The organism is Shewanella sp. AC34-MNA-CIBAN-0136 (assembly GCF_040309945.1).
Lineage (GTDB): Bacteria > Pseudomonadota > Gammaproteobacteria > Enterobacterales > Shewanellaceae > Shewanella.
The window spans coordinates 1-115,343 of sequence record NZ_JBEOPJ010000015.1; the positions used below are offsets into that span (position 1 = coordinate 1).

The 115,343-nt window shown below is 40.7% G+C and carries 101 protein-coding genes and 3 pseudogenes (1 of these 104 running past the window's edge); 54 read left to right on the plus strand and 50 right to left on the minus strand.

Annotation, left to right across the window (positions count from 1 at the left end; all coding sequences use genetic code 11):
* Positions 1-970 precede the first annotated feature (970 nt).
* The 4 genes from AAEY94_RS14755 to AAEY94_RS14770 all read right to left on the minus strand — a co-directional run bounded on the left by AAEY94_RS14755 (position 971) and on the right by AAEY94_RS14770 (position 5,338).
* The gene (locus AAEY94_RS14755; RefSeq protein ID WP_350979129.1) at positions 971-1,687 is read right to left on the minus strand and encodes a hypothetical protein; all 717 of its coding nucleotides are present in this window, start codon (positions 1,685-1,687) and stop codon (positions 971-973) included.
* Positions 1,688-2,297: 610 nt separating this feature from the next.
* The gene (locus AAEY94_RS14760) at positions 2,298-3,131 is read right to left on the minus strand and encodes a sulfurtransferase (RefSeq protein WP_350979130.1); all 834 of its coding nucleotides are present in this window, start codon (positions 3,129-3,131) and stop codon (positions 2,298-2,300) included.
* A gap of 50 nt (positions 3,132-3,181) precedes the next feature.
* A complete protein-coding gene (locus AAEY94_RS14765) occupies positions 3,182-3,604 on the minus strand; it encodes a VanZ family protein (protein ID WP_101088799.1) in 423 nt (140 codons plus the stop codon).
* Positions 3,605-3,841: 237 nt separating this feature from the next.
* On the minus strand, positions 3,842-5,338 hold the full coding sequence (locus AAEY94_RS14770) for an aldehyde dehydrogenase (RefSeq protein ID WP_101088798.1): 1,497 nt from the start codon (positions 5,336-5,338) through the stop codon (positions 3,842-3,844).
* A gap of 312 nt (positions 5,339-5,650) precedes the next feature.
* On the opposite strand from AAEY94_RS14770, the gene aptA reads away from it, so the two are divergent.
* The 4 genes from aptA (at position 5,651) to AAEY94_RS14790 (ending at position 9,786) form a co-directional block, all read left to right on the plus strand.
* Positions 5,651-7,003: an omega-aminotransferase AptA gene (gene aptA / locus AAEY94_RS14775; RefSeq protein ID WP_350979131.1), complete on the plus strand. Its 1,353-nt coding sequence runs from the start codon at positions 5,651-5,653 to the stop codon at positions 7,001-7,003.
* 53 nt (positions 7,004-7,056) lie between these two features.
* Positions 7,057-8,556, plus strand: coding sequence for a CoA-acylating methylmalonate-semialdehyde dehydrogenase (locus AAEY94_RS14780; RefSeq protein ID WP_350979132.1), 1,500 nt, complete (start codon positions 7,057-7,059; stop codon positions 8,554-8,556).
* Positions 8,557-8,568: 12 nt separating this feature from the next.
* Positions 8,569-8,943 (plus strand): cupin domain-containing protein, encoded by a 375-nt coding sequence (locus AAEY94_RS14785; protein ID WP_101088795.1) that lies wholly within the window; start codon positions 8,569-8,571, stop codon positions 8,941-8,943.
* A gap of 120 nt (positions 8,944-9,063) precedes the next feature.
* Positions 9,064-9,786 (plus strand): TorF family putative porin, encoded by a 723-nt coding sequence (locus AAEY94_RS14790; RefSeq protein ID WP_101088794.1) that lies wholly within the window; start codon positions 9,064-9,066, stop codon positions 9,784-9,786.
* Positions 9,787-9,914: 128 nt separating this feature from the next.
* Here the strand turns inward: AAEY94_RS14790 and AAEY94_RS14795 are convergent, their stop codons facing one another.
* A complete protein-coding gene (locus AAEY94_RS14795) occupies positions 9,915-10,094 on the minus strand; it encodes a hypothetical protein (protein ID WP_101088793.1) in 180 nt (59 codons plus the stop codon).
* A 405-nt stretch (positions 10,095-10,499) separates the two neighbouring features.
* Here AAEY94_RS14795 and AAEY94_RS14800 point away from each other — a divergent pair, with 405 nt between their 5' ends.
* Positions 10,500-10,844 carry a DUF3634 family protein gene (locus tag AAEY94_RS14800; RefSeq protein ID WP_101088792.1) on the plus strand — a complete coding sequence of 115 codons (345 nt, stop codon included), beginning with the start codon at positions 10,500-10,502 and terminating at the stop codon, positions 10,842-10,844.
* A gap of 186 nt (positions 10,845-11,030) precedes the next feature.
* Here the strand turns inward: AAEY94_RS14800 and AAEY94_RS14805 are convergent, their stop codons facing one another.
* The 13 genes from AAEY94_RS14805 to AAEY94_RS14865 all read right to left on the minus strand — a co-directional run bounded on the left by AAEY94_RS14805 (position 11,031) and on the right by AAEY94_RS14865 (position 24,625).
* On the minus strand, positions 11,031-11,531 hold the full coding sequence (locus tag AAEY94_RS14805; protein WP_254439938.1) for a DUF3833 domain-containing protein: 501 nt from the start codon (positions 11,529-11,531) through the stop codon (positions 11,031-11,033).
* 143 nt (positions 11,532-11,674) lie between these two features.
* Positions 11,675-12,403, minus strand: a complete 729-nt coding sequence (locus AAEY94_RS14810; RefSeq protein WP_350979133.1) for a chalcone isomerase family protein — start codon at positions 12,401-12,403, stop codon at positions 11,675-11,677.
* Entirely contained in the window at positions 12,400-12,930 is a 531-nt protein-coding gene (locus AAEY94_RS14815) for a DUF2878 domain-containing protein (protein WP_101088789.1), read from the minus strand. Before AAEY94_RS14815 ends, AAEY94_RS14810 begins: the two co-directional genes overlap by 4 nt.
* Before the next feature lie 80 nt (positions 12,931-13,010).
* A complete protein-coding gene (locus AAEY94_RS14820; RefSeq protein WP_350979134.1) occupies positions 13,011-14,249 on the minus strand; it encodes a class I SAM-dependent methyltransferase in 1,239 nt (412 codons plus the stop codon).
* Positions 14,250-14,349: 100 nt separating this feature from the next.
* Complete coding sequence (locus AAEY94_RS14825) at positions 14,350-15,168, minus strand: DUF1365 domain-containing protein (protein ID WP_350979135.1); 819 nt, start codon at positions 15,166-15,168, stop codon at positions 14,350-14,352.
* Positions 15,165-16,433 carry an NAD(P)/FAD-dependent oxidoreductase gene (locus AAEY94_RS14830; RefSeq protein ID WP_350979136.1) on the minus strand — a complete coding sequence of 423 codons (1,269 nt, stop codon included), beginning with the start codon at positions 16,431-16,433 and terminating at the stop codon, positions 15,165-15,167. Before AAEY94_RS14830 ends, AAEY94_RS14825 begins: the two co-directional genes overlap by 4 nt.
* 54 nt (positions 16,434-16,487) lie before the next feature.
* The gene (locus AAEY94_RS14835; protein WP_335692398.1) at positions 16,488-17,237 is read right to left on the minus strand and encodes an SDR family NAD(P)-dependent oxidoreductase; all 750 of its coding nucleotides are present in this window, start codon (positions 17,235-17,237) and stop codon (positions 16,488-16,490) included.
* Positions 17,237-17,635: a nuclear transport factor 2 family protein gene (locus AAEY94_RS14840; protein ID WP_049763600.1), complete on the minus strand. Its 399-nt coding sequence runs from the start codon at positions 17,633-17,635 to the stop codon at positions 17,237-17,239. The genes AAEY94_RS14835 and AAEY94_RS14840 overlap by 1 nt, the downstream gene beginning before the upstream one ends.
* 331 nt (positions 17,636-17,966) lie before the next feature.
* On the minus strand, positions 17,967-19,373 hold the full coding sequence (locus AAEY94_RS14845) for an ammonia-forming cytochrome c nitrite reductase subunit c552 (RefSeq protein ID WP_409085816.1): 1,407 nt from the start codon (positions 19,371-19,373) through the stop codon (positions 17,967-17,969).
* Positions 19,374-19,502: 129 nt separating this feature from the next.
* Positions 19,503-20,714, minus strand: a complete 1,212-nt coding sequence (locus AAEY94_RS14850; RefSeq protein ID WP_182744186.1) for an NnrS family protein — start codon at positions 20,712-20,714, stop codon at positions 19,503-19,505.
* Between the two features lie 313 nt (positions 20,715-21,027).
* The gene (gene phrB, locus AAEY94_RS14855; RefSeq protein WP_350979137.1) at positions 21,028-22,461 is read right to left on the minus strand and encodes a deoxyribodipyrimidine photo-lyase; all 1,434 of its coding nucleotides are present in this window, start codon (positions 22,459-22,461) and stop codon (positions 21,028-21,030) included.
* An 11-nt stretch (positions 22,462-22,472) separates the two neighbouring features.
* Positions 22,473-23,435, minus strand: a complete 963-nt coding sequence (locus AAEY94_RS14860; RefSeq protein WP_194956051.1) for a DUF523 and DUF1722 domain-containing protein — start codon at positions 23,433-23,435, stop codon at positions 22,473-22,475.
* A 260-nt stretch (positions 23,436-23,695) separates the two neighbouring features.
* Entirely contained in the window at positions 23,696-24,625 is a 930-nt protein-coding gene (locus AAEY94_RS14865; RefSeq protein WP_502959403.1) for a polyprenyl-phosphate transporter, read from the minus strand.
* Between the two features lie 139 nt (positions 24,626-24,764).
* On the opposite strand from AAEY94_RS14865, the gene AAEY94_RS14870 reads away from it, so the two are divergent.
* The 8 genes and pseudogenes from AAEY94_RS14870 (at position 24,765) to AAEY94_RS14905 (ending at position 35,978) form a co-directional block, all read left to right on the plus strand.
* Positions 24,765-25,241: a hotdog fold domain-containing protein gene (locus AAEY94_RS14870; RefSeq protein WP_101088780.1), complete on the plus strand. Its 477-nt coding sequence runs from the start codon at positions 24,765-24,767 to the stop codon at positions 25,239-25,241.
* 45 nt (positions 25,242-25,286) lie between these two features.
* Positions 25,287-25,736: pseudogene (locus AAEY94_RS14875) on the plus strand (SPFH domain-containing protein); the annotation flags it as partial.
* A gap of 622 nt (positions 25,737-26,358) precedes the next feature.
* Positions 26,359-26,565, plus strand: coding sequence for a hypothetical protein (locus tag AAEY94_RS14880; protein ID WP_350979138.1), 207 nt, complete (start codon positions 26,359-26,361; stop codon positions 26,563-26,565).
* 311 nt (positions 26,566-26,876) lie between these two features.
* Complete coding sequence (locus AAEY94_RS14885; protein WP_350979139.1) at positions 26,877-27,812, plus strand: restriction endonuclease; 936 nt, start codon at positions 26,877-26,879, stop codon at positions 27,810-27,812.
* A gap of 53 nt (positions 27,813-27,865) precedes the next feature.
* On the plus strand, positions 27,866-30,469 hold the full coding sequence (locus tag AAEY94_RS14890) for a type I restriction-modification system subunit M (RefSeq protein WP_350979140.1): 2,604 nt from the start codon (positions 27,866-27,868) through the stop codon (positions 30,467-30,469).
* Between the two features lies 1 nt (position 30,470).
* Complete coding sequence (locus AAEY94_RS14895; protein WP_350979141.1) at positions 30,471-31,682, plus strand: restriction endonuclease subunit S; 1,212 nt, start codon at positions 30,471-30,473, stop codon at positions 31,680-31,682.
* A 12-nt stretch (positions 31,683-31,694) separates the two neighbouring features.
* Positions 31,695-34,958: a type I restriction endonuclease subunit R, EcoR124 family gene (locus AAEY94_RS14900; protein ID WP_350979142.1), complete on the plus strand. Its 3,264-nt coding sequence runs from the start codon at positions 31,695-31,697 to the stop codon at positions 34,956-34,958.
* Between the two features lie 210 nt (positions 34,959-35,168).
* Positions 35,169-35,978 (plus strand): GIY-YIG nuclease family protein, encoded by an 810-nt coding sequence (locus tag AAEY94_RS14905; protein WP_350979143.1) that lies wholly within the window; start codon positions 35,169-35,171, stop codon positions 35,976-35,978.
* Between the two features lie 86 nt (positions 35,979-36,064).
* Here the strand turns inward: AAEY94_RS14905 and AAEY94_RS14910 are convergent, their stop codons facing one another.
* Together AAEY94_RS14910 and AAEY94_RS14915 are read right to left on the minus strand one after the other, a co-directional pair.
* Positions 36,065-37,321, minus strand: coding sequence for a Y-family DNA polymerase (locus tag AAEY94_RS14910; protein ID WP_350979144.1), 1,257 nt, complete (start codon positions 37,319-37,321; stop codon positions 36,065-36,067).
* Entirely contained in the window at positions 37,322-37,729 is a 408-nt protein-coding gene (locus AAEY94_RS14915) for a LexA family protein (RefSeq protein ID WP_350979145.1), read from the minus strand.
* 305 nt (positions 37,730-38,034) lie between these two features.
* Between AAEY94_RS14915 and AAEY94_RS14920 the strand changes: the two genes are divergently transcribed.
* The 6 genes from AAEY94_RS14920 to AAEY94_RS14945 all read left to right on the plus strand — a co-directional run bounded on the left by AAEY94_RS14920 (position 38,035) and on the right by AAEY94_RS14945 (position 41,787).
* Complete coding sequence (locus AAEY94_RS14920) at positions 38,035-38,334, plus strand: hypothetical protein (RefSeq protein WP_350979146.1); 300 nt, start codon at positions 38,035-38,037, stop codon at positions 38,332-38,334.
* 132 nt (positions 38,335-38,466) lie between these two features.
* A complete protein-coding gene (locus AAEY94_RS14925) occupies positions 38,467-38,739 on the plus strand; it encodes a type II toxin-antitoxin system PrlF family antitoxin (RefSeq protein WP_350979147.1) in 273 nt (90 codons plus the stop codon).
* 784 nt (positions 38,740-39,523) lie between these two features.
* Positions 39,524-40,186 (plus strand): hypothetical protein, encoded by a 663-nt coding sequence (locus AAEY94_RS14930; RefSeq protein ID WP_350979148.1) that lies wholly within the window; start codon positions 39,524-39,526, stop codon positions 40,184-40,186.
* A gap of 51 nt (positions 40,187-40,237) precedes the next feature.
* A complete protein-coding gene (locus AAEY94_RS14935; protein WP_350979149.1) occupies positions 40,238-40,510 on the plus strand; it encodes a hypothetical protein in 273 nt (90 codons plus the stop codon).
* 101 nt (positions 40,511-40,611) lie between these two features.
* A complete protein-coding gene (locus AAEY94_RS14940; RefSeq protein WP_350979150.1) occupies positions 40,612-41,199 on the plus strand; it encodes a hypothetical protein in 588 nt (195 codons plus the stop codon).
* Positions 41,200-41,442: 243 nt separating this feature from the next.
* The gene (locus AAEY94_RS14945; RefSeq protein ID WP_350979151.1) at positions 41,443-41,787 is read left to right on the plus strand and encodes a hypothetical protein; all 345 of its coding nucleotides are present in this window, start codon (positions 41,443-41,445) and stop codon (positions 41,785-41,787) included.
* A gap of 72 nt (positions 41,788-41,859) precedes the next feature.
* Here AAEY94_RS14945 and AAEY94_RS14950 read toward each other — a convergent pair whose 3' ends face one another.
* The 4 genes from AAEY94_RS14950 to AAEY94_RS14965 form a co-directional block, all read right to left on the minus strand.
* A complete protein-coding gene (locus AAEY94_RS14950; protein WP_350979152.1) occupies positions 41,860-42,057 on the minus strand; it encodes a helix-turn-helix domain-containing protein in 198 nt (65 codons plus the stop codon).
* 163 nt (positions 42,058-42,220) lie between these two features.
* A complete protein-coding gene (locus AAEY94_RS14955) occupies positions 42,221-44,380 on the minus strand; it encodes an AAA family ATPase (protein WP_350979153.1) in 2,160 nt (719 codons plus the stop codon).
* The gene (locus AAEY94_RS14960; protein WP_350979154.1) at positions 44,377-44,814 is read right to left on the minus strand and encodes a VPA1267 family protein; all 438 of its coding nucleotides are present in this window, start codon (positions 44,812-44,814) and stop codon (positions 44,377-44,379) included. The genes AAEY94_RS14955 and AAEY94_RS14960 overlap by 4 nt, the downstream gene beginning before the upstream one ends.
* Positions 44,815-44,887: 73 nt before the next feature.
* Positions 44,888-45,226 carry a helix-turn-helix domain-containing protein gene (locus tag AAEY94_RS14965; RefSeq protein WP_502959404.1) on the minus strand — a complete coding sequence of 113 codons (339 nt, stop codon included), beginning with the start codon at positions 45,224-45,226 and terminating at the stop codon, positions 44,888-44,890.
* 74 nt (positions 45,227-45,300) lie between these two features.
* Here AAEY94_RS14965 and AAEY94_RS14970 point away from each other — a divergent pair, with 74 nt between their 5' ends.
* Positions 45,301-45,828 carry a VspR family transcription factor gene (locus tag AAEY94_RS14970; RefSeq protein ID WP_350979155.1) on the plus strand — a complete coding sequence of 176 codons (528 nt, stop codon included), beginning with the start codon at positions 45,301-45,303 and terminating at the stop codon, positions 45,826-45,828.
* Entirely contained in the window at positions 45,822-47,210 is a 1,389-nt protein-coding gene (locus tag AAEY94_RS14975; protein ID WP_350979156.1) for a DEAD/DEAH box helicase, read from the plus strand. Before AAEY94_RS14970 ends, AAEY94_RS14975 begins: the two co-directional genes overlap by 7 nt.
* Before the next feature lie 445 nt (positions 47,211-47,655).
* Here the strand turns inward: AAEY94_RS14975 and AAEY94_RS14980 are convergent, their stop codons facing one another.
* From AAEY94_RS14980 to gmtY, 4 genes are read right to left on the minus strand one after another with little or no spacing between them, the layout of a single operon-like run.
* Positions 47,656-48,015 carry a VPA1267 family protein gene (locus tag AAEY94_RS14980; protein WP_350979157.1) on the minus strand — a complete coding sequence of 120 codons (360 nt, stop codon included), beginning with the start codon at positions 48,013-48,015 and terminating at the stop codon, positions 47,656-47,658.
* 6 nt (positions 48,016-48,021) lie between these two features.
* Positions 48,022-48,696: a gamma-mobile-trio protein GmtX gene (gene gmtX / locus AAEY94_RS14985; RefSeq protein ID WP_350979158.1), complete on the minus strand. Its 675-nt coding sequence runs from the start codon at positions 48,694-48,696 to the stop codon at positions 48,022-48,024.
* A 2-nt stretch (positions 48,697-48,698) separates the two neighbouring features.
* Positions 48,699-53,282, minus strand: a complete 4,584-nt coding sequence (locus AAEY94_RS14990; protein ID WP_350979159.1) for a VPA1269 family protein — start codon at positions 53,280-53,282, stop codon at positions 48,699-48,701.
* A 38-nt stretch (positions 53,283-53,320) separates the two neighbouring features.
* Positions 53,321-54,742 carry a gamma-mobile-trio recombinase GmtY gene (gmtY, locus tag AAEY94_RS14995; protein WP_350979160.1) on the minus strand — a complete coding sequence of 474 codons (1,422 nt, stop codon included), beginning with the start codon at positions 54,740-54,742 and terminating at the stop codon, positions 53,321-53,323.
* A 132-nt stretch (positions 54,743-54,874) separates the two neighbouring features.
* Here gmtY and AAEY94_RS15000 point away from each other — a divergent pair.
* The 4 genes and pseudogenes from AAEY94_RS15000 to bamJ all read left to right on the plus strand — a co-directional run.
* Positions 54,875-55,318: pseudogene (locus AAEY94_RS15000) on the plus strand (SPFH domain-containing protein); the annotation flags it as partial.
* A 206-nt stretch (positions 55,319-55,524) separates the two neighbouring features.
* The gene (locus tag AAEY94_RS15005) at positions 55,525-56,673 is read left to right on the plus strand and encodes a DUF418 domain-containing protein (protein WP_101088778.1); all 1,149 of its coding nucleotides are present in this window, start codon (positions 55,525-55,527) and stop codon (positions 56,671-56,673) included.
* A 119-nt stretch (positions 56,674-56,792) separates the two neighbouring features.
* Positions 56,793-57,143: a DUF1294 domain-containing protein gene (locus AAEY94_RS15010; protein ID WP_101088777.1), complete on the plus strand. Its 351-nt coding sequence runs from the start codon at positions 56,793-56,795 to the stop codon at positions 57,141-57,143.
* Positions 57,144-57,245: 102 nt separating this feature from the next.
* Entirely contained in the window at positions 57,246-57,716 is a 471-nt protein-coding gene (bamJ, locus tag AAEY94_RS15015) for a BamJ family beta-barrel-assembly machinery protein (protein WP_350979161.1), read from the plus strand.
* A gap of 121 nt (positions 57,717-57,837) precedes the next feature.
* On the opposite strand, the gene AAEY94_RS15020 is transcribed toward bamJ, so the two are convergent.
* Positions 57,838-59,052 (minus strand): M24 family metallopeptidase, encoded by a 1,215-nt coding sequence (locus tag AAEY94_RS15020; RefSeq protein WP_350979162.1) that lies wholly within the window; start codon positions 59,050-59,052, stop codon positions 57,838-57,840.
* 271 nt (positions 59,053-59,323) lie between these two features.
* Here AAEY94_RS15020 and AAEY94_RS15025 point away from each other — a divergent pair, with 271 nt between their 5' ends.
* Together AAEY94_RS15025 and AAEY94_RS15030 are read left to right on the plus strand one after the other, a co-directional pair.
* Positions 59,324-61,111, plus strand: coding sequence for an aminopeptidase P family protein (locus tag AAEY94_RS15025; protein ID WP_101088773.1), 1,788 nt, complete (start codon positions 59,324-59,326; stop codon positions 61,109-61,111).
* 560 nt (positions 61,112-61,671) lie between these two features.
* A complete protein-coding gene (locus AAEY94_RS15030) occupies positions 61,672-63,030 on the plus strand; it encodes an NCS2 family permease (RefSeq protein ID WP_350979163.1) in 1,359 nt (452 codons plus the stop codon).
* A gap of 68 nt (positions 63,031-63,098) precedes the next feature.
* Here AAEY94_RS15030 and AAEY94_RS15035 read toward each other — a convergent pair.
* A pseudogene (locus AAEY94_RS15035) lies at positions 63,099-63,242 on the minus strand (transposase family protein); the annotation flags it as partial.
* Positions 63,243-63,725: 483 nt separating this feature from the next.
* Here AAEY94_RS15035 and AAEY94_RS15040 point away from each other — a divergent pair.
* The 6 genes from AAEY94_RS15040 to purT all read left to right on the plus strand — a co-directional run bounded on the left by AAEY94_RS15040 (position 63,726) and on the right by purT (position 69,541).
* Positions 63,726-64,202 carry a type VI secretion system amidase effector protein Tae4 gene (locus AAEY94_RS15040; RefSeq protein WP_350979164.1) on the plus strand — a complete coding sequence of 159 codons (477 nt, stop codon included), beginning with the start codon at positions 63,726-63,728 and terminating at the stop codon, positions 64,200-64,202.
* On the plus strand, positions 64,195-64,557 hold the full coding sequence (locus AAEY94_RS15045; protein ID WP_350979165.1) for a T6SS amidase immunity protein Tai4 family protein: 363 nt from the start codon (positions 64,195-64,197) through the stop codon (positions 64,555-64,557). Before AAEY94_RS15040 ends, AAEY94_RS15045 begins: the two co-directional genes overlap by 8 nt.
* A 520-nt stretch (positions 64,558-65,077) precedes the next feature.
* Positions 65,078-65,734, plus strand: coding sequence for a hypothetical protein (locus tag AAEY94_RS15050; protein WP_350979166.1), 657 nt, complete (start codon positions 65,078-65,080; stop codon positions 65,732-65,734).
* A 228-nt stretch (positions 65,735-65,962) separates the two neighbouring features.
* Complete coding sequence (locus AAEY94_RS15055; RefSeq protein WP_059744719.1) at positions 65,963-67,264, plus strand: DEAD/DEAH box helicase; 1,302 nt, start codon at positions 65,963-65,965, stop codon at positions 67,262-67,264.
* Positions 67,265-67,389: 125 nt separating this feature from the next.
* On the plus strand, positions 67,390-68,025 hold the full coding sequence (locus AAEY94_RS15060; protein WP_350979167.1) for a peroxiredoxin-like family protein: 636 nt from the start codon (positions 67,390-67,392) through the stop codon (positions 68,023-68,025).
* Between the two features lie 325 nt (positions 68,026-68,350).
* Positions 68,351-69,541, plus strand: a complete 1,191-nt coding sequence (gene purT, locus AAEY94_RS15065) for a formate-dependent phosphoribosylglycinamide formyltransferase (RefSeq protein ID WP_350979168.1) — start codon at positions 68,351-68,353, stop codon at positions 69,539-69,541.
* Positions 69,542-69,628: 87 nt separating this feature from the next.
* Here the strand turns inward: purT and AAEY94_RS15070 are convergent, their stop codons facing one another.
* The 5 genes from AAEY94_RS15070 to AAEY94_RS15090 form a co-directional block, all read right to left on the minus strand.
* Positions 69,629-70,087, minus strand: a complete 459-nt coding sequence (locus AAEY94_RS15070) for a hypothetical protein (protein ID WP_350979169.1) — start codon at positions 70,085-70,087, stop codon at positions 69,629-69,631.
* A gap of 197 nt (positions 70,088-70,284) precedes the next feature.
* A complete protein-coding gene (locus tag AAEY94_RS15075) occupies positions 70,285-71,238 on the minus strand; it encodes a D-2-hydroxyacid dehydrogenase (protein ID WP_182744173.1) in 954 nt (317 codons plus the stop codon).
* A gap of 46 nt (positions 71,239-71,284) precedes the next feature.
* On the minus strand, positions 71,285-72,058 hold the full coding sequence (djlA, locus tag AAEY94_RS15080) for a co-chaperone DjlA (RefSeq protein WP_350979170.1): 774 nt from the start codon (positions 72,056-72,058) through the stop codon (positions 71,285-71,287).
* Positions 72,059-72,116: 58 nt separating this feature from the next.
* On the minus strand, positions 72,117-72,815 hold the full coding sequence (gene murU / locus AAEY94_RS15085) for an N-acetylmuramate alpha-1-phosphate uridylyltransferase MurU (protein WP_350979171.1): 699 nt from the start codon (positions 72,813-72,815) through the stop codon (positions 72,117-72,119).
* Positions 72,812-73,840, minus strand: coding sequence for an aminoglycoside phosphotransferase family protein (locus AAEY94_RS15090; protein WP_350979172.1), 1,029 nt, complete (start codon positions 73,838-73,840; stop codon positions 72,812-72,814). The genes murU and AAEY94_RS15090 overlap by 4 nt, the downstream gene beginning before the upstream one ends.
* Positions 73,841-73,983: 143 nt before the next feature.
* On the opposite strand from AAEY94_RS15090, the gene lptD reads away from it, so the two are divergent.
* The 7 genes from lptD (at position 73,984) to AAEY94_RS15125 (ending at position 82,968) form a co-directional block, all read left to right on the plus strand.
* Positions 73,984-76,284, plus strand: a complete 2,301-nt coding sequence (gene lptD, locus AAEY94_RS15095; protein ID WP_350979173.1) for an LPS assembly protein LptD — start codon at positions 73,984-73,986, stop codon at positions 76,282-76,284.
* A gap of 144 nt (positions 76,285-76,428) precedes the next feature.
* On the plus strand, positions 76,429-77,733 hold the full coding sequence (surA, locus tag AAEY94_RS15100) for a peptidylprolyl isomerase SurA (protein WP_101088757.1): 1,305 nt from the start codon (positions 76,429-76,431) through the stop codon (positions 77,731-77,733).
* Positions 77,734-77,742: 9 nt separating this feature from the next.
* Positions 77,743-78,726 carry a 4-hydroxythreonine-4-phosphate dehydrogenase PdxA gene (pdxA, locus tag AAEY94_RS15105; protein WP_162023751.1) on the plus strand — a complete coding sequence of 328 codons (984 nt, stop codon included), beginning with the start codon at positions 77,743-77,745 and terminating at the stop codon, positions 78,724-78,726.
* 9 nt (positions 78,727-78,735) lie between these two features.
* Positions 78,736-79,542, plus strand: coding sequence for a 16S rRNA (adenine(1518)-N(6)/adenine(1519)-N(6))-dimethyltransferase RsmA (gene rsmA / locus AAEY94_RS15110; RefSeq protein WP_101088755.1), 807 nt, complete (start codon positions 78,736-78,738; stop codon positions 79,540-79,542).
* 48 nt (positions 79,543-79,590) lie between these two features.
* On the plus strand, positions 79,591-79,971 hold the full coding sequence (apaG, locus tag AAEY94_RS15115) for a Co2+/Mg2+ efflux facilitator ApaG/CorD (protein WP_101088754.1): 381 nt from the start codon (positions 79,591-79,593) through the stop codon (positions 79,969-79,971).
* A gap of 3 nt (positions 79,972-79,974) precedes the next feature.
* Complete coding sequence (locus tag AAEY94_RS15120; protein ID WP_192114347.1) at positions 79,975-80,793, plus strand: symmetrical bis(5'-nucleosyl)-tetraphosphatase; 819 nt, start codon at positions 79,975-79,977, stop codon at positions 80,791-80,793.
* 153 nt (positions 80,794-80,946) lie between these two features.
* Complete coding sequence (locus AAEY94_RS15125) at positions 80,947-82,968, plus strand: HAMP domain-containing methyl-accepting chemotaxis protein (RefSeq protein ID WP_350979174.1); 2,022 nt, start codon at positions 80,947-80,949, stop codon at positions 82,966-82,968.
* A 481-nt stretch (positions 82,969-83,449) separates the two neighbouring features.
* Here AAEY94_RS15125 and AAEY94_RS15130 read toward each other — a convergent pair whose 3' ends face one another.
* The 7 genes from AAEY94_RS15130 to rplU all read right to left on the minus strand — a co-directional run bounded on the left by AAEY94_RS15130 (position 83,450) and on the right by rplU (position 87,634).
* Positions 83,450-83,836: a DUF3718 domain-containing protein gene (locus AAEY94_RS15130; protein WP_101088751.1), complete on the minus strand. Its 387-nt coding sequence runs from the start codon at positions 83,834-83,836 to the stop codon at positions 83,450-83,452.
* Positions 83,837-83,933: 97 nt separating this feature from the next.
* Complete coding sequence (folA, locus tag AAEY94_RS15135) at positions 83,934-84,416, minus strand: type 3 dihydrofolate reductase (protein WP_101088750.1); 483 nt, start codon at positions 84,414-84,416, stop codon at positions 83,934-83,936.
* 19 nt (positions 84,417-84,435) lie between these two features.
* The gene (locus AAEY94_RS15140) at positions 84,436-84,906 is read right to left on the minus strand and encodes a threonine/serine exporter family protein (protein ID WP_101088749.1); all 471 of its coding nucleotides are present in this window, start codon (positions 84,904-84,906) and stop codon (positions 84,436-84,438) included.
* Positions 84,906-85,664: a threonine/serine exporter family protein gene (locus AAEY94_RS15145; protein ID WP_350979175.1), complete on the minus strand. Its 759-nt coding sequence runs from the start codon at positions 85,662-85,664 to the stop codon at positions 84,906-84,908. Before AAEY94_RS15145 ends, AAEY94_RS15140 begins: the two co-directional genes overlap by 1 nt.
* A gap of 20 nt (positions 85,665-85,684) precedes the next feature.
* Positions 85,685-86,851: an Obg family GTPase CgtA gene (gene cgtA, locus AAEY94_RS15150; protein WP_011638530.1), complete on the minus strand. Its 1,167-nt coding sequence runs from the start codon at positions 86,849-86,851 to the stop codon at positions 85,685-85,687.
* Positions 86,852-87,051: 200 nt separating this feature from the next.
* Positions 87,052-87,306: a 50S ribosomal protein L27 gene (gene rpmA, locus AAEY94_RS15155; RefSeq protein WP_011638531.1), complete on the minus strand. Its 255-nt coding sequence runs from the start codon at positions 87,304-87,306 to the stop codon at positions 87,052-87,054.
* Positions 87,307-87,322: 16 nt separating this feature from the next.
* A complete protein-coding gene (gene rplU, locus AAEY94_RS15160) occupies positions 87,323-87,634 on the minus strand; it encodes a 50S ribosomal protein L21 (RefSeq protein ID WP_101088747.1) in 312 nt (103 codons plus the stop codon).
* 403 nt (positions 87,635-88,037) lie between these two features.
* Between rplU and ispB the strand changes: the two genes are divergently transcribed.
* On the plus strand, positions 88,038-89,009 hold the full coding sequence (gene ispB / locus AAEY94_RS15165; protein WP_101088746.1) for an octaprenyl diphosphate synthase: 972 nt from the start codon (positions 88,038-88,040) through the stop codon (positions 89,007-89,009).
* Between the two features lie 146 nt (positions 89,010-89,155).
* On the opposite strand, the gene ung is transcribed toward ispB, so the two are convergent.
* The gene (gene ung / locus AAEY94_RS15170) at positions 89,156-89,818 is read right to left on the minus strand and encodes a uracil-DNA glycosylase (protein ID WP_162023754.1); all 663 of its coding nucleotides are present in this window, start codon (positions 89,816-89,818) and stop codon (positions 89,156-89,158) included.
* An 89-nt stretch (positions 89,819-89,907) separates the two neighbouring features.
* On the opposite strand from ung, the gene AAEY94_RS15175 reads away from it, so the two are divergent.
* Entirely contained in the window at positions 89,908-90,459 is a 552-nt protein-coding gene (locus tag AAEY94_RS15175; RefSeq protein WP_409085818.1) for a prepilin-type N-terminal cleavage/methylation domain-containing protein, read from the plus strand.
* A 71-nt stretch (positions 90,460-90,530) separates the two neighbouring features.
* Positions 90,531-90,857, plus strand: coding sequence for a DUF3144 domain-containing protein (locus AAEY94_RS15180; RefSeq protein WP_101088743.1), 327 nt, complete (start codon positions 90,531-90,533; stop codon positions 90,855-90,857).
* 195 nt (positions 90,858-91,052) lie between these two features.
* On the opposite strand, the gene AAEY94_RS15185 is transcribed toward AAEY94_RS15180, so the two are convergent.
* Positions 91,053-91,670: a LysE family translocator gene (locus AAEY94_RS15185; RefSeq protein WP_162023756.1), complete on the minus strand. Its 618-nt coding sequence runs from the start codon at positions 91,668-91,670 to the stop codon at positions 91,053-91,055.
* A gap of 134 nt (positions 91,671-91,804) precedes the next feature.
* Between AAEY94_RS15185 and AAEY94_RS15190 the strand changes: the two genes are divergently transcribed.
* Positions 91,805-92,338 (plus strand): thioredoxin family protein, encoded by a 534-nt coding sequence (locus AAEY94_RS15190; RefSeq protein ID WP_101088741.1) that lies wholly within the window; start codon positions 91,805-91,807, stop codon positions 92,336-92,338.
* A 137-nt stretch (positions 92,339-92,475) separates the two neighbouring features.
* Here the strand turns inward: AAEY94_RS15190 and AAEY94_RS15195 are convergent, their stop codons facing one another.
* A complete protein-coding gene (locus AAEY94_RS15195) occupies positions 92,476-95,082 on the minus strand; it encodes a TonB-dependent receptor plug domain-containing protein (RefSeq protein ID WP_162023757.1) in 2,607 nt (868 codons plus the stop codon).
* A 459-nt stretch (positions 95,083-95,541) separates the two neighbouring features.
* On the opposite strand from AAEY94_RS15195, the gene AAEY94_RS15200 reads away from it, so the two are divergent.
* Positions 95,542-97,140, plus strand: coding sequence for an AMP-binding protein (locus AAEY94_RS15200; RefSeq protein ID WP_350979176.1), 1,599 nt, complete (start codon positions 95,542-95,544; stop codon positions 97,138-97,140).
* A gap of 239 nt (positions 97,141-97,379) precedes the next feature.
* On the opposite strand, the gene AAEY94_RS15205 is transcribed toward AAEY94_RS15200, so the two are convergent.
* Complete coding sequence (locus tag AAEY94_RS15205; RefSeq protein WP_182744283.1) at positions 97,380-99,200, minus strand: ABC transporter transmembrane domain-containing protein; 1,821 nt, start codon at positions 99,198-99,200, stop codon at positions 97,380-97,382.
* A 198-nt stretch (positions 99,201-99,398) separates the two neighbouring features.
* Here AAEY94_RS15205 and AAEY94_RS15210 point away from each other — a divergent pair, with 198 nt between their 5' ends.
* On the plus strand, positions 99,399-99,881 hold the full coding sequence (locus tag AAEY94_RS15210; protein WP_192114342.1) for a type II secretion system protein: 483 nt from the start codon (positions 99,399-99,401) through the stop codon (positions 99,879-99,881).
* A 28-nt stretch (positions 99,882-99,909) separates the two neighbouring features.
* Here AAEY94_RS15210 and AAEY94_RS15215 read toward each other — a convergent pair whose 3' ends face one another.
* Entirely contained in the window at positions 99,910-100,320 is a 411-nt protein-coding gene (locus tag AAEY94_RS15215; protein WP_101088737.1) for a hypothetical protein, read from the minus strand.
* A gap of 331 nt (positions 100,321-100,651) precedes the next feature.
* Between AAEY94_RS15215 and AAEY94_RS15220 the strand changes: the two genes are divergently transcribed.
* Entirely contained in the window at positions 100,652-101,830 is a 1,179-nt protein-coding gene (locus AAEY94_RS15220; protein WP_335692411.1) for a methyltransferase, read from the plus strand.
* A gap of 982 nt (positions 101,831-102,812) precedes the next feature.
* Here AAEY94_RS15220 and AAEY94_RS15225 read toward each other — a convergent pair.
* Complete coding sequence (locus AAEY94_RS15225; protein WP_101088735.1) at positions 102,813-103,553, minus strand: FadR/GntR family transcriptional regulator; 741 nt, start codon at positions 103,551-103,553, stop codon at positions 102,813-102,815.
* Between the two features lie 842 nt (positions 103,554-104,395).
* On the opposite strand from AAEY94_RS15225, the gene AAEY94_RS15230 reads away from it, so the two are divergent.
* The 6 genes from AAEY94_RS15230 (at position 104,396) to AAEY94_RS15255 (ending at position 112,533) form a co-directional block, all read left to right on the plus strand.
* The gene (locus AAEY94_RS15230) at positions 104,396-106,687 is read left to right on the plus strand and encodes a chondroitinase-B domain-containing protein (protein ID WP_350979177.1); all 2,292 of its coding nucleotides are present in this window, start codon (positions 104,396-104,398) and stop codon (positions 106,685-106,687) included.
* 32 nt (positions 106,688-106,719) lie between these two features.
* A complete protein-coding gene (locus AAEY94_RS15235) occupies positions 106,720-108,966 on the plus strand; it encodes a heparinase II/III domain-containing protein (protein WP_350979188.1) in 2,247 nt (748 codons plus the stop codon).
* A 31-nt stretch (positions 108,967-108,997) separates the two neighbouring features.
* Positions 108,998-109,345: a cupin domain-containing protein gene (locus tag AAEY94_RS15240; protein ID WP_162023764.1), complete on the plus strand. Its 348-nt coding sequence runs from the start codon at positions 108,998-109,000 to the stop codon at positions 109,343-109,345.
* Positions 109,342-110,628, plus strand: coding sequence for an MFS transporter (locus tag AAEY94_RS15245; protein ID WP_101088732.1), 1,287 nt, complete (start codon positions 109,342-109,344; stop codon positions 110,626-110,628). Before AAEY94_RS15240 ends, AAEY94_RS15245 begins: the two co-directional genes overlap by 4 nt.
* Positions 110,629-110,630: 2 nt before the next feature.
* Positions 110,631-111,572, plus strand: a complete 942-nt coding sequence (locus tag AAEY94_RS15250; RefSeq protein ID WP_350979178.1) for a sugar kinase — start codon at positions 110,631-110,633, stop codon at positions 111,570-111,572.
* A gap of 187 nt (positions 111,573-111,759) precedes the next feature.
* Positions 111,760-112,533, plus strand: a complete 774-nt coding sequence (locus tag AAEY94_RS15255; protein WP_059744773.1) for a class I SAM-dependent methyltransferase — start codon at positions 111,760-111,762, stop codon at positions 112,531-112,533.
* A gap of 30 nt (positions 112,534-112,563) precedes the next feature.
* Here the strand turns inward: AAEY94_RS15255 and AAEY94_RS15260 are convergent, their stop codons facing one another.
* A complete protein-coding gene (locus AAEY94_RS15260; protein WP_350979179.1) occupies positions 112,564-113,442 on the minus strand; it encodes a sterol desaturase family protein in 879 nt (292 codons plus the stop codon).
* 265 nt (positions 113,443-113,707) lie between these two features.
* Positions 113,708-114,733, minus strand: coding sequence for a DUF2804 domain-containing protein (locus tag AAEY94_RS15265; protein ID WP_350979180.1), 1,026 nt, complete (start codon positions 114,731-114,733; stop codon positions 113,708-113,710).
* A gap of 281 nt (positions 114,734-115,014) precedes the next feature.
* Here AAEY94_RS15265 and AAEY94_RS15270 point away from each other — a divergent pair, with 281 nt between their 5' ends.
* Positions 115,015-115,343, plus strand: the 5' portion of a protein-coding gene (locus tag AAEY94_RS15270; protein WP_011638554.1) for a YajG family lipoprotein. 238 nt of this gene lie beyond the right edge of the window; 329 of the gene's 567 nt are visible here — the first part of the coding sequence; the start codon lies at positions 115,015-115,017; the stop codon falls past the right edge of the window.

Here is a 115,343-nt window from a genome sequence, read left to right on the forward strand (position 1 = left end):
TTGAGTAAGTTGGTTGAGTCTTCATTACTTTTTACACCGTTTTATCTTAAGGGGATTTTACCTCAATCGGTGTACAGTTTCATTAAGCCACAATATGGAATGAATCAGCTCTCACTGCTTTATAAGTTGCTGGGTATCTAACGATACCTTTGTGGAGGCTTGAGCCTAGTGCAGTGAAAGTTGCACGCTGGGTTCTTAGGAGGGCGGCACTTGGTAACAAGTGTCGTCTATCCGACAAAAACGAGTTAGTTTTCTTGACTTGGAAATGGACCGGTTCAACATTTAAATTGAGGGCGTTGAAAAAAATAGCGTGAGTCCTGACATGGATGTCAGGCTAGCTTTCGGGGTACAGGATGTACCATCGGAAGCGTTAGCATTTTCGAATAAGGCTGAGGCAGTTACCCAATAAAGTCAAAAGCTGGATCTACCCCATGGCGACCTTTTCGCTGTTTGAAAATGTTGCGGGGCGGCTGGGTGATCCAAGAGGGAACAGCCGTTGGTTTCCTTTTGGTCTGGTGTGGGCGAAGCGCCACGACGTTAGTGGCCGTAGGCCATAGCCTAACCAACTTTGGGGCAAAAACGAGTTAGTGATCTTGACTACGAAATGGTCAGCATCAACTTTGAACTTGAGGCCGTTGAAGACTCTTTATAAAAGAATGCGTGATCTAGCCATGGAGGCGGGTTAGCTTTCGAGGGGAAGGGATGCCCCATTGGAAGCGTTAGCATTTTCGAATAAGGCTAAAGCAGACTAAAACACGGTTAGAAGATGGATAAATTTCCGTCGCAATTTTTTTCGCTGCTGTTGTTTGGTTAAATAGCGAAAATGTTGCCTGAACGGCAGGGGCCAATTCTTTATTAAAGAATAAAGAGGGGGTTGCTGTTGACCCCCTTTTGGCCTGTGCAAGGTGGAACCTTGCGATCTTAAGCGTTAGTGGCCGCAGTCCATCGCTTAAAAGACAAGCTAACTTAATTACAATTGCTTTAACCTTTGTGCATGCTGCAGCAGTAAAGTGTCTAATACTTCAGGGCTTAAGCTAAATATTTGTACAATTTCTTCGCCGGTTTTAGAAACTGTTGCTTGCTTGTCTTCAAAAGTAATATGTAAACCTAACGCCTTTAACGTCTGTTGATCATAACTAAATAATGGCGTGTTTCGTTTACCTTTTAAACCGGGCATCATCCCCAATACCGTGACAGCTTGATTAACCTTAACCATGTCAAAAAAGACGCGCTCGGCCTCTGCCCACGCCATAATATATTCAACCATACTTTTGTTGTACTTATGGAAGTCTTCCGAGCCGTATAATAGTGGTTGTAACACCCCACCATGCCAACCTAACAGGGCATCTTGTTTTATAGTCACTTCATCACTGGCGGTTACAACATAATTAGCACACGATGATGCACAGACTTTATCAACTGTAACCTTTAATTTGTGCTGATATACCAACTCACCTAATCGTATGCCAGCAAGTACATCTCCCCCACCACTGTTAATAACCAATGAGGTTATTTGAGTTGGACTATTTGTTATGCCTTGTTCAAAAGCGGCAACATTATCTGGATCAATTTCACCGCTATAATTAATGACCGAGGGCAATAAGGGGTCGATAACAAGACTAAAAGAGGGTTGTTTATTTGCGCAACCAGTTAAGGTTAGCAGCATGGCTAGCAGTAGATAACGCATTCATATTCCATCATGATGTTGAGTTCGCAAAAAATTAGCATAACAAGCTCATTATTCACAAGTAAATAATTTCAATTCCTCGATGATATTGATTAATCAGACTCTAACTGAACATTATCGCCAGAGACTTCTCATTGCAGGTCGTTGGACTATATAGCTTTAAGATTATTTTGCTACTTTAACCATCCGGTTTCAGCTTGATTGAGGACGTTGAGGACTCTTTATAAAAGAATGCGTGTTATAAAAGAATGCGTGAGCCTGACATGGCCTTTCTCGCACATCTGACCTATATGGATATTGGAAATGTCATTATGATGTAGGGAACATCATTGACCATGCCATCACGACATTTGTGAATCCAATCACATCAGACTCCCTATGTGAAGCGTTAGCATTTTCATTCTTTATCATAAAGAGTTGGCCGAAGAACACTCAGACGAAGTTAAAAGCTGGGAGTTCCAAGAGGGAACAGCCGTTGGTTTCCTCTTGGTCTGGTGTGGGTGAAGCGCCACGACGTTAGTGGCCGTAGGCCATAATCTAATAGCCCGTGCAGGGTGGAACCTTGCGAACTTAAGCGTTAGTGGCCACAGGCCATAAAAAATTAAGCCTATTATTCAATAGGAAGCGCAGCATCTCCGCCCCATACCGCCCAAGAACCATCATATAAAGCTGCTTGATGATGCCCTGCTACATACGAAGCCAGAATCAAAATACAGGCGGTAATTCCTGAACCACAGCTAAACACCCGTTGAGCATTATTACTAGTATCTAAGCTAGCGAAAATTGTATGCAATTCACGGATAGATTTCATTTTAAAACCGTTTAATACTTGTGCAAAAGGCAAGTTGAGTGAACCGGGTATATGACCACTGCGCATGCCAACACGAGGTTCTGGTGACGTACCGTTAAACCGCCCTGCTGCTCGCGCATCAATAATATCAACTTTTGCATGACCAAGATGGGTTAACACAAACTCAGTGTCACACACCTTATATTGCTGCAAGCGGCCTTTAATATCACCAGAGTCAGTTGCTGTCGCAAACTGACGCACTGTGTCTCGCCCTTCACTGCGCCACTGTGGTAAACCACCATCGAGTACAAATACTTTATCAAATCCCATTGCTTTAAAGGTCCACCACGCACGCGGTGCAGAATAAATGCCTTGGTCATCGTAAATAACTACGGTGCTATTATGGCTTATTCCTAATGATTTAGTTGCAACAGTAAATTGATCTTCCGTGGGCATAGCGTGAGTTTGTGGAGATTGATGATTGAAAAAAAGTTTATCTATTTGGCACGATAATGCACCAGGAATAACGTAAAGCTCATCATAAACAAGTGGTTCTTTTCCCAGCACAATGTCTATGCTGGCATCTAGTAATACAAGGTCTGGGTCTTCTAAGTGTTGCGCTAACCAATCGGTGGTCACTAAAGGAAAATTCACATTAAACCTCTCTTACAATTGATGGCAAATATTGATTGAAAATATTGATGCTAACTCACACGAGTACTCTCATGATGATTGTCTATATAACGCTGAGTTAACCCACTTAAATAACTGAATAAAATTATACCTACAGCATCGGCAACTAAATCGATGATGTCTAATGTTCTTGATGGGATAAAACCCTGGCTGATTTCTTCACTCAGGACGAATATCGACACTAACACAGTGCCGTAATAAAGCGGAAGACGCCCGATACAAAAATGACGACTCTGCAGCGCTAAATTGGCCACAAAAGTTAATAACCCGAATAACAACATGTGACAAATCTTGTCACCATAGGGAACATGTTTTATTACGTCGAAAAACACACTTTGACTGCCAGTATTGGCGAGGTAAATAATCCACAAAATAAAACCAAAAAAGCCACCAGCAGCAATAATAGCTAAACGAGAGAAGGTCTTATGGGTCATCTGTATTCATCCGTGTATGACATGTTGAGGTAAATAATGCCTTTGAGTCTACAGCGAATAGTTAGCATTTTAGCGTTAATTTTGCTTAACCTCCGCTCGCATTAAGGCTTCAGCAATATAGATGCACTTGTTAAACAAAATTTGAGTGGTTGCTATGAATTATCCAGCGCTAATATGACCAATAAAAAAGCCCTTTATTGCTAAAGGGCTTGCTATTAATCTACATTGAAATACCTATTATAGGGCTATCCAAGTTGCTTTGATTTCGGTGTACTTATCAAACGCATGTAATGATTTATCTCGGCCATTACCAGACTGTTTATAACCACCAAACGGTGCAGTCATGTCGCCGCCATCATAATGGTTAATCCACACCATACCGCTGCGCAGCGCTTTGGCCGTTTTGTGAGCTTTACTTAAGTTTGATGTCCACACACCTGCCGCTAAACCATACATAGTGTCGTTGGCAATCTTGACGGCTTGTTCCATGCCATCAAACTCGATTACCGATAACACTGGGCCAAAAATCTCTTCGCTGGCAATGGTCATGTCATTTCTAACATTGCTAAAAATGGTAGGTTGTACATACATGCCGCCAGTTTCTGCCATCACTTGTTTACCACCATCAACCAAGGTAGCACCTTGCTCACTACCGGCTTTAATGTAATTAAGCACGTTAGTCAGTTGCTGTTGATCAACCATTGCACCGCAGGTTGTTTTAGGATCAAGTGGATGCCCTGGTTGCCACCCTTGCATTTCTTCAACAATAAGCTTGATTAACTCATCTTTTACGCCTGACTCAACCAATAAACGAGAACCGGCAGTGCACACTTCGCCTTGGTTAAAAGCAATGGCTACTGCGGCGGCTTCTGCAGCGGCTTTTAAATCTGGTGCGTCATTAAACACAATATTAGGGCTCTTACCGCCCGCTTCTAACCACACGCGCTTCATGTTCGACTCGCCTGCGTAAATCATTAACTGCTTAGCAATTTTAGTTGAACCAGTGAATACTAAAGTATCGACATCCATGTGCAGTGCCAACGCTTTACCAACTGTATGACCAAAACCAGGTAATACGTTGAGTACCCCTGCAGGAATACCCGCTTCAATCGCTAATTGCGCCATGCGAATAGCCGTAAGTGGTGATTTTTCAGATGGCTTTAAAATCACACTATTACCCGTGGCGAGTGAAGGCCCAAGCTTCCAGCATGCCATAATCATTGGGAAATTCCATGGCACAATGGCTGCAACCACACCAACGGGTTCGCGAGTGATCATGCCTATTTCATTATGAGCAGTAGGAGCAATTTCATCATAAATTTTATCTATCGCTTCACCATACCAACGTATAGCACGGGCAGCGCCGACCACATCAACGCCTTTGGAGTGTTGAATTGGTTTACCCATATCAAGCGTTTCAAGTAACGCCAATTCATCGGCATTTTCTTCGAGTAAATCAGCAAACTTAATCATTACTTGCTTGCGCTTTACTGGCGGTAACATTGACCAAGTACCCGCTTCAAACACTTCACGCGCGTTCGCGACAGCAAGGTTAGCATCGGCTAAATCACAGCTAGCCACTTTGGCCAATACTTGGCCATCAATAGGGCTGATACAGTCAAATGTGTCACCAGAAGCGGCACCTTGATATTGACCATTAATGAAAGCTTGCCCAGTGATTTTTAGACTTGCTGCTAGTGCTTCCCAATCGCTACGACTTGTTGGAGTACTCATTGTGACCTCGAAATAATAAATGGATTGATAAGCACCAAACTGCGCTAAAAAGCAGGTGCTAAACCTAAAATTTGTGCCACATAAAATGGATTATCGACACAATAACCTTGATGAATATTGTCACCTGATTATGCTCAACAGCAAGATATTTTCAATATATTTTACAAAATAGGCACATTTAGTTTAAATAAATGCACAAAACACTTTAACGTTCATTATTTTTGACATAGCATAGCGAATATTCGTCACTCATTATTTAATCAATTTGAGATGAATCCCTAGTAATTGTAGCTATCAATGTAGAGTCAATTTATGAGCGAATATCAGCAAAATGGAACTGGCGATTCATCGCAAACATTGCCGAACATGGCACATTTTTGGATGCCGTTTACTGCCAATAAGCAATTTAAGACTAATCCTAGGCTTTTGGTTTCGGCACAAGGAATGTATTACACCGATATTGAAGGCAATAAAGTACTCGATGCTACTGCCGGTTTATGGTGTTGCAATGCTGGCCACGGCCGCCAAGAAATCTCCCAAGCGGTAAGCCAACAAATTAGCCAAATGGATTATGCACCGTCTTTTCAAATGGGCCATCCGCTCGCCTTTGAATTAGCGCATAAACTCAGTCAGCTGAGCCCTGACGGATTGGATAAGGTGTTTTTTACCAATTCCGGTTCAGAATCGGTAGATACCGCCCTAAAAATGGCGCTTTGTTATCATCGCGCTAATGGTCAAGCCACGCGTACTCGGTTTATCGGCCGCGAGCTTGGTTATCATGGTGTCGGTTTTGGCGGGATTTCAGTCGGTGGGATCAGTAATAATCGCAAAACCTTTAGTCAGCAATTACTCCAGGGGATCGATCACCTGCCTCATACACTCGATATTGCCAATAATGCCTTTAGCCACGGTTTACCGCCACACGGTTTGGATAAAGCCGAAGTGCTTGAGCAACTGATTACCTTACATGGCGCCGAGAACATTGCCGCGGTCATTGTTGAGCCTATGTCTGGTTCTGCTGGGGTTATTTTACCGCCAGATGGATACTTAACGCGGTTACGCGAAATCACCCAAAAGCACGGCATTTTATTAATATTCGATGAAGTGATCACCGGCTTTGGCCGAGTCGGTGCCGCCTTTGCCAGCGAGCGCTGGCAAGTTACCCCAGACATGATCACCACAGCCAAAGCCATTAATAATGGTGCGATTCCAATGGGGGCGGTATTTGTTAGCAATATCATTCACGACACCTGCATGCATGGCCCTGATGAATTAATAGAATTTTTCCATGGTTATACCTATTCAGGTCATCCGGTCGCGGCTGCCTCAGCACTTGCGACCTTATCCATATATGAAGATGAGCAATTATTTGAACGCGCAAAAGGGCTTGAGTCTTATTTCGAGCAAGCGGTTCACAGTCTTAAAGGTTTACCAAACGTGATTGATATTCGTAATACCGGTTTAGTTGCAGGTATTCAATTAGCACCAAGTGATAAAGGCGTAGGTAAACGAGGTTATGACATTTTTGATCATTGCTTTAGGCATGGCGCGTTAGTACGGGCAACGGCTGACATTATTGCAATATCTCCGCCACTTATAGTGGAAAAGTCACAAATCGACGACATGGTTAATCACATTACCGATGCAATTAACGCTGTTGGTTAACGCTGTTAGTTAATATTTTCTGAATACATATTTTGCTTAAAAGGATCCCGTTCATGCTTAACATCACTCATTTTGTCGATGGGCAACACACCCCAGCCAGTCAACGTAATCAAACCATCTATGATCCTGCTACGGGGGAAACTCGTGGCCAAGTATCACTGGCGAGTCACGATGAAGTAAGCTTGGCGGTAACGGTTGCCAAAAATGCCTATCAGACTTGGTCGCAAGTGACGCCACTTAATCGTGCTCGGGTATTATTTAAGTTTAAAGCGTTAGTAGAGCAAAATATTGATAAATTGGCCCAACTCATCACTCTTGAACATGGCAAAGTGTTGGATGATGCTAAAGGTGAAATTACCCGAGGGCTTGAAGTTGTTGAGTTTGCTTGCGGCATTCCGCATTTACTCAAAGGTGAACATACTCAACAAGTGGGTGGTGGCGTTGACTCATGGTCTGTTAACCAATCGTTGGGTGTCGTCGCAGGTATTTCACCGTTTAACTTTCCGGTCATGGTGCCAATGTGGATGTTCCCTATCGCAATAGCCTGCGGTAATACCTTTATCATGAAGCCGTCTGAAAAAGACCCCAGTGCAGTAATGTTTATTGCCGAATTACTGACACAAGCAGGCCTGCCAAATGGCGTGTTTAACGTGATTAATGGCGATAAAGAAGCCGTTGATGCTTTATTAACTCATCCCGATGTTCACGCGATTAGTTTTGTTGGCTCAACCCCGATTGCCGAATACATTTACAGCACCGCCTCTGCTCACGGTAAACGTGTGCAAGCATTGGGCGGGGCTAAAAATCACATGTTATTAATGTCAGATGCTGACTTAGATCAAGCGGTCAATGCATTAATGGGTGCAGCATATGGTAGTGCAGGTGAACGCTGTATGGCTATTTCGGTGGTACTCGCGGTCGGCGATGTGGGCGACAAATTAGTCGAGGCATTATTACCGCAAATTAGTGCCTTAAAAATTGGCAGCGGTATTACCCCTGAAATGGACATGGGACCGTTAATTTCGGCCCAGCATTTAGCTAAAGTACGCGATTATGTCGAAGCGGGTGTTAAGGAAGGTGCAACATTAGTCGTTGATGGCCGAGACATCAGTATTCAAGACCACCAGCAAGGTTACTTTTTAGGTGCGTGCTTATTTGACCATGTCACGCCAACGATGAGCATTTACCAACAGGAAATTTTTGGTCCTGTGTTAGCCATCGTCCGCGTCGATAACTATGCCGATGCATTGACGCTGATTAACCAACACGAATTTGGTAATGGCACCGCTATTTTTACTCAAAGTGGCCAAGTAGCTCGTCACTTTTGTCACCATGTTGAAGTGGGCATGGTCGGCGTTAACGTGCCTATTCCGGTGCCGATGGCATTTCATAGCTTTGGCGGTTGGAAACGTTCGCTATTTGGGCCGCTGCACATGCACGGACCCGATGGCGTTCGTTTTTATACCAAGCGCAAAGCCATTACCGCTCGCTGGCCACAAGCTAAAACCGACACTAATGAACCTTCGGCATTTATTATGCCGACCATGAAATAAGTGAAGCCAACGATGAAGCATATTAACGATATTACGCTTTTTAGTAGTCAATCAACTGCGGTTGAGTCGTATCACTTAACGGATGAAAAACTGCTTACTGGTGATCCACTGCAGTCAGTGCAAAACCATTTCGAAAGCCCGTGCAAGCAGTTTAATGTTGGCATTTGGCAAAGTGAACCAGGCAGTTGGAATATCAATTATAGCGAATATGAGTATTGCGATATTCTCGAAGGCTGTAGCATTATCACCGACAGCCAAGGCAAAAGCTTAACCGTCAATGCTGGTGATAAATTTGTTATTCCTGCTGGCTTTACCGGCACATGGGAAGTCGTCAATCATTGTAAAAAAATCTACGTTATGTTTGAACAACAGCTTGAACAAACATAGTGTTTAACCGCCATGCGGTACAGACTAAATCGTTACGGTTTTAGGTCTGATAAGTGGCATTCGCAGCCGTTGTGTACCTAAATACCAACAACTGTATTTTATGTAAATGGAGATAATATCGTGTCGAACACATTAAAAAGAACGCGAATTGCACTGTTAACTGGATTAACATTATCAGCTACCCTACTGGCTCCACTCGCTACGGCAGAAGTCTCTGGTGCAATCACTGTAACCAACGACTACCGCTTCCGAGGTGTGTCACAAAGTGCAGCAGATCCTGCCCTACAAGGTAATATTGACTGGAGCCATGATAGCGGATTTTTCGTTGGTGCTTGGGCAAGTACCATTGATTTTGATGAGCCTGAATACAATGGCCCAGATGTAGAGATTGATTTGTATGCTGGTTATTACGGTGAAATTAACGATGACACTAGCTATGACTTAACCTTGTACCGTTATAACTACCCTGGAGAAAGTGATTTAGACTATCTAGAAGTCAGCGCAGGTATCGACTTTAGTGGTTTTAGAGCCGCTTACTGGTTTACTAATGATTATGGTGGCAGCGATCTTGACCTACATTACACCGAAATCAATTATGGCTGGGAGTTTGCTGATAACTGGAGCCTAGATTTGCATTATGGTTACAATTTTGGCGACGCCATTGATGACGGAGAAGGCTTTGACAGCTATTCAGACTACTCTATTGGTGTATCAACAGAAGTGTCAGGTTTTGGCATCTCGGTTGCGTATTTAGACACCGACATTGATGGTGATAATGAAGTAAGTTCTGATCTATATAAAAACACCGGTACTTTATTAGCGAGCGTTAGTTACGCGTTCTAAGCCGAGTGAGTTAATCAGTACCCATGATTACAAGTCAGTCTTAAAAACAAAAAACCGCCAATGGCGGTTTTTTTATGACTAATATTTAACGAAAAACAGTAGCGATACAACAAAAGAAAAAACGGAAATTACTTAGTATTCAAACCTGTTAGCGGCTGCCCTAGGGCTTGTTTTTTAACGCATTGCCAACCATCTGCAAGATTTTGTAATTGCTCGTTTCGTTGCGGAAACTGGCTGGCTAAATTACGCATCAGTGATGATTGAATCTCACAAATTTCGGCCCAACGATCAGCATTAGATAATGGCATTTTTCAATCCTTAAATAAGTTGTACATCCGTTTACATGCGTTCATGTATGTACATTAATGTAGCACAGCACACTTTTTTAGAAAGCTATATTTACACCGTAAATCAGCTTAAAAAAACGCCACACACATACCAATTAAGCTTTTAGCTGATTTAAAAGAAATTTGTTTCATAAAAAAGAAACACGCATTCAATTAATATGAGTCAAACAATGAACTGCTAATCTAAAGCACTTATATGAAAAAATGATATGACAACATTTGATGGATTCATAAATGAGGTTTTATTGATGCGATATAATTTAGATCTTGCGCATAGATTTCAATAAAATAGCATTGCATCCATGGCATACCAGAGTATCTTATTGTTATAGCAACCGTTGAATATACGGCACAAAGGAGCGAACTATGGCTGATACCATCATAAAAATACTGATAATTGCAGGATTATTTTTTCTGGCCTATAAACTGATTTTTAGTGGTAACCGTGGGTTAACACTTTTTGAGATGCATTTTAAAGATGGCAAGCTCAATAAGCATAAAGGCAAAATACCGGAGAAGTTTGAACGTGATTGTCGTGCCATAGCCAAATCTAATAAACTGACTTGCACGGTCAGAGCTGAAAAATCTGGTGACGTACGTTTACACGTGTCGGCCAATATTGGCGATAATTTAATCCAGCAAATTCGTAACCAGTTTCCATTTGAGTATTACGATAAGAAACAGTCTGACGCGTCTAAACTTAAAGGCTAACATAGCCTGTTGAGCAAACGAAAAATGGACTCTAATGAGTCCATTTTTGTGTCTGTTTTCATGTCTATTTAGATTTAGTAAAAGTGACTGTACGCTCTAACTTAGTGCCCGACTATTGCTTAACACTTTCAGGGCTCAGCTTTTATGCTTAGTCGATTTAACTATTCAATGACTTAGCGATACCACTTAGTCAGGCTGTTTAGAAATCACCAAGGTGACTTGAGCGACTGTGATACCAAATTTAATAATATCGCTTTTATTGATAATGGTTTGCTCATCGACCAGAAACATCCAGTCATCAAAATGGACTTCATATTCACTACCATCAACTGGCAATATCATGTCATAACGCCATCGCAATGCACTACCGCGAGACTCACCTTGAGCAATGCCTAATATATCATTGGCGGTTCCCTCATAGAGCCCATTTCCTTTATCAGTAATGTTCCACACTCGGGTTTGCTTTTCGCCATCATCGTAAATAAACCATTCGTTTATCACACCCTGCTTACCTTCAGGCGAATCAACCCAGTGCGCTTCCATGGTGACGGTAAATTTGCGGGTCACCTTGCCTGAAAAATCTTGTACTACTCCAGCGGCCGTTAATTTACCATCAAAAAACGTGGCTAAATCTAACGTTGGAGTCGTTTGTTGATAATCTTCAATCGATGCTGATGAACATGACATAACGCCTAATGCTAGTGCAACATATAAGCTGATTTGAGCCAGCTTTCGCGCTAATTGCTTAGTTAATTGTTGAGTTAACCCTTGAGTTAGCGTTCGGGCGGAAAAATGTCGCTGCTTACGGATGAATAATAAAATCGCGTGCATTAGTTAACTCCAATCAGTTGGTTACGTAACTCAGGACGGCTGGTTTTTTCAGACAACCAAATGTCGAGAAACGCCTCAGGGAATTGGGCATTACTGACTTGATAATAAGGGGTGTCGTTGAGTAAAAATGCCGCATCTTCAGGGGTGTTAACCTTAAAGGTCAGCCTGTCGCCCTGTTTAACATCTGGCCAGGCATTAACTAACTGCTGCCTGTACAATTCAATATTGGCTTCGGTAAAACCTAAGTGCTGCCATTGTTCAATAGTGGCATCAACCAAATCAATAGCATCGATGTCGCGATGGTATTGAATGTCGAGAATCATTGGAAAGCGATTAGCTTGGTATTTACCGTCAATAGAGAATAATTTCGCACTATAAATATCAAGCCATAACAGACTCATATCAGCAGTGCCAACTTGAATCAATGTCGCATCGCTTATATCGTTCTTACCGCCCTTATCGTTCTTATCACTTATATCGTTCTTACCGCTTATATCGCTTATATCGCTCTTACCGCTTATACCGTTCTTGTCGTTCTTGTCGCTGATATCACTTTTTTCGCCCTTATCGTTGATATCATTTGCAGACGCATCGTTAATGCTCACCGCAACAATCAACGTTAACACTAATGCGCCCACCACACCGAACAGTAGTTCGACCAACCAATGTGATGATTGATGTAGCTTAATGTGTGGTTGCGACTTGACGCCATTATGTAAAGTTTTCATCTACGATTCTCCAAAGCAAGATCCACCGTTGTGATTCGAGAGCTAACAGCTAGCAATACGGGAAATAAGCAACTCCAGATCAATGCCAGTATAAACGCGCTCCACATCTCGCCTAAGGGCAACATTACTGCGTTAAATTTAGCTCCTGCGAGATAACTTAAACAGCCAAATACACCACCAAATAAGGCTTGTAACCAAATAGGAAACTTTCTAAAAAAAGCTAAGCTGTAATCCAAACAAAGCGCAAAGTAGAACCACAACAATCCCAACCAGTAAGGAATATTGGCGAACTTAAATACGCCAAACCACACCAATAGACTGTCAACCGCGATGCCAATCACACCACAGACGCACATTACCAGTGCATCATGACGAACTGATGTTGATAACAAAAAATGGCCAATAAGCAATAAAATAGACAGTAAGATAAGTTGGTTATGAGCTAATACGCCTGCCCACCACACCAATTGAAAGCACAAAGCATTGATTAAAATATATAATTTTGGAGGAATACCGTAAGAAGACATAACACCTCACACTAACAGGATGAGACGTCCCGGCAACGTATTACCGGGGAATATAATGGCTATTGGGCTGTAGAACTATATTATAGTGGGCGGTATTGCGGTCGAACGGCAACAAGGTGAACCGTGCTAGTAGTGCGCTCTAAAAAACCACCTTCGCAGTAGCTCAAATAAAACTTCCACATACGGATAAAGTCATCGCCGTAATTTAAGGCTTTTATTTTATCGTAGGCAGCATCAAAATTTTCATGCCAGTGTTTTAGGGTACGCGCATAGTCCTTGCCCATATCGTCGATAGACCAGGTTACCATGTCGGTTTTCTTGGCAATATGTTTGGTCATCTCACTCACCGACGGTAAACAACCACCGGGAAAAATATAACGCTGAATAAAGTCAACACTCTTACGATAACTGTCGTAACGTTGATCGGCAATAGTAATGGCTTGAATGAGCATGCGACCGCTTGGCTTAAGCAGATGCTGTAGTTTTTCAAAAAATCCCGCTAAATATTCGTGTCCCACAGCTTCGATCATTTCAATTGAAACCACGCGATCATATTCGCCTGTCAGTAAACGATAATCTTGTTTTAGTAAGGTAATCCTGTCTTCAAGCCCTTCTTGCTTTACTCGCGCCTGTGCATAATCGAACTGGGCATCAGAAATGGTAGTAGTGGTCACATGCACGCCATAATGTTTTGCAGCATAAATGGCCAACGCGCCCCAACCAGTTCCTACTTCAAGCAAGGTTTGACCTGGGGTTAACTCTAAGCGCTCGCAAATGGTGTGCAATTTATGTAATTGCGCTTCATTCAAGCTACTGTCATCTGCAGGATAAAGTGCACTTGAATACATCATTTCTGGGTCAAGAAACTCCTTATACATGTCATTACCTAAGTCGTAATGAGCCAGAATATTGCGTTTTGAACCCGTTTCAGAATTACGATTAAATATATGCTTAATGCGATTAACGCCGTTGCTCAACCATGAAAAATAACGTTCTATGTTGTCTAGTAATGCTAAATTTTGGGCAAAAACCTGCACCACTTTGGTTAAGTCAGGGCTACACCAATGGCCTTGAATATAAGCTTCGCCAGCCCCAATTGAACCACCAAATACCACTTGACGATAAAAGTTGGCATGCTGAACTTGCATAGTTGCGTGAACTTCGCTTTTGGGATCGCCAAACTCTGATGTTTGATTACCATCGACAATGGTTAAATGACCTTCTGCAAGATGTGCTAATGCACGAAGAAGAATTTTCCTTGCTAGGCTGTCAGATAAACTCGCTTGAGTCATGCTGCTTTCTGCCGCCGTATTTTCCATGTCATCTCTCCAATTCATACACTGTCTAATTCGTTCGCTTTATTGGCGTAATTAAAGAGTAATACGTGATAAGCATCTATTTGGTTTACATTTTGTAAAATTAGTTAGCTTTAATCGTTTGCTTGCCTACAAAAGGGATTCGTTTAATAAATAGCTTCATTGCCTGCCAATAAATACCCAGCATAATTTTGCTAGTCATCAAGGGATAATTCAGCATAAATCGGCGCATAGATCGCGAATTTATCGATTGGCGTTTTAACACTAAACCGGCATCAAATAATTTATCGTTATTGGCATTTCGATTTTCGATGGTCACTTTCAAGTTTTTGGCCGGAGGCGTAATACGCCACAAGTAATGCATGTCTAAATTCATAAACGGAGACACATGAAAGACTTTGTCTGTTTGAACGGTATTCGCAATATCAACCAGATAACAATGGCGCTCATTCCAAGGGGTATTACTGACCTCGGCAAGCATATAAACCATGTCATTTTGATGATAACAAAAGTAAAAATTGACCGGACTAAAATAAAAACCAAAATGGCGTATCTGCCCAGAAAATATCACTTTATCGCATGTTTGTGTGGCACCTAAATGCTTAATGGTTGCCAACACGCGTTGCTTTAATGCAGCAGCATCCCCCTTGCTCGCCTGAGTCAGCACAAGTTGATCACCAAATTGTTGCTTTAGGGAATTCAGGTAATCGCTAGGATTAAATTTAAGCGGGGTAAACTTGTCTGTGGAAAACAATCTACTGACTGCCGTTACTGCCGGCAGTTCATCTAAATCAATTGCCATCATCGCAATGTTATAACCAAAACTGTGCAACTTAGGCGTATGACGGCGATGGTTTATCTTGCCGCAATAAATGCCACTGTTTAATTGATCATGTTCCATTATCGATGTGGTTTGACTCATAGACTAATCCCAAACAGATCGCATACTTCAACTGCGCTACGAACGCCGTCTTCATGAAATCCATTATGCCAGTAAGCACCAGCAAAATAGGTATTATGTTTACCATTAATGAGTGATTTTTTCGCTTGCGACTTCATGCTGGCATCATTAAATACTGGGTGAGCATAATTAAACTTTCGCAAAATTTTACTTTCATCAATCGATGCAGTTTGATTTAGGGTGACACAAAATGTAGGTGCACTACTCGGTAAACACTGCAAAATATTCATATTATACGTCACGCTAGCCGGACGCTGAGCAATATCTTGCTGATTAACACCATCTAAACGATAGTTCCAACTTGCCCATGCCGCTTTACGCTTAGGCAATAAATTAATATCTGTGTGCAGCACCACTTCATTATTCTGATATTCCATTGCGCCTAACACGTCGATCTCATCTTGAGTGGCATCGGTTAACATCGCTAACGCTTGATCGCTATGGCAACTCAACACTACATCGTCGAAGTGCTGCCATTCACCGTTAGCAACTTGAACATACACACCATCATCGCTACGTTTGATACCACTCACTGGAGAATTAAGCTGGATACGTTCTTTAAACGGTGCGGTTAAGGCTGGGATATAACTGCGCGATCCACCTTCAAGTACATACCATTGCGGGCGATCATTAATATTTAATAAACCATGATGCTGGAAAAAACGAATAAAGAATCGCAATGAAAAGCCGCGCATATCATCAATACTGGCAGACCAAATGGCCGCGCCCATAGGCAAAATGTAATGCTCACAGAAAAAGGCTGAGAAACCTTGTTGATCAAGATACTCACCGAGTGAAGACGTTGGGTATTTGTCAGCCTCATAAATAACTTTACAACCATTGTTGAAACGAACAATTTCACCTAAAAACCGGTAAAAACTTGGGCGTAACAAATTACGACGTTGGGCAAATAAGCTCCACAAATTATGGCCGTTATATTCAAGCCCAGTGAGTGCATTATTAACACTAAAACTCATTTCAGTCGGTAAAGACTTAATATTAAGTTGTGCCATTAATGTTTCAAATAGCGGATAAGTCCGGTCATTAAACACAATAAAACCAGAGTCAATTGCGTATTGCTGCCCTGCTACTTCCACATCAATGGTCGCTGTATGGCCACCAATATAATCATTAGCCTCAAACACGGTTACCGTGTGTTCACGGCTTAATAGGTGGGCACACGTTAACCCCGAAATCCCAGTACCAATTACAGCAATATTTTTCATTTAGTTAATCCTTGACGCTAATACTTGTTCTTGTGGTGAATTGACTTGGGTTTACTATTTAGGTGCCAGCAAAAATACTAGTAATTTTTCTGGCAATAAAGAGGCTAATTTAAGTAACCAAGTAAATTTAGTTGGGAAATGGATTTCACGGCGTTGACGCTGCATACCATTATAAATAGCCTCAGCCGCTTGCTTAGCGGTGATTTGCATTGGCATAGCAAAGTCGTTTTTGGCGGTTAACGGGGTTTTAACAAAGCCCGGACAAATAACGCTCACCCCAATACCATGCTGAGCAAGGTCAACTCGTAAACTACGGCCTAAATAACCAATAGCCGCTTTTGATGAGCCATAGGCTTCAGCACGCGGGAACGGTAAATAAGTGGCACTTGAACTCATTAATCCCAGTTGTGCACCACGGCTCAATAAAGGTAAAAAATGCTCAAGGCAGTAACCCATGGCAACCACATTAGTATTGATGACTCTGGCAAATAGCGCTGAGTCGAAATGCAATGCATCGTCAATGTATTCACAGCTGCCAGCATTAAGAATCACCTGCTGCAACTGCCAGTGATTATCGTGTAATAGCTGCTTAAGTTTGGCGGCGGCTGCTTGTACCTGAGAACAATCGGTAATATCAAATTCAAGCGGAGTGGCCCCAGTTATGGCTTGTAAGGCTTGGGCATTTCGACCACAGGCTATAACGGCCACGCCTTTAGCCAGATAATGCTCCGCTAAAGCTAAACCAATACCAGAACTTGCACCGGTTATCAAAACCGCTGTTGTATCCGCAGGAACCATTGCCATTACTTAGTCACCCTATTTTTGAGTAAGCCAATTAACCCACCTAAAAACGGCACTTGCTCGTACAGCATTTGGCCCAGATCAAAATAATCACGGTGAGAAAAAATCTTATCAGAGAATTTAAGTTGCGACATGCCTTCAACATTAATCAGCTGTCCCTTACTTAATTTAGGGTGTGAATAGCTCATAGTCCAATACAATGCTGCTTGTTGCTTATCAGCACTGATCACCACTTCTTTAATATCAAATTCAATGTGGGTGACATTTTGATACATGTTGGCAAAATAATCGGTTAATGCTTCGATTCCCTCTACATGATGCATGGGATCTCGAAAGCAAATATCATCCCGATAAACTTGACGAAGTAAAAATAGATTATCTTTATTAAGCTGTTGATACATATTAATAAAGTCATCAACAATAACCGGATGACCATTAACGGACGCAGAGCTGTCAGCATTTAATGATTCGGATTGAGTATCAACTGTCGACTGTGCACCTTGCATTAACGGACTCCTATTACACGACCAAGAAAGAATACACGTAACCAGATATAACAATGCCTTATATGACAATAAGATAAAAGTATTTCATGGCCGTGCAGTAAATAAAAACTAACTTGGTATTTATACGAGATAGCGCAGGAAGTAGATCACCCTTTAAACGAATCACAAAGTAACACGCCTAAGCATGGCTTAGGCGTTAATAACGTTTATAAATTGAAACTGTTCTTTAGTAACCCTTTTTGGCTACCGGCTGCCAGTACTTATCAACTTCTTGTTTAATAAAAGCTTGTTTGGCTTTAATGGCATCAGCTTCAATAAATCCAATAGCAGCATGGGCTTTTTGTTTGGTACTGTAATCTGGATACTCAACTTCGGTAACAGACATTTGACTCAATATGCGGGCTAATGCTTCACGGGCATACGTAACCTGTTCAGTCGATTTATCCAGTAACTCAATCCCTTCTTTAGGATTATGAGCGTACATACCATGCGATGCGGTGGCAAAATCCCAACGCCATTGTGAATGACGAATAGCCATAATCGCATCATTCATTTGCGGCCATGTGGCTCCGGCATCCCATGCTGCTTTGGCTTCGTAATGTGCTTTAATCAGTAATGACTCTACATTTCGTGATTTAGCATCAATATTGGCTTTGGTTTTATCAAGCTTTTTGGTGATGGCCGCTTTACTGCTATGACAATTTGCACAACTACGATCAAAATTGTCTAATGCGCCACCCACCTTATGGTCAGTAAATGTAGCGCCTTTTTCATCGGTCGCAGGCGGCATATGACAGGTTATACAGGTCACGCCTTGCTTAGCATGAGCCGAACGGCTCCAATGCTCAAACTCTGGATGACGCGCTTTTAATATTGGGGTTTTAGAAATGGGGTGGATCCATTCGTAAAAGCGACGAGTGTCGTAATATTTTTCAATTTCATCAGCTGTGCTGCCAAAAATCCATGGAATATTAACTTTGTTATTATTTTCAGGCTGGAAATAATAACTCACATGACATTGACCACAAACCTGAGCGCCTTGCATGCTGCGGTCTTGCTTATCAAAAGGCAGTTTAATTTTTTCCATCGCATTTTGCGCATGAGGGCGTGGTAATGCGAGTTTAGCACTGCCATCAACATGACAATCACTGCAGTAAACAACGGATTTGATTTCACGGCCTAAATCGACAAAATTGGCACCTGAAAAACCTTGCATACCCATTTCTTTGATCAATCTAGGGGCATCAGGTGTTTTACAGGTCCAGCAACTGGCAGATAAACCTTTGTCGCCTTCAGCTATTGCAACACCAGTACGCAAGGTATGCGTCACGTCAGCAACAGCAAACTGATGCCCTCGAGGGCTATGGTATTCTTTGGCAAATGACGAACCCGCCCATAAAATGATATTGGCAGGATATTGCGCCAGTATATCGTCTCGTTCGACTTGTTCTTCTGTTGCTTGCCAAGAGTCATATTGTTGTGGAAACTTAAGTTGATTAGGATCCACTTCAGCACTTTGAAGCGACCAAGACGTTAGACTCAGCAATGCCATTGCGCTAATAATAATGCTTAACCCTACCTTGCTTCGCATTGGCCGAGTCGCTTTCATTATTACATCGATAAGTAGATCCATCATATTGCTAACCTTTCTCCAATCTCTTAATTTACAGCGCTACATTGTTCGATAAGTCTGTAGCACTACTTTTGAACTGTTTAGTATAGTTAACTGTTTCGTTAACTTGCGTCATCAATTTAGCTCACGTTATCCAGGACGACCATCAAGACGTGGACGCAGTAAAATCGGCGCGTAAAACCATACAAATAAACCAAAACCGATAAACCAACATGCTCCAGCTGCCCATAACCAAATTTGGGTGTATTCAGGCATCAACAAAGGCATTCCTGCACGTAAAACAGCGGCGAGAGGCAAACATAAAAATGCCCACGTCATATTAGGGCCTTGATAGATATTGCGACTAGTATGCCCAAGTGAAACGCGTGAAATCATTGATAAACATAATGATGCGATGCCGCCAATAGCAAATAAATGCAATAAGGTACGATAGGCATATTCGTTATCAATGTTGATTGCCATCAATAACAATGTGATTGGCAACGATAGATACGAAATATGCAATGACCACAGCATCGGCTCTTTTAGGGTTTTATGTGCTTGCCAACGAGCAAAACGGACTAAATGCAATATGCCTGCTACTGCAAGCAGTGCTTGTTCAATCCCCTTTGGAAACCAATGACTTATTGCTTGAATAAACAGTAAACCCATTGCTAATAATAATGTATTTTCTAACACATTAATGGGATCAGGCTTGGGTTGTTGAATTTTCATTGCGGTAAAAAATGGGATAACTCGACCGCCAACAATGGTAATAACCATGGCAAGCCACCAAATCATTCCTTGCCATAATTGGGTCGATAACGAAAAGTTACGTTCGGACAAGGCGTAATAACTGGCTAAATTAACCAACAATGCGACCACCAGCATGATAGGAAAACCTATATTGCGCCATTGTTTAACCGGATAAATACAGCGCCACAATGCCAACGCACTTAACCCTAAAAATAAGCTGTCAAATATTGCAGGTAAGATCAAAGGAATGTTCATTGGTAATAGCAACATTAAGCGGGCAATGAGCCAACAACCAAAGGTGACCATTAACGCGCGCCCCGTAATAGTGGGTTGATTGGTCCACGCTTGCACTGCTGTGAGTAAAAAACCGCACACAATAGCCATAGCGAAACCAAATAACATTTCGTGAGGATGCCACCATAGCGGCACAACGTTGGCCCAAAACTCACTGTTAAATAAGCTATATTGCGGAGTAAACCAGCCCATTAACCACAACGGGATGTATAACGCTGCGACACTTGCTCCACCTAAAAAAAACGGTCTAAAACCCAAACGCCATATTGCAGGAGTGTTATCAATTTCAGCAGGATCATCAATATTCAGCATAAGCAGTGCACTCACTTAGTGGATTAACATCAACAAGATTTAAACATGCATAATATATAAATCTTTAATATGGCCATTCTATGCTGTTAATTGAAGTGCTTCAATCAATACTCATCAATCCACTCACCAGCCAAGCTCATAGTGTGATCTAACGCAAAAAAAGCCGCTATTATCATAAGAGATAATAGCGGCTTAATTGTGTTGTTGCTGATTTCTCGAACTAAAATGGACTCAGTAACCTGAGTTCAAGATAACAAACGGCTCTCAAACAGCCCTTTGTCTTGCTAACTGCGTTAAATGTTGATCGAAACAATTAACCACGCTTTAGCGCACTTAGTACTTCTATCGCCCGCAAGCGTGCCATCTTGTGTTCGACAATAGGTTGTGGGTATCGGTCATCCTGGCGTTGTGCAAATAAGTCATTAACATTGATGGTTTTGGGTTGATGAATATCGGCCAAAGACCAAGTAGACAATTCGGGAACATAACGCTTTATGAAACTGGCATCAGGGTCGAACTTACTGCTTTGCGTCATTGGATTAAACACGCGGAAATAAGGTTGCGCATCGCAGCCGGTTCCTGCTGACCATTGCCAACCACCATTATTGGCGGCTAAGTCACCATCAATTAGTTTTTGCCTAAAATATCGCTCGCCCCAACGCCAATCAACCAATAAGTGTTTAGTTAAAAAGCTGGCTACCACCATGCGTAATCGATTATGCATCCAACCGGTTTGATTTAATTGGCGCATAGCAGCATCAATAATTGGATAGCCTGTTTGGCCGTTACACCAGGCGGTAAACTCAGTAAGATTATTACGCCACACAATGCCGTCGCCTAACTCATTAAAGTTATGATTCATGGACAAGCGTGGAAACGCCACCAGTAAATGGCGATAAAACTCACGCCAAATTAATTCATTTAACCACGTTTTTGCGGGGCAAGTGTCATCGACTAAAGCTTGGGGATAACGCGCTAATATGGCTGCGACACATTGACGGGAACTAATGACCCCAATAGCTAAAAATGGCGATAACCGACTGGTTCCTTCAAGGGCAGGAAAATCCCTTTCGGCTTGATAATCTGCAACTTGGTTTGCTAGAAATTGATCGAGTATTCGCTTTGCTGCGCCTTCTCCAGCAGACCATTGCTCACTAGACATTTTATCGCAGTTAAATACCACTTCACTGGGAGTTGCCAGTACTGCAGCGATTGGCGCAGGCACCGCGACCGGAACAATCGCGCGCTGGCCGGCAATGCTTTTCCACTTTTTAGCAAAAGGGCTAAAGACTTTGTACATATCACCAGCCAAGTTTTTCACTTGCCCTGGTGCCAATACACAATCTTGGTCGATTAACGTTAATGGTACACCGCTATCAATTAATGCGCGGTCTCGACGACGTTCATTTATTTCAGGCTCATTGGCTGCATACACAGCTGCTATATCATGCTGCTCGATATAAGCGGCTAACAAGGTTTGTACTTCATCGAAGTCTTGTGCGTGCAACACATCTAGATGAATACCTAACACCGCCAATGCCTGCGCTAACAAATTGACATGTCGCTGGATAAAATCAATTTGTATCGGTGCAACATCATGCTGCGCCCATTGTGCTGGTGTGACAAAATACACAGCTCGAACATGACTATGATTACTGGCAGCAAACTCACACGCAGCCACTAAAGCAGGGTTATCCGCCAAGCGTAAATCTTGCCTAAACCACATTAAACTATTCATAGAAGTCATTCACAATCGACCTAATAAGCATAACGAAGCTTAAGCGCTTCTGGATGTGGATTTAAATACACTTGGTCTTGAATATACGGGGTATGAAACTCACGCACATAATGGTTAATCAAGGTAATTGGCACTAGCAAAGGCAGCAGCCCTTGGCGATATTTTAAAATTGACTCACTCAACTCTTCTTTTTGTTCAGCGGTTAACTGCTTCTTAAAATAGCCTTGAATATGCTGCAAAGTACTGGTGTGATTTTTACGGGTGGCAATAATTTTAAGTGCCGTCATAAAGCCTTCAAAATATTGTTGCGCAGTTTGCTCAACATCTTGAATATCGGCCAATATAGGCCCTAAATCACGATACCACTTTGGGCTGTGAGCCATTAATAAATACTTATAACGCGAATGAAACTGCATTAACTTATGCTTAGTGATGCCCGATTTAGTCATTTGCTTCCAATCGTTATAAGCAAATACACGGGTAAAAAAGTTTTCTCTTAATGGCAAGTCATGTAAACGGCCTTCTTCTTCTACTGGCAGAAATGGGTAGCGTTCCATTAATTTTTTTGCAAAAACACCGATGCCGGTTTTAGTGCCATGATTGGTACCAATTTTGTACTCGGTAACCCTTTCCATGCCACAGGTTGGTGATTTGGCACATAAAATATAACCGCCAAGGTAATCAAGCTCTTCCACTTTTGCTTGGGAGTATTCATTAAGCTTGTCTGTCACATCGAGCGTTCCATCAGCACTGCGAATATGCACTACATCGCCATCTCGTATTTGACGGATACTTTTGCGTGGTGCGCCCATGCCGATCGCCATTTCAGGGCAAACAGTGGTGTATTCAAAAAATGGTTCTATTTCTTGTCTACAGTAATAAGAGTTTTTGTGTCCGCCATCAAAGCGGACTTGGTTACCCAACAAGCAACTGCTGATCCCAATTTGGATTTTTTCTGGCACAAATGTATCGATATTTGGCATATTATGCACTCCTGTGGCAACTGTAATATTCCCAAAGTGGGATAAAAAAAGATGTCATGCTAACTACATATACTATTAAGCAAAAATACGAATAAAACACCCATTAAGTTCATTATTTATAGGGTTATTTATCGTTTTTGCAATATGAGCCTACATATTAGTCAAATAACGCACACAAAAAAACAGAACCTAAGTTCTGCTTCATTATTCATCTTTTACTTGTCTTCCACCTGAACGGCCCAGATTAAGCTTCAACAGGATTAACTATTCGCTTTGTTGCCGACGCGTTCTAATCCCCACACCAAACCAATCCCCACCAGCAGACACACTATGGCAATGATAATTTGTGATGATTCGCCAGTGATTTGCTCAAACTGAAACGGAGATAAATTTTGCTCAACCAAAGGCACTAATTCACCCTTAGAATTCTCGCGCCAACTGATCACTTGTTTCCATGGCCAAATTTTACCTAGCGTCCCGAGCATTAATCCCGTTAAAAATAATAACGTCGTGTCATGGAATTTACGTAACAAGGCCGATAACACATGACTAAAACTTAATAATCCAACCACAGCACCAATCGCAAAACAGGCTAAATAAACAATATCAAAGCCTTTAGCTGCCGCTAATACCGCTGGATACATCCCTAAAAGCAACAAAATAAAGCTGCCTGAAATCCCAGGTAATATCATGGCGCAAATAGCAATAGCACCACAAAAGAAGAAATTAAGGTAACTCACCTGCATTTCAATAGGATGTAACACTGTAATAGCCCACGCAAAGGCGACACCGACAATGAACATGGCAATCCGCATAGCAGTGAATTTGTTCACTTGCTTAAGCATATGAACCACGGAAAATAAAATTAATCCAAAAAAGAACGACCACACAGGAACGGGGTGAGTGACCAATAGCCAAGAAATCAATTTAGCTAAGGTAAAAATACTGGTGAGGATCCCACCAAATACACACACGAGAAAAGGACCGTTAATGTGTAAAAAGGCGGCTTTAATGCCTTTTTGTTTGATAATGCCCACTAACGACCAGTTTATTTTGCGAATGCCATCCAATAATGGGTCTAAAATACCGGTAATAAACGCAATAGTGCCACCCGACACGCCCGGCACAACATCTGCAGCGCCCATGGCCATACCTTTGAAATAATTCAATAACAGTGAGTCAGTTTTCAAAATTCATCCTTAATGTGTCTAATCACGTAAATTATACCTGTGCCCTTTGCAATGAGCGATGGAAAATATTCAACGGGGCTTTTCCGCAGGTTACAACAATGTTAATCTCGTCCGACCAGATAACGATTAGAGTTCATTTATGATCCCAACTAAACCCAATAAAGTCATGTCACTATATAAGAAAGTCACTGCTTATCCATTTGGTAAACAGATTTTTTCTAAAATGGTGTCTCGAATGGCGCCCTATTTTGGCACAGTACACCCTTACATAAGTGATTTACGCGTTAACCGCTGCGAATGTTTAATCAAAAAGCGCAAGAAAGTCCAAAATCATATTGGAACCGTGCATGTGATTGCCATTTGTAATGGTCTGGAAATGGCCATGGGTACGATGGCAGAAGCATCAATCCCGGCTCATTTACGCTGGATCCCTAAAGGCATGAGCGTTGATTACACCGCCAAAGCGGGCAGCGACATTTTATGTGTGGCAGAGGTAAAACCAGAACAATGGCAAGTGGGTGATATGTTAGTCGACGTAAAAGCCTATGACACTAACGGTGTTGTGGTGGTCCAAGGGCATATTAAGCTATGGATTTCAGAGAAACCTCAAAAATAACTAAGTAATTTAATCACCTTTATTCACTTTTGCTAGGGAAGCATAATGTTAAAAAATGGTCTGGCGCAAGCTAACACAAATCATCTCGGTAAAATCATTCCAGTCGCAGTTTTACTGCTAATGCTGATCAGTTTATATGGCAGCTGGTATACCATTGATCAGGGTGAACGTGGGGTATTGCTGCGTAACGGTAAAATTATCGATACTGCAGAACCCGGTCTTGGATTTAAAATTCCACTGATGGATACCGTGGTTAAAATATCAACCCAAACTCATACCGCAAACTACCAAGGTTTACAGGCGTATAGCCGCGATCAACAACCTGCCACCTTACGCGCATCAGTCACATTTAGCATACCGCCAGATCGTGTTGAAGAAGTATATGCTAATTTCAAAAGTATCGACTTAATGGTGTCACGCTTACTCGACCGCCAAGTGCCAACCCAAATTGAGAATATTTTTGGTAAGTACACGGCTATTTCAGCGGTTCAGGATGAATCCCCCCAGAATGCATACCTATTAAATGGGTGAGTGAGTGAAAGGCAAATACTAACAACAACTTAAAAAACACGACGTTTCGGTATCAATACCTAACAATATACCGAATGAAAATTTAAATGACATTTATAGGTATATAAATATTTGATAACCCGTCCCTTTAAATTTCGTCTGTTTGTTGATAAAATTGATAGATAACTCATATTTATCTATCAGAACCGTAAACTCGGTAGCCCCCATTGTTAAACTGCAACACTCTAGATTGGGATTATGTTGTGCGTTCGTATTAAAGTTTGATAAATCATAATAAAGTTTGATCATCTATAATATAGTTTGATAATTTCTGGCACTTTTGCAGGAGGAAACGGGTTAGGAGTTACATATTGCTGCCCCTTTTTGTGCTTCGACTAACTAATATCTCACTACACCAACCCCGTATTTAACCTGATTTTTGTTATGCATGTAATGTTAAGAGCGGATTTAAATAGCATTAGCTATCAGAACCCAAATCAAGTCTTTTCCTTTAGTAAATATAGAAAGTGCAACTGAGTTCACAATGTGAAATTCATTACCCACGGTATTCTAAACTCCGGCCGTTCGAATAGAGGGAGAAACAGTAGTGACAAAAGACAAGAATCAAGTGAATTTCAGTGAAGACTATGAGTTAAACCGTCATTTAAAAAAAGTGGGGAAGAGGCAAACTCAGGAAAATAGAGATGCACTAAAGTCGATAGGTGACCAAGTAAAGCAAGAATTGGGGAAAACTCGACTCAAACATGAAGAACTTGAAGAAGGAATAAAGAAAAATAGATCTAAACTTGATTAGGAAGAATCGACAAAGCTTAAGAGTCGTTCATGTTTTGATTTATATAGCTCGCAAAGTGGCAAAAGCTCAGCTTGCTTTGCCCCAAAACGAGCTTGACAAAATCTAAGTGAGTGGCCAGTTTTCGTAGGCCACTACAGGTGGAATTTAATAGTATTCAGTCAGTACAGTAATCTACCAAATCTGCTTATTCTTACTTCAAATGCGCTCCTTCATACATCAGGTAGTTGAAGCTACGCTTTATCAAGCGCAAAATACCGTATTGCAAATGAAAACCTCTCAAACTAATTAATTTGGAAATATTTAACTCAAGGATGACTGTGATACCTAACTACCAACAATTCATGCGGCCATTTTTAGAAATAGCACAGGCAGCTAATGGCAACGAGGTGAAGCTTCGTGATGTCATTAATCAGCTTGCAGATAAATTTAACCTAACTGAAGCTGAACGTAGCGAAACACTCCCTAGCGGTAAACAAAGTGTTTTGGACAACCGCATTGGTTGGGCTCGGACTTATCTCACCAAAGCTGGCCTGCTTGACGTCACTCGCCGGGCACACTTTGTCATTACTGACAGAGGTATTAAAGCGCTGCAAGACCCAAAGGTGATTATTGATAATCACTACCTAAAGCAGTTTGATGAATTTATCGCCTTTAAAGAGTCAAAAGCTGACGCTACTACGCCCCATATTGAATTACCTTCAGATACTGATAACTCAGATAATGACATCACCCCTGATGAAGCCTTAAGAGCTGCTTATAAAACTATTAACGAGGCGCTTACATCAGAACTGCTTTCTCGCACTCGCAATGTCACCCCAGCCTTTTTTGAAAATCTTCTCATCCAATTATTACTTGCTATGGGATATGGCGGTACGGGTGAAGGCGCAGCTCACGCACTAGGAAGAAGCGGTGATAATGGTATTGATGGCGTGATAGACCAAGATCCTTTAGGTGTCGACCAAATCTATATTCAGGCCAAACGCTATGGTGAAGGAAACAATGTCAGCGCAGGTGATATTCGTGATTTTTTTGGTGCGTTAAACCTTAAAAAAGCCCAGAAAGGCATTTTTATCACCACATCTGATTTCACGCCATCCGCAGTGCAAACCTCCAAAGATTTAGGTATGCGTATCGTACTGATAAACGGCAAAGAATTAGCAAAACTCATGTTACGATACAACATCGGCAGTAGAGACGAACAAATACTGCACCTAAAGAAAATCGACGAAGAATTTTTTGAAGCATAAACACGTAAATTCAATTGTTTATGCTCTTTTTTAAGAGTAGGAAAGCCTTATTTATGAATAAACAACAACTCGCCGCCAAAATCTGGGAATCAGCTAACCAGATGCGATCAAAAATAGAAGCCAACGAATACAAAGATTACATATTAGGCTTTATTTTTTATAAATACCTCAGTGATCAACTCGTGCAGTTTGTCACTAAAGAAGGCATGACAGCAGAAGAGATTAAAGCCTTAAATGAAGATGATCCAGAAACTGTCAAGTTTGTGCAAAGCAATTTGGGTTACTTTATTGCCTACGACAACTTATTTTCAACTTGGGTTGACCCTAACTCAGACTTTGATGAGTCTAACGTGCGCGACGCGCTCTCTGCCTTTAGCAGGCTTATCCATAAAGATCACAAAAAATTATTTGACGGTATTTTCACAACTCTGGAAACCGGACTAAGTAAACTAGGTGAAAGCGCAGGTAAACGCACCAAAGCTATTAGTGACCTGCTGCACCTGATCAAAAGCATCCCAATGAATAGCAATCAGGGCTACGATGTATTGGGTTATATTTATGAATATTTAATTGAAAAATTTGCCGCTAATGCCGGTAAAAAAGCGGGTGAATTTTATACCCCTCATGAAGTGTCGGTATTAATGTCACACATCGTCGCGCACGAGTTACAGCATAAAGACACTATTGAAATTTACGATCCAACCAGCGGCTCGGGATCATTGCTTATCAATATTGGACAGGCAGTGGCGCAATACGCTAAAAGTAAAGATAACATTACCTATTACGCCCAAGAGCTAAAGGCCAACACATACAACTTAACCCGTATGAACTTAATCATGCGCGGCATTAAAGCCAACAACATTAAAACCCGTAATGCCGACACCTTAGAAGACGATTGGCCATATTTTGATGAAAGCGACCCAAAAGAAACTTACGAAGCTTTGTATGTTGATGCCGTAGTTTCTAACCCGCCATATTCTCAAAGCTGGGACTCTACCCATAAAGAGAGCGACCCACGTTATTCGCGCTTTGGCCTAGCGCCTAAAACCAAAGCCGATTTTGCCTTTTTGTTACATGACCTTTACCACCTAAAGCCCGATGGCATTATGACCATAGTGCTGCCGCACGGGGTATTGTTCCGTGGAAGCGCCGACTTGGATGGTGAGGGGGTTATTCGTAAACAATTAATTGAGAACAACCATATCGATACCATTATAGGTTTACCGGCCAATATTTTTTTTGGTACCGGTATCCCTACGGTGATTTTGGTTTTAAAGCAAAAACGGCAAAATACTGATGTACTGATAGTCGATGCTTCTAAGCACTTTTTAAAAGAAGGCAAAAACAACAAACTGCAAGCCTCCGACATCAAGCGGATTACCGATGCGGTGATTAACCGTGAGAGTAACCCTAAATTCTCGCAAGTTGTCAGCAAGCAGACCCTGCGCGACAACAGCTATAACTTAAACATACCTCGCTATGTAGATTCCTCTGCTGCTGCCGAGAGCTGGGATTTACACGCCACAATGTTAGGCGGCATACCCAACAACGAAATAGCCAATTTACAAGAATATTGGCAGGCCTTACCGCAATTACACGCCTCTTTGTTTACATCCAAATCAGCCGCTTACAGCGAACTTGCCATTGATAAAGAATCGGTAAATGCCACAATCACTCAGCACCCGCAGGTGGTGGAATTTATTACTAGCTACAACCAAGCCTTTAACTGCTTCGACGATTATTTAAATACTACTCTCATTCTGGGTTGGGCTGCGGTTAATCGTAACCAAATCGAGGCCGAACTCAGTGAGGAACTATTCAATCGCCTAGCGCCTATTGTACTAATTGATAAATACCAAGCCTACCAACACCAGAACAACCAATGGCAAATCATCTACGCCGATCTAGAGATGATGCAAACCGAAGGCTTTGCCGCCACCAAACTGGTGGATGCCAACATGGTGATAAAAAAGAAAGACGGTAAAGATATTGAGGTACAAGATGGTTGGAAAGGCCACATACTGCCTTTTGATTTAGTGCAACAAACCTATTTAAGTAATGACTTAAATGCTTTAGTTAAGCAAGAAACCCGTTTAGCTGAAATTGCAGCTGAATTTGAAGAGATTTTAGAATCACTGCCTGAGGAAGAAAAAGAAGCCGACACAATAAAAGAAAGCAAAGACGGCTTTGCCAATGCTGAAGTAACAAAAGCCGCAAAAGCCTTTTTAAAAGAGCAAAAGGAAACCAAAGCCAAGTTCGCAGCAGTGAGCTATGAAGCTAAAATTATTCAAGTTAGTGCGCTAATAGAAGAAGATAAAACTCTTAAAAAAGCCATAAAAAAGGCTAGTACTGCACTGCACTTAAAAACCAAAACCTCTATAGAAGCCTTAACGGACGCGCAAGTAAACAATATATTACACCTTAAATGGATTACCCCACTATGCAGTGAATTAGCAAGTATGCCAAGCGCAGTCATTACTCAACTCACTAGTCAAGTACAAGCCCTCGCCAATAAATACGCTGTGACCTATTCGCAAGTGACCAGCGAAATTAAAATCACCGAGCAATCGTTGGCTGAAATGATGAGCGAGTTGACAGGCAATGAGTTTGATAAACAAGGCTTGGCCGAACTCACTAGCTTATTGAAGGGCGAATAAAATGAGTGTAGAAAAGAATGTGCCGCAAATTCGTTTTAAAGGGCTTAGTGGGGAGTGGGCTACCTCAGAAATTGCTAAGCTTGCATTATTTAATCCAAAAGAAGAGTTACCTGAATGCTTTAAATATGTGGATTTAGAGTCTGTCAAAGGAACATCTTTAATAGGGTATAGATTAGAGTTAAGAGAACATGCACCTTCAAGAGCACAACGTCTTGCGAAAAAAGGTGATGTTTTTTTTCAAACAGTAAGGCCTTACCAGAAAAACAATTACCTATTTAATAATGTTGATAATGATTATGTATTTTCAACTGGTTATGCCCAATTACGACCTTATTGTGACAGCAAATTTTTGTTAAACCTTATTCAACTTGATTCATTTGTTAAGGATGTTCTGGATAATTGTACTGGTACAAGTTACCCAGCAATTAATGCCACGATATTAGCCGGTTTAGAGGTGAGCTATCCTTATATAGACGAAGAACAAACACAAATTGGCAACTACTTCCAAAAGATCGAGAGCCTAATCAACCAACACCAACAAAAGCATCACAAGCTCTGCAATATAAAAAAAGCCATGTTGGAACGCATGTTCCCCAAACAAGGCCAAACCACCCCAGAAATCCGCTTTAAAGGGGTTCGTGGGGCTTGGGAGGCAAAGACGCTGGGCGATCTAACAATATTTAGAAGAGGTTCATTCCCTCAACCGTATGGTAATAAAGAGTGGTATGGAGGTGAAGGCTCTATGCCATTTGTTCAGGTTGTTGATGTAAGCAAAGAATTGTCACTTGTTGAAAATACAAAACAGAAAATTAGCTTAAAGGCTCAGCCTCTTAGTGTGTTCGTACCCAAAGGAAGCGTTGTAGTGACTTTACAAGGAACCATAGGAAGGGTTGCGATAACTCAATATGATAGTTTTTTTGATAGAACAATTTTAATTTTTCAGAGTTTCTCGAAAAATACAGACGTCTCTTTTTGGGCTTACACCATACAAAACAAGTTCGATTTGGAGAAGAAAAGAGCACCAGGTGGAACAATTAAAACAATAACTAAAGATGCTTTATCTTCATTTGAGGTGCTAATACCATCAATCGAAGAACAAACCGCAATTGGTAACTACTTCCAAAAACTAGATGCACTTATCAATCAGCACCAACAACAAATCACCAAACTCAGTAACATCAAGCAAGCCTGCTTGAGTAAGATGTTTGTATAACAAGGAAAGTGTATGACCACCTTTAAAACCGAAGCACAATTTGAGCAGGCCTTTATTGAAGTGCTTACCAACAAGGGGTGGGAAGCTGAGGTATTAAAAAATAAAACGGAGGCCGATTTACTGCAAAACTGGGCGGATATTTTATTTGAAAATAATCGCCAACGGGATCGTTTAAACGACGTGCCACTAACCAGCAGCGAAATGCAGCAAATTATTGAGCAGATAAAAGAGTTAAAAACTCCGCTTAAACTCAATGGTTTAATTAACGGTAAAACTGTTGCCATTAAGCGCGATAACCCCGCCGATAGTTTGCATGTTGGCAAAGAAGTCAGCCTGAAGATTTATGACCGCCAAGAAATTGCGGCAGGCCAAAGCCGTTACCAAATAGTGCAACAGCCTAAGTTTGAACGCGGTAGCCCGTTGCGGAATGACAGACGTGGTGATGTGTTGTTACTGATTAACGGGATGCCGGTGATCCATGTTGAGCTTAAACGCAGTGGTATTCCGGTAAGCCAAGCGGTAAACCAAATTGAAAAATACAGTAAAGAAGGTATTTTTAGCGGGCTGTTTTCGCTGATCCAAGTATTTGTAGCTATGGAGCCCAATGAGGCCAAATACTTTGCCAATCCAGGCTTAGATGGACACTTTAATCCAGATTATCAATTCAACTGGGCCGATTTTAATAATGAGCCAGTTAACAACTGGAAAGACATTGCTTCAACTCTATTGTCTATCCCTATGGCGCATCAGTTAATTGGTTTTTATACCGTCGCCGACGACACCGATGGCGTGCTGAAAGTCATGCGCAGTTACCAGTATTACGCCGCCAATGCCATCTCCGATAAAGTGGCTAAAACCAACTGGCAGCAAATGGGCAGTAGCGCAAACAACGTAGATCGCCTAGGCGGTTATATTTGGCATACCACAGGTTCTGGTAAAACCATGACCAGCTTTAAGTCGGCGCAGTTGATTGCGCAATCAAAAGATGCCGATAAAGTCATTTTTTTAATGGATCGGATTGAGCTGGGTACGCAGTCGCTTGCCGAATACCGCAACTTTGCAAGCGATGGCGAGGACGTGCAGGCCACTGAAAATACCCATGTATTGATCACTAAATTAAAAAGCACCGACCCAGCACAAACCTTAATTGTTAGCTCGATTCAAAAAATGAGTAATATTTTTGAAGAAGTAGTCGATGTCGATGACACTGCGACAGGTCTAGCAACAAATAGCGCCGACATAGAAAAAATTCGTGCCAAGCGCTTGGTGTTTATTATTGATGAAGCGCACCGCTCAACCTTTGGCGATATGCTCTCCATTATTAAGCGCACCTTCCCGCGAGCCTTATTTTTTGGTTTTACCGGCACGCCAATTCAAGAAGAAAATGAAAAAAAAGGCAATACTACTAGTACGGTATTTGGTAACGAGCTACACCGCTACAGCATTGCCGATGGTATTCGTGATGGTAACGTATTAGGGTTTGACCCTTATAAAGTCAGTACGTTTAAAGACAAAGATTTACGTCAAGCAGTAGCCCTCGAACAAGCCAAAGCAGATTCGGTGGCTGATGCTTTATCAACACCAGCCAAAAAGAAAAAGTTTAACCACTTTATGAATGACGTGCCAATGGTCGGTCATGAAGATCCAACTGGTCAATACATTAAAGGCATAGAAGACTATGTACCTAAAAGTCAGTATTTAACCGAAGCGCATCAAGAAAAAGTAGTGGATGACATTCTTCAGAATTGGGAAGTGCTTAGCCAAGCGAGTAAGTTTCATGCCATTTTAGCAACCAATAGCATTGCCGAAGCCATTGATTATTACCGTCGTTTAAAAGCAGCCAAGCCAGATCTAAAAATATCGGCCTTGTTTGACCCCAATATAGATAATGATGGCAGTGGTGACAGAGGACCTACCTTTAAAGGCGACGGCCTAGAAGAAATCATGGCAGACTATAACGCCCGTTATGGCCAAGATTTTGATTTTGCGCGACATGCAGCATTTAAAAAAGATTTGGCCGCCCGTCTTGCCCATAAACGGCCTTATGATCGCATTCATAAAGAACCACAAAAACAGTTGGATTTACTCATTGTAGTGGACCAAATGCTCACAGGATTTGACTCTAAATGGCTTAATACCTTGTATTTAGACAAGGTAATTAGATACCAAAATATCATTCAGGCGTTTTCGCGCACCAACCGATTATTTGGTCCCGACAAACCTCACGGAACCATTCGTTATTATCGCTACCCGCACACTATGGCGCAACACATTGAGGATGCCGTAAAACTCTATTCTGGCGACAGAGCCATAGGCTTATTTGTTGATCGGCTTGAAAGTAATCTTGTAGCCATGAATGAGCTTGTAGCAGACATTACCGAGCTGTTTGTGAATGCAGATGTGCAAAACTTTGACAAGCTGCCAGAAGACATTGCCGCCTGCGCTAAATTTGCCGATTTATTTAAAGTCTTTAATCAGCATTTGGAAGCCGCCAAAGTACAAGGCCTAGATTGGAATGAATTGGTTTATTCCTTTGGTGATGCTTCATCAAGTGACAGCGATGTTACACATGATGTGACGCTAACGATTGATGAACAGACTTATCTAGCCTTAGCGTTAAGGTATAAAGAGCTAGTAGGCAAAGGTGATGGTGGTGGCGCAGGCGGTGGTGATGTGCCTTTTGATATTAGTGGTTATCTCACTGAAATTGATACAGGTAGAATCGACGCCGACTATATGAATAGCCGTTTTGATAAGTTTTTAAAAGAGCTTAATCAACATCAAGATCAGGCTAGTATCGAACTCACGCTTAACGAGTTGCATCGATCATTTTCATCGTTAACTCAAGGTGAACAAAGGTACGCTAAGCTCTTCTTGCACGACTTGCAACGCGGCGATGCTGAGATAATTGAAGGCCATAGCTTTAGGGACTACATCAACGACTACAAAGGTAATGCGGAGAATGCACAACTAAACGCAGTTGTTAACGCTTTAGGTTTAGATAGAAGCCTACTAGTAACGCTAATGGGCGACAATGTTAACGAGAAGAATATTAACAATTTTGGTCGCTTCGATGCGCTAAAAGAAACCGTTGATAGGGCAAAAGCCAAAACTTACTTCGAGAAATTAGATGGATCTACTATTGCGCCTTTTAAACTGAATATACGCATAGATAAGTTCCTTAAGCAGTTTGTTTTTGCGCACGCGGATGAGCTACTAGCCGATATTCCATCCGAGTTAGATATTGAGGCTACGATGTTGAGTCCAACAGCGTAGGTTTTTTGATGAGAAAAGATATTTCAAGTGTGCGTTATTATATAAACCTGATAATTTCGCACATTTTTCGATTAGAGTTTGATTGGTAACTTAAAACGGTTTTGTCCCGAAGCTTGTTCGAAATAACAGAGATTTTGGCTTACACGCTATCCTGTGGAGCAAGTTTTAGAAATGTAAGTGCGGTGTTTAACGTACTGGAGTAGATATAATTTGGAATTATTTACATTTTTACATACAGTTGGTAATGAGCTCATCCCTGAAAAAGCTAAGATTCATCTAGCTGGATGGAATGGATTTCAAAACCCGCTTGATGTGTATTTAAGAGGGGAGTTTGAAGAATGGCAATCTTGGCAAGCGAAGCAAAATTTTAATCGTGAGTATATCGTTTCTCTTATTCAAATGTCTGAATCAAACACTTGGCTATTCGCTGGTGTGTATCGATCTATATCAAGTGTATGGAATGAGGATCACTATGACTACCTTACTCAAAAAGTTGAGCTGTTTGAACCATATTCAGGTCGATTAAAAGTAACTTTTAACAGGCCCGGTCGGCAGGCTTACCTAATAGCTGAAAATTGGATCACTTCCATCACAATCAGTGAATTAACTTCTGAGAAGTTAGTTATTGAAAGTTTTAAAGGGTATCAAAATACTAAACTATCTAAAGCCCACCTTGATATTATCGTGAGTCAACAAGTCAGTGATTGGAAATCTGCACTTTCAAGTGTTTCTGGTGTATATCTCATTACTGATTTAGCGTCAGGTAAGCTCTATGTTGGTAGTGCTACAGGTGAAGGTGGTATTTGGCAAAGGTGGAATGATTACTCGTTTACAGCGCATGGTGGAAACAAACAACTTTATTTATTGCTTCGAGAAAAAGGAATTGAATACTCAAGTAATTTTCAATATTCAATACTCGAAATTGCAGATACGCACAAAACTAAAGATGAAATATTATCAAGGGAAAGTTATTGGAAAGATGTTTTGGGGTCAAAAAAATTTGGCTATAACGATAAGTGAATGGAAGCTAGTTGACTTTAGAAACCATAAAGTAAGCGCACGGTAGTGCAGCTTTGTTTATATCTATTGAATATACATTTAAGCCATTAGCACTTTATAAATGGCAACGATGCCCAACTCGTTGTGTACTGAGGCGTTAAAAAATCTCTTCGCATTGCCCATCGATGCTCTATCCCCTGGGCAGCAACAAAAACAGTATCGCGTCCATAACGTTGGTTAAGCTTGTCTAGCACAGCCATCATGGCTGGGTTCGCCTTTGGCTGATTGAATAAATCAATTTGGCTATATTGCTCACTAACTAAATCAATCAACCCTACACCAACTCGGTAATATCTTACCCCTTCGCTAAATAATCTCTGCTCAACCTCTGCCATTGCTTTAGTCAGCTCGACTGTACAATTCGTTGGACAAGGAAAGTGGACAATGGCTTTGTAACTTACAGGACGTTCATCATGAGGAGAATTACTGGCAAACAAGATCATTGTTTTGCAGTTTGAACCTTGTTTACGGGCTTTAGCAGCGGCAATACCTATGTGCTTACTCAAGGCTTGCGAAAGTGACGGTAAATCAGTGATGCGCTCGCCAACACTTCTTGTTGAAAATATCTGTTTTTTATCAGCACGGGCCTCATCCCACACCTTACAAGCTTGGCCATTGAGCTCACGTACAGTTCGCTCTAGCTCTATACTAAACTGTTTCCTTGCTAACATGACCGGCATAGATGCTAAGTCAAATGCCGTATGGATATTCATCAACTCAAGCTTCTTGCTTATTCGTCTGCCAACGCCCCAAACGTCACCAACACTTAACTGTTTTAAGATTGCGCAGCGCACTTGCTCATTACTTATAAAGCAGACCCCTTTGTAACTTTCTATCTTCTTGGCCGCATGATTAGCAATTTTGGCTAAAGTTAATGTTTCAGCAATACCTACGCACACCGCTAAACGGGCTTCTTTCCATACAGCACGGCGGATTAATTGACCTTGAGTCTTAAGACATTTGATTGCAGGATAGCAATTTTTGAAAGAGAGAAAGCTTTCATCGATAGAATAAACATGTTGTTCTGGAGCAAAACGACCAATGATACTCATCATCTTGCTTGATAAGTCTGCGTAGAGCTCATAGTTAGACGAGCAAACAATGACTCCTCGCTTTGCGCATAATTCTTTAACTTGAAAGTAAGGTAAAAACTTTCCGATCCCGGCCTCTTTGGCTTGTCGATTAGCCGCTACAATACACCCATCGTTGTTACTTAATACAACGATGGGTTTGCCACGCCAATCAGGACGAAACACTTGCTCAGCGCTGCAATAGAAGCTATTAGCATCAACCAAGGCAAACATTTATTTCACTACCAATAACGGGCTTGGTCTATGGCAACGGATAGATCGAGTAACAACCCCTTCTATACTAAAATCATCATATTCATGAATGGTGACTGGATGAAACATTTGATTAGATGACAGTAGCAGACGGTGATGAATGTCTAAAATTTTGCAGACAAACTCACCATTGAAATTGGCAACAATGACATCGCCATGACGGGCTGTTTCATAGCGATCTACGATAATCATATCGCCATCAAAAATACCGACATCTTGCATCGATTCGCCTTGAGCCATGCCAAGAAAAGTTGAACTTGGATGCTCAACTAATAAGTCATCCAAACTCATCGCTAGCTGACCGTATTCAGCTGCTGGACTTTCAAAGCCAGTAATCCCTGCGTGAGCAGGTATTGGAATTACACGCATATTCACAACCACTGTATTTACATACAGTCATCTTAACAGCCAACCAAGAAGAAGCAAGTTTCTCATTTGTTAAATAAATCCATCTTGATAATGTAACTTTATCAAGAAATTTACCAATTGAGATTTTGTAGGAGTTTAATGAAAAACAAATGAATGGCATTGATTCAATGCGATAATGAACACGCACGCTCCCCATTCGGTGGTATAACTATTGAGGACAATTCTATTTGTATCATCTAGTTGAACAAATTTTAGTAATATACAATGCTAGCTGTTTAACAATTCTTATTCCGAAGAGTATTTATATGAAACATTATCAAATGCAGCTAGTTAATACAGTAGTCGATCGTGTTTGTGACGTTTGTGGGAACAGCGTCATGATTGATTTAATTGGCCACAAATACGAAGAGGTTGGTGAGCTTAGAGCTTCATGGGGGTATGGTTCCAAAGAAGATGGAACTTCATACCATTTGGATTTATGTGAGGCCTGCTTTAAATTTGCAGTGGCTGCTTTAAAAGACCATAGAAAAGCCGTGATGCTTGAGAAAAACCTAGAGCCTCCTGGAGAGTTCTTTGGTATAAATAAATCTTATACGCCCAACTGAAAATATTGAGAATGCACTTCTTGTACAAGTGATTCAGCCCTAATACTTGTAATAGTGTTATTTCTCGTCAAATCGTTAACCAATTTTTTGTATGACGGAAAGTAGTTAGCAAATCAGGTATACCGTTTTCCTTTGCTCATAACTTTATTACACTGTAACTTATGTAAGCATCTAGTATTCCTAGACTTTACCACCACTCAAGGGGATGTTAACGTGTTAATTTCTAGTACATCAACAGAAGAAGATCCTGTTTTGGAAAGTTTTTTATCTTTTCTGGCAAATGATATGCAACAACACCCAGACAAACTACAGCCGCTCAAAGCAAGTATGTGTAGAAGTGCTGAAAGTTTAGTTGAAAGTGTAGAAATTGATTTTGGTGTCCCGTTAATAGACGAGGATGAATAAACTTGTCTAATACTAAACCGATTGTTGTATCTGTTAACTATAAATATCAGATTTAGAGTCAGAGTAGCTTCAAGGACTGGTTAGTGATTTGTTTTCACTGAGCATATTTGCACATATGCCAACAGCTTGTCATTGGAACCACATTTATCCGAAACTAACTCATTTCTGACCTTGCGACGTGAAGTCGTATGAAGTGTTGTTCACCACGATAAGAGTGAACCATCAGTATCACAAGGTGACCCTATGGCTCTGAATAAAGTAGCGAGCCAGACAATGTATGTAGTGGGTGAGTAAAATTGGTCATTAGTTTGTAGGTGATTCGACTATTTTGCGGTAGCAGAGGAATCACAGTTTACTGAAGTTAATAACTCGTTTCTGCCCCAAAACTTCTTAGCACTTGTTTAGTGAATCGAAAACTGACGAACGAGTTGCCCTACAAAATCTCATCTATTTGCCTAATGTTTGGCTCTACCGTAAAGCGGCTAACAATATATGGGTATACAGTCGTATTTAAATTTTGATGCTTTTGAGTGTTTTTAAACTCATTAGTTTGCGCGTTTTTCCTGCCTAAAATAAATAAAATAATTTAAAATCAAGTTGATACACTTCCATCCAGTTAGTTAATAGGTTTGGGGAACGCGTATGCGCATTTTTCAGGTTGGTATATTTGATGAAAAGCTGATAAGTTCTATGTAATACAACTAGTTAACTATGTACGCTTTTACTGGTCTAATGAGGTAAACGCGCATGCGCACTATACAACGGTTATGTCTAAAGGAGTCCTATGCAGGAAATTTATGATCTAATACAAGTGAATCCTAAATTCTATGCATGGGCATTTGGAATTGTAAATTTACTGTGGGTTGCGTTCGCGTACTTCAATAAGCAGAGACATGAAAGAAACCTAAAACAGTTGGAACAAGATCTAAGATTCAGAGCAGATAGGCGATTAAAAATATTCGATCTAAAAGCATCTGAATACGCTAAGTACGTTACAGACTTGGACAGCTTTGGAAAGAAGAATCAAATTGAAATGCCAGAGCGTATGCAGCCAATATTTGAAGAGTATCTTCAGAATTATCTTGCAGCCACAGAAGTAGGCGATAAAGAGAGAGAAAGGCAGGTTATCGGTTGGTTTAGCTCTCAAATCTCAGTGTTGATGCAGGAAGGGCTAAAAGATGTGTTGAAACTCAAAAGTGAATCCAATCGATTGAAGTTAATAGCAACAGACGAGATGCTGCAAACCTTTGATAAATTGGAACAGCTTACGCAAAAATCAATAGACAGCACCAACGAATATATGAAAAACTTCACCGAAATAATATTTCATCAACAAAACGAAAAAACTGAAGCTTTTCAAAGGCAGGCCGCAGAGCTGGCATCTGAAATACAAAATCAAACGAGAGCTCTAATGAATCAAATGAGGAAAGAACTCAGTGACATATAGGCATAAAAAATGTTATCTGCTTTCGCATGAATCGAATTTATAGGAGTCTCCATGGCTGAATGGGATGGACTTAGTGAAGATGTCAAAGACGTCTATGTAAATCTTGGAACTAGAAATCATAAAACTATAAGCAAGATAAAAACTAGTCGACTCGTTAATGCTATACGTGAATCGCAATTCGTAGGGTACGACGGCGGTTCCCCATATAAATGGCTTATGTTTGAGTATGAAAGACGTAAAAGCCAAAAGAATTGGATATTAGGAATTGGTGCTTTAATTGTTGCGGCCGCGGGCGTTCTAGTAACTTACCTTGTTGCAAATTAAACATATAACCAAGCGCAGCAGTTCGCGCCTTCGGCGCCGGACGCCCTTTTCGCTGCGCTACAAGGGTGACTCTGTGCGCGGCGTTATGTTTTAAGGATGGTATGAATAAACATATTGAGTTTCTAAAAGAAAATATCAGGTTTTCTCTAGCTATATTTGCGAATGCAGTAGCGCTACTAGCATCCATATGGTGGATTATAGATAGTAATTGGAAATCGGCCAATCCATTAGAAATTGAGCCTATTGTCACATGTTTTGCCCTTAGCGCCACACTTCTTGGCCTCAACTTTGTTAACGATAAGTTGACCAAGCCGTATTTGAAAGTAAGTCTCAGCATGGCAATGACACAACATCATGTTAATGGCCTTATGTATGGAATTAGCATCACTCTCAAAAATCACTCTATGATTAAAGCATTCATTAAAAATTTTCAGGTACAGCTTCCAAAAACCAATCAGGTGTTACAGTTTTTGTATGATGGGTTTACAGATACGGTATTACCAAAGGTTGTAATCGAGCCTGGCCAATCTTATTCTTTTAATATCATAAAAAAGGACTTAGGAGGTACATCACAGGATATAAAAAGTTACGGTGATTTTGTTGTAACTACTGACATAGGTCATAAATTTACTGTTCCGGCCAAAGTATTTCGAGAACACGTAGCAACTTTACTCGCACGCAAAACATAATAAAACTGTCAATGAGCGCCTTCGGCTGGACAGTTTTAAGCGCTGCTTTGCAGCAAAGTTGTCCATTACTTTGGCGTTAAGCCATAGAAATTTTAATCCGAAACTCACGAATTAGAGTTAGGAGTCTAGCTCGCTTTTGTCCAATTCCAAGTTAAATGAGCACATATCTAGCTTAATGTTTAATGACTCATCAACTTGAAATCACGAACAATGCTGTGAATTAATGATAGGAAACTTAACTTCATGACAACTGACTTAAACGGTGGTGCTATGGATGCTAAATACGTTGGTATTTCTGAGTACTTTGCTACTGGAGAAGGTGTTACGTATGTAATTGCATCCGGCACAAAGACCCAGATTTATGAGTTTGCAGGACCTTATTTTTCAATTGGGTTAGCACTTTACTCGTTTGCAGACATAAAAAGCGCATTGATTGAATGTGAGGGAATGGATGACACTCGCATCATTGATGATAAACGCTTAAGAGCAGCATATGTACTACAAACTCATTTACCCAGTGTTGCTGAGTTGATTAAACAATATGGCTTTGGAACCTTTTCTTATAAGCTCCATTATAACCTTAGTTAATAATCTGATGAGTTTAATAGCAAAATCTGCGTTATAGGTATAACTTGATGAGGCCCACTTTAAGTATAAGCACTAATCTAATTGTATTTTATACTTGAGTTTGGCTGGTAGAATTTCATCAAACTCACAGTCAAGTGCATTAATTATTTTGTATAGAGTTTCCAGTTTGATGTTGACGTAACCTCTTTCCATTTTCCCGTAATTACCTCTTTCAATACACAGGAAGGATTTGTTGATAGACCAAATTATGAATGAAGACTTTGTTCTCACAGGGAAGGTAGTTGTGCATTTTTAACGAATAATTAACAAGTTAATGGTAACGCAACTTCAAGAATCTCTCACATCGAGAGACTGCTAGTACAAAAAGAGTAATACTTCGTGCTACAACAAGATTTATTACTAGCAGTCGCAATCACTTCAAATAGTCGAAGTTTTATTTTGATCCTTTTAAAAGCTCAACAAGATAGCTATTTCGACGATGTGAATGGCTCGGTGCTTCTGTAATCGCTCTGAAATCCGCTTCTGTACCAACGATATGGATTTCTGTTTCTGCCCTAGTAATAGCAGTATATAACCATGCTCTGTCAACTATTCTACCTTTCTGCAACGCGATGATAATGCGCGGGAACTGTGAACCTTGAGCTTTGTGAAGGGTTATTGCATAACCCAACTCCATGCAATCCAGCACAGCTTGAGTGACTTCAATCTTATCGCCTGTATCAAGCGTCACTTCGCCATAACTCTCTCCAGATGACTCAACACTGGTGAGTACACCAAGTGAGCCATTCTGAATGCCTTTATCATAAATATTCTGAGTAAATAATATTGTGTCGTTAAGGCGCAGATTTTGAAAAAACAGTTCACCATTCATTTTAAACTCAAGTAGACAGCCATTGTGATTTATAGATTCTTGAATGAGCTTATTAATGTCAGCAACCAGTGCTTTCGTTGGTGCCATGACACGGCTGTTTTGTGGTGATTGTTGATACAATTCACAGCAGACTGGAGCTATTTGTTGCTTGTTGGTTTCGTGAAAATGAATTGCACCTGTTGAGAGTAGATTGGGTACTTTTCCTTGATTAATTAGCTTTGAATACTCAGGAATACCCGTTGTTCCTTTCTGACGCTTCACAATGTCGAGCATTGTGTTTGCTATTGCTTTAGAGGCCACAATATCTGCTAGAACTTTACCGCAACCAATTGGCGGAAGTTGATCTGGATCACCAGTGAAGATAATTCGAATAGAGGGGTGAATGTGATTGACCAAGCGGTACATGGTCGGTAAATCAATCATGCTGGCCTCATCAATAACAAGTAGATGTTTTTGATTATCGAGATCAATCGGTTCATCTCTCAATAATTTGGCAATTGTTGATGTGTGAAAACCAATTGATTCATGCAATCGCATTGCAGCACGACCACTCAAAGCAACAGCATGTATCTGAAACCCCATTGTGTGATATGCACGCAACGCGGTCCTAAGCACAGTCGTTTTTCCTGTTCCTGCACCTCCGGTAATGCAGCTTACGGCATTATCGAGGCATGTAGTTACAGCTTCAGTTTGTTTCTGTGTAAGCTCATAAGGTAATTCATCAACTGCTGTGCAGTAAGCAAAATTTGCATTTTCGTCATATAAGTTATTTTGACTGGCAAGGGCCTTAAGTCGTTTTACAATCACATTTTCCATCAATAGCTGGGCAGTTGGATGGTATGTTCCTGTTGATTGATTTAATAAATATTGAGCTTTGTCATGACCTGCTTGAAAGGCCTTGGCGACTAATTCTTTGTCTTGGAGTAACTTGGTTAACAATGGGCGTAAGTCTGATTGATTGGTGTAAGTATGACCTTTAGAAACTTCTTTGCGTAGCGTGATCTCAAGTGCTGCGCTCAATCTTCTATCATCACTTTCAGAGCCTTTAAGCTGTTTTTGAAAAAGTGTATCAACCGCACTAAAACTCATACCAAAACCTATTAATACGTAAGGATTTGCTTTAATCGCGGTAATGGATTGTTCATTATGATACTTGAGTAAACGTTGCTGAACGGTGCCGTGTATTTTATGTTCAGACATCCAGTTACAGTGGGCAAGATTTTTGTATTTAGCATACCCCTCAAATAACGAAGTAATAGAATCTTCGCTCAGAACGTCTTTAAGCAACGTTCTTGACTCGGGAGCATCATTAGTCAAAGTTGCGTGAAATGTTTTGCCTAGAAGCTCCCAAAGGGCCCTTGCTTTACTTTCGCCAATACCTTTAAATGCATTTTCACTGGCGATGAATCGGATCAATTGTTCGCCTGTTTCTGGTAATCGACATTCAACATGCTCTGGTGACTCATAGACATGTTGCTTCATGAGGTAATCACCCGTATCCATGTCTTGGATTTTTCTTTCACCTGTTACAGACCAATACTGGCCAATTGCCGGTTGTGTAGGCAATGCGTCAGGATTTATTTTTAACGTGACATAGTATTTACCGCTGTAGGTTCTGTAAGAGCTTTTGTTAAGTGGTACACCGCTGAATATGAGCAATTTTTTTGAGGTGAATTGGATTCTGGTGACGCGAAATTGATCTTCATTGAGGACTGAGTTCATCGTGGCATGAATCCCATTTCTGACAAAGTTTCAGACAGCTCCCCAAATCGCTGAAGTTGACCTTCAAGCTCTTTTATTTTGGCTTTAAGCTCAATATTTTCGGCCTCTAATAAAGATAATCGCCTTGAATCAAGTGCTTTGCGATTAGTAGTGTTATCGTATTTTTTGGGCTTATCAATTTCACTTTTTGCCAAGTCGGTTAATGGCGGCAATACACCTTTATCACGCAGTCTATCTTCTAATTGTTTTAGTGCGTTTCTTACTTCAGGATTTTGAACCAGTGTAGATTTACCAAAGCCTACTGCTTTAGCTATTTCAATTCTGCTTAACTGACCTCTATGTAGTATTTGTTTAAAGTCGTCGTCTTGTTGAGTAGCACTCCAGCTTTGAAATGCAGCCAGATTTTGTTGTGCTTTTTGTTGCCCATTTAGCATTAATCGTCAACCTCATCCGCAGTGTGTGCCTGTCTAAAATTAATCTTTATAACTATCAGATTATATAATTTAGCTATTCAATTGGACTTTTTTTAAGCGCTGCTATTAATGATTTCTTATCTTCATCACTTAGCGAGTCAATGAGAATAGCCAGCTCTGCGCTTTGGTCATCATCACAAAAAAAGTAGTTGATTGGCACTTTCAATTCATTAGCTATTTTCTTTAGCGTTTGAATATCCGGTACATGCCTACCTTTTTCATAGTGGTTCATGCGACCACTCGCAGAACTTTCATCCATACCGATTCTTACGCCCAGTTCTTTCTGCGAAATACCCACTTTCTTTCGAGCCTGTTTAAGCCGCTCAGGTATTGGATTGTTATGCAATTTATCTTCATCGTCAAAATCTCTCATGCTTAGATTGTCTAAGTTTTACTTATTTCTGTATACTTAGCAATCCTAAGTTTTTTATTTTTTAAGATCGGAACATGACTAACGAAACTATTTCTTTGAACCAAAAACTAAGAAAACTGTTAATGCAGGTAGAAGAAGGCTCAATAGGCCGAAAACAACTTATTGAATTAGCAGGAAATCAATTTAATTTATCGAAGATCCAAGCACAGCGCTTGGTTGCGAGAAATATTCATGCCCTAACAACAAAAGATTTAATCGTTGCAACAGGTAAAATTAATGCAAGGGTTTATCAAATCACCCCCGAACTTCGGGCTATTTTACAAAGTAATGAGTACGAAATAACAACTAAAACTCATGATGAAAAAGATGCTTCCTCAAATGAATTAATTACAGAAGAAACTAAGACAAGTACCGAATTGAAGATGCTGTTAGGTGAAATCCAAGCTTATCAAGATTACCTAAACCAATTTCCCCGACAAAATAAAACAATTTTGTCATTGCTTAATAAAACTAGAGATCATGCCACAGACCTATATGGCAGACTCAGTGCTATCAAAAAAATAATTAAGGCATCTGACATAGAGGACAACATAACATGTTAAGGGACTGGCAAACTCGCTGTATTAAACATGCAACAGAAACCTATAACCAACAAACTGGATATCTTATGTTGGCTTGCCCTGGAGCAGGAAAAACGATAGCTGCAGCCCATATTGCTAAATCACTCATCGACAATAATAAAGTGGATTATGTCGTTTGTTTTTCACCATCTCGTATTGTCAGCCAAAGTATCCAGCAAACGTTTGAATATGTATTGAGTCGAAAGTTTAATGGCCACTTAGGTGCTTTAGGAATGTCGAGAACTTATCATTCCTTAAGTAATACTACTGAATTAATTAACAATTTAAGTAACAGTAGGGTTTTAGTTATTTTCGATGAAATACATCATTGTGCAGGCGATGGTGATTCCCCCTCAAATGTCTGGGGCATGCAGCTACTGGTAACGATTCAAAACTTAGCCACTTATACATTATCGTTAACAGGCACGCCTTGGCGCACCGATACTCTCCCAATACCTTTTGCACGATATACAGACCCAGAGGGGAATATATTGTGTGATTTTTCATACGACATTGTCGAAGCCATTAAAGATAAGGTATGTCGTATGCCACAAATAACTGCAATTGATCTTCAGCATGTTGTAGTAAAGAAAAACCAAAAACTTAAGGCATATGACAATCTACAAAACCTTCTAGCAGAAGCCGATGTTAGCTATCAAAACATCATTAAACACCCAGAAGTAATTAAACATTTATTGTCTCAAAGTGTAGAGCAGCTAGATAGACTTAGGAGAAGCTCACCTAACACAGGCGGCTTAATAGTGGCGTCGTCATACCTTCATGCGTTGCAAATTCAGTCTATTTTATCTGGCCAATTCAACAAAGAATCAACCTTGGTGTCTTGCAGACTAGATGACTCAGTAGAGTTAATTGAGTATTTCAAAAATAATCAATCCGAATGGATTATTAGCATAGCTATGATAAGTGAGGGAACCGATATACCCAGGCTACAAGTTTGCTGCAATCTTACAGATGTCACTACTGAGCTCTACTTTCGACAGATTTTAGGAAGGGTACTTCGTGTAACAGAGGCGCAAAGCAATTTTGCATATATGTTCATGCTAGCAGAGCCCAAACTAGTTGAGTATGCGAAGCGACTAGACGAAGCAGTACCAGGAACTTACACCTATCAAAAATCAGCTAATTTACTCGACAGCATAGATGATTCAACATCTAAAGAGTTGTCTAACAAAATCTCATCTGCTGACAATAACAAAACGAGTACAGGACTTAATTTTGATTCACTCAACACCTACACTCATCAACTTGGGAGTAAAAACCCAGTTGATGAGCTGGTATTGTCTTCTTTTAAATCACAGATTATTTCGAGTTATCTTATTAACAATCTGCAGGAACGATTTTAACAGAAGATTTTTCATGAATTGTAAGGAAAATGCTAACTTTAAAACTAAACTAAACTAATAACGGATTGTCTATTCTATACACCTATTATAAATGGTTTATGCCAATCGATACCCTTTTCGTTGCACTGAAGTTTAATCTTTAGATGTTGTGGTCATGACTCTGCTTTTGCGTAATGCCATTAACTATAAATTAGACATAAGTGAGTTTAAAATAACGAATATACACTGCAATGGCCACAAAATTTTAATCATTGTCTGTACCATGCGCGTAGACTGCATTAAGAAGCCCCTTTGCAAGCTGACGCACATCAGACAATGAGTACCTCTTCCTCCAGGGCGAGATCGCGAACGTTTTTTGTACAGAGTTGGTGCGTTTTTAAAACTTAATTTGTTCAGAACGCTATCATTTCATGAATGATTGAAAATGATTCAGTATTCAAATTATTCATAGTGAGTAAAAAACAAACTCGTGCGGTTGCCCTGCCTCTTCCTCCAACTCTGAAACACGCTTTGTATCATGTGTGTGTATTAGAAGGGTTCGATCAGAGATTTGGGGGAGGCTATTAGATGGGCTAGCTTCAGTTGTTTGCGATGGTAAAACACCCAGTAACCTTAAATTGTCTTCAAGTTCTTCTAACAACGCTTTGATTCTTGGGTTTTGTAGTAAAGCAGATTTAGCACAACCCACCCCTTTAGATACTCCAACTCGATTTAACTGCCCACGATGAACTAATTGACGATAATCGTCGTCACTCATAGTCTTAGACCAGCTAATAAATGCATCAATGCTTTGTGTGCTGCCCATTAGCCACTATTCATCTCCTATTTTGAGTGAATTGCCTTGAATAGTCGTTATTTTTCTAATCGCATCAATAAATCCAGGTTTTGTATATACATCACCATTTATCACCTTAACTAGACGTCCATTATCATCAATTTCCAGCCCTAAATGTAGTAAATTATCATCTGAAATAAACTGAGATAAGGCTTTTATTTCTAAAGAGTTTAATTGTTCAATCTGTAATGTAGAAGACAAATCGTTGTCATTTAAGTTATATATAGTTGGTGCAGAACTGGCAAGTTCATATTCGCGAATCTGACTTTTTAGTTTTAGATTTTCTGCCAATAAATCATACATTTGTATTCGAGTATGATGGTTCTCGATTTCATGGATTGTTGTCGTTACATTCTTAGTGTTACTGGATGTTGTAATGCTTTTCGTGGAACTGTATTCGATGCTAAAAGCATCAATTAAAGAACGATACGTCTCACCAGCAGAAGTTTTATTTCTGATAGTTTGCTCTGATGGACCCCCTTTTGCTTTACTTAATCTCGCTATTTCTGCAATCGTAAAATTCAGATGGTTTTTGGTAACTTGCTCATCGCAAACTTTTTTTATAATAGCCAAGCTATCTTTGGTTCTTTTAGTTGATTGATCGAACAAAGAGTCATAGACAGCATAAACTCTTGAATTTATTTTACTCATTACTAACACTCCAATGTAATGTTCGACTTATCTTTAAAAGCCAATCTATTATCATGACCACTTATCAGAAACTTTAAGTCTTCATTCAACTCATCAGTTTGATTCACCCCCAAGTCAGCGAGTGTTATAAGGCTGTTTTTATCCATTAACTCAGAAACTTTACTGAAACTCCTAAACCGCGCGGTAAGCATATTAGTAATTTGATTACCAACGTCTACAAGTTGTTTTTTATTGAGAGCAAACATACCAGCATCAAAACCGTTTTTTCTGGCGAACAAATCGATTAATTGGGCTCGATTGAGTGAAGCCTTTTCAGGGTTAGACGATTGGTAGTAAGAGGCTGATTGACAAACTATATCAAGATGCATGTATTCACTAACCTCATTTAATTGAAGCTCTACACCAGTAACATCTTGAGCGGTTATTAAATCAAATGAACCTTTTGGAGCATTTTTAGATATATTTTTGTTTAAGAGCGTTACTGAATTCATCGCATATCTTACTGCCATGATCATGTCGCGGCTGAAACTTTCAAAACGCGAAAGTTCTTGCTGGTAATGGTTAAGACTTGATAATAATTGAAATGCCTTATTGAATGCCCCCCCTGATTTTTTTGCTTTATATTCTTCATCTTCCAAAATTTTTACTTCACTTTGTAAATCACTCATTCGAATTGAAACACTTTTACACTCTAGGCTTGTTTCATTGATCAACATCTGTAGACCACCAAGAAAAGATGGTCCAGTTAAAAAATATTTACATTGTAAACAATTCTCAGAACCCAGGTAACCACTGGATACCTGCGTGCCCAGACCATTATTTGAGTTAACATCAATATTACCAGTGCTACATTGTGTTCTGCCATTTGGACAAATACCATAATCCATTACAGAATTACTTGATAAAATAGGATTAATACTACCTATATTTATATCACCCATTGCATTAAAAATTTCTGAGTTCACTTCGTCTAATTTACGTTGACGAATCATTTGTTCAACTCGATTAGCTTGATTCTTGACAATACGTTCTTCTGCATTCATCAATTCATCTCTAATGGTTTCAGCTTCCACTTTTGTATAGTAAATTGTCATTACAAGTGAAGAGTGACCTACAAGCTTTTGAATGATTTCTGGCGAAATTTTAGCATCTCGAATAAAAGCAGTAATAAGAGATACACGCATTGAATGTAAAGTGAAATAAGAGCGAATCCCCGAAAGTGAAGTAGCAACCTGCCCTTTTTTCAAGCCTGTATTCTTTTTGTGATATGTTAAAAGTAATTCAGGGTCTTCGATTAAATGCAGTATTCCAGTTAAAGTCGCTCCGATTTGTCTTTGATGAATAGGACTTTTTCCATCAAATGTTGGGTCTCTAAATAAAAAACATGAGGAACCATTATGCCCATATTTAGAAAGCTCTGATATTGTTTCTTTTTTTGAAATAACAACGTTATCCCATCTCGAAGGATTCAAGATAGGATTGTATTTTTCTTGCCAATCTCGAAGTTGTATCAAAAATGGTATGACTCTTTCATCGATCCAAGGAATATTGTATCCATCATATGAATTACTGCCTGTTTTATTAGTATTAACATGTGCACATATTGTGGAATTAATATCGCCAAAAGTAGTCGGTTTTAGAAAACCCTGCCAATTCTTAGTTTTCACCCTAAATTCTTCACCGAATATTTCATTTTTTGACCATACAAACTTATTATCAACAACTTTTAGCTTATATGAATCAGCCTCACCGCTGTCAAGCCAAGCAATCTGTGAACCTCTAAAAGGCATATATAATTGTAGTAACGTAGCAATTACTTTGACAGGCGACCAGATTTGAAATCCTCCATCGTAATTTACTCTCCAAATACAATTATTATCATTTTTGTCAATAACATTCTCATCTACATTGAACCAATCATTATGATTATCAAAATAATCTGCCTTAGATTTAATTGTTTTAAAGATACCACCGATTGTTTCAACACCTATAGGTGTAATAAATTGACGGGCTTTTTGGATGTATTTGTAAGGAAGTGCTTGTTTATTAGACTCAAAAAGTCGATTGCTAATGTATTCTACAGGCAAGTTTTTTAACTTTAAGGGAATGCGATAACCCTCAAGATAAGTTACTTCCCCAGTATCCTCACAAATGTGGGAACATTTTTTCTCTAAAATATACTCAAAAAAACCTCTTAACGTATTCAAAGTAGATTCATTACGCTTTGAATCAACCTGATTATTGAACCAATCTGTTGGATCAATTAAATTAGAATAATTTGAACATTGTTCCTCTACATTTGGTTTTAAAATTCTTTTGTGGTACAAATAAAAGCTTTTAATGATAGATTTCTTATTTTCGACTCCTTTACCGATATTTACATATTCTTCAGCCAAATCTACCCACACCTGATATTCAACTGTGTCGAAAACTTCAAAAGCTGATTTTTTATATTTAAGATATTGAAATCTGGTAAATCCGTCGATTTTTTTTAAATTAATCGGGGCTTTAGGTTCTGAAAGAGCAATTAAATGATACTGTTCACGTTTTACTATTTTATGTTTATGAAAAAATTTTATTAACTCTTTGAGTGAAAAGAACTTAGTCTCATCAAAGGTAAGAAACTCTTGAAAACTTTTAAAACCATATGTAGCCATTGGGTTTTCTGGCAAAGACAAGTAACTTTCACTAAGAACCTTGTATTCCTTAATATTTGTGATTTTTGGATGTAAATTTCTAATTAACTTAAGAGCATCTAAAGGACACTCATATTCATTTCCAACGAGACTAGCCCAATCATAGTAACCATCTATAACGAAAACATGACTAGGGATACGTGGATCAAGATTAACTCTTAATGCTGTGAATTCGTGTGGATTTTTTGGCTTGTTTTCCACCGTTTTTAACACATTAACTAACTCTTTGTATGTATAAGAATCATTATCAATAAAGCTTCTCCACCCTATCCATCCAGAATCAGCATATTTCTTCTGAGGTGAGATAGGTAGTGAAGGATCTTGTATACGTTCCCTTCTATATTCGTAAGCTGTTTGTGGTAGCGGGATTAATTTCTTAAGGGCTGATTTTGCTTCTTCGTAATGTTCATAAGTATCACCTTTGTAAGGTTGGGATAAAAATCGTGATGAGTTTTTCCAGCCAGTTTTTTTATATAAAACGTGGGGGTTAGAAGGTAGTCTGGGATCTTGTTTATATGAAGCTCGATATTCGGTCATTTTAATTGGTACGGGTTTGAGTCTTTGTACTGCCTGACAAGCTTCTTCGTAGGTTTTGTATAGATTAATGCCGGGATCTTGCCCCAAGAAACTTTTCCAGGAGTTCCATCCTATATTTTTATATTTAATGTCCGGCATTGATAATAGCTTTGGATTTGTTTTATAAACTACTTTGTACTCATTTTTTGATATTGGAATTGGCAATAATTTTTGAACAGCAGCTTTTGCTTCTTCATAAGTTGCATAGTGTTTTATAGTGGGTTCAAAATTTAGAAATTGAGGCCAAGACTTCCAACCAATATCTTTATATTTTTCGACGGGTCTTGAATGTAGCATAGGATCTTGCTTATAGCAGGCGAGGTACATTTCTTTCGTAGTTGGTACTATATCAAGCTTCTGCACTGCAGCTTTAGCTTCTTCATAACTTGCATATTTTTTATCATCACTTAATAAATTTAAAAACTCATTCCAACATTTCCATCCAGAGTTTCTATATTTACCAAAGGGGCTTAATGGTAATTTTAGATCTTGTGTATAAGCTGCTAGGTACATTTCCCTTGATGTTGGAATAGGTACCAATTGCTGTACAGCATTTCTCGCATCATTATAACTGGTATAAGGTACTACTTTAGAAGGCTTGACTAAGAAATCAGCCCATTTTGTCCAGCCTGAATTCTTGAACTTTCGATCTGGGTTTAAAGGAAGTTTTGGATCTTGCTTGTAAGTTAATTTATATTCGGTACGTGTGCTAGGAACTGGATTTAAAGCTCTTAGAGCTGCTTTTACATCTTCATAATCATCGTAATTTCTGATCTTGCCAAAAAAATCATAAAAATTAGTCCATCCAAATTTACTGTATAATGACCATGGTGAGTTACTTAATTTTGGATCTTGTTTGTAAGTAGCTAAATACTCACCCCATCCTTTTGGAACAGGGTCTAATAATTGAAGTGCAGCAACAGCCTCTTCATAAGTGTTGTACTTTTCTGTTGGTGCTACTAGGCCTAAAAACTCAAACCAATTGCTCCATCCTGAAAGCTTATATTTTTTCTCTGGTGTAGCAACTAATTGAGAGTTTTGCTTATATAATGACAGGTACTGGATTTTACTTGTTGGAACAGGTACCAATCTTTGAACTGCATCCTTAGCATCATCATAAATACTATATTTTTCAATACCAAGGAAAACATCAAACGAAATCCAGCCATTATTTTTGTATTTTACGTCAGGACGAGATGGGAGAAGTGAGTTTTGTTTATAAACTTTAGAGTATTGAACCACGGTTACAGGAACAGGTCTTAATTTTGAAATCGCAGCTTTCGCTTCGTTGTAATGTTCATAATTCTTTATCATATATGTTCGTGTCACTTCTCATTAATGGATTAAAAAGATTAATCAATATTTGGTAGAGATAAATCACTCGGCCGGTCCAATTCGAGCATTTTCAAATCCATTATATTTTTGACTTTCTTGTGTTCCGGCTCGGTGTAAGGTTTCTGACTATTAATATTGGTGTGGTGCATAGCAACCTTTATCGCAAACGGAGATAAACCAGCATCAGTTAAGCGTTGACCGTATGAATGTCTATGACAATGAGGAGCCCCGCCATAATCAAGCCTTGGATTTATGCCAATTTTAGAGACTGCTCGGTTATGAGCTTTTTCATATGAAGCCATCGATAATGGCTCTCCATCAGTCCCAACAAATAAAAAAGGATGATCATAACTATGCATAGACTTCTCTCTAATACTTAGGTAAATAAAGAATAATGAATAAAAAAAGTCGATTAAATCTGGATAACCAAACATGAATACATCAAAATAACCACCAACCTTTTTAACTGCATTGTTTTTCCAACCCGCATGATACTTCTTGTTTTTTGAACTACGCCTATCTAGAAGACCATATCGCTCTTGTAAGTATTCCTTTCTTTTCATATTAGGTTTGTTTTTCAATTTTCTATAATGACTTGGAGCTAGCCCATTTTGAGGGTGATACACACGAACATGCCTTAATCCTTCATTAGGAATGACATCTTCAACATAAATATGAAAAACCTCAGAAATTCGTAATCCTCCAAGATGCATTAACATGGTAATCAATATATAATCAATACGGAATTTTTGATAAAACTTCTTATCATGACCAACTCCTTTAATTCTAAAACCTTCAAACAATAATGGTGTAAATTTACTTTCATCAAACGATTTCATTAAATTTTCGTCATCAGATGCAATTGCACTTAATTTTATATCTCTTACGAAATTTATATTTTTTGATTTTTGCTGGTGAGTGATCGCATGTTTTAAAAAAGCATTATTATTTCTGTGATTCAAAGCTGCTAGGTTTAAGATTTTTTCACCTGCATTTGCCTTCCTCAGTGGATTTAATACCTGAGAATTACCATCAGTTATGTCATAAAGCCAATCAGAAAACTTTGTTATATGGCCAATAAGTACGTTTGCAGTTAAAGGATGTTTTGGTTTCCATCGTAATCCTGACAAGTCAGTACCATCTGTGTTAATTGTTCCTTGATGTAGCCGATGTGAAAAAGCTGAAAACATTTCGTTTGGATTTGAAAATACTCCATCATTTGCAAGGGAATAATCAATCAAAAGACGAATTGATTGTGTGAATTTTCTTTCCCAACTTCCTGACTTACCGGTATTTAGAACTTTAAGTGCCACATATTTAGCTGCCGAAAATAAAATACATCCATTATGAAAGATAGCATTCACCTCTATGGGCGATGAACGATCTACGTTAATCAGAACCTTTTTAGATATGCTATAAATATAATGAACTTCACTCAACTAAACTCTCACTTATCTACCTTCGGTATATGAGTATACTATCAGGGGGGATTTGATTTGTGTCAAGTTGTAATTTCTATTATAAAACTAGTAAACCCACACTATATCGGTATACTTTTAAGGGGGGGATTTCAAGAACGTATCAAGTTTGGTATTGATGTCACTGACGCCATTACTAAATCAATTAAAGGCCCGGTGACCATTAATTCGGTACAGATTGAAAATATCGACTTTAGCAACGCATACGAGAAATCAGTAGAAGACAGAATGCGTGCAGAAGTAGAAGTACAAACCCAATTACAGAATCTTGAAAAAGAGCGTGTTAGTGCCCAAATTGCCGTCACTCAAGCACAAGCGGAAGCAGATTCACAATTGGCCCGCGCAATTGCCGAAGCAGAAAGTATCCGTATTAAAGGTAACGCAGAAGCATCAGCCATTAAAATTCGTGCTGAAGCGCTAGCGCAAAATCAAAATTTAGTTGAATTGACTAAAGCGGAACGTTGGGATGGGCGCTTACCAACAACCATGTTACCTACTGGTACTATCCCGTTCCTTGAAGTGCAAACAACCAAATAAACCAAACTGCATACTTCACAAAACAAGCGTTCGGTATTAATACTGAACGCTTGTTTTTTTATCATCATCTTGCCTCACCTAAACGTATTATCTAGTTGCATTACCGCTTTTGGCTGGTAATCTCTAACAGCGCCTCTTTAATGAATAAAGAGGGTTTATAAACAGCTAAAAATAAAAGGAATTAAGCGATTAACACTGCAACCTACATGGATGAGCATAGCGCTCCGGTCCAACAAGCTCGTTTGGCTAATCTTGACGCTATCAGAGGGCTTGGCGTATTAGGTATTTTCTTCCTTAATATCTATTTTATGGGCAATAGTTTTTTCGGTTACGCTCCTCATGAGGTTCAACCCACCAGCGACATTATCCTACTCATTTTTAGCAATTTCTTTTTAGAAGGTCGTTTCTTTAGCCTATTTGCGATGATTTTTGGGGTGGGAATGCTAATCCAATACCAACGCCAGCAAATGAGAATGGAGACAGCCACCACTACTCAGCAGAATAAACGCATAAAAAGCCGTCTGTATTGGTTAATTGCCTTTGGCGTAATACACGCTATTTTCATCTTTCCTGGCGATATATTATTGTCTTATGGTGTCAGTGGATTATTAGCTTTTCGCTACATTAGCCTCAGTGCCGATGAACTAATCCGTAAAGCTAAATGGTTTATCTTTTTATCATTTATACCCATCGCACTTATTTCGCTCATGCCAGACGATCAAGTTTATTCACGAGATTCAGCTTTCTTCATCGAGCAACTTGCTGCTTGGACCGGTAGCTACCAACAACAACTGACCCTGCACCTAACCATGTTTGCGTACATGCTGGCGGTTATTCCATTAACGTTAATGTGGTATATCACCGGCTTAATGCTTTTAGGGATGGCGTTATATAAACGCAATATCTTTGTTGATGGATTGGATAATAAAACCCTGTGGCAATGTGTATTTTGGGCCATCACATTAGCATCATTAGACTCGATATTAAGTCTAAGTGGCAATCAGATGTTGGAGTCGATGTCTGATCTTTTATTGTGGTTCAGCGCTATTGCGACAGCTTTGATTTATATCCACATTATTGTTAAATTCTGCCAAAATACGCCACATAGACTGAAACTACTGCAAAACGTCGGGCGGATGGCGTTTAGTTTGTACATTCTCCAGTCAATAGTCGGTATTTTACTGTTACGTTATATCGCACCAGACTGGCTGTACTCACTAGACCGAATAGGTTACGTCTCAATTGCGATTATCTACAGTGTATTTCAACTGTTGTTAGCGGATGTCTATTTACGCAAATTCAATCAAGGCCCATTAGAAAAGCTTTGGCGTGTGTTAGTCTCCCGCACAAGCTAATGAAACATATACACTTAAAAGAAGAATCTATGCAACTACCATTGTGTGCAATGCTGATTGACCTCATCAGTATGACGAAATCAATATGATAAAATTAATCTCACAGAGCAGGCACTAAAATGAATAAGTTTGCTTGGTTGATGTTGCTGCTCATTGGCGCTATTTTTGCCACTATTCAGCCCTGGTTAGCTGGGGTATATGGCCTAATTAATGTGGTCACTTATAGTTTGTATTATCGTGATAAATCGGCGGCTAAACAGGGGCAATGGCGCATAAAAGAAAGCACCTTACAGTTTTTTTCTTTAATTGGCGGCTGGCCAGCAGCGCTACTCGGCCAGTATCACTTACGTCATAAAACCCAAAAATCGTCTTTTAAACGGATATTGTGGTGTTGCATCATACTCAACTCAGTTGGAGTCAGCTTATTGTGTTATCAGCTGTGGCATCCGTTATTAGACGCATACCGTTAAGCTGTTGGTTCAATTGTCGCTTCAATCGTGTTGATGAGTATTAGCTCAGCAATTTTTACGCTAAACTAGCCACACTATCTACCCAACAATTCGAGATCAATTATGCGTATGATTTTGGCCGTGCTGGTCATTGCGGGCGTTATTTTTTATTTTTTCACTCAATCTAACAATTCTAAAGCCGCCAAAGAAAATATTGAGAAAGGTAAGATTTTTTTAGCTGATAATGCCAAACGCGAAGGCGTAATCCAAACCTTATCTGGCTTACAATATGAAGTGCTCGTTAAAAGCGATAATACTGAACACCCTAGCGCAAAAAGCAAGGTTACCGTGCATTACCACGGCACACTCATTGACGGTAGCATATTCGACAGCTCTGTTGATCGCGGCGAAACAATCAGCTTTGGTTTAAATCAAGTGATAGCCGGTTGGACCGAGGGTGTACAACTCATGAATATTGGCGATAAATTCCGTTTTTATATTCCAAGCCAATTGGCTTATGGCAATCGCTCAACCGGTAAAATCGCCGGCGGCTCAGTACTGATTTTTGATGTTGAGTTATTTGAAATCAACTAATCAGCAATGAAGATCAGTTTAAGCAGAAAATGAATAAAGCCTCCATGTCGGAGGCTTTTTGCTATTGATTATCGGCTCTTGGTTATTTAAATTGAGCCTTTACTCCATAAATATTTGATTATCATGCTAAATAAAACGGATCATCAATCGACTTCGCTGGCGCTGTAAACCATTTAGGCCCTTGCGCTGTCATGTAAAAATGGTCTTCATGACGGATCCCAAACTCCCCAGGTACACATAACATTGGCTCGTTGCTAAAACACATACCAACCGCCAGTGGTGTAACATCATTACGCACCAAATACGGCCATTCATGAATATCTAAACCGATACCATGACCAGTACGATGAGGTAAACCTGGCACGTTGTAATCTGGACCAAAGCCTGCGGCTTCTAACACGACACGAGCAGCTGCATCCACTTCACTACACAAGGTTCCTAAGGTAGCAGCATCAAACGCAGCAATTTGTGCATCCTGTTCAAGTTGCCATAATTGACGCTGACGATCATTAGGCTCACCAAATACGTAAGTACGAGTAATATCAGAGTTATAGCCTTGTAATTGGCAACCGGTATCAATCAATACCGTGTCATTTTTCTCAAGCGCTTTAGGTGATTTAACCCCATGCGGATACGCTGTATCTTCACCAAATAGCACGATGCAAAAATACGAACCTTTGGCTGCGCCCACGGCATAGTGAGCTTGGTTAATAAAGTCTTCCACTTCTGCAGTGGTGATGCCCTCACGTAAAATACTGGCAGTGGCTTTATGCACTTCAAGGGTCATGTCTTTAGCGCGTTGCATTAAGGCAATTTCGGCAACCGACTTAATCATCCGACATCCTGCCGTTACTGTTGTCGCACTTACAAATCGATGCTGAGGAGCTGCTTGGGCAATGCCATCGCTAATAAAAAAGGCGGTTGACTCATCAATACCGATTTTTGCTTGGCTCAAGCCGATGTTATCCAGCACATCGGCAAATAACTGATATGGGCTTTCATCTTCATGCCACGTATTTACTTGACCTTTTATGGTCATATAACCCTGTAACGTGTCGAGTTCAAATGCAGGTGCAATATACTGAACCTCACCCACAGCGGGGATAATAGCACCCACCATACGTTCGCTAGAAAACCAACGAGTACCCGTAAAATAGTACAAATTAGTACCAGCATTCACATAGATTGCTTCTAAACCATGTTGCGCCATCAATCGTTGTGCATGTTGAATTCGTTGATTAAATTCATCATCACTTATCGCTGCTACACCGTGAGTCATATTCGTGAGTGTGGCTAATGCTTGTTGCGGGCTAACGCCGCCGACACCGATTGTCATAGGTTTTCCTTTGGTTATTTTTATTGTTATTTATCTAGAGTCTGTGGAAATCAAATCGTCTTACCTTGTTCAAATATACAAGATAATCAATATCAACAAGGATACCGTCTGTATCGCTTTGTTACCATTGTATACAATATAAGTTTACAATTTTAATCAGTCTGTTCCACATTATGTCAGCGACTTCACTTGCCAGTTTGCCGTCACGCTTGCGATAATCGCAGTTCATTCTACAGAGCTGAGTTCATCAGTCGCCTCCAACGGAGAAACCATGTCCAATATTATTGCTACGCGTCTTAACGCCATTCGCCAACAGCTTGAAGTAAACCAAATAGATGCATTCATCATTCCTCGCGCTGACGAATATTTAGGTGAGTATGTCCCTGCTCGTAACGAGCGTTTACATTGGGCCACTGGCTTTACGGGTTCTGCTGGCATGGCAATCGTGTTAAAAGACCGCGCAGCAATATTTACCGACGGCCGTTACACAGTGCAAGTACGCCAACAAGTAGACGGTAACTTATTTGAATATTTAAGCCTGTATGACGACCCGCAAATTGACTGGTTAATTGATACATTAGCTGCAGGCGCTAACGTCGGCATCGACAGTCGCCTACATACCCTTGCTTGGTATCAACAAACCAAAGCGCAATTTGATAAAGCCCAAATCAATTTAGTTGAAGTAGATAACAACCCGATTGATGTGAGTTGGTTAGACCGCCCTGCACCGTCAGCATCCACCATGACTTTATTTAGCCACCAAGGTGCAGGACGTAATAGCGTCGACAAACGTCAACAAATTGGTCAGCTGGTTAACAAGCAAGGCGCCGATGTAGCCCTTATTGCCGCATTAGATTCATGTTGTTGGTTACTAAATATCCGTGGAAACGATGTTCCACGCTTCCCCGTCATACTTGGCTGCGGATTATTATCTAGTAATGGCGATATGACCTTTTTTACCGATTTAGCTAAAGTGCCGCAAAATATTGAACAACACGTAGGTGCTGGGGTGAGCTTTAAAGATGAAGCAGAACTGGCAACCGTATTAGCGCAAATGAATGGGGTTAAGCTATTGGCCGACCCTCATTCTGCCAACGCCTATTCGCAATTACTGGCACAAAAAGGCGGTGCTAAACTGATTGTGGGTACCGACCCGGTTGCATTACCTAAAGCACAAAAAAATAACGCCGAATTAGCTGGTATACGAGCGTGTCATATTCGTGATGGTGTTGCCGTCAGCCGCTTTTTAGCCTGGTTAGACAGCCAAGTTGAACAGAACATTATGCACGATGAAGCACAACTGGCTGACAAATTAGAAAGCTTTAGATTACAAGACTCGCTGTACCGCGAGCCAAGCTTTGACACTATTTCTGCCACTGGTGCCAATGCCGCTATGTGCCATTACAACCATAATAATGGCACCCCAAGCACCATGACCATGAACAGTATTTACTTGGTCGATTCTGGCGCTCAGTACATAGACGGCACCACCGACGTCACCCGCACCATCGCCATTGGCAAGGTGACAGACGAGCAGAGAAAAATGGTCACGCTGGTATTAAAAGGCCACATAGCCCTTGATACAGCCCGCTTCCCTAAAGGCACCTCTGGTGTGCAACTCGATGCGTTTGCTCGCCAATATTTATGGCAACATGGTTTTGATTATGACCACGGTACTGGCCATGGAGTCGGTCACTTTTTAAGTGTTCACGAAGGCCCGCAGCGCATTGGTAAAAACGTCAATGGCGTGGCATTACTGCCAGGCATGGTATTGTCGAATGAGCCTGGTTATTACCGCGCCGATGGTTTTGGTATTCGCATCGAAAACCTCGTCACAGTGCAACATTGCCAAGCGTTGGCAGGTGCAGAGCGTGAAATGTATGAGTTTGATGTATTAACCCATATTCCAATGGATGCACGCTTAATCGACAAATCATTGCTAACCGACTTTGAAGTGAATTGGTTTAATCAATATCAACAAAAAGTACGTCAAACCTTAGCGCCATTAATGCAAGGTGACGAGTTAGCATGGCTCAATAAAGTGACTATCGCGATTTAAGTGCCATCCAGTTCAACATAACGCGTAAGCACTGAATATAGGGCTTTGGAGCAATAACATGTCCAAAGCCCTTTTAATTAAAGCACCATCAAGTGCAAACTAAAACGCCAGTGAATCTACCTACTCACAGCAAACATTATAATTCCTAAAAAATGGTATTAAATTGCCATGCCAAGACGGTAATCAGTTATTAGTGATAAATGCTCAAAGGCTGTCATTACCACAACGAGTGACTTTTATGGTGAGATATACGAGCAATCTGTTTTTGTGGTGCGTTTTTTACCCACATAGCAAAAAAATGTTAGCCGCTTCCTATTTCCCCATTGTCGATTGTTGTAAACTCCGCGCCAACAAAGGCTGTGTTGGTAAGAGTAAATTTTACCAGACATGTGTATAACAAATTTGTTTACCACAATACTCGCAGGTCACTAACGCTATATGCGCCAAGTGGATCTCTCACCTAAGTCGTTCTCGTTTGGGGCTCTACCTGCCATAGCCGTGTCGCCAATGAATAACCATTGGTTAACTGATAATTTAAGAGATCAAAAGGTATAATCACTATGAAGTCTGAACAGACTATCTCTAATTCTGCTGCTGTTTCTGATTCGTTTTTGGATCGCTATTTCAATATTTCTGCCCGTGGAAGTACCTTAAAACGTGAAGTCATTGCTGGCTTAACGACGTTTTTGGCTATGGTTTATTCGGTGATTGTGGTGCCAAACATGTTGGGCACTGCGGGGTTTGATCCTGCGGCGGTATTTATCGCTACCTGCTTAATTGCCGCATTTGGTTCGTTGCTCATGGGGCTATGGGCTAATTTGCCAATGGCCATTGGTTGTGCAATTTCACTCACTGCATTTACTGCATTTAGCATGGTGCTAGGCCAGGGAATATCGATTCCTGTCACCCTTGGCGCTATTTTCCTAATGGGTATCGTGTTTACACTGGTGAGTGTCACTGGCATTCGTCAATGGGTACTCACTAACCTGCCAACCGGTATTGCTCACGGTACGGGTATTGGTATTGGTTTGTTTTTACTCCTTATTGCCACCAATAGCGTGAAATTGATTGTATCAAACGATGCCGGTTTACCCGTAAAGCTTGGTGATATTAATAGCTTACCGGTTATCGCTACAATTATTGGTCTTGCAATGACGATAGGGCTTGAGCGCCGAGGCACACCGGGTGGCATATTGTTGGTAATCGTCGGGCTATCGATCTTTGGGTTAATATTTGATCCTAGCGTGACTTATCAAGGCCTATTTGCTTTACCTGACTTGATGTCTGAAACATCGCTAATTGGCCAGCTCGATATTATGGGCGCATTGAATCCAGTGGTCCTGCCCATTGTGTTGGCATTAGTGATGACCGCTATTTTTGATGCAACAGGCACAATTAGAGCGGTTGCAGGGCAAGCGGAACTTCTCGATGATAAAGACAATATTGTTGGTGGCGGTAAGGCACTGACATCAGACTCAGTCAGCAGTATTTTTGCTGGCGTAGTCGGCGGCGCTCCAGCCGCTGTTTATATTGAATCCGCAGCGGGAACTGCAGCAGGTGGCAAAACCGGCCTGACCGCGACCATCGTCGGCTTACTATTTTTGATAATGATGTTCTTAGCGCCGTTAAGCTTTTTAGTACCTGCTTATGCGACAGCTCCAGCGCTAATGTATGTTGGATTACTGATGCTGAGTAACGTCACCAAGCTTAATTTTGACGATAAAGTGGACGCAATGGCAGGCCTAACCTGCGCGGTATTTATTATTTTAAGCTGTAATATCGTTACTGGGATTATGCTTGGGTTTGTTACCTTGGTTATTGGCCGCATATGCAGCGGCGAATGGCGTAAACTGCGACTTGGGGTTATCTTAATCACCCTTGGTTTAGTCGCCTTTTACATGGGTGGCTGGGCGATTTAACCCATTATTGAGCGAATATTAAGGCCAGCCATCGAGGCTGGCCTTTTTTGTTATTGACGGAAATATTATCGAATATCAAACCAGCCTTTAGCTCCTGCAATAACGGCATATATAGAACCAAACAAAACCTCAAAAAGGCAATAGGTCACTTTAGCCCGTTGGCGTTAGTCAGTTATGGTTTGAAAAGTCTCTTTGAAGTGGTCAATATGCATGGTGAGCTCCCGGAAAAAGGGAGTATAAGATCATAGCTAAATGTTAACGTCAGATCGTCCATTAAATTGATTGAAAAACATTCACGATCTCGCCCTGGTTTCTTCATAGTTGAATTTCAGCATACATTCCCGTATTTGAGACAGAGAATATTAGAAAATAATGGTGTTACTCAAGCGTATGACATTGAACCTATTAGAACAACATATTCCCAAATTGAGTAAGCAGAAAAAATGATATTAAATGGTAAATTTAGAGCTTAAGTATTCACTAGTCCTGAATATAATGAATTGTAGTTCATCCCCCTCTAAATACACCCTAATGGATAATTTATTTAAATATATTCATCTGATATTCTGCTGGAATTATATAATAAAAATAATATATTAAAAATTTTGCTATATGCTAAATAATTTCACTCCAGAATAAATACTTATTTTTAGACGACTCATTGTTAAAGGAATGTTTATGAAAAAAATGCCCAATTGGGATATCTTGAAAAAAACTACCCAGCATTTCCAGCCCATGCTGTTTTTAAGCAGATTGGAGGTAAAGTTGAACTGAATTTTGATATTGGTGTGTTTGGAAATGCATGTGCAACGAGAGTATCTAAAGCTCTTAACGGTTCAGGAGGCTTACATAAAATCCCTTTTTACAAAGCCGTTGGTCCCAACGGAAAACTTGAGGGACAAGTGTCCTCTGGCAGAAACAAAGACTGGTACATTTTTAGAGTAAAAATATTAAAAAAATATTTAACTGAAAACTATGGTGCACCAGAATCCTTCACACCAGAGGAATATGAAAATAATATTAAAAACCGCAAGGGTATAATTACTTATGAAGTAAATGGATGGTCTGATGCGACCGGACATGCAGATCTTTGGGATGGATCAAACTGCGTTTACCAAGGCTATGGCGATGTATCACACAAAATTCATTTTTGGGAAGCATCTAATGATTAAATATAAATTAGCATCACTCTTTATTTGTAGTGCATTAATTTTGTTTGGGTGTTCTGAAGTAAAAAAAAATAAATTTCATTCTGATGACTTACTCGATTTCGCTGAGTCTAATTGTATTTTTTGGTATTTTAAATCAAAAGACTATGATTTATCTGACATCAAAAAAATAACTTCTGGCATTGTAGAGTTAAGTCATTATTCGGCTGAAAAATTCGAACAAACAGCAATATTAGTCAAAGAATACGCCCCTGACGTATCAAGTAAAGAAAATACAGATATTGAGCTTTTGAAGTGTTTTATCCTTAAAAAAGATCAACAATTCCTAAGTAAGCTTAATGGTATAAGAAAATTATAGTGCTAAAATCAACACCTGCGATGACACTCTTAATCTGAGTGACATCGTGGTTTAAATTCACTAGATATTTCAGGCTATAACGTTTTCTGTACCACTACAGCTCTCCCTGCGATGCTTTTAGGTATGTGGGGCAGAGTAAAATTTATTTGATTACCATAGATTTCCTAATCCAGAGAAGCACCTTTAGACTCTCAGCTCTATCACGTTTGTGTCCATAAACGGTTTAGGGTGGTGACTCATTTCCCCAAAGTTTGTTTCCCTCCTAATTATGCAAAATCAAATATTGAGTAATAGTACCCAAAAATAAAGCCAATGATGTTTAAGCTTTCAAGCAGAATTCCCATGCACATGTAGTCGGCTGGTATATTTGGGGTATTTGAAGTAAGTTATTGTAAGTATATTGAATAATAATTCGTATTTAGTCTTCTTTTACGTGGCAAATTCACATGCGTGTTAATCCCAATAAGTGCGCATGCGCACTGTACAAATGCTATACGATTTTCAGGTTGAGGTGTTTTCAATGAAAAAGGTAATCTCAGTTACAGTCTTAGGTTTGTCAGTCTTAGGTTTGTCATTATTGGGGTGTAATCATAATTATGAAGGGGAGTATTTAGCGACAGAAGGAGTTGACTGTACCCTAAATTCTAATATAAATAATAACGATGTTTTTCTTGAAATTAGTCTTCAGAGTGAAGGTTATACTGCTATCGCACCAAGGGTGTTAAATTTGGGGCTGGGATCTACAAGTGATGGGACGGCATCGCCATCTGAAGATGATATATTAAATTTTAACTTTTCTAAACGTGGACCGAGAGTAAGGGGAGCACCTACAAATCCAAGCCCCTTTAAGTCGGTCTCAATGTCAATAAAGGTCCATCCAACCAAGCATAATCATATATTAATTCATGAGTCGTATGCTTCACTCATTGACGATAATAATGGCTATATAAATTTGTTAAAAGCCGACCAAAAGCAGCCTAACTATATCCCTCTTTGTTTAATCAAAAAAAATACAATAAACTATCTATGGTTAAGCGCTAAAACGTTTTTGTCCAAAAACGAGTTAGCAGCCCCGCACTTAAGATGCTGTAATTGCCATGACTATCAATCCATATCATCTAAACTATTCTGTTCTAAAAAATCTTCCCTTTTGACACAGATAAAGTTCAGGATTTAAACAAAAGTTTGTTATACTCCGCGGCCGCTTATCGATGGCACTCAATGGGGTGTATCATTCAAGCTTAACGTTTTTCAACTATCCTAAGACGTTAATCAACCCAGTTAAGCATGATATCTGCCATTAACAATGGCTATAGGCCCAAATACTCTAGATTGACCTTGTGCAGCTAACTTAGCTTGTTGCAACTAAATCGCTTTGTTTTGATGTACATACAGGAACCGCACCATGAAATTCGAATCTTTTAGCTTCGCCCCAGAAATATTACGCGCGATCGCTGAGTGCGGTTATCAATCTATGACGCCAATTCAACAACAAGCGATACCGGCAATCCGTCGTGGTGAAGATGTCCTAGCAAGCGCTCAAACAGGCACGGGTAAAACAGCAGCATTTGCGCTGCCTATATTACAAAGAATGTGTGATAACCCAAAAGAGACGATGCCGTCTAACACTCGTACTTTAATTCTGACTCCAACTCGTGAGCTTGCCGCACAGGTTGCAGACAACATTAGCGCTTACAGTAAACATCTTAATTTAACGGTATTAACCATTTATGGCGGCGTTAAAATAGAGACCCAATCACAAAAACTTAAACGCGGTGCCGACGTTATTGTTGCTACACCAGGTCGTTTACTTGAACACATTGTGGCGTGTAACTTAAGTTTGTCGAATGTTGAGTTTTTAGTACTCGATGAAGCCGACCGTATGCTTGATATGGGCTTTAGTGCTGACATTAAAAAGATTCTCCAAGCAGTAAACAAAAAACGTCAAAACATGTTGTTCTCTGCGACCTTCTCTTCTGAGGTTAAAAAGCTAGCGAATGACATGCTTGAAAAGCCTAAAGTGATTACTGTTGATAAACAAAATACTACTGCCGACACCGTTAGCCAGGTGGTATATCCAGTAGAGCAGCGCCGTAAGCGTGAATTAATATCTGAGTTAATCGGTACCAAAAACTGGCAACAGGTGTTGGTGTTTACCGCGACTCGTGACGCAGCAGACAAATTGGTCAAAGAGCTTAACTTAGATGGTATTCCATCGGGTGTGGTTCATGGCGAGAAAGCACAAGGCAGCCGTCGTCGTGCGTTACGTGAATTTGTTGAAGGTAAAATTCGCGTATTGGTGGCCACTGAAGTCGCTGCCCGTGGTCTTGATATTAAAAATCTTGAATACGTTGTTAACTACGATTTACCGTTTTTAGCCGAAGATTACGTCCACCGTATTGGCCGTACAGGTCGTGCAGGTAAAACCGGTGTGGCAATTTCGTTTGTGAGCCGCGAAGAAGAACGCACCCTAGCTGATATTGAAAAGCTAATCGGTCAGCCAATTCGTCGAGTCACAGTACCGGGTTATGAAGTGGGTAGCCGTGAAGTACTGCTTAAGCAGATTGAAAAGCGCCGTAGTTTTGCTAAAAAACAACAACGTGGTGATAACGCTGGCGCCCAGATGATTGCTGAGAAAAACATGGACGGACGTCGTGTTAAAGTGGGTAAAGTCAGCAGCACGGTTAAATACAAAAAGATTAAATAACTCAACTCGAAAGAGTTAATGGTAATAGAAAAAAGCGCTTAGGCGCTTTTTTTGTGTTTGAATGAAATGAATTGTGTGATTATGAGGTCTACTTTAGTCGGGACATTACTCTATAAGGACTTATCATGTTAAAAACTCTGCTTATTGCCACCGCACTTACGTTAACCAGTTTAGCCAGTGTGGCTAAGCCTATTGCCAGTGACGAGAACAATGTCATGCCACTGCTCAATGGCCACCAGATACCAGCAATAACCCTGCAAGATGTTGATGGTAAAGCGGTTGAACTCAGTAAACTTGTGGCGCAAAAGCCGACTATATTTTTCTTTTACCGTGGCGGTTGGTGTCCATTTTGTAATTCGCAAATGGGTCAGTTAAAAGCCATTGAACCAAAACTGATTGAGATGGGTTTTCAATTAGTGGGAATTTCACCAGACACGCCAGAAAAGATGCGCGCGTCGATGAATAAACAAGAACTCGATTATTTATTGCTGTCTGACACCTCAATGGCGGCATCGCAAGCATTTGGTTTAGCCTATTACACCAGTGCAGATATCACTAAAAAATATACTGCCAGTTTAGCGGTAACCAATGAACTGTTTACTACCCCTGCAGGTGAAAAACGCTTAGTGTTACCCGTGCCAGCTGTCTATTTGGCAGATAAAAGTGGTTTAATTCATTTTCAATATGTGAATCCAAACTACAAGGTTCGCCCTGCGCCAGAGCTAATTTTAACCGCTGCTGAGTTACTCGTTAAACCTTAGTTAACGCCAAATTCAAATAGAATCTAGCCAACATTAATCCAATAATGTTGGCTTTTTTAACTTACTCTTTTGAGTCAGCACCCTCTAATACAACACTATAGTGTTATGACACTTACCCACTCACACTTGGTGCTTTCAACAACGACACTTCTACACACCGATACATCTAGACTTATCGTAATTAAATACAATCTTTCATCACAAAAAACCTCGAAATACAGGCGTTTTTAGCCAATTAGTGCATTTTATATTGGATTTTTAATACCTCATCTCGTTACACTGTTCGGCATATAAGAATATCCCTACACAGAGGCTGTAAATTACCATGTCTATTGCTACTACATTTGGCACAGCAAATACTTCTGGCACGATTAAGGCGATGCTATTAGGTTGCGGTGAACTCGGCAAAGAAGTTGCCATTGAGCTACAACGTTACGGAATTGAAGTTATCGGAGTTGATCGCTACCCCAATGCCCCAGCAATGCAAATTGCCCATCGTTTTCATGTGATTAACATGCTGGATGCAAAAGCATTAAAAGCAGTTATCGAGCTTGAACAGCCGGATTTAGTGATCCCTGAGATTGAAGCTATTGCCACCCAAACGTTAGTGGAACTAGAACAGCAAGGTTTACATGTGGTGCCAACCGCTAACGCAGCCAAACTCACTATGGACCGTGAGGGCATACGCCGACTTGCGGCAGAAACCTTAGCGATACCAACATCAAAGTACTTTTTCTGTGACACCCTAGCTGAATTTGAACAGGCCGTTACCGACATTGGTGTTCCATGCGTGGTTAAGCCAGTAATGAGTTCGTCAGGTAAAGGCCAGAGTGTGATTAAGTCAGCACAAACCATCCAGCAAGCATGGTCTTACGCCCAAGAAGGTGGACGAGCAGGTAAAGGACGAGTAATTGTTGAAGCCTTTATTCCGTTTGATTACGAAATTACCTTACTGACGATTAGCGCCGTAAATGGCATCCATTTTTGCGACCCTATTGGCCATAGACAAGAAGATGGCGATTATCGTGAATCGTGGCAACCGCAGGCGATGTCGGCTGGGGTATTACACAAGGCACAAGCCATGAGTAAACGAGTTGTTGAGGCATTAGGCGGATATGGACTCTTTGGTGTTGAGCTATTTATTCGTGGTGATGAAGTGTATTTTTCTGAAGTGTCGCCAAGGCCACATGATACAGGTTTAGTAACCTTAATCAGCCAGGATTTATCTGAGTTTGCCTTGCATGTACGTGCGATCTTAGGATTACCAATAAGCAATATTGTGCAGCATGGTCCTAGTGCTTCTGCGGTTATTCTTGCTGAAGGCACATCCACCAATATCCGTTACCAGGGTATGGCTGCCGCCTTAGCGCCAGCCGATACTCAATTACGCTTGTTTGGTAAGCCAGACATTGATGGCCGCCGCCGCTTAGGTGTGGCGTTAGCCCGCGATAACTCGGTAGAACAAGCGGTCGAAAAAGCAAAAACTGTTGCCAGCCATATCAAGGTACTGTTTTAACGTCACAGGATATTATTTTAACGTCACAGGATATTGTTCTGTCACCAAGCTGAATATCGATGAACTAAGCCGTGGAGTATCTGCGGCTTAGTTTTTTACTGTTGGCATTGGTTTAGGCAGTGGTTTATCTGCTAAGTGAAAGTGGACTAACATTAGCAAACGAAACAGCGCTTTAAGTTTAAGATCTTGATCAAGCTTACCCGCGTGAATCAGTTTTTTCAGTACCGTTATTTTTATGTACAGTTTTTTAATCAACACGCCGCTTGGCTCACCTAGGTATTTATCGAACTCTTTATAACCCTCAATAGTTCGCGGTACTAACTTAGCCTGACTAATATGTAATCCCGACAGTATCGCTTTATCGAACGCTTGGGTTTCTAGCCCCTTGATAATGTCGGTTGCACTGAGTTGTTGCGCCAAACCATCCACAATAAAATGAATATTTGATTCAATTTCAAATTGCAGCGCATGGGTATCGTGGCGCACATTATCAAATCTGCTACGTTCTTTATCAACAAAATCAAACAGGACTTTCCATAGTGACATGTGTCGTTATCCGCTCTAGTTGTGAGTGTTAATCGAACGCTATAAATGACAGATCTAAACACCCAGCACTATATCTAAGTTATAAGCTCTAAACTCTAAACTCTAAACTCTAAACTCTAAACTCTAAATTTTAAATTTTAATCTAAGCTTTAAACTCGAGACTAAACAGGTTAAAAGTGGTTGGTTTAGTGATAGCTTTAGCCGTTAATTCTATTCAACATTTTACCTTGTTGAAAATAGAGAACATTTTCAAGCGCAATATTAAGTAGATTTTGCCTAGCTTGTAATGTCGCCCATGCAATATGCGGCGTGATAGTAATGTTGGCTGCACTAAGTAACGGATTATTGCTACTTGGCGGCTCAGTGGATAACACGTCAACTGCCGCAAAGCCGTTACCATTGTTAAGCCATTGAGCGAGATCATTTTCATTAATCAAATCGCCACGGGCGGTATTCACTAATAAACAACCCGGTTTAAGTAAGCGTAAACTGTCGCTATTGATCATGTATTTGGTTGCTGTACTCAGCGGACAATGCAGCGAAATAATATCGGCTTGTTGAAGCAGGATGTCGCGTTCACACCATTGAATAGCATCAGGTAAATTGGTTTTAGGTTTAGCACTGGTAATCAACACTTTCATGCCAAACGCGACACCTAAATTGGCAACCTGTTGGCCAATATCACCATAACCTACCACACCCAGCGTGAGGCCTTTTAATGAGGTTAAGGGTGATAAGGTAAAACAAAAATCTCGTTGCGTTACCCATTGTCCTTGTTTTACGGCTTGGTCATGTAAGGCAACTTGTTGCTTATGATGTAAAATATGGGCAAACACCATTTGTGCTACGGCATCAGGACCATAAGCAGGAATATTAGTGACAACAATACCCTGCGCTGTTGCTGCATCAACATCGACCACATTGGTTCCTGTGGCAAGAACACCAATATAGCTTAATGCGGGCAGTTGCTTTAAGGTCGCGGCACTCAATAGCGTTTTATTGGTCAGCACGATGTGTGCACCTTGGCAGCGACTGACGATTTGTTCGAGTGTGGTATGGTCGTAAATATCACATTCGCCTAAAGCCTCAAGCGCTTGCCAACTCAAATCACCCGGATTAAGTGTATAACCATCTAATACCACTATTTTCATTTATTGCCCCATTCCATTGTTTACAAAAATACGTTACTGGCTTGCGCTAACGCATTCCTCTAGAGGTTTTAATGCGCTCGTAAGCGGCTTGAATATCTTGTGCTTTGGTGTTGGCTAATTCCATCATCTCTTCAGGTAAGCCTTTAGCCACAAGCTTGTCTGGATGATGTTCATTCATCAACTTACGGTAAGTTCGTTTTACGTCTTGATCGCTAGCAGATTCTTGCACGCCAAGTAGCACATAGGCATCAGTAAGCGGCATTTTATTACCTTGTGGCGACTGATGATGACTAAATTCAGCTTGCCAACGCGCCAATAAAGCATCCAGTTGCGCAGCAAGACCAAGCTTAGTGGCAATAACCGACAATATTTGCTTTTCATTGGCATGTAATTCACCATCGGCCAAGGCTGTTTGAATTTGGATTTCCAAGAACATTTGCGCTAACTCGACTCGTCCTTGAGTGGCTTTTCGAAACAGTTCTAGCTGCTTTAGCAAATCAAAATCAGCTTGGCGGCCTTGACGAAAAGCCGTTTGCGCATCGATACGTGACTGACCAGACAACTTCATTTGATCCATTAACATGGTCGCTATACGAATATCGGTTTCAGTCACTCGCCCTGACGCTTTAGCAACATGGCCCATTACGGCAAATGTTGAATTAAAAAACATCGCCTGACGTTCACTGCCTTTACGCATTATCGAGGTTAACCCTTGGCGCCTATCGAAAGCATGGCCTAACCATAATCCTAAAATTGCACCAAAGAAACGCCCGAACATATACCCAATGATAAATCCAAAAACTTTACCCCAAATTCGCATGTTGTTTTCCACTACGGTTAATAATTAATAAACAGCTAGCCATTATCAAAGGCGTAGCTTAAAGCGGTAACTGAGTCTCTATATCAACTAACCGGCGCTGTAATTTATCCAGGCGCTCAAGTGTGCCGACATCGCACCAATAAGCATCAAAATGCTCACCTTGTATTTGTTGCTGGCCAATGGCTTGTTTAAGCAAAGGACCCAAAGCCTGTTTACCTTCAGGCAACTGACTAAATAATTGAGGATGATAAATCCCCAGTCCAGCAAACGTTAACCTTTGTTCATCGCTCAAGGTTAATTTACCTTGGGCATCAATAGCAAAATCACCCTGTTGATGATGTTCTGGATTATCCACTAACCACAAATAAGCTTGTGCTTCACCTTGGTAAACGCGCTGATATGCCAAGGTGACGTCGGGCAAGTGATCGATAAAAATATCACCATTGATAACCAAAAAAGGTTCGTCCCCCAACCAAGGTAATGCTTGCTTGATCCCCCCAGCAGTTTCTAACGCTGTGGTTTCTTCGCTGTAGTTAATCTGCAAACCCCATCGACTCCCATCGCCTAGCATTTCAGGTAACTTATGCCCTAACCAAGCTTGATTGATCACAACCTCAGTCACGCCAATTAACGCGAGCTTTTCTAAGTGATATTCAATTAAAGGTTTACCTGCAACGCTCACTAATGGTTTAGGTAAGGAGTCTGTTAACGGGCGCAAACGCTCCCCGCGTCCTGCAGCCAGTATCATCGCTTTCATGCTTCGCTTACCGCCTCATTAGTATTTTTGTGGTTTACTAACGGTAAAATCACCCTGTGAACCCACAGACTAAAATCGGTAGTTTGTGGGTATTTCATCCCAATATCAGCAACATATTGTAAGGTTAATGGAATATCAGCCAGATAACCGCGCTTACCGTCACGATGATATAACCGCGCAAAAATACCCGCAGCTTTGATATGACGTTGTAATCCCATTAAATCAAACCACTGGGTATAAGTAACGTAATCAACATTTTCATCCATTAATTGGTGATCTATAGCGAGCTGAAAATGATATCTCATCAAGTGATTAACGATATCATCTGGCCAACGCACGTAACAATCGCGCAGCAATGATACCGCATCATAAGTCACTGGCCCATGGACTGCATCTTGAAAGTCAATCACCGCTAACGCTTGATCATTTATCAGTAAATTACGGCTATGGTAATCACGATGCATGCCCACTTTTGGCTGCGCCAGTGCATTGTCGGTTAAGGCTGCAAACGTAGCCGCAATCATTTGTTGCTCATTATCCGTCAATGCGTAATCTAAATGCTCTTTTAGTAACCAATCGACAAAAATAGCTAATTCTCTTGCCACAAAAACGTCATCGTAATCAGCTAAAGGTCCATCTTCGGTTTCCGTTACCGTGGCAATGACCGGCAATAAGTTTAATGCCTGCTTATAATAGTCGGTCACATTGTCTCTATTCAGCACCGACAAAAGTTGTAATTCGCCTACATCAGTTTGTAAGACAAAACCATAGTCTTCGCAGGTTGCAAGCACTTCGGGTACCAGTAAGCCTGCATGTTGATAAGCCTTGGCCATTGCCACAAATGGCGCGATGGGCACTAAGTCGATCGGTGAATCTGAAACAATGTAATCAATACCTTGATGATGAAGACGAAAATAGCGTCGAAAACTGGCGTCGCCGCAGATCAAGTTAATGGCAACTTTATCGCCGAAATATTGGTATAACCAGTTACTTAACGCGACAAATCTTGGGTCAGATAAAATCATCTCAATGGCTCTTAACGAAAAATTGCTTTATTATAGCCAGCATAACATTTGGAAACAGCTAAAGAATGGAATGTTTCATCTAGCTGAGTATCTTTTTCTCTCCAAAACTTTCCGGAATCAGAATTCATAAATTATTGACAACAATGCAGATCCGTTATTTTCTGGCACTAAGCCTACTCCCAAATATCGTGTTGGCCGATGAGCCTACAACGACAGAAGCGCCTTCATTGCAATGCGTTGTTGCTCCGCCTGTGTCTCGTTCATTCGAAGACCGTGCAGCATTAACCGGCATATCAGACGATCAAATTGTTATCATTAGCGATCACTCTGCCGTTGCTTACAATAACCAAGCTGAGTTTTCGGGTGATGTGAGTTTCAGCCAGGGACTTCGCCATATCGCTGCTGACAATGCGGTATTAGATCAAAAACAACAACGCTTAAATGCAGAAGGTAACCTTATCTTTAAAGATGAGTTATTTACCGTCACAGCAGATACCTTAGAAGCCCAAATGAGCACGAATAACGCCACCTTAAAAGGGGCTCAGTATTGGCTACATGGGCAACAAGTACATGGCGATGCAGAAAAACTACAGATAACTTCAGACAATAATCTATTGCTAACAAAAACCAACTTCACTACCTGCCCTCCTGGTGATGAATCATGGTTACTTGAAGCCGATATGATCAAAATTGACAGCAAAGAAGAATGGGGTGAAATTTGGAATGCCAAGCTGCGTATTGCCAACATCCCAGTATTATATATCCCGTATATGACAGTGCCTGTATCAGATAAGCGTAAAACCGGCTTTTTATTCCCAAGTTTTAGTACCAGCACCACTAACGGTGTAGAAGTTAGCACCCCGTATTATTGGAATATCGCCCCAGAGTTTGACTTAACTTTCACCCCGGACTTCATGTCTTCGCGTGGGTTGTATACCAAAACGGAATTTCGCTATCTCGCTGGCGAACAGCAAAATGGCCAGTTCAATGTCGAATATTTAGGTAGCGACAGTAAGCTAACCTCTAATGCTGACCGTTATTTGTATCACTGGAGCCATCAAGGCGCAGTCAACAAAAACTGGCGAGTAAGATCAGACTATACCGATGTGTCTGATAACAATTATTTCAACGATTTAAATTCCGACGTTAATCAGTCAACCGACAACCAGTTATCACGGATCGGTGAAGCCAGTTATTTTGAACGCAACTGGGACTTCAACATGCGCGTGCAAGACATTAAAGTGCTTGGTGAAGATGAAAAACCGTATCAAGTGATGCCACAGCTAAACTTTAATTATCGTTCTGCAGACATTTTTAACTCTATCGACTTTAAATTTAATTCAGAACTGACCAATTTCCGTCATCAAGATAATGAATATAATACAGCTACCCGCTTACATTTAGTGCCTAGCTTAATTTGGCCAATACAAGGGCCAGCAGGTTCATTTACCAGTGAAGTTAAATTACTGCAAACTCAGTACTGGCAGCAAAACATCGACGAAGACTCAACATTAGACGACAGTATAAGCCGTACGATTCCTCAAGCGCGTTTACACGGTCAGGTGAATTTTGAGCGAGCAACCCAATTGTTTGATGAACAATACCGTCAAACCCTTGAACCTCAGATTCAATATCTTTATGTCGGCTATGAAGACCAATCCAATATTGGTATTTATGACACCGCACAATTACAAGAAGACTATTATGGTCTGTTCCGCGATCGCCAATACTCAGGCTTAGACCGTGTTGCTGATGCCAACCAATTTACCTTAGGTTTTACCACTCGTTTATTTGATCAAACTAACCGCGAAAAACTCAAGTTTAGCGTGGGGCAAATCATGTATTTGGAAAACTCTAAAGTCAGTATTGACGATGCTTTCGAAGAAACAACCCAGTCAACATCGGTATTAGCGGCTGAATTAGATGCCCAGTTATACAACGATTGGTTTGTGAGTGGTTCAGTACAACACGACTCTGAAACGGGTGAAAACAAAAAGAATGAAATCACTTTGGATTATCGCCCAAGTAGCGACCGATTATTGCAGTTAAGCTACCGTTATGTACCCGACTTATTAAATACCAACACCAATGATCAAGTTGATATTTCCCAAGCAGGCGTGCGTACATCGTGGCCTATTAGTGACAACTTATATTTTGTCGGTAACTACTATTACGACCTCAATGAATCTCGTAATATTGAAACTTACACTGGCGTACAATACGAGTCATGTTGCTGGGCATTGCGCTTAAGTTATCATTATCGTATCAAAACCAACTACGATGATGATTTATCAGAAAGCGTTGACGGACGCGAAGAGTTTGAAAGCGGTGTTTACCTAAACTTTGTCATTAAAGGCTTAGGCGGATCAGGTCCGTTAGGGGTAGACGACATGTTAAATGAAGGCTTATTTAACTACCGTAAACCACTTTACTTGAGGAATTAGCATTCTTTTGTGATAGATTGCTGAACCTAGCGACAAACTCATAGTCCAATAACAACAAACATGCTGTTGAGTATGAAGTAGTAACCTTATTTTGGCGATGTATTGCCAGTTTATATTGAATCGAATGTGCCAAGGATTTTGTGGATGAAACACAGTAAAAAAATAATTTTTGCATTACTAGCATTAGCTATGAGTAACACCAGTGTTGCTGCGCCAATGCCATTAGATCGCGTATCAGTACAAATTAATGATGGCATCATTCTTGAGAGTGAAATCACCAACATGGTTTCAACTGTTAAAGCCAATGCTAAAGCAGCTAAACAAACATTACCGTCTGATGATGCCTTACGTACCCAGGTTATCGAACGTCTCATTTTAACTCACTTGCAAATGCAAATGGCTGAACGTATCGGCTTGCAGATTGGTGATTTACAATTAGACCAAACGATTGAAAACATAGCTAAAGAACAAAAAGTCACCGTTGCGCAAATGCAACAAACTATTGAAAGCGAAGGTACGAGCTTTAGCCAATATCGCGAACAGTTACGTCAAGAAGTCACTCTAGGTGAAATTCAGCGTATTCAAGTGCAACGCCGTATTCAGGTTTCACCACAAGAAATTAGTGGCTTAGTGAAATTAATTCAAGAGCAAGGCTTAAAAGATGTTGAGTTTCAAATTGGTCACATTCTGATTGAAATACCAAGCAACCCAACGAGCGAACAACTTGAAAGTGCTAGCCGCCGTGCAGAAATCGTGCTTAAACGTTTAAATAATGGCGACGATTTCCGTAGTACCGCTATTGCGTCTTCATCAGGTCCTAAAGCGTTAGAAGGCGGGATTTGGGACTTTATGAACATTAACGAAATGCCAACCTTGTTTGCTGAAGTTATCAGTAACGCCAAAAAAGGTGACATAATCGGTCCGATTAAATCGGGTTCAGGCTTCCATATTATTAAAGTAGTCGACACTCGTGGTTTACAAACCCAAGAAGTTGAAGAAGTAAAATCACGCCATATCCTGTTAAAGCCATCGCCGATATTATCGGAAGATCGCGCAAAAGCGATGTTAGCTAACTTTTTGACTCAAGTTCGTGCAGGTGACGCAGATTTTGCTAAATTAGCCACTCAGTACTCTGAAGATCCAGGTTCTGCAGCTAAAGGTGGTGAGTTAGGTTGGGCAGACCCAAGCATGTATGTGCCAGAGTTTACGCAAACACTAGCCAGTCTTCAGGAAGGCCAATACAGTGAGCCTTTCCGAACAACTCATGGCTGGCATGTAGTGCAACTTGAATCGCGCCGTAAAACTGATGCAACCGAACAATTTAACAGTAACCGTGCTCATCAATTAATCTTCCGTCGTAAGTTTAATGAAGAGCTACAAAACTGGTTAGACGAAATGCGTTCAGAAGCGTATATCGAAATCGTTGAGCCAGAAAGCAAACGAGGCTAAGCAAAATTAATGACTAAACGTATTGCCATCACTCCAGGCGAACCAGCAAGTATTGGTCCCGACTTAGTCATCAAACTCGCTCAACAGGCCTGGCCTGTTGAGTTAGTTGTTTGTGCCGACCAAAATTTGCTCATGACACGAGCAAAAATGCTTGGACTGCCTTTACAACTCAGGCCTTATCAACCATCGCAACCACCGAAGCCGCAAACAGCAGGCACATTAACCATTGCTCCTTTTGCAGTAGCAGAAGAAGTTGAGTGTGGTGTACTGAATGAAGCTAACAGCGCTTATGTAGTAGAAACTTTGCGCTACGCCGGTGAAAAAAATATGTCGAATGAATTCGACGCGGTCGTTACCGGTCCTGTGCACAAAGGCATTATTAACCAAGCAGGTATTCCATTTAGCGGTCATACCGAATTTTTTGCACTACAAGCTAATTGCGCAGATGTCGTCATGATGCTTGCAGCCCCAGGGTTACAAGTGGCGCTAATGACCACACATATTCCATTAGCTTACGTTGCAAAGGCCATTACCCGCGACAGACTACATCACATTATTAGCATTTTGCATCGTGAATTGGTCAGTAAATTTGGTTTAGGCTCACCCAAAATTTATGTGTGTGGACTCAATCCACACGCAGGAGAAGACGGCCATTTAGGCCGTGAAGAAATCGATACCATCATACCTGCGCTCAACGAGTTACGAGAACAAGGCATGGATATTGTTGGCCCGTTGCCAGCCGATACCTTATTCCAGCCTAAGTATCTCGAACAAGCTGACGTGGTATTAGCTATGTATCATGACCAAGGATTACCTGTGCTTAAATCATTAGGTTTTGGCAAGTCGGTCAATATCACCTTAGGTTTACCTTATATTCGCACCTCAGTCGATCACGGCACCGCGCTAGAATTGGCCGGCAGTGGTAAAGCGGATTGCGGCAGTTTTACCTGTGCATTAAACAAAGCCATCGAATTGGCCTCAAAAAGTAAGTAACCCATTTTAATGAGTAATAAAGTACATTTAGGCCACACGGCCAGAAAGCGTTTTGGACAAAACTTCTTAACTGATCAAGGCGTGATTAGCAGCATCGTAGGCGCTATTGCACCTGATAATGATCATGTAATGGTTGAAATTGGACCTGGTTTAGGTGCATTAACTGAACCTGTTGCAGATATGATTGATAACTTAACCGTTGTTGAATTAGATCGTGACTTGGTTAAACGCTTACAATATCACCCAGTACTTAAAGACAAACTGACCATTCACCAAGGTGATGCATTACAGTTTGATTTTGGTCAGTTGCAACAGCCTGGCAAGAAAATGAAAGTGTTTGGTAACCTTCCTTACAATATTTCAACGCCACTGATGTTCCATTTGTTTGAGTTTGCTGAACAAATAGAAACGATGCATTTTATGTTGCAAAAAGAAGTGGTTTTGCGCTTATCAGCAAGTCCTGGCACCAAAGCTTATGGCCGTTTAACGGTGATGGCACAATATTATTGCCAAGTGGTACCCGTTTTAGAAGTGCCACCAACAAGCTTTACTCCTGCTCCGAAAGTCGATTCTGCAGTGATAAGATTATTGCCTTTTGAAGTCAAACCTTGGCCGTGTAAAAATGTCGATGTATTAAGACACTTAGTCACGACAGCATTTAATATGCGCCGTAAGACTTTGCGTAATAATTTAAAAACCTTAATCTCAGACGAAGATTTTGCAACACTGCAAATTGACGCAAGTCTGCGGCCAGAACAAATTAGTGTCCCACAATATGTGGCAATGGCTAATATGCTGTGTGATAAAAAAGATTAATTATAAGGGCATGCATATTGAGCATGCCCTTTTGCTTTAGGACATAACATGACCCAAGTTGAATCGCCTATTAAGATTAAAGTCGACACCCAATATTTAGAACAACAATCCGATGCTGCCGATAATAAATACCTTTTTAGCTATACCATTACCATCATCAACTTAGGTGATAATAAGGTGACTCTTAAAGACCGTCATTGGATCATCACCGATGCTGACGGCGAACAGAATGAAGTAAAAGGCCCTGGCGTTGTTGGTGAAACCCCCACTATTGCACCCAATACTGCTTACCAGTATACCAGTGGCACTGTGATGGAAACGCCGGTGGGCTTTATGCAAGGATCTTATGGTATGGAAAATCATAAAGGCGAGCGCTTTTTAGCGACCATTCCACCTTTTCGCCTTGCTGTTCCTGGGATATTTCAATAACCCATGGCACACTATTTTGTCGGCGATGTTCAGGGATGTAACTCCGAGTTACAACTATTGCTACAGAAGGTGGCCTTTAACCCATCCAAAGATCAACTTTGGGCGGTTGGCGATCTTGTGGCCAGAGGTACTGAATCGTTAGCAACCCTTCGCTTCTTCCAATCATTACAAGATTCAGCAAAAGTGGTACTGGGCAATCATGACTTACATCTTTTGGCTCTGCACGGGAAGCTAAAACGAGCCAACCCACAAGATCATCTTGATGAATTACTCAACGCTCCTGATATTGATAATTTAGTCAATTGGCTCCGCCAACAGCCTTTAGTCAGAACCTTACCTGAACATAATATCATCATGACCCATGCGGGAGTGCCTCCACAGTGGGATATAGCAACCCTTGAACATGAAGCAGAGCAAGTCAGCTTTGCATTACAGCAAAATGATTATCTAAGTGCATTAATTGCCAAAATGTACACAGAAGATTCTGAGCACTGGTCTCCATCTTTGCACGGTATTGACAGACTACGTTATTGTATCAATGCATTAACACGTATGCGTTTTTTACACCTTGATGGCCGTCTTGATTTTAAATGTAAATCACCACCCAGCGAACAGCATACTGCCGAGTTACGTCCATGGTTTGAATTTGAATCAAAAACAGTACCGCAAAACACCATCATATTTGGGCACTGGGCGGCCTTAATGGGCCAAACAAGTAATCCGCACGTTCTCGCATTAGATACTGGCTGCTGCTGGGGAGAGCATTTAACACTATGGCATCTTGAAAAGAATGAAAAAATTACCCAAAAAAAGTTAATTTAACGTTAAACTAAAGTACCATTTAGCCGATAGCTAAATGTAGAATTTATTACGCTTGCCTGAGAAACAATCGCCCTTTAATAAATTCCTATCGTGGTATGCGATAGCACATACAAGATAAAAATCAGGATCAAATAATAATAGCCGGAGTACTGTATGAAAATTAATGTAGCGACCAGGGTCATTGGCGGTTTTACCGTGGTGACACTGTTATTGATGGTCCTCGGTGGCGTGACCATGCTGAGCAACAACAGTATTAAAGACGGGACGACTATTCTTAAGACGATCAGCCTACCGGCACTTGAATCGACGAGTATTTTAAGTGAAAACTTAAGCACCCAGCAAATTGAAGCGTTACTCGCTTATTACAGTGCGCATTCATCAAAGATTCCAGCGATAGAAAAGAAGCTCACTGATTTAGATAACGCATTTGAAAAAGATCTTGCTCGCTTAAATAATTTAGTAAGCAAACAGAATCAGCTTACTGCGCCATTAGCTGCGTTAACGAAAAGCTACACAGTGTATGAAACGAGTGCAAAAAAAATGATCGTAGAGCGTGAGAGTGCTCTTAGCTTGCAAGAGAAGTTACTCAAAATGCGCAGTAACCTGGAAAATGCAGCAGATGACTCTTCATCTATTTTATTAGACATCATCGATCTAGAAACCAGCGAAGATGAAACTGAACGCAGTTTGGCTGCGTCAGCCAGCTTAGTTGATGGTACATTCATCAATATCATTACCACAATTTATGATTTGGTGGCCTCAACTGAACAAAGTAAATATGACCTTATCATCAAAGAACTCGATTACATGGTCAGCGAAGCTTCATCAAAATTAGATCATATTGGTCGTCAGGGCAGTGGTATTGTCAGCAGTTCAGTTTTAGAAGATTTAACCGCTGAAAGTGCAAAAGTATTTAAGTTGCTAAAAGGCAGCGGTTCAATTATCGAGCTAAAACAACAACAATTAAATCACGAGTTTGCGGCCGCTAAACAGTTAATCGATACACAAAGCGAAGCAAAAGACGTCAACAAGAAAATGACTGTTTTGGCAAAAGCCATCGACACTTTCGCGAGTGATATCAGCACCACTGCCTTAGAAATCATTGATTCAGCAGCCATTAAAACGTTACTGGTAGTATTAACTGCCATTATCGTTGCCATTATTGTCAGTATTGCTGTTGTTAAACCATTGACCCGCTCGTTAGAGAAAGTCAATAAAGCGTTAAATGTGCTAGCTTCAGGTGATTTAACCCATAAATTAGATGACACTGGCCATGATGAATTCGCAGAATTAGCCAAAAACTGCAACCGGTTAGTCGACAGCCTACGAAGTCTTATTATTGGAATAGTTGATCGCTCAAATCAGTTAGCTGCTGCAGCAGAAGAAACCTCTGCAATTACCTCGCAAACCACTATCGGTATTCAAGAGCAAAAGAGCCAAGTGGACCAAGTTGCTGCTGCAACCACGGAACTGAGCTCGAGTGCACAACAGGTATCAATGAGCGCAGATCAAGCACTGAATGAGATTAAACAAGCTGACCAAGAAACACAGCATATGCGTACGCTTGCAGAAGAAAGCAAAAATACCATTATTGCCCTTGCTGAAGAAGTCGCTAAAGCCGGTATTGTTATTAATAAAGTCCATTCCGATAGTGCGTCAATCGGCTCTATTTTAGATGTGATCCGTGGGATTGCAGATCAAACTAACTTACTTGCGCTAAACGCGGCTATTGAAGCTGCAAGAGCTGGAGAACAAGGACGAGGCTTTGCTGTTGTGGCTGATGAGGTGCGTAACTTAGCATCACGTACCCAACACTCAACCAGTGAAATTCAGCAAATGATTGAAGTATTGCAACTTGGTACGCAAGAAGCCGTTGCAGTGATGGAATTGGGTCGTACTCAAGCACAGAGCTGTGTTGAAAAGAATGAACAATCAAATCTTGCCTTAGAGACCATTAGTAAGTCAGTTCACAGAGCCTTTGATTCTGGTAACCATATTGCCCAAGCAGCCCAAGAGCAAAATATCGTTAGCCAACAAGTTTCAGAAAAGCTCGAACATATTGCCTCTATTTCAGAAGAAACCTCAATAGGTGCGGATCAAACGGCACAATCAAGTCAGCAAGTTGCGATGCTTGCTGAAGAACTACAAGCGTCGGTACGCGAGTTCAAGGTTTAATCTATACAATATAAGTTAGTATTCACAAAAGGCCCTTAGTGGGCCTTTTTTATTGCCTGTAATATTTGATTACGAGTAACTGACACTCTGATGGTAAATGAAATAAATCGATTTATAACAAGCAAAATATTATGCCTAAACTAGTCGCTGAACAGCCACAGAGCACGCTTTCAACTATCAACTCACGCGTGTGTTAACCTTGATTGTAATTGGTAACGCAAGCCAGAAACCAATGGCTTGTCTGGCATTAATAAAACATGGATTTTAGACTCAAATTGATGTGCAGATAGGTCGCCGTAAGTAGCAAGTTATCAGTAAACAGGCTGAAAATTGAAAGCAAACAACAAATAAATATAAGGCGAATGTAATCCGTCATTGCTAATCAACCTAATGGGTAAATTATCGACATAAAAAATGCCGATAATTACTTATCGGCATTTCTAATTACATTGACTGACTCAACGATGACACATCGCCAGAATTAGCCACCAACTCGGTCTTTAATCGCGGCAGTAATCGGGCTACCGTCATGACCATTAGCAGCTGCCCAATCTAGAATAGTTTTGCCATCAGCCTCAGGAATAGCTAAATCACTTGAAGGTAGACGCTTTGCGATAAACTCACCGACATCATTAGCATTTGAATTGTAGGCAGTACGCAATAAACTGCTGCCATCACAAGAAATGCCTGAATAAACATTACGTAATTTAACACGACTTTCTTTCATCTTCTTACGTAAACGGCTTTTGTCGTCTGATTTCACATAATCACAAATATTTGCAACTAATTGATCTGTATCGGCGATAGCAGGGGCTGACACAAAAGATGCTGCAATCAGGGCTGCAATAGCTACAGGCAATAGACGCATCTGACACTCCTTTATATTTTATAGTTATATAACTATGTATAGAGATCATGCTTTAGATCACTTTTACATATTAATTTCAGGGGTAAACCCGACTAATTTAACACTTTTTAACTAAAGTGTTAAAGCTATATTGCAATCCTTTGTCGTTTGTTGCAGTTACTGAGTTCTGTAAATCCCAAGAACCATCATCCCAGGCAGGAAATACCGTGTCACCCTCTACATCGACATCAATTAACGTTAGATATAATACGTCAGCTTGAGGCAATAGTTGTTGATAAAGTTGACCACCACCAATCACCACCATTTCTTCACAATCACCCGCGGCAGTGATAGCTTCATCGAAACTTTTTACACAGGTAACACCTTCAATACTCAGCTGACTATTACGGCTAATCACTATATTGTGGCGCCCGGGCAATGGTCGACCAATTGACTCATAGGTTTTGCGCCCCATAACAACAGGTTTTGACAAGGTCATCGCTTTAAAGTGGCGTAAATCTTCAGGTAAATGCCAAGGCATTTTATTGTCTTTACCTATAACTCTATTGTTGGCCATTGCGGCAATCATTGCGATACGCATTGAAGCAAAATCCTTATGGTTAAATAATTGGTCTGTTACGGTAGTAAAGCAAACTTGGTAACGCTAACCCTACCGCCAGCGCACCTAAGATAAATACTGTTTTTAAACCGTTGACGATGACCTGAGCTGTGAGTTCGGGACTAACCTGACTCTGTGCTGTGAGTTGAATTAATGCAATGACAGTATTGAATGCATACGTTCCTGGTACCATTGGAATAATGGCAGCAACAGCGTACATCAATGGTGGAGCAAGGTGACGTTTGGCAAACTGAATAGTAATCAAGCCAACAATAGCTGCGGCGATGAATGTCGCCCATTCAATTGGCATTGAAAAATGTAATAAGAAAGTTCTTGAGCTGTGGCCAATAGCACCTGCGATGGCACAATAAATTAAATAGCGTTTAGGGACATTAAACACCATCGCAAAACCGACCGCAGGTATCGCCGAAAAAAAGGCATCATGCAGCAATAAACTTAGAAAGGATAACATTAAAATATCCCTCCCATTTGCATCGCAATGGTAATACCAATAACCGATGCTAAAGTTAATAGGGTTGCATGACCCCAGCGGGAAATACCCACATTCATGTGACCTTTGACCATATCCGAAATTGCATTAATCAACGGAAACCCTGGTACTAGCATCAACACGCTGGCCGCCATTGCTGCTTGAGGTGTTTCGGAGATAGATCCAAGATAGCCGATTTGAGCTATAGCCGTGATCACAAATGCAGTCAGTGAGAAGTTAACCAATAAATTGAAATGTCGAGATGCCAGAAAAAGGCGTACTATCATTCCAACCGCTGAGGCAAAAAATGTGATCAAGCATGCCATCATGTCGCCATCAAATAAGTGACAGAAACTTGCGCACGACAAACCTATCATAGGAACTACGGCAATTGCGGGGTATGTTTTAGGAGAAATATGAGCGAGGCGTCTACGAACGTCATTGGCACCATAAATACCTTTTTCGGCTAGTATGCAAATTCGTTGAAGCTCACAAATCACCATCATATTAATGCCATGAGCACGAATACGACGGGTTGTGGTAATGCATCTACCGTGTACCAAGCTAGTTAATACTAATGCATTGGATGATATTGATAATTCAATGCTAGCAATACCGAGTGCTTTACCAAGGCGCTGACTAATCTCTTCAACGAGATCAGACTCAGCACCATATGCCAGTAGTAGCTGCGCACAGCGTACTACAAGGCGGGTAATTTCATTTTGGCTATCTTCGTACACGACGTCCTCAAATGAGCTCTTTAACGTTGATAGATGACTTCTACATCATAGTCATCATCATCAAAATCTTCGTCAAAGTCATCATCATAATTTTCATTAGCGTTTTCATCTTCAGCGCTATGGTAATTATCCCATTTAAACTCAACGTCAGCATCAGCGGTAATTTCTTCCACAATAGCCGGTAAACTTCTAATGTAGTCAAGCATCTTAATGCTTAGCTCTTCAGTACCAGTTCGATTGTAAGCTGACATAGTATAAACATCACCCTGCCAATCTAACTCTTTGACAATACGATCGATTTTAGCTTGTATCTCTTCATCTAGCAGTAAATCAGTTTTATTAAACACTAACCAACGCGGTTTTGCCGCTAGTTTTGGAGAGTATTTTTCAAGTTCACCGACAATTGCACGAGCAGAATAAACTGGGTCTACGCCATCAATAGGTTCGATGTCGATAATGTGTAACAACATACGGCAACGTTCAAGATGCTTTAAGAAACGAATACCTAAGCCGGCACCTTCAGCAGCACCTTCAATTAGACCTGGGATATCGGCAATAACAAAGCTTTGACCTGGACGCGGATTAACCACACCAAGGTTTGGCACTAAAGTCGTAAACGGATAATCCGCAACTTTAGGCGTCGCACGTGATACAGAGCGGATAAAGGTTGATTTACCTGCGTTTGGCATCCCTAGTAAACCCACATCAGCAAGTAACAATAACTCAAGTTTAATTGAGCGTACTTCACCAGGGGTACCTAATGTCTTTTGGCGCGGAGCACGGTTAGTACTACTTTTAAAACGGGTGTTACCTAAACCGTGGAAACCACCTTTAGCAACAAGCAGCTTTTGTCCATTTACAGTAAGATCGCCAAGTGACTCTTCTGTTTCTTGATCGATAGCACGAGTACCTACTGGTACTTGCAGAACCAAATCACTACCACCATGCCCGGTACAATCACGGCCACGACCATTGGTGCCACGTTCAGCCATATGAAAACGAGTAAAACGATAATCAATCAGCGTGTTCAAGTTTTCGTTAGCTTGCAGATATACACTGCCGCCATCGCCACCGTCACCACCATCTGGACCACCATCTGGAACATATTTTTCGCGTCTAAAACTCACGCAACCGCTTCCGCCGTCACCTGCTTCTACGCGAATATTCGCTTCATCAACAAACTTCATACTGACTCCTGACGCCACTTAATCTGTAATTATAATCCCAAATCACTGGAATTTGCAGGAAAGCGCTGAAGATAGCATTCATCACGATATCGCCTACTGCATATAAACAAAATCATTAAACTATCAATAACAGTTTAATGATATAAAAAACACAAAAGCCCCACCATAGGCAGGGCTTTCGAGATCTAGCTTAGAAAGAATTAAGCTTCGATGCTAATAAACTTACGGTTATTAGGACCTTTAACTTGAAACTTTACTTTACCGTCTGTTAATGCAAACAAAGTATGGTCACGACCAATACCTACGTTTACACCAGCGTGGAACTTAGTACCACGTTGACGAACGATAATGTTACCAGCTAGAACTGATTCACCACCAAAACGCTTAACACCAAGACGTTTACTTTCCGAATCGCGGCCGTTACGAGTACTACCGCCAGCTTTTTTATGTGCCATGAGTTAGACTCCTAAATTATGCGCTAATCGCAGTGATTTTAACTTCGGTGAACCACTGACGGTGGCCCATCTTCTTATCGTGATGCTTACGACGACGGAACTTGATAATAGTTACCTTTTCGCCGCGACCGTGGCCAACTACTTCAGCTACGACTTTACCGCCAGCAACTAAAGGAGCTCCAACGTGTACTGTTTCACCATCAGCGATCAACAAAACTTGATCGAATTCTATGGTTTCACCAGTAGCAACTTCTAATTTTTCTAAACGAACTGTATGACCTTCAGCAACACGGTGTTGCTTTCCGCCACTTTGAAAAACAGCATACATGGCTATTTTACTCCAAATGACTAACACACTAACTCATATTATTGACGAGACTAGGTGCTAAAAAACTTTTAATGACAATGGGCGCGGATTCTACGCGAAGAATTATCATCAGGCAAGTCTTAATTCACTATCAAATAAAAAAGACCTCATCACTGCACACTATTCATTAATAGCTAATGTGCCTTCTTTAAAATTTAGTTAACATGACCATGTTAATTTATACCTAAGTTTTATAATTAAATTGGTCAGAATCCTACTAACTATCGTAAAATCAGGATTCTGTATGTTCAATTGTGGAAATACATACTTTGAAAAATAGCACTGATATCCTGTAAGATATGCGCTCTAATTCGATATGACTAATTAAGGGTGCAAGCCTGTCGCCCAACAACCAGAGACTATTATGGATTTAAACGCCATTCGTCAACTGGCTGACACTGATATGCAAGCAGTCAATCAGCTGATATACAAACAACTTGAATCTGATGTAGCCCTAATTAATCAATTAGGCTTTTACATTATCAATGGCGGTGGTAAGCGTTTACGTCCGTTATTATCAGTATTAGCCGCACGAACCGTTGACTACCAAGGTGAACATCACCTTAAACTCGCGGCGATCATCGAGTTTATCCATACTGCGTCTTTGCTACATGATGATGTTGTTGATGAGTCGACATTGCGTCGCGGCCGTGAAACCGCCAATGCCTTATTTGGTAATAGTGCTAGCGTACTAGTAGGTGACTTTTTATATACTCGTTCATTTCAAATGATGACCGAGCTCGATAACATGAAAGTACTGCAAGTCCTTGCTCATACCACTAACGTACTTGCCGAAGGTGAAGTTTTACAGTTGATGAACTGTAATGACCCTGATACCACCGAAGCAAACTACATGCGGGTGATCTACTGTAAAACCGCAAAATTGTTTGAAGCGGCAACTCAGTTAGCCGGTGTTTTAGCCAATGTGAGCGCTGAGCAAGAACAAGCATTAGCTGATTACGGTAAATACCTCGGCACAGCTTTTCAATTAACGGATGATTTACTGGATTACACTGCTAACGCTGACGAACTAGGTAAAAACATCGGTGATGACCTTGCTGAAGGCAAACCAACATTACCGCTAATTTATGCCATGGAAAACGGATCTGACACGGCTAAAAAACTCATTCGAGATGCAATTAAGCAAAGTGATGGCACCAAAGCAATTGATGAAATTTTGGTGGCGTTAGAGGAGTCTGGCGCATTAGTTTATACTCAGGATAAAGCTCAAGCAGAAGCACAGAAGGCCATAGATGCACTCAGTGTTTTTCCTGACAGTAACTACAAGCAAGCACTCATTTCGTTAGCTCATTTGTCAGTTAATCGCAGCAGTTAGTTGCAGCAGTTAATAGTAATTAACAGTAGTGAGTAACAATTAGTTAGTAACATTTAGTTAGTAACTACCACAATCCATCGTGAATTCATTTTTTGATGTTGATGCATAAAAAGGTGTGAATACTCAATTCACACCTTTTTTTATGATCAAACTTGCCAATTTATGGCTGGATTGCCTTGTTCAATTAATAATTGATTAATACTTGAAAAGTGACCGCAACCAAAAAAACCTCGGTAAGCAGATAATGGCGATGGATGTGGGCCGTTCAATACATGGTGATGCGCAGCCGTAATCAGACGGCCTTTCTTGATAGCATGATTTCCCCAACACACAAATATAATCGGCGAAGATTGTTGGTTTAATCGCTGCAATACATTATTAGTAAATGTCTCCCAGCCAGATTTAGCATGTGAATGAGCCAACCCCTGCTCTACCGTTAATACCGTATTCAATAATAAAACGCCTTGCTTAGCCCAAGAGGTTAAATTGCCATGTTCGGGAGTCACAAAGCCTTTAATATCATTGGTTAATTCTTTATAGATATTCGCTAGTGATGGTGGCGGTTTAATGCCATTTTTAACCGAAAAAGAAAGCCCATGAGCTTGATTAGGTCCATGGTAAGGGTCTTGCCCCAGTATCACGACTTTAACCTCTGACAGCGGTGTTAAATCAAAAGCCGCGAATACTTCATCATCAGGCGGATAAACGGTTTTATTATCGGCTCTTTGTGAGGCTATAAAGTGTTGCAAATGTTGATAATATGCCTGCGATTGTTGTTGCTCAAACAGCTCTTGCCAATGGGAAGTCATTCGATGTATTCCTTAAATGAAAACGACAAATTTGTGAACTGCTTAGTCTTTGGTTTACTATTAACAGATTAATCACCCTTATGAATAATATGATGCCATTACATAATAACAAAAGCACTGCTAATAACGGTTTTACCCTTATTGAACTTGTCGTTGTTATTATCATACTTGGGATCATCGCAATTATCGCTTTGCCTAAGTTCATCGATTTAGGCCAAGACGCTAAAATAGCCAGTGTAAAAGCAACTGGCGGGGCATTTTCTTCAGCAATAACCTTGGCTCATTTAAAATGGGCCGCGATGGGGTATTCAGGCCCAGCAGATAATTTAGCAATTTTCAGTCAAGCTGGAACCGATGGCGAACTGGATATGAACCAATGGGGCTATCCTGCGCAAAATTATCCACCTTACGAAGCCTCTCCAAGACTGAATAATGTTAATGACTGCCTTTCCGTCTGGCCGACTCTGTTGATGGATGGTCCAAGCGTTTCTATCAGTACCGATAAAGGTTCATCTGATTACCAAGCCGAATATATCAATCCAGATCAATGCCGATATAACTACAACTTGCTATCACTTATGTCGATATATTATGACTCACGTAACGGCCAAGTCTTGGTAGATTCAGATCCCAATAGCTAATTTTTTACCTGATATTTTCCAATAAAGACGTTACACTCAATGGAAAATTAACTCACAAAAAAGTGGATCTGATGTCTGAAGCCAAAACAGAATTAACAATGTATCAAATAGCTGACCAATTTATTGCCCTAGCCAATCAACTAAGCCAACAAGAAAATGATATTGGTAAAGTGGGTACGGCAATGAGATTTGCTTCAGCACGCTTTAATGCGTTCGAAGCCTCAATTAAATCAGCTGATCTTGCCGCTGAAAAAGATCATGCATTAGCTTGGTTTTCTGATGAATTTAAAGCCATGTTAAAAGAAAACTTAGAAGATCATATTGCTAATCCTCCTGTAGCAGCACCGCAACAAGAGCAGAAAAGCGATGATAGCGTACAAATGTTCAAAGGTGCCTAGCATTCGCTAACAACGTCACTGATAATTAGCCGTTAATCAATAATCCCTACCGCACATCTGGTGGGGATTACTTTTTAAAATAAAGCACATTTAACACTCCCCGCTCACCGCATACTATTGTCGCTGTTCGCTTTAACAACTAGACCTATGCATAACCAACATAATTAATCACTGTTAACCGAGTAGATGCCAGTACTATAACAACGTGTAAATAACCCTAATAGAAAGCAAAATCAATACAATACCTGAGAGCCTATCAATCAGTTTTGCCTTTTCTCGTAACTTAGGTAATACAGCAGAATGTGATAACACGAATGCAATAACGGTATACCACAAGCCATCAATAATTAGCGGGGTAAATACAATCAATGCTTGGCCAGTGGTCGTTTGTGCTGCCAAGACAAACTGACTAAATAAGGCTAGAAAAAATAATAATATTTTAGGGTTAAGCAGTGAAATAGCGAGTCCATCACGAGCTGCAATCCATAAACTAGTGGCTTCCCCAGCGGCTAATTTTTGCTGCATCCCGCCTTTGGAACCAAGCGCTTGAATACCCATCCAAGCTAAGTAAATTGCTCCGATTATCGCAATGGCATTAAACATTAATGGTGATGCTTTTAATATTGCAGCCAAACCCAATAGAGTCACCAGCGCATACACACCGATACCAATTGAATGCGCCCAAGCACATACTATGCCGTGTAATCTTCCACCACTGAGTGTATGCCTCACTACCATGGCTAAACTCGGGCCTGGAGACATGGCACCCAAACAGCATATCGCTAATAATCCCAGCCAAGCACTTAACGTCATAACACTCCTTTATTTGCAACTATCCAGTTATTAATATTTTGCAAAAATACATTTTAACAACCAGTTAAGTATGCGTTGTTAATGTATCGTCACTTATATGGATGAGTATAATAACGTATTTACAGAGGAAACCTATGACGACATTAATGCTGATATTACTCTTGGTTATTTTTATTGCCGTAGTAATATTGATTTGGGCTAAAATAAAAGGAAAATCGATTCCGACCTTAGTGATAGTCATGCTCATTTTGATGGGGATCTGTTTTGCGGGGATCATTGCATTTGTTAATAAAGGTGAAAACTATCAAGCATATCAAACATTGAATTGGCAACCACTTGAACCTGAAAAAATTGCCGCCTATGTTAAACAAGGTAATATTGTGTTTGTTGATATTACAGCCGACTGGTGTGTTCCCTGCCAAACAAATAAAGCCAACGTACTTCATCGCGAACAAGTCGTAAATAAATTAAACCAGCCACACATTATTCTCATGCAAGGTAATTGGACTCAAGCCGATACCGTCATTGAACAGTATATGGGGCAACAGGCAGTTGCTGGTACGCCGTTTAATAAAATCTATGCCCCGTCTTACCCAGAAGGCATTGAGTTGCCCAAAGCGCTGATTATCGACGATGTGTATCGAGCATTAGCTTTAGTCGTCAAGTAAGATACTTAATCTTCAAAACAGAATATGTAATCTTCAAGCAAAAAGCCTAGAAAACTTTCACAATAAAAAAGACTGCCGAAGCAGTCTTTTTAGTTATTGATTTAGTTATTGATTTAGTTATTGAATGTCGCTAACGCTTAGAAGCGGTAATTAACACGGCCGTAGTAGAAACCACCGTTGTAATCAAATGGACCACTTTCGTAGTACACCGCACCTAATTCACCCAGAGTGCCATCTTTTAGCTTCTGCGCTTCTTGATCGAAGATATTGTTTGCGCCAACTGATACCGTTAAGTTATCAAGTACCGCATAGCTCACTTCAAGATCGATAGTCACAGCAGCATCTGCCACCTCAGAACCCCAATCAGAAGTATCATCAGCGTGTGTAGCGTAGTACTCACCAAACATATTACCACGAACTGACATGCTTAAATCATCCCAGCTTTGGCCCCAAGTAAGGGTTGCACGGTGTGCAGGAATACCATCTTCTAAACGACGAACTTTACCTGCATCAGTTGTTTCAGGGTCATATTTATCAACACTGGTATCAGTCCAACCGTAGGCTAAACTGAATTTCGCATCACCTGATAACATTTCTGTAGTATAAGACGCTACAACATCAACACCTTGAGTCGTTGTATCAAAATCATTAGTGTAGAAGGTTACCGCAGAAATCAACTCAGGGAACTCAACACCAGCGGCACGTAATGCATCGTAGTCACTAGCTTCAACCGAAATTTGGCTAGATTGTGCAATACGACCAGTTACTTCAATGTTGTAGTAATCAACAGTTAGGAACAAGTTATCATATTGGTATACAAAACCTGCTGCATAGCTAACAGACTCTTCAGGATTAAGTACTTCACCACCATAGAAAGCCGCTAATGGATTTGTTGGTGGAGCAATGAAGGTTTGAATCAAGTCACCGTTAACAATCGATGTTTGAGTGTTAACTACGTTTTCTTGACCAACGGTTGGCGCACGGAAACCAGTACTGTGCGATGCACGGAATGATAATTCATCGGTTGCAACATACTGCGCTGTTAACTTGTAGTTTAATGTGTCACCAAAAGTAGAGAAATTTTCATAACGAAGTGCAAAGCCTAATAATAAGTCTTCGGTTAAATACGCTTCAATATCGGTATAAACACCAATGTTGCTTCGGTCATTTTTACCGGCTGATTCTGGACCAAAACCTTTAAAGCCGTGTGAGCCAATGTTGAAGCCTTGATCAGCATAAGGACCTGCAATCCATGAAGCTTCATCACCTTGACCAATCTCAAATGACTCTTCACGCCATTCAAAACCAGTAGCAAAGCTAATGTCTTCTAAGCTACCAATAGTAACGAATCGACTAAAATCAGCATTAAAAGTTGTTTCTACTTGCTCGTATGAACCAGTATCAAAGTCAGTTGGTGTATCTAAACCCATTGATGGGTTTAATGAGTTCTTTAAACCAAAGCTGGCTTTGTTACTGCCCGTACCTGCGCTCACATCATACATCCACTCGCCAGACTCGCCTTTTACACCAGCGAAGAAAGACATATCTTCAATTTTACCGGTGAACTGAGGTGTATATCCGCCTGGACGAATTTGGTTCATAGAGAAACAGTTAGGATCGGCAACCATTGCTTGATAAGCGTCAGTACCCAACACGTTTCCGTCTTGATCTGGAATGCCATCACCATCGATATCTATTTTAGGAATAGGGACATTCATGTTGTTACATGTTGCTACCCCATCGGTAGCCAAACCAACATCCCCGACTAATAAACTTTCGCCGCCATCTACAGAATAAACGTTACCGCGGTTATGCGGGTTACGATAATAGAAACCACCAGTTGCTTCACGTGATGACACGTTACCGAACGCATACAAATGGGTATTGTCGTTAATATCAAAACCTGAGTTTACGAATACAGTAAAATCATCATTGATCTCAGGGTTACCCCAAGTTTGTGCTGGATTAAGAATTGAGGTATTACCCGCATCAGCGATAGCTGCTGCATCTGGACGCTGTACACTGCGGCTAGTCGCATCTGCCGTTTTATATTGTGCACTGATGTTAACAAAGCCATCATCAGTCAAAGGTAAACCAATGTTACCGTCAATTGTGGTTGCTGCGCCGTCACCTTCGTAGTATTCACCTTGGCTGACAGTGATAGAACCACCTTCAGAAGCATCTTTTAATACGAAGTTCATTACACCAGCAATCGCATCCGAACCATACTGAGCAGCCGCTCCGTCACGTAATACTTCAACTTGCTTTAATGCCACACCAGGAATAACAGATATATCTGGACCTTGTGCACCATCGTTAATGCCACCACCTTGGAAAGCAATAACTGACGCACGATGACGGCGTTTACCGTTAACCAAAATAAGCGTACTGTCAGACGGTAAACCACGTAAGTTAACCGGACGAACTAGCGTTGCTGCATCACTAATCGGTTGTGCACGAGAGTTAAAAGAAGGCACTGATGTCACTAACATGTCGATCATGTCGGTCGAACCGTTTTTCTTTAAATCATCACTGCTGATGATATCAATTGGAACTGGTGAGTCACCAATTGAACGAGGTGCCGCACGAGAACCCACGACTGCGATTTTTTCAACGTTTTCTTTCTTTGCAACTTCTTCATCGGCTGCGAATGCTTGAGTGCTAACTACAGATCCGGCAAGTGCAAATGAAATGGCTAAGCTCAAAGAGCTGATACCAAATTTAGATTTTTTTGATTGCATCATTATTATGTTCTCAACTGCTTATTATTGTTGTTTGTCGACGATGTTTCTCACAAAATGAATGAAAAACACGTCTATCCCTATCGAAATACTCCCTATCTCAACTACATTTTTATAACAATTGAAAAACAATTGCTAACACTTTTTGGGATAAATAAGTAAGCGCTAAATAGCAATTTACAAAAAAATACTCTAAGCAGTTGATTTTTAGTGATATAGATCACATATCGAATTATTTACTAGAAGTAAACTTTTTTAACTAAATCAACACAAAACACAAGTGTAACCATTAGTTTACACAAAAAATCGTGTTTTGATGGTGATGTATTAAACGAGTAATCTAATATTGATTCAATTTCAGTGAACCTTTGCCAATTGATATTGACCCGTGTAGGTTAGTAAAAATAATCTAAACGGACGTTTGATTTATAATAATAACCAAAAATATCTAAGGTGGTATGCATGGCTTATGATGCAGATTCAGTACTTGATTTACACCAATACACATCCATAGTTGATTTGATCGAAAAAGCTTGTGACAAGTATGCAGACAATATTGCATATGCATGTCTTGGGAAAAGCACTAGTTTTCGTGAAATAGAACAAGGCTCGCGCCATTTTGCCAGTTATTTGCAACACAGCACTCTATTGCAACCTGGCGACAGAGTAGCGATACAGTTGCCTAATATTACTCAGTTTGTGATTGCGGCTTATGGGGTAATTCGAGCCGGTATGGTGCTAGTCAATACCAATCCGATGTACACCGAGCGTGAACTCATTCACCAATTTAACGACTCAGGGGCAAAAGCCTTAGTCGTATTGTCGGATTTACTACCCACATTAACTAACGTGATCGACAAAACAACAGTAGAGTTGGTGATTTCGACCCACGCAATGGATCTTATTCAACCGCAACCTCAACCAGAAACCCCTTTTAACAAAGTGGCATTTACCTCTGTGCTCGTTGAAGGTGCTAAGCATCCTTATCAGTCAATAAAACCTAACCATGATGATTTAATTGCTCTGCAATACACTGGCGGCACAACCGGTTTATCAAAAGGCGCTATGCTCAATCATGGCAACCTTTTGGCTAATTCTAGTCAAGTAAAATCACGAATTGCTAGCACCATGACCGAAGGACATGATGTATTTGTCGCGCCATTACCGATTTACCATATCTATGCATTTATGGTTAATTTGGTGCTGTATTTTGAGTCAGGTAGTTGCTCAGTATTAATTCCTAATCCTCGTGATATTGCAGGGCTAATCAATACCATGAAAGCCTATCCATTTACTGGGTTTGCGGGTTTAAACACTCTATTTGTTGGCTTATGTCATCAGCCGGAATTTAAAGCCTTAGATTTCAGTAAAATGAAAATAACCATTTCGGGTGGTACCGCATTAACGAGTGCAGCAGCTAACTTATGGCAACAAACCACCCAATGTATGATTTCAGAAGGCTATGGCTTGTCTGAAACATCTCCTGTTGTCAGCCTTAATGCACCAGGGTATCAACGCCTTGGTACTATTGGTAAACCGGTATTGGGCACTGAAGTTCATGTGCTCGATATGGATGATAATGAAGTGGCTATCGGTCAAGCTGGCGAACTTGCCGTGCGTGGCCCGCAAGTGATGCTAGGGTATTGGAATAAACCAGAAGAAACCGCTAACGTCATGACAAAAGACGGATTCTTTAAAACTGGCGATATTGGCATTGCCAGCGAAGATGGTTATCACACCATTGTCGATCGTAAAAAAGACATGATTATTGTTTCTGGTTTTAACGTCTATCCTAATGAAGTTGAAGACGTACTTTCAACTAATGAGTTAGTTTTAGAGTGTGCTGTTGTCGGGGTTGAAGATGAACGTTCTGGCGAAGCAGTAAAAGCCGTGATTGTATTAAAACAGCCGCCAGCGGATATCGAGGCGGTCAAAAAGGCGATTAATGATTACTGCCGCAGCCAACTGACGGCTTATAAAGTGCCACGCATTATTGAGTTTACTGAACAGTTACCGAAAAGTGCTGTAGGGAAAATTTTGCGTCGAGAACTACGTAAATAGAGCTACGTTATAAGAGCTACGTAAGTAAGAACTTCACAAGCAAGAAAAAAACTGCGCTAGTAGAGTAGATATTATCTTGCTTAAAAAGCTATGCAACTAACCTCAATGCAGAGCAATAACTGCTTATCAAACTGCGATTAATGTCATTTGAAACAGTTAATTGATTCGAAAATAAAAAAGATGCTTCGGCATCTTTTTTTATTTCTCAACGACACGCTCACTGCACCAAGCAGTAACCATTATGACGGCTCGTTATCCATCAATAACTGTAAACTGGCAAATTCGCGATATAGCTCATTACTTGCCATTAATTCGTTGTGAGTACCACTGGCAATAAGTTGTCCTTTATCTATCACGAAAATCCGGTCTGCATTGATCACGGTAGCTAAACGATGGGCAATAATCACAGTGGTACGTTTGGCCATAAGTGAATCGAGGGCCTGTTTTACTTTGATTTCGCTTATCGCATCTAACGCACTCGTCGCTTCATCAAGTAGTAATATTGGTCTGTCAGCAAGAATCGCTCTTGCGATTGCAATACGTTGCTTTTGCCCACCCGACAAACGCACACCACGTTCACCTAAGTAAGTCGAATAACCATCAGTAAATTCGCGAATAAACTCATCCGCTTTAGCCGCAATACAAGCCTGCTTCACCTCTTCATCGCTGGCATCTAAGCGACCATAACGCACATTATCGAGTACGTTCATGGCAAAAATCACCGACTCTTGCGGCACAAGAGCATACTGTTGGCGTAAATCTGCCAACGACAGCGTCGAAATATCAATACCATCTAATAATATCCGCCCCTGTTTAGGCTGGTAAAAACGCATCATCAGTTCAAATAAGGTGCTTTTGCCTGCACCGCTTGGGCCCACTAACGCGACTCGCTCTCCCGGTGCAATGTCCATCGACAATTGGCGGATCACGTCTTGACCCAGATCAGATGGATAAGCAAAGCACACATTATCAAAACTGAGCAAGCCATTAACAGGCAACAATAACTTATTTGGTACAACTTGCTGAGGTATATCAACGGGCGTTTTGACTAATTCAACTAAACGTTCAGCCGCACCAGAGGCGCGTTGTATTTCGCTAAACACTTCACTGATGGTCGCTACAGCACCTGCAACCATCACGGCATAAAACATAAATGCAGACAGCTCACCACCGGTGATACTGCCAGACATCACATCTTGCGCCCCAATCCATGTAACAAAAGCAATTGCTGCAATGCTTAAAAACATTACCGTTGAAATAAGCAGCGCACGATACATAATACGGCCTTTAGCCACATCCATTACCGCCTCGACTCTGTCAGCAAATAGCTGGCGGTCTTTAGCCTCGTGGGTATACGCTTGCACGGTATGAATTTCATGTAAGGTTTCATCAATATAAGCACCAAGATCGCCTACCCTATCTTGACTTTTACGCGACAAGGTTCTGACTTTTCGGCCAAAAAAGATCACCGGGCCTAATACCAAAGGAACGGCTAACAACACTAATGCTGTCAACTTAACACTGGTAAACGCCATCATAACGATGCCACCAATCACGGTCACACTTGAACGCAACGCCATAGATAAACTTGAACCGACAACGCTTTGTAACAAGGTACTGTCTGCCGTAAAACGTGAAATAACCTCACCGGTACGCTGAGTCGCAAAAAAAGCTGGCGATAACGATAATAAATGATTGTAAACCTGTAACCGAATATCAGCACTGACCCGCTCGCCAAGCCAAGTCATCAGATAAAAACGACAGAAAACCGCAGTTCCACTGATTGCTGTAATAGCAATAATAAACAACATGATCTCATTCAATCGCCCTGCATTATCGGCAATAAATCCTTCATCGACCATTAACCGAACACCTTGGCCAAGCGATAACCATGCCAGCGATCCAATAAACAGAAATACAATCGCCGCCACTACTTTCATACGATAAGGAGACAGAAATTGTAAAATCCAAGGTAGAACAGAATGTTTTAAAGGAGGTTTAGCAGAAGATATTGACTCAGTTGAAGTCGTCGTTGGATTCGTCACAGTATTAACCAGCATATATAACTAAGATATTCTGATAGTACCAATAAAACACAACATTGTAGATGCCTTAACAATAAGGCGCCGGCACAGCAGGATTACGACCGCCGAAAAAATGATGCTAGTATCGACTAAAAAATTAACATGAAAAATAGCATGAGCAATAAGATGAAAAATAGTATGAGAAATAGTATGAGAAATAGTATGAGAAATAGTATGAGAAATAATATAAGACCATCGCACGGTTTTACATTAATAGAGTTGGTTGTTGTGATTATTATTTTGGCCTTATTGGCCGTTGTCGCGAGCAGTAAATTCATTAGCTTACGCAAAGATGCAATTGTATCTACCATGGTAGGAATGGAAACAGCAATGCAATCAGCTGCAACGTTAACCTATTCAAAAGCCGCTATTGCTGGTGTAGAAAGACTTGCGACTACGACGCTTAATATTGATGGGGTCAATGTTAACTTAGCTTATGGCTATCCCGATGGAACTGCCGCTGGTATTGCAATGCTAATGAATATTCCCGAAGGTGATTGGCAACAACGCAAAAGTACGTTGCCTATAACTGCATGGGTATATTGGCATGGTGTCATTAAAGAGGATGCGGGCGTTGCTGCATGTTATTTACGTTACAGGCAAGTAACATCAGCCACCGCACGACCTGTTATAGATGTTCAAACAAGCGGATGTTAGACATCAATGGGTTTAAAAAACCATAACATTAAGACTCAGGATAACGTTTTTCAATCGCTTTTAGCGAACGTAAAAACAACCCTATACCCCCCACACAAAGTACCAATATAACGATTAAATCAAATGCACTCATGTAAGAAAATCTAAAATTAATCGAGCTTATCACGCCAAAAATCAATGCCACTAACGAGCCAAATGTCAGTAACCACCCAAGTATGTTTCTGCCATTATAAAACATCAGTCCAACACCAAACATAAAGGGTATCATCACCATTCCACTGGTAAGCCCAAAGCCACCCAGCTGATATAAATGGCTGCTAAAGCCAAATGAGCTTGTCACTTTAATGGCATTTAATAGCATATAAAAGCCACCGCACATCATCACTAGCCCAATAAAGAACTGACCCATTCCACCTGACGTTCCACCAGCACCTTTCATCAATATCCCTTGAAACCATTATCTTAAGTCAATATATTGATGTTACTGAACCGTACAATTAATAGCAATCATCTCTGCAGTACAATCATGTTCGTGATATTAGGTTTTAGTTTCAAAGTTAACAATCAATATCATCTTGTTCTGTATCCTACATTCAACATGTCGTTTAACACGAGTTAAACAGAGAAACTTTGATATTCAATAAAACTAGCGCCACTCCACAAAATTCCCCTTATCAACTTGTTTAAGCCTAAGCCTCGCGCTAGTAAGTGTTATCTGAGATAATATCGGGCTATTTTATCGATATTCTTTTTTATTAGGTAACACCGTTATGACAACCCAATTTGCTTGTTCAGGTATAGAGCTTGAGCTTTTTCGTTATCCAAGCCAACAAGCATCAAACTTACAAGCATGGGATGCCGCTGATGAACACCTAGTAAAGTACTTAATCGACACCGAAATAACAGCAACCACAACCGCCATTCTTAATGACAACTTTGGGGCACTAACGTGTGCATTAACCATGCAACATCCACACAGTGAATTGCTTGTCGAAACGGATGCTAAAACCAGCCTATTAGGTTATCAGCAAAATTTATTACACAACAAACTCGCACCAACCAACATACATTGGCTAAATAGCCGTGAAACGTTGCCAAAAAATATTCAATTAGTGCTGATGAAGTTACCAAAAAATCTACACTATTTTGGCCAGCAGCTTGCGCGTTTATCAACGGTGCTTCCTGCGGGAACCCAAATACTGATTGGTGCTAAAGCCAAATCAATCAATCCAGCATTATTGGCCAGTATTGAAAAAAATCTAGGTCCCGCATCCGCCAGTTTAGCGTGGAAAAAAACACGAGTAATTAGCTGTATTAGCGATGGGAAAAAACGGCCATTAGCAAAAGCCGTGAATTGGAATGTCGATGAGCTAAAACTCACTATCAGTAACCTTGCGAATGTATTTGCTGCCAATAAGCTCGATATTGGCGCAAGGATTATGCTCGACAACATGCCCAAAGGTGAATTCAACCACATTATAGACTTAGGCTGTGGTAACGGTATTTTAGGATTACACGCCAAGCAATGTTATCCCAATGCGCAAATCCACTTTGTGGATGATTCTGATATGGCCATCGCCTCGGCAAAGCATAATTGGCAAGCGAACGCGCTAGATACTCCATCTCAAGATCTTCAATCCCAAGATCCTCAAACTGAACAAACGTCACAAGCTTTTTTCCATTGGGACGATTGCCTGAGTAATTTACCAGCTGATGTTGAACCAGATTTAGTGATATGTAACCCTCCGTTTCATCAAGGTGAAGCCATTACCGACCATATCGCTTGGCAAATGTTTGTTGATGCACATAAGCGCCTAAAAAAAGGCGGTTTATTACATATCGTTGGTAATCGACATTTAGCCTACCACGTTAAAATAAACCGTATTTTTAAAAACTGCACCACTGTTGCCTCTAATGGTAAGTTTGTCATTTTACAAGCGATAAAATAATGCCATGAATGAGGTACTAAGGTCATGTTCCCCTACATGGCCCTGCATATAAAACTACACCAATATTGATAGTAACGAGCGAGGGCCGACACAATTTATGTGCAGCCCTTCACTCGTATGTATTTGCAACTCGCTACACCTTATTTATCTCGAACACTCACATTAACGGACACCAATAACCACTGAACATTCATCAGTGTAAACGGCGATACAGCTCTGGTTTGTTGTGACGAAAAGCAAATAGCTTGTAGATGTGCATATCCCTTGAATAAATAACTATATGCCGCATTGATTTGAGCACTCGTTGGCAATAACGAGGCATCAATAGCCTCTATGATAAATGAATACAATGATAAATAGACACAATGACCTTATGACGAACGCCAATCTGTGCCTTAACAATCCACATCAGGCATTACCAAGAAAACATAATTGGTTAACACGAAAGCATAAAAAACACCTCTAATAACATTACCAAACTGGGTATAAATGGCGTTAACAATAGAACTCAATCATATTTCCCTAGGTAGAATAGCCGCTGTAATAAACAATCAAGCTAATTTTCTGCAATAATATTAAAGTTAATAGTGGTTTTTTATGTTTTTTGAAAGACCAATTTAACAGCCTCTTTTCTGTGTAAGTTGACCATGAAGATCAGCGGCCCCTAACCAAGTTGCTTTAATTGGTCGCCATTTATGTGGAATGTTGCAACTCCATTGCGCAAGAAACAAGTCACGTAACAAAATAGCTAAAGTGGCCGCTGAAAATGCGACACATCATTGTATTGGGGATAGGATTATTGATGGCGTTAACTAAATTGCTTGTTATCTCAAGCTGGCAGTTGAAATCATGAAGTCATCGTTACCGATATTATGGTCAACATCCCTCATAACATTACTCATAAAAAACCATAAAAAACGCGCTAACACTTAAGTGTCGGCACGTTAATTTTATCGCAATGAGCTAATACGCTTAAAAAGCATTAACCTTTTGTTTTTACTAAACTCTCAATTGAATACAAGTCGCGATTAGCACTATTTTTGCGGCGTACTTCTTCTAATGCCTGCTGTTCTAATTTATCAAACAATACATTGATTAAGCGATTAAAATGCTTATGCATTGCTAAACGAGCCTCAGCGGCATCGTGCAGTGATAATGCCTGATAAATTGCGGTATGCTCTGCTAAGGTTTTATTATTATCTGTGCTACAAACAATATTATAATCTTCAATGATTTCATTACTTGATGAACGCAGCGCCCACATGTTTTCAAACAAATTTATCAACGCGCCGTTACGAGTAGAATATGCGATGATCTGATGAAACAGCTCGTCTGCCTCTTCGACATTTTGCATATCTTTCATCATTACTAATGTGTCATGGAGTTTTTCAAGTTCTTCTGCAGTAATGGTTTTTGCTGCTAAAGCAGCTATTTCACCTTCAACTAAAGCACGTGCTTGGGTTAATTCAAATGCGTTAACATTATTCACCGCTACCGGTTTTTGCTGATGGTCAACCACGTACACGCCAGAACCCGTTTTCACTTCCACTTTTTCACGCACTTCTAGTGCAATAATAGCTTCACGAATGGTTGGCCTGCTTACTTCAAACTTTTCAGCAAGCTCACGCTCTGGGGGTAAACGACTGCCTACCGGATACTCGCCACTGGCGATAGCGGCTTCAATCGTATCGACTATTCGCCAAAATAAACGACGGTTTTTCATATACCTTCCTTCGAAAAGTAAAACCAATTTACTGGTTAATGCTGACATATTATCGGTTAATACCTTAGCAGCAAACAACTAAATTACATGTTATGTTAATCTCAATATAGAAATAATAGCACATTGTCATACCTTTAAAAATATTGGTAATAAACTAAAAATGTAAAATCATAGTAATTGGTAAAACAATTTATTGACATAATCTTAATGATTGGTTAGTTTCTATTCAAGCACAAATAATCCATTAACAGAATAATTTAGACTTTGTGTGTGTACGTAAAGAAAAGGAAATCAACTAATCTGGGGAGGTTAACGTGAAATTTATCAAGACAAGCAATACTTTGAGATTAACAGGATTAAAGTCGCAATCAAGATCAGCAATTTACGACGCGGCACTAATATCTCTATTAAGCAATCATGAACGTGCAACAGAGACAAACGAGTCAATAACAGCACGTCACAGTCTCTTAAATGCTAGGTAATTGGACTAGGCTACGCTTAATTACGGTTACGCTTACTTAGCAATACCGTGAGAGTGACATCCAGCCAAATACCTTACCATTTCCAGACAGCTCTTATCACGATGCGCATGACAGTGGACGACCTCAATTTTTTGGCTAACGTTACAGTGGCAAATTTCTTGTCATGTTGTTTCAAAGTCATGAAAATGTTGGGTAAACTCAAAATAATTCCCAATAAAAATAACACCACAGTTGCTGATTATTCACGTTATGGCGCTAACGAATTCTAAGGTGAAAAAGTAATTTTGAGCCTTTCCCCCTTGATAACTACTTAATGTAGCCATGGGGATATCATTTTAACAGTATTAAACGAGAGACTAGATGAATCATTCAAATAACAATACGTCATCGTCAAGGCATTGGTTATTCACGCAGTTGTTAGTCTTATTAATGCTTTGCATCCCATCAATCTATGTGCAGGCAAAAGATCGCTTAGTGACTACCCAGGCTGAGTACAAACAAGCACTAAAGCTGGTTGAGCCTGGCGATAAAATCATTTTAAAAAATGGTACATGGCAAAATTTTGAAGTGTTGTTTATGGCGACAGGCACCGCCAATGCGCCTATTGAATTAACTGCCGAAACTAAAGGTAAAGTGATCCTGTCTGGCCAATCGAACCTTAAACTGGCTGGTGAATATTTACAGGTATCGGGGCTAGTATTTAAAAATGGCTCTACGCCAAGTAATGAAGTTATTGCTTTTCGTAAAAGTAAAACTCAGTTAGCCAATCACTCACGAGTAACCGAAGTGGTTATCGATAACTACAGCAATCTAGATCGCCAAGAGTCTGATTATTGGGTCAGCTTATATGGACAAAATAACCGACTTGATCACAACCACTTTGTTGGTAAACGCAATGTTGGCGTAACTGTTGCGGTGCGTTTAGACAGTGAGAACAGCCAGCAAAACCATCACCGAATTGATCATAACTATTTTGGTCCTCGCCCAATCTTAGGCTCTAATGGTGGCGAAACCCTCAGAATTGGCACCAGCCATTACTCACTAACGGATTCTTTTACCGTGGTTGAAAATAATTATTTTGATCGCTGCGATGGCGAAGTCGAAATTATTTCAGTCAAATCGGGTAAAAACCGTATTCAAAATAACGTATTTTATGAATCAAGAGGCACATTAACCTTAAGGCACGGTAACGGTAATATTATCGATAGTAATGTGTTTTTGGGTAATGGCGTTGAACATACTGGCGGGATCCGCGTGATTAACCGCGATCAAACCATTACTAACAACTATCTAGAAGGCTTAACCGGCAATCGATTTGGCAGTGGTTTTACTATTATGAATGGCGTGCCAAATTCATCAATTAATCGCTATCATCAGGTGGTTAACGCCAATGTTAATAACAACAGCTTTATTAATCTTGACCATATTGAGCTGGCCGCGGGCAGTGACAGCGAACGTTCAGCAGTGCCACTAGACAGTAAATTAAACCACAATCTGTTTATTAGCCCAACCGCGCCATTTACTTTATACGATGATATTAGCGGACTTAGCTTTAACGACAACCTGAGTAATTTTGCGACCAAAACGTTAAGCCCATTCATGGCTAAAGGTATTCGTTCACAAGATATCACCATGAAACGCGCTGCTAATGGCTTGTTATACCCAAGTGATGAAAATTTTGCAGCATATGGTGCCAGTAAAAAACTGACCCCTACATTAAAGCAAGATACCGGCACATCTTGGTATCCAAAAGCAGAGCCTACTGTCGCATTTCAATCTGGCAACACCATCAAGGTTAGCGCCAGTGACGATGAATTAGCAAGCGCAGTTGAACGAGCTCAACCAGGCGATATTTTATTACTCAGTGATGGCAAATATAACATCAGCAGAATACTGGCGATCAACAAAACGTTAAGCTTTAAAGCCGCTAATGCTCACCAAGCAATAATCAGCTTTGAACGCCCTAGTCTATTTGAAATTCAAGACAATGGTAGTTTGCAACTCGATGGTCTAGTCATTACGGGTTTAAATAGCCCTGACGCTGCCGGTAATAGCGTGGTAAGAACCCGCAAATGGGGCATGTTAACGAATTATCGTTTTGAAATGACAAACAGCATTGTTGAGCAACTCAATGTGAATCATTCATTTCACTTTTTCGATTCGGGCAGTCGCGCCTTTGCAGATAGTATTAATGTCAGCAATAGCCAGTTCCGCCATATTAGCGGGGATTTATTTCGCCTCGACAAAGAAACCGACGACCTAGGAATTTATAACACCGAATACCTCATATTGGACAATAACCAGTTTGACGATATTGAAGGTGCTATTGCCTCGGTATACCGCGGTGGAACGGATGAGAGTACCTTTGGTCCCCATGTATCGGTAACCAACAATGTGTTCACTAAAGTCGGTCAAGGTAAGCGCAATAAAACAGGCGCGTCACTGAAGTTACATGGGGTTCAAATGAGCCAAATAGAGCACAATAAATTTAACGACAGTGCCGCTATTATTGTTGTTCACACCGTCGGTGAACCACAAACCCGCATTACGCATAATCAGTTTACTAATACACCTAGCCCACAAGTAACGGAGTTAGTTGCAATAGGTAAACACACTGCAGATATCAACAATAATAAAGTGCAAAAATTATGAATAACTTCAATATAGCCGCAGGCGTAAGCCCGATGACGCGTGTCATTAAGCAAGTAGGAAAAATAGCGCTATTGGCGTCAATGACGTGCGCTATTTCATTACCCGTTATGGCTGCGCAACATCCAAACTTAGTCATAAACCAGCAAGATGTGGCAGCCATGAAACAAGCCATCACTCAACCTGGGACATTTCAAAATGCTTTCAATGCCACACAGAATAGTGTCGATAAAGGACTGGTTCAGCCAATTGAAGTACCAGTACCCAGAGATGCCGGTGGTGGTTATACCCACGAAAAACACAAAAGTAATTACCAACAAATGTATGACACGAGCATTATTTATCAGCTGACTGGTGATAAAAAATATGCCACATACGTTAAAGACATGCTGTTGCAATATGCCACACTTTACCCAACGCTACCTTTGCACCCTATGCGTAAAAGTAACAATGAAGGTAAACTTTTCTGGCAAGGACTCAATGAAGCAGTTTGGTTGGTACACACCATTCAGGCGTACGACTTTATCTATGATGCGTTAACACCTGCAGAACGTAATACCATCGAAACGGGTGCAATAATACCCGCTGCACTCTTTTTGTCAGAACAATCGCCGCACACCTTTAATAAAGTTCATAACCACGGCACTTGGGCCACTGCTGCGGTTGGCATGAGCGGATATGTACTCGATAAGCCACTTTGGGTTGAACGTGCTTTATACGACTTAAATCTCGCCAAAAAAGGCGGTTTTATGCGTCAGTTGGACGAATTGTTTTCACCAGACGGTTATTACAATGAAGGGCCATATTATCAACGTTATGCATTAATGCCATTTGTGACGTTTGCTAAAGCTATTGAGCAAAACGAACCGCAGCGTAAGATTTTTCAATACCGTGACGGTATTTTACTTAAAGCCATTACCAGCACAGTTGAACTCAGTTATAACCAGCTGTTTTTTCCCCTTAACGATGCGATTAAAAGCAAAGGCATCGACACTATTGAACTCGTCAACGGCGTCGCCATTGCTTATGGTCTCAACGGCGATCCACGTTTATTAGATATTGCACAGCAACAACACAATATTTTATTAACGGGTGATGGGCTTAAAGTTGCACAAGGGTTAGACAATAAACTACAACAGCCCTTTCCATTCGTTTCGACATTATTCCGTGATGGCCAACAAGGTGATGACGGTGCATTAGTGGTTATGCGTCAAGGTAAAGCAACCGACCAAGCCATTGTATTTAAAGCGACTGCGCAAGGTTTAGGTCATGGCCATTTTGATAAGTTAACCTGGCAGTTTTACGATGCTGGTAATGAAATCGTATCCGATTATGGCGCTGCACGTTTTCTAAATGTTGAGGCAAAATTTGGTGGCCGTTATTTACCTGAAAATGAATCATGGGCTAAACAAACCATTGCCCATAACACTTTAATTGTTGACGAGAAAAGTCATTTTAATGGCAAGCTTAAAGCGGCTAACAAAAATAACCCTACATTACACTTCTACTCAGCAAAGCAAGACCTCACCATCGCGTCGGCTTCTATCGATACCGCTTATGATGATGTCGCATTTAAGCGCACTCTCGCCTTAGTCAACATCAAGCAACGTGATGCGGTAATTGGCATCGATATAATGCGTGTTACAGCTAACAAGCCACATCAATACGACTTACCCGTGCATTATCAAGGGCAATTAATCGATACCAACTTTGACAGACAGGCATCCTTGACTCAATTGTCTGCTTTGGGTACCGAAAATGGTTATCAACATCTATGGTTGTTAGCAACTGCTAACCTAGCCAAAGACAAAGCCGCTAATAAACTGGCTAAAGTCACTTGGTTAAATGATAACGGCCATTTTTATACCCTTAGCACGTTAGTTAATACTAACTTTAACAACGCCACTGACGAGCAAATGTTATTCACCCAATTGGGTGCCAACGATCCGGATATGAACTTACGCCAACAGCAGTCGTTCATTCACCGAGTGAATGCTACTAATCATACTTATGTCAGCGTGATGGAGCCACACGGCGAGTACAACCCATCAAAAGAATACACCTTAGAAGCCACCAGCAGTATTGCTGAGCTGATTCATCATCAACAAGCTGATCTAGAAGCGGTGCAAATACGCTTTACCGATGGACAACAATATCTATTAGCAATCAACCACGCAGATATCGCTGTGACTCAAGAAACTCAAAGTGTCATTAGCGTCAATGGGGTGCAATACCCATTTAGCGGACGCGCCGAATTATTAGACATTAAAGAATTCAAGTAACACAAAATTAAAATAAAAAGGAATAAACACCATGCAGCAAAGTGAACATTTTTCATTTGGGGAACAAACAGAAATCGAAGATATTGGCGGAGGGTTAAAGCGCCAAATGCTTGGATTTAATCATGAACTCATGGCAGTAAAGATTTGGTTTGATAAGGGAGCAGAAGGCTATGTGCATGCTCATCGCCATTCACAAGTATCTTATGTGGTAGAAGGTGAGTTTCATGTCAATGTCGATGGCGTGATTAAGGTGCTAACGGCTGGAGACAGTTTCTTTGTGCCACCTCATGTAGACCATGGTGCAGTTTGCCCAACTGGCGGCATTTTAATTGATACCTTTAGCCCGGCTAGAGAAGATTTTGTTGAGGGTTTAGCATGAAAAAAGTTCCCCTTAAATTGAAGCACCTACGTTGGCTTGTTGTCAGCTTAGTGGCACTCGCTACTGTCATTAACTATATCGACCGATCTGCCCTTGCCATTATGTGGCCAGGCATTGCAGAAGATTTAGGTTTAGATAAAAGTGATTATGCCAACATTATTACGGTGTTCATGATCTCATACGCAATTGGTCAGTCTCTTTTTGGTAAGATATTTGATGCTATTGGTACACGCTTAGGTTTTTTACTATCCATTGTAGTGTGGTCGGTCTCAATCGCCCTCCATGCTGTTGCAGCAAGCGTTACCTCATTTGCTATTTTTAGAGCCATGCTCGGGCTAGGTGAAGCGGGTAACTGGCCTGGCGCAACCAAAGCGAATGCTGAATGGTTTCCGATTAAAGAACGCGCTCTAGCACAAGGCATCTTCAATGCTGGTGCGTCTTTAGGCTCGATTATCGCCCCACCATTAATTGCTTTTTTGTATGCCTTTTTAGGATGGCAGGCAACCTTTATCGTCATTGGTAGTTTGGGTATTCTTTGGATTTTACCTTGGTTGATTGTTTATAAATCATCACCAGACTCACATCCATGGATCACTGAAGAAGAACGCCAACATATCTTAACCGGACAACGATGCACTTCAGAAAAACAACAGGACAAAGAATACGTGCCCACTATGGGACAGTTATTACGCCACCGTCAAACTTGGGGAGTGATTGCAGCACGTTTCTTTATCGACCCTATCTGGTGGTTATTTGTTGCTTGGCTACCATTGTATTTAAACGAAAAATTTGGCTTTGATGTTAAACAAATTGGCGCATTTGCTTGGTTACCTTATGTCGGAGCTGCCATCGGAGCATTATTTGGTGGCTGGTTTAGTGGCCACTTGATGAGCCGAGGCTGGTCGGTGAATAAAGCCCGTCGTAGTGCAATTGTCTTAGGTTGTATGGTTATGCTGCCAGCACTGTTACTGACATCTCTTGCTGCAACGCCTTGGATGGCAATGGGCCTTATAGCGCTTATCTTATTTGGTTTTCAAACCGCTATTGGCAACGTTCAAACATTACCAAGTGATTACTTCTCCGGTAAAACTGTCGGAACCTTAGCTGGTATTAGTGGTACATCGGCAGTATTAAGTGTAATTATCACCATCCAATTAGTGCCAATGATGACCAAAGGCGGTGACTATACGCCATTCTTTATTTTAGGTGCGGCGTTAGTTCCACTAGCATTAATTTCGTTGTGGTTAGGCGGAAAAATTGAACCGGTAAAAAGGAAGGCATAACCGTGAAGAGTCTGTATTTATTTGGTGAGTGTATGGTCGAATTACAGCGTGTAACGGCCACCAGTTTACAGCAATCTTTTGCTGGTGACGTGTATAACACTGGGGTTTACCTTAAACGCACCTTTAGTGATATTAACACCCACCTAGTCACAGCCATTGGCCAAGATAGTTTTAGCCAGGCCATGTTGCAGCGCTTTGAAGATGAAAAAATTAATACTGATATGGTCTTTCAAAGCACCGACAAAATTGCCGGTCTGTATGCAATACAAACCGACAGTAAAGGCGAGCGCAGCTTTACATACTGGCGCAACGATTCAGCCGCCAAGCAAATCATGCAATTTATTGACGATGCAGCCATCAGTAAAATATCTCAGGCAGATATGGTGTTTTTTTCGGGCATTTCTTTAGCAGTAATTAATGAAGAAGATCGCGACGCATTTTGGTTACTGATTAAACAATGCAAGCAAGCAGGTGTCAGTATTGTATTTGACCCTAACTACCGCGCAAGAATGTGGCACAGTCCAGACCAGGCAAAGGCACAGTTTGATATTGCGTTTAGTGTGGCCGATGTCGTACTGCCAGGTGTTGATGACTTTAATCAACTTTACGGTATTAGCTCCGTTGAAGACATTATTGCGTTCTGCCAGCCTTACGACATTAACGAGCTGGTGATAAAAAATGGTGAAAACGGCATTAATTATCTGATTAATGGCCAGCAACAGCATTTCTCAATCACACCAGTAACGAATGTTGTCGACACCACATCAGCGGGTGACTCATTTAACGGGGTGTATTTAGGCGCACGCTTAACTGGCGCAGATATCAGCACAGCGATAAAATTAGCCTCTCAAGCAGCAGGATTTGTGATCCAACATAAAGGTGCCATTGCACCTAAAATTGAGTTTCATCAATTTATTGAACGTCAAAAATTAATGATGCAATAACAGCTAAAGAGTCATCTTTTGTCGCTTGTAAAAAGGCTTGATAACACTGAGTTATCAAGCCTTTTTATTTGCTAAGAAAAAGTAATATATCGCCTGTTGAGCCATTCGTGTTTTAGCTTCAAAACAAGTAATATTACTGAATCATTTCGATAATTTACCCTATTAAAGCAATAAGAAGACATTGAACATGGACTATTTAGCCATCAATAAACACGCATGGAACCAGCGAACCCAAATCCACCTCGACTCAACATTTTATGACTTAGAGGCATTTATCCAAGGTAAGTCATCATTAAACCCCATTGAACTTGAACAAGTCGGCGATGTGCACCACAAAAGCCTGTTGCACCTACAATGCCACTTTGGACAAGACAGCTTATCGTGGGCAAGGCTTGGCGCCAATGTCACTGGCGTAGATTTATCAAGCGAATCGATTGCAACTGCAAAAAAGCTGGCTGCTCAATTACACTTACCAGCAACATTCATCAACAATGACATCTATCAATTTGGTGATCACAATACCGAGCAATATGACATCGTATTCACCTCTTATGGGGTGTTAGCTTGGTTACCCGATTTAACTCGCTGGGCGCAAACCATTGCAGGAGCATTACGTCCAGGCGGTGAATTTCATTTGGTTGAGTTCCACCCTTTTAATGATGTGCTGTGTGGTTATGGCTACTTTCCACAGACACAACCGGATATCGAAGATGAAGTCACCTACACCGAAAACCACAACGACCAAATTGAAACGGTAGTCACTTGGCCGCATCCGATAAGCGAAGTTATTAGCGCACTTATTAGTGCAGGACTCAGTATCGAAGCGTTTAACGAACACCCTTACAGTCCCTACAACTGCGTTGAAGGTTTGGAGTTTGTGGTAGGCAAAGGTTACCAGCTAAAACATCAAGACCACCTCATCCCACTTATTTACTCTATTAAAGCAAGTAAAGTGGGATAAGTACTAGCCTGAAGCTTGTTTACAGCGGGCTCAAATATCGGTTTTAGTGGATGACTGTTGATGTGTTGAAGGCGGTGCAAATAATATCCGTAAACGTTGTGTTAGCGATAATTGCGCTTGGGTAACATCACCCCACATGTCGCGCCATTCACTAAACGTTACCACTAACGGATTAAAACTGTTTACCGGTTTGGTAATACCGTACACCACAGTTTCATTTTCAGGCTCAAACGTACCAAACATTTTGTCCCATATAATCAGCACACCGGCATAATTTTTGTCGATATATTGTGGGTTACGTCCATGATGCACACGATGATGGGACGGTGTATTGAAAATCAATTCTAACGGTCCTAACGATTTAATCGCTTGAGTGTGAACAAAGAACTGCAATCCAAGGTTGAGCAACACCGCAAACACCACCCAGTTAGGATCAAAGCCAATCACCACCAGCGGTAACCAAAACAACCACATGCCTGCCAACGGGTACATTAAGCTTTGTCTAAAGGCGGTGCTGAAGTTCATGTTTTCTGAGCTGTGATGCACCACATGTGCAGCCCACATCCAACGGATACGATGGCTAGCGCGATGAAACCAGTAATAACAAAAGTCTTGCGCAATGAGCAATAAACCAAAAGTGAATAATGTCATTTCGATATCAAATAAGCGCCAGCCAAAAAAGTGTAAGTAGATCGTTGCAATCAATAAGCCCGCGATAATATCCGCCACTTGATGCATGCCAGCCAATACAAAATTACACAATACTTCGGCAGGACGATATTGAGCATTACTCGGTAATCGCTGGGCGCGAACACCAAACCACCATTCCAGTAAAATGCAGCCGAAAAAAATCGGGGCTAACACCAGTAATAACCACTCTGGGTGAGCTATCAGTAAATCCATGTCCATATGTTATCCATTTCTATTTATTATTATTGAGTCAATGTTTGTACTAGTGGTTCACTATTTCTGGTTCCTAATCAAAGTGCTCTTTTGGCGAAACCCATTTGAGTAAACCGCTTTAATAATCCGTTTTTAATAGGCCGTTTTTAATAGGCCGTTTTTAATAGGCCATTTTTAATAGGCCGTTTTTAATAGGCCATTTTTAATAGGCCGTTTTTAATAAGCCATAGACTAAAAAGGTCACTAATCTAGTCGACACCGTTAATCGTCATCACCATTTGGCAAAATGATCTTCTGTTAATCCTAGCTGGTTAGTTAACTTATATTGATTACCATTGTTGTCGCAAATCACTCCGCTAAAGTAGCCAATGTATTGTCTAAAGTTGTTTTTTAACCAGATTAAATTGAGCTTTTCGCTGCGTTGATTTAACGGCCTAAAATGCAAATCGACATTGCCATCATTAGTGGTGATATGCCACACATCTTGTTGTGAGTGTCGATTAAAATCAAACTGTGCCCCGCCCAGTATATGGCGTTGGCCATTTATCCACATCACATTTTCTGTTTGACCCGTTTCATTAACGCCAGCGGCTAAATTCAACCCAATAATCCCGGCGTCAGTTTTGGCATTCATTGAAGCCCAGCGCCAACTGGTTTCGCGGCGCATAAACCCAGCCGAAAAGTCATAACCTGCAAGCGCATATTGTAAAGGCTGCGGTTCATGATGAATAGTTAATTGCCCTGTTACGGCCAAGCCATTGTGCTTTTGAGTATAGGTCCAACCGTTATAACCCGTTGGGGTACACAAACTGATGGGTAAACTCAACGGCGCAGGTTGAATACGTAAATTGGCTTGTATGTCTGCAAGGTTAATCTCGACTTGCCATTGTCCGTCGACAATATTGATAACAATACCTTTGTGTTTACGGCCAATTTCGGCGCGCCCACGCTTAGGAGAGTCACTTAGCTGGCAGCCAAACCCGAATGGCGTTAGCCATTGCGTTTGTGTCAGCTTGTTAGTTTTAATGTCATAAAGGTAGCAAAAACCATTGGCGACATAACGAATATCGGCAATCGCCAGGGCGATAATATAATGAGGAGTGATAATACTAACGAATTGGAATTGTTTAAAATCAAAGTACTTAGCCATTGCCGATGCAGGCTTGTCCATTACCGTCGAATAAGCAAACTGATTAACATTGAGTGAATCAACAATCCCATCAAAAATGCCAAACACAGGCTGGCCGTTGACATTAATCAATTTATCAGGAGCCAATTGCGGCTGTTTATGTTGCATTACATTACCTACATCATGTTGTTTATCAAACTTAAGTTACATATCACTAACCTGAATTGATCAGTCATTAATGTCAATAACCAAGTATATGGTTGCCGTATTATCCCATTAAAATGACGTTAAAATGACGTTAAAACCAGATATTAATAAGTGATGACGCCTGCATAACTTGTAATGGGCATCACTCTAGTTCTCTTTATAACAACATAACCTTAGCGATACTGGAAACCCAGACAAATTCTGGTATCATTTATCTACCTTTTACTGGTTATTGTTGTCTCATGAAGTTATTGATCCCTATTTTACTGTCTACATTATTGTTATCGGCTTGCGCAAGTTATGAACCGACTCATGTTGGTCTTAATCCCACGCTGGGTCCGATTCAGTTACAAACTGAAGTCGATTTCCCTGTACTGGTCGACACCATCGATACTCGCGAAGCAAGCTTTGTGGTGCGCTTTAATGAAGAAGGCAAATCACCAAGATTAGTCAGCGCCAGTGAGCCCATCCGTCAACAGTTGGATACACTGTTCCGTAATGGCATGAACAAAGCCGGTTATGTTATTGACCCTGCCGCACGCAATTCAGTGCAGTTTCAGCTAAATTACTT

What these genes read in the sequence shown, in the direction of transcription:
- AAEY94_RS14755 (WP_350979129.1), bottom strand. Translation starts at nt 1,687, where the DNA reads ATGCGTTATCTACTGCTAGCCATGCTGCTAACCTTAACTGGTTGCGCA.
- AAEY94_RS14765 (WP_101088799.1), bottom strand. Translation starts at nt 3,604, where the DNA reads ATGACCCATAAGACCTTCTCTCGTTTAGCTATTATTGCTGCTGGTGGC.
- AAEY94_RS14770 (WP_101088798.1), bottom strand. Translation starts at nt 5,338, where the DNA reads ATGAGTACTCCAACAAGTCGTAGCGATTGGGAAGCACTAGCAGCAAGT.
- aptA (WP_350979131.1), top strand. Translation starts at nt 5,651, where the DNA reads ATGAGCGAATATCAGCAAAATGGAACTGGCGATTCATCGCAAACATTG.
- AAEY94_RS14780 (WP_350979132.1), top strand. Translation starts at nt 7,057, where the DNA reads ATGCTTAACATCACTCATTTTGTCGATGGGCAACACACCCCAGCCAGT.
- AAEY94_RS14785 (WP_101088795.1), top strand. Translation starts at nt 8,569, where the DNA reads ATGAAGCATATTAACGATATTACGCTTTTTAGTAGTCAATCAACTGCG.
- AAEY94_RS14795 (WP_101088793.1), bottom strand. Translation starts at nt 10,094, where the DNA reads ATGCCATTATCTAATGCTGATCGTTGGGCCGAAATTTGTGAGATTCAA.
- AAEY94_RS14800 (WP_101088792.1), top strand. Translation starts at nt 10,500, where the DNA reads ATGGCTGATACCATCATAAAAATACTGATAATTGCAGGATTATTTTTT.
- AAEY94_RS14805 (WP_254439938.1), bottom strand. Translation starts at nt 11,531, where the DNA reads ATGTCATGTTCATCAGCATCGATTGAAGATTATCAACAAACGACTCCA.
- AAEY94_RS14810 (WP_350979133.1), bottom strand. Translation starts at nt 12,403, where the DNA reads ATGAAAACTTTACATAATGGCGTCAAGTCGCAACCACACATTAAGCTA.
- AAEY94_RS14815 (WP_101088789.1), bottom strand. Translation starts at nt 12,930, where the DNA reads ATGTCTTCTTACGGTATTCCTCCAAAATTATATATTTTAATCAATGCT.
- AAEY94_RS14820 (WP_350979134.1), bottom strand. Translation starts at nt 14,249, where the DNA reads ATGGAAAATACGGCGGCAGAAAGCAGCATGACTCAAGCGAGTTTATCT.
- AAEY94_RS14825 (WP_350979135.1), bottom strand. Translation starts at nt 15,168, where the DNA reads ATGAGTCAAACCACATCGATAATGGAACATGATCAATTAAACAGTGGC.
- AAEY94_RS14830 (WP_350979136.1), bottom strand. Translation starts at nt 16,433, where the DNA reads ATGAAAAATATTGCTGTAATTGGTACTGGGATTTCGGGGTTAACGTGT.
- AAEY94_RS14835 (WP_335692398.1), bottom strand. Translation starts at nt 17,237, where the DNA reads ATGGCAATGGTTCCTGCGGATACAACAGCGGTTTTGATAACCGGTGCA.
- AAEY94_RS14840 (WP_049763600.1), bottom strand. Translation starts at nt 17,635, where the DNA reads ATGTATCAACAGCTTAATAAAGATAATCTATTTTTACTTCGTCAAGTT.
- AAEY94_RS14845 (WP_409085816.1), bottom strand. Translation starts at nt 19,373, where the DNA reads ATGGATCTACTTATCGATGTAATAATGAAAGCGACTCGGCCAATGCGA.
- AAEY94_RS14850 (WP_182744186.1), bottom strand. Translation starts at nt 20,714, where the DNA reads ATGCTGAATATTGATGATCCTGCTGAAATTGATAACACTCCTGCAATA.
- phrB (WP_350979137.1), bottom strand. Translation starts at nt 22,461, where the DNA reads ATGACTTCTATGAATAGTTTAATGTGGTTTAGGCAAGATTTACGCTTG.
- AAEY94_RS14860 (WP_194956051.1), bottom strand. Translation starts at nt 23,435, where the DNA reads ATGCCAAATATCGATACATTTGTGCCAGAAAAAATCCAAATTGGGATC.
- AAEY94_RS14870 (WP_101088780.1), top strand. Translation starts at nt 24,765, where the DNA reads ATGATCCCAACTAAACCCAATAAAGTCATGTCACTATATAAGAAAGTC.
- AAEY94_RS14885 (WP_350979139.1), top strand. Translation starts at nt 26,877, where the DNA reads ATGACTGTGATACCTAACTACCAACAATTCATGCGGCCATTTTTAGAA.
- AAEY94_RS14890 (WP_350979140.1), top strand. Translation starts at nt 27,866, where the DNA reads ATGAATAAACAACAACTCGCCGCCAAAATCTGGGAATCAGCTAACCAG.
- AAEY94_RS14895 (WP_350979141.1), top strand. Translation starts at nt 30,471, where the DNA reads ATGAGTGTAGAAAAGAATGTGCCGCAAATTCGTTTTAAAGGGCTTAGT.
- AAEY94_RS14900 (WP_350979142.1), top strand. Translation starts at nt 31,695, where the DNA reads ATGACCACCTTTAAAACCGAAGCACAATTTGAGCAGGCCTTTATTGAA.
- AAEY94_RS14910 (WP_350979144.1), bottom strand. Translation starts at nt 37,321, where the DNA reads ATGTTTGCCTTGGTTGATGCTAATAGCTTCTATTGCAGCGCTGAGCAA.
- AAEY94_RS14915 (WP_350979145.1), bottom strand. Translation starts at nt 37,729, where the DNA reads ATGCGTGTAATTCCAATACCTGCTCACGCAGGGATTACTGGCTTTGAA.
- AAEY94_RS14920 (WP_350979146.1), top strand. Translation starts at nt 38,035, where the DNA reads ATGAAACATTATCAAATGCAGCTAGTTAATACAGTAGTCGATCGTGTT.
- AAEY94_RS14930 (WP_350979148.1), top strand. Translation starts at nt 39,524, where the DNA reads ATGCAGGAAATTTATGATCTAATACAAGTGAATCCTAAATTCTATGCA.
- AAEY94_RS14935 (WP_350979149.1), top strand. Translation starts at nt 40,238, where the DNA reads ATGGCTGAATGGGATGGACTTAGTGAAGATGTCAAAGACGTCTATGTA.
- AAEY94_RS14940 (WP_350979150.1), top strand. Translation starts at nt 40,612, where the DNA reads ATGAATAAACATATTGAGTTTCTAAAAGAAAATATCAGGTTTTCTCTA.
- AAEY94_RS14945 (WP_350979151.1), top strand. Translation starts at nt 41,443, where the DNA reads ATGACAACTGACTTAAACGGTGGTGCTATGGATGCTAAATACGTTGGT.
- AAEY94_RS14955 (WP_350979153.1), bottom strand. Translation starts at nt 44,380, where the DNA reads ATGAACTCAGTCCTCAATGAAGATCAATTTCGCGTCACCAGAATCCAA.
- AAEY94_RS14960 (WP_350979154.1), bottom strand. Translation starts at nt 44,814, where the DNA reads ATGCTAAATGGGCAACAAAAAGCACAACAAAATCTGGCTGCATTTCAA.
- AAEY94_RS14965 (WP_502959404.1), bottom strand. Translation starts at nt 45,226, where the DNA reads ATGAGAGATTTTGACGATGAAGATAAATTGCATAACAATCCAATACCT.
- AAEY94_RS14970 (WP_350979155.1), top strand. Translation starts at nt 45,301, where the DNA reads ATGACTAACGAAACTATTTCTTTGAACCAAAAACTAAGAAAACTGTTA.
- AAEY94_RS14975 (WP_350979156.1), top strand. Translation starts at nt 45,822, where the DNA reads ATGTTAAGGGACTGGCAAACTCGCTGTATTAAACATGCAACAGAAACC.
- AAEY94_RS14980 (WP_350979157.1), bottom strand. Translation starts at nt 48,015, where the DNA reads ATGGGCAGCACACAAAGCATTGATGCATTTATTAGCTGGTCTAAGACT.
- gmtX (WP_350979158.1), bottom strand. Translation starts at nt 48,696, where the DNA reads ATGAGTAAAATAAATTCAAGAGTTTATGCTGTCTATGACTCTTTGTTC.
- AAEY94_RS14990 (WP_350979159.1), bottom strand. Translation starts at nt 53,282, where the DNA reads ATGATAAAGAATTATGAACATTACAACGAAGCGAAAGCTGCGATTTCA.
- AAEY94_RS15005 (WP_101088778.1), top strand. Translation starts at nt 55,525, where the DNA reads ATGGATGAGCATAGCGCTCCGGTCCAACAAGCTCGTTTGGCTAATCTT.
- AAEY94_RS15010 (WP_101088777.1), top strand. Translation starts at nt 56,793, where the DNA reads ATGAATAAGTTTGCTTGGTTGATGTTGCTGCTCATTGGCGCTATTTTT.
- bamJ (WP_350979161.1), top strand. Translation starts at nt 57,246, where the DNA reads ATGCGTATGATTTTGGCCGTGCTGGTCATTGCGGGCGTTATTTTTTAT.
- AAEY94_RS15020 (WP_350979162.1), bottom strand. Translation starts at nt 59,052, where the DNA reads ATGACAATCGGTGTCGGCGGCGTTAGCCCGCAACAAGCATTAGCCACA.
- AAEY94_RS15025 (WP_101088773.1), top strand. Translation starts at nt 59,324, where the DNA reads ATGTCCAATATTATTGCTACGCGTCTTAACGCCATTCGCCAACAGCTT.
- AAEY94_RS15030 (WP_350979163.1), top strand. Translation starts at nt 61,672, where the DNA reads ATGAAGTCTGAACAGACTATCTCTAATTCTGCTGCTGTTTCTGATTCG.
- AAEY94_RS15045 (WP_350979165.1), top strand. Translation starts at nt 64,195, where the DNA reads ATGATTAAATATAAATTAGCATCACTCTTTATTTGTAGTGCATTAATT.
- AAEY94_RS15050 (WP_350979166.1), top strand. Translation starts at nt 65,078, where the DNA reads ATGAAAAAGGTAATCTCAGTTACAGTCTTAGGTTTGTCAGTCTTAGGT.
- AAEY94_RS15055 (WP_059744719.1), top strand. Translation starts at nt 65,963, where the DNA reads ATGAAATTCGAATCTTTTAGCTTCGCCCCAGAAATATTACGCGCGATC.
- AAEY94_RS15060 (WP_350979167.1), top strand. Translation starts at nt 67,390, where the DNA reads ATGTTAAAAACTCTGCTTATTGCCACCGCACTTACGTTAACCAGTTTA.
- purT (WP_350979168.1), top strand. Translation starts at nt 68,351, where the DNA reads ATGTCTATTGCTACTACATTTGGCACAGCAAATACTTCTGGCACGATT.
- AAEY94_RS15070 (WP_350979169.1), bottom strand. Translation starts at nt 70,087, where the DNA reads ATGTCACTATGGAAAGTCCTGTTTGATTTTGTTGATAAAGAACGTAGC.
- AAEY94_RS15075 (WP_182744173.1), bottom strand. Translation starts at nt 71,238, where the DNA reads ATGAAAATAGTGGTATTAGATGGTTATACACTTAATCCGGGTGATTTG.
- djlA (WP_350979170.1), bottom strand. Translation starts at nt 72,058, where the DNA reads ATGCGAATTTGGGGTAAAGTTTTTGGATTTATCATTGGGTATATGTTC.
- murU (WP_350979171.1), bottom strand. Translation starts at nt 72,815, where the DNA reads ATGAAAGCGATGATACTGGCTGCAGGACGCGGGGAGCGTTTGCGCCCG.
- AAEY94_RS15090 (WP_350979172.1), bottom strand. Translation starts at nt 73,840, where the DNA reads ATGATTTTATCTGACCCAAGATTTGTCGCGTTAAGTAACTGGTTATAC.
- lptD (WP_350979173.1), top strand. Translation starts at nt 73,984, where the DNA reads ATGCAGATCCGTTATTTTCTGGCACTAAGCCTACTCCCAAATATCGTG.
- surA (WP_101088757.1), top strand. Translation starts at nt 76,429, where the DNA reads ATGAAACACAGTAAAAAAATAATTTTTGCATTACTAGCATTAGCTATG.
- pdxA (WP_162023751.1), top strand. Translation starts at nt 77,743, where the DNA reads ATGACTAAACGTATTGCCATCACTCCAGGCGAACCAGCAAGTATTGGT.
- rsmA (WP_101088755.1), top strand. Translation starts at nt 78,736, where the DNA reads ATGAGTAATAAAGTACATTTAGGCCACACGGCCAGAAAGCGTTTTGGA.
- apaG (WP_101088754.1), top strand. Translation starts at nt 79,591, where the DNA reads ATGACCCAAGTTGAATCGCCTATTAAGATTAAAGTCGACACCCAATAT.
- AAEY94_RS15120 (WP_192114347.1), top strand. Translation starts at nt 79,975, where the DNA reads ATGGCACACTATTTTGTCGGCGATGTTCAGGGATGTAACTCCGAGTTA.
- AAEY94_RS15125 (WP_350979174.1), top strand. Translation starts at nt 80,947, where the DNA reads ATGAAAATTAATGTAGCGACCAGGGTCATTGGCGGTTTTACCGTGGTG.
- AAEY94_RS15130 (WP_101088751.1), bottom strand. Translation starts at nt 83,836, where the DNA reads ATGCGTCTATTGCCTGTAGCTATTGCAGCCCTGATTGCAGCATCTTTT.
- folA (WP_101088750.1), bottom strand. Translation starts at nt 84,416, where the DNA reads ATGCGTATCGCAATGATTGCCGCAATGGCCAACAATAGAGTTATAGGT.
- AAEY94_RS15140 (WP_101088749.1), bottom strand. Translation starts at nt 84,906, where the DNA reads ATGTTATCCTTTCTAAGTTTATTGCTGCATGATGCCTTTTTTTCGGCG.
- cgtA (WP_011638530.1), bottom strand. Translation starts at nt 86,851, where the DNA reads ATGAAGTTTGTTGATGAAGCGAATATTCGCGTAGAAGCAGGTGACGGC.
- rpmA (WP_011638531.1), bottom strand. Translation starts at nt 87,306, where the DNA reads ATGGCACATAAAAAAGCTGGCGGTAGTACTCGTAACGGCCGCGATTCG.
- rplU (WP_101088747.1), bottom strand. Translation starts at nt 87,634, where the DNA reads ATGTATGCTGTTTTTCAAAGTGGCGGAAAGCAACACCGTGTTGCTGAA.
- ispB (WP_101088746.1), top strand. Translation starts at nt 88,038, where the DNA reads ATGGATTTAAACGCCATTCGTCAACTGGCTGACACTGATATGCAAGCA.
- ung (WP_162023754.1), bottom strand. Translation starts at nt 89,818, where the DNA reads ATGACTTCCCATTGGCAAGAGCTGTTTGAGCAACAACAATCGCAGGCA.
- AAEY94_RS15175 (WP_409085818.1), top strand. Translation starts at nt 89,908, where the DNA reads ATGATGCCATTACATAATAACAAAAGCACTGCTAATAACGGTTTTACC.
- AAEY94_RS15180 (WP_101088743.1), top strand. Translation starts at nt 90,531, where the DNA reads ATGTCTGAAGCCAAAACAGAATTAACAATGTATCAAATAGCTGACCAA.
- AAEY94_RS15185 (WP_162023756.1), bottom strand. Translation starts at nt 91,670, where the DNA reads ATGACGTTAAGTGCTTGGCTGGGATTATTAGCGATATGCTGTTTGGGT.
- AAEY94_RS15190 (WP_101088741.1), top strand. Translation starts at nt 91,805, where the DNA reads ATGACGACATTAATGCTGATATTACTCTTGGTTATTTTTATTGCCGTA.
- AAEY94_RS15195 (WP_162023757.1), bottom strand. Translation starts at nt 95,082, where the DNA reads ATGATGCAATCAAAAAAATCTAAATTTGGTATCAGCTCTTTGAGCTTA.
- AAEY94_RS15200 (WP_350979176.1), top strand. Translation starts at nt 95,542, where the DNA reads ATGGCTTATGATGCAGATTCAGTACTTGATTTACACCAATACACATCC.
- AAEY94_RS15205 (WP_182744283.1), bottom strand. Translation starts at nt 99,200, where the DNA reads ATGCTGGTTAATACTGTGACGAATCCAACGACGACTTCAACTGAGTCA.
- AAEY94_RS15210 (WP_192114342.1), top strand. Translation starts at nt 99,399, where the DNA reads ATGAGAAATAATATAAGACCATCGCACGGTTTTACATTAATAGAGTTG.
- AAEY94_RS15215 (WP_101088737.1), bottom strand. Translation starts at nt 100,320, where the DNA reads ATGAAAGGTGCTGGTGGAACGTCAGGTGGAATGGGTCAGTTCTTTATT.
- AAEY94_RS15220 (WP_335692411.1), top strand. Translation starts at nt 100,652, where the DNA reads ATGACAACCCAATTTGCTTGTTCAGGTATAGAGCTTGAGCTTTTTCGT.
- AAEY94_RS15225 (WP_101088735.1), bottom strand. Translation starts at nt 103,553, where the DNA reads ATGAAAAACCGTCGTTTATTTTGGCGAATAGTCGATACGATTGAAGCC.
- AAEY94_RS15230 (WP_350979177.1), top strand. Translation starts at nt 104,396, where the DNA reads ATGAATCATTCAAATAACAATACGTCATCGTCAAGGCATTGGTTATTC.
- AAEY94_RS15235 (WP_350979188.1), top strand. Translation starts at nt 106,720, where the DNA reads ATGACGCGTGTCATTAAGCAAGTAGGAAAAATAGCGCTATTGGCGTCA.
- AAEY94_RS15240 (WP_162023764.1), top strand. Translation starts at nt 108,998, where the DNA reads ATGCAGCAAAGTGAACATTTTTCATTTGGGGAACAAACAGAAATCGAA.
- AAEY94_RS15245 (WP_101088732.1), top strand. Translation starts at nt 109,342, where the DNA reads ATGAAAAAAGTTCCCCTTAAATTGAAGCACCTACGTTGGCTTGTTGTC.
- AAEY94_RS15255 (WP_059744773.1), top strand. Translation starts at nt 111,760, where the DNA reads ATGGACTATTTAGCCATCAATAAACACGCATGGAACCAGCGAACCCAA.
- AAEY94_RS15260 (WP_350979179.1), bottom strand. Translation starts at nt 113,442, where the DNA reads ATGGACATGGATTTACTGATAGCTCACCCAGAGTGGTTATTACTGGTG.
- AAEY94_RS15265 (WP_350979180.1), bottom strand. Translation starts at nt 114,733, where the DNA reads ATGCAACATAAACAGCCGCAATTGGCTCCTGATAAATTGATTAATGTC.